Origin of the sequence: Hominiventricola filiformis, assembly GCF_020686965.1 — a bacterium.
In the GTDB taxonomy this organism is placed as follows: domain Bacteria; phylum Bacillota; class Clostridia; order Lachnospirales; family Lachnospiraceae; genus Hominiventricola; species Hominiventricola filiformis.
The window spans coordinates 1-115,343 of sequence record NZ_JAJEPS010000009.1 but is presented as its reverse complement, the minus strand read 5'-3'; the positions used below and the strand labels follow the sequence as shown (position 1 = coordinate 115,343).

The 115,343-nt window shown below is 46.1% G+C and carries 102 protein-coding genes, 5 tRNA genes and 1 pseudogene (1 of these 108 running past the window's edge); 87 read left to right on the top strand and 21 right to left on the bottom strand.

All coding sequences use genetic code 11. The annotated features are described in order from the left end of the window. The 4 genes in view from ttdA to pflA are tightly spaced (at most 27 nt apart) and all read left to right on the top strand, a layout consistent with a single transcriptional unit that may run on beyond the window. Positions 1-833, top strand: the 3' portion of a protein-coding gene (gene ttdA, locus LKD36_RS10495) for a L(+)-tartrate dehydratase subunit alpha (RefSeq protein WP_308459564.1). The gene continues 73 nt to the left of window position 1, outside the view; the window shows 833 of its 906 coding nt (coding positions 74-906); its start codon lies off the left edge, out of view; its stop codon occupies positions 831-833. 15 nt (positions 834-848) lie between these two features. Next, positions 849-1,481, top strand: coding sequence for a L(+)-tartrate dehydratase subunit beta (ttdB, locus tag LKD36_RS10490; RefSeq protein WP_308459563.1), 633 nt, complete (start codon positions 849-851; stop codon positions 1,479-1,481). 27 nt (positions 1,482-1,508) lie between these two features. Next, positions 1,509-3,785 carry a formate C-acetyltransferase gene (gene pflB, locus LKD36_RS10485; RefSeq protein WP_308459562.1) on the top strand — a complete coding sequence of 759 codons (2,277 nt, stop codon included), beginning with the start codon at positions 1,509-1,511 and terminating at the stop codon, positions 3,783-3,785. After that, complete coding sequence (gene pflA / locus LKD36_RS10480; RefSeq protein WP_308459561.1) at positions 3,785-4,510, top strand: pyruvate formate-lyase-activating protein; 726 nt, start codon at positions 3,785-3,787, stop codon at positions 4,508-4,510. The genes pflB and pflA overlap by 1 nt, the downstream gene beginning before the upstream one ends. A 38-nt stretch (positions 4,511-4,548) precedes the next feature. On the opposite strand, the gene LKD36_RS17685 is transcribed toward pflA, so the two are convergent. After that, positions 4,549-4,785: a multidrug resistance efflux transporter family protein gene (locus LKD36_RS17685; RefSeq protein ID WP_408610920.1), complete on the bottom strand. Its 237-nt coding sequence runs from the start codon at positions 4,783-4,785 to the stop codon at positions 4,549-4,551. A 160-nt stretch (positions 4,786-4,945) separates the two neighbouring features. Here LKD36_RS17685 and LKD36_RS10475 point away from each other — a divergent pair, with 160 nt between their 5' ends. The 6 genes from LKD36_RS10475 to LKD36_RS10450 all read left to right on the top strand — a co-directional run bounded on the left by LKD36_RS10475 (position 4,946) and on the right by LKD36_RS10450 (position 11,260). Continuing rightward, complete coding sequence (locus LKD36_RS10475; RefSeq protein WP_308459560.1) at positions 4,946-6,295, top strand: MATE family efflux transporter; 1,350 nt, start codon at positions 4,946-4,948, stop codon at positions 6,293-6,295. A gap of 188 nt (positions 6,296-6,483) precedes the next feature. Then, positions 6,484-7,362 carry a DegV family protein gene (locus tag LKD36_RS10470; RefSeq protein WP_308459559.1) on the top strand — a complete coding sequence of 293 codons (879 nt, stop codon included), beginning with the start codon at positions 6,484-6,486 and terminating at the stop codon, positions 7,360-7,362. A 5-nt stretch (positions 7,363-7,367) separates the two neighbouring features. Beyond that, entirely contained in the window at positions 7,368-8,030 is a 663-nt protein-coding gene (locus LKD36_RS10465) for a metal-dependent hydrolase (RefSeq protein ID WP_308459558.1), read from the top strand. Between the two features lie 171 nt (positions 8,031-8,201). Beyond that, complete coding sequence (gene tnpA, locus LKD36_RS10460) at positions 8,202-8,642, top strand: IS200/IS605 family transposase (protein WP_308459557.1); 441 nt, start codon at positions 8,202-8,204, stop codon at positions 8,640-8,642. Further along, positions 8,605-9,723, top strand: a complete 1,119-nt coding sequence (locus LKD36_RS10455; RefSeq protein WP_308459556.1) for an RNA-guided endonuclease TnpB family protein — start codon at positions 8,605-8,607, stop codon at positions 9,721-9,723. The genes tnpA and LKD36_RS10455 overlap by 38 nt, the downstream gene beginning before the upstream one ends. Before the next feature lie 523 nt (positions 9,724-10,246). Then, the gene (locus LKD36_RS10450; protein ID WP_118771090.1) at positions 10,247-11,260 is read left to right on the top strand and encodes a transglutaminase domain-containing protein; all 1,014 of its coding nucleotides are present in this window, start codon (positions 10,247-10,249) and stop codon (positions 11,258-11,260) included. Between the two features lie 9 nt (positions 11,261-11,269). On the opposite strand, the gene LKD36_RS10445 is transcribed toward LKD36_RS10450, so the two are convergent. Then, positions 11,270-12,874: a D-alanyl-D-alanine carboxypeptidase family protein gene (locus LKD36_RS10445; RefSeq protein ID WP_308459555.1), complete on the bottom strand. Its 1,605-nt coding sequence runs from the start codon at positions 12,872-12,874 to the stop codon at positions 11,270-11,272. 301 nt (positions 12,875-13,175) lie between these two features. Here LKD36_RS10445 and LKD36_RS10440 point away from each other — a divergent pair, with 301 nt between their 5' ends. The 6 genes from LKD36_RS10440 (at position 13,176) to LKD36_RS10415 (ending at position 22,987) form a co-directional block, all read left to right on the top strand. Next, on the top strand, positions 13,176-14,360 hold the full coding sequence (locus tag LKD36_RS10440) for a YkvI family membrane protein (RefSeq protein ID WP_308459554.1): 1,185 nt from the start codon (positions 13,176-13,178) through the stop codon (positions 14,358-14,360). Next, the gene (locus tag LKD36_RS10435) at positions 14,357-15,214 is read left to right on the top strand and encodes an aminotransferase class IV (protein ID WP_308459553.1); all 858 of its coding nucleotides are present in this window, start codon (positions 14,357-14,359) and stop codon (positions 15,212-15,214) included. Before LKD36_RS10440 ends, LKD36_RS10435 begins: the two co-directional genes overlap by 4 nt. 380 nt (positions 15,215-15,594) lie before the next feature. Beyond that, a complete protein-coding gene (gene ileS, locus LKD36_RS10430; RefSeq protein WP_308459552.1) occupies positions 15,595-18,750 on the top strand; it encodes an isoleucine--tRNA ligase in 3,156 nt (1,051 codons plus the stop codon). A 13-nt stretch (positions 18,751-18,763) separates the two neighbouring features. Then, positions 18,764-21,232 carry a glycogen/starch/alpha-glucan phosphorylase gene (locus LKD36_RS10425; protein WP_118771095.1) on the top strand — a complete coding sequence of 823 codons (2,469 nt, stop codon included), beginning with the start codon at positions 18,764-18,766 and terminating at the stop codon, positions 21,230-21,232. Between the two features lie 123 nt (positions 21,233-21,355). After that, on the top strand, positions 21,356-22,168 hold the full coding sequence (locus LKD36_RS10420) for a hypothetical protein (protein WP_308459551.1): 813 nt from the start codon (positions 21,356-21,358) through the stop codon (positions 22,166-22,168). Positions 22,169-22,198: 30 nt separating this feature from the next. Further along, the gene (locus LKD36_RS10415; RefSeq protein WP_308459550.1) at positions 22,199-22,987 is read left to right on the top strand and encodes a M23 family metallopeptidase; all 789 of its coding nucleotides are present in this window, start codon (positions 22,199-22,201) and stop codon (positions 22,985-22,987) included. A gap of 55 nt (positions 22,988-23,042) precedes the next feature. On the opposite strand, the gene trhA is transcribed toward LKD36_RS10415, so the two are convergent. Next, the gene (trhA, locus tag LKD36_RS10410; protein WP_118771098.1) at positions 23,043-23,702 is read right to left on the bottom strand and encodes a PAQR family membrane homeostasis protein TrhA; all 660 of its coding nucleotides are present in this window, start codon (positions 23,700-23,702) and stop codon (positions 23,043-23,045) included. 110 nt (positions 23,703-23,812) lie between these two features. Here trhA and LKD36_RS10405 point away from each other — a divergent pair, with 110 nt between their 5' ends. Then, the gene (locus LKD36_RS10405) at positions 23,813-25,447 is read left to right on the top strand and encodes a DEAD/DEAH box helicase (protein WP_118771099.1); all 1,635 of its coding nucleotides are present in this window, start codon (positions 23,813-23,815) and stop codon (positions 25,445-25,447) included. A 48-nt stretch (positions 25,448-25,495) separates the two neighbouring features. Here the strand turns inward: LKD36_RS10405 and LKD36_RS10400 are convergent, their stop codons facing one another. Continuing rightward, positions 25,496-26,560: a C40 family peptidase gene (locus LKD36_RS10400; RefSeq protein WP_408610919.1), complete on the bottom strand. Its 1,065-nt coding sequence runs from the start codon at positions 26,558-26,560 to the stop codon at positions 25,496-25,498. 272 nt (positions 26,561-26,832) lie between these two features. Here LKD36_RS10400 and LKD36_RS10395 point away from each other — a divergent pair, with 272 nt between their 5' ends. The 5 genes from LKD36_RS10395 (at position 26,833) to LKD36_RS10375 (ending at position 29,814) form a co-directional block, all read left to right on the top strand. After that, complete coding sequence (locus LKD36_RS10395) at positions 26,833-27,222, top strand: Fur family transcriptional regulator (protein WP_308459548.1); 390 nt, start codon at positions 26,833-26,835, stop codon at positions 27,220-27,222. Between the two features lie 117 nt (positions 27,223-27,339). Then, positions 27,340-27,882, top strand: coding sequence for a rubredoxin-like domain-containing protein (locus tag LKD36_RS10390; RefSeq protein WP_117498720.1), 543 nt, complete (start codon positions 27,340-27,342; stop codon positions 27,880-27,882). Positions 27,883-28,474: 592 nt separating this feature from the next. Continuing rightward, a complete protein-coding gene (gene trmB / locus LKD36_RS10385; protein ID WP_118771103.1) occupies positions 28,475-29,119 on the top strand; it encodes a tRNA (guanosine(46)-N7)-methyltransferase TrmB in 645 nt (214 codons plus the stop codon). A 115-nt stretch (positions 29,120-29,234) separates the two neighbouring features. Continuing rightward, a tRNA-Lys gene (locus LKD36_RS10380) sits at positions 29,235-29,307 on the top strand. Between the two features lie 165 nt (positions 29,308-29,472). Then, entirely contained in the window at positions 29,473-29,814 is a 342-nt protein-coding gene (locus LKD36_RS10375; RefSeq protein WP_308459547.1) for a GIY-YIG nuclease family protein, read from the top strand. 74 nt (positions 29,815-29,888) lie between these two features. Here LKD36_RS10375 and LKD36_RS10370 read toward each other — a convergent pair whose 3' ends face one another. Then, entirely contained in the window at positions 29,889-30,638 is a 750-nt protein-coding gene (locus LKD36_RS10370) for a sensor histidine kinase (RefSeq protein ID WP_308459546.1), read from the bottom strand. A 140-nt stretch (positions 30,639-30,778) separates the two neighbouring features. On the opposite strand from LKD36_RS10370, the gene LKD36_RS10365 reads away from it, so the two are divergent. Both LKD36_RS10365 and LKD36_RS10360 read left to right on the top strand, forming a co-directional pair. Further along, positions 30,779-31,192 carry an HIT family protein gene (locus LKD36_RS10365; protein WP_118771106.1) on the top strand — a complete coding sequence of 138 codons (414 nt, stop codon included), beginning with the start codon at positions 30,779-30,781 and terminating at the stop codon, positions 31,190-31,192. A 27-nt stretch (positions 31,193-31,219) separates the two neighbouring features. Beyond that, the gene (locus LKD36_RS10360; protein ID WP_118771107.1) at positions 31,220-31,774 is read left to right on the top strand and encodes an RNA polymerase sigma factor; all 555 of its coding nucleotides are present in this window, start codon (positions 31,220-31,222) and stop codon (positions 31,772-31,774) included. Between the two features lie 5 nt (positions 31,775-31,779). Here LKD36_RS10360 and LKD36_RS10355 read toward each other — a convergent pair whose 3' ends face one another. After that, positions 31,780-32,856 (bottom strand): undecaprenyldiphospho-muramoylpentapeptide beta-N-acetylglucosaminyltransferase, encoded by a 1,077-nt coding sequence (locus LKD36_RS10355; protein ID WP_308459545.1) that lies wholly within the window; start codon positions 32,854-32,856, stop codon positions 31,780-31,782. Between the two features lie 90 nt (positions 32,857-32,946). On the opposite strand from LKD36_RS10355, the gene LKD36_RS10350 reads away from it, so the two are divergent. Together LKD36_RS10350 and LKD36_RS10345 are read left to right on the top strand one after the other, a co-directional pair. Then, on the top strand, positions 32,947-33,708 hold the full coding sequence (locus LKD36_RS10350; protein ID WP_308459544.1) for a DUF4367 domain-containing protein: 762 nt from the start codon (positions 32,947-32,949) through the stop codon (positions 33,706-33,708). A 77-nt stretch (positions 33,709-33,785) separates the two neighbouring features. Next, positions 33,786-34,277, top strand: a complete 492-nt coding sequence (locus tag LKD36_RS10345; protein WP_308459543.1) for a DUF6147 family protein — start codon at positions 33,786-33,788, stop codon at positions 34,275-34,277. A 956-nt stretch (positions 34,278-35,233) separates the two neighbouring features. Here LKD36_RS10345 and LKD36_RS10340 read toward each other — a convergent pair. Continuing rightward, positions 35,234-35,482 (bottom strand): TIGR03905 family TSCPD domain-containing protein, encoded by a 249-nt coding sequence (locus LKD36_RS10340; RefSeq protein ID WP_308459542.1) that lies wholly within the window; start codon positions 35,480-35,482, stop codon positions 35,234-35,236. Between the two features lie 141 nt (positions 35,483-35,623). Between LKD36_RS10340 and LKD36_RS10335 the strand changes: the two genes are divergently transcribed. The 3 genes from LKD36_RS10335 to LKD36_RS10325 all read left to right on the top strand — a co-directional run bounded on the left by LKD36_RS10335 (position 35,624) and on the right by LKD36_RS10325 (position 37,804). Continuing rightward, positions 35,624-36,334, top strand: coding sequence for a 5'-methylthioadenosine/adenosylhomocysteine nucleosidase (locus LKD36_RS10335; RefSeq protein ID WP_118771170.1), 711 nt, complete (start codon positions 35,624-35,626; stop codon positions 36,332-36,334). 77 nt (positions 36,335-36,411) lie between these two features. Continuing rightward, positions 36,412-37,074, top strand: coding sequence for a hypothetical protein (locus tag LKD36_RS10330; protein WP_308459541.1), 663 nt, complete (start codon positions 36,412-36,414; stop codon positions 37,072-37,074). Positions 37,075-37,147: 73 nt separating this feature from the next. Beyond that, the gene (locus LKD36_RS10325; protein WP_308459540.1) at positions 37,148-37,804 is read left to right on the top strand and encodes an RluA family pseudouridine synthase; all 657 of its coding nucleotides are present in this window, start codon (positions 37,148-37,150) and stop codon (positions 37,802-37,804) included. Here LKD36_RS10325 and LKD36_RS10320 read toward each other — a convergent pair. Beyond that, positions 37,716-38,687 (bottom strand): AI-2E family transporter, encoded by a 972-nt coding sequence (locus LKD36_RS10320; RefSeq protein ID WP_308459539.1) that lies wholly within the window; start codon positions 38,685-38,687, stop codon positions 37,716-37,718. The genes LKD36_RS10325 and LKD36_RS10320 overlap by 89 nt on opposite strands. 130 nt (positions 38,688-38,817) lie before the next feature. On the opposite strand from LKD36_RS10320, the gene LKD36_RS10315 reads away from it, so the two are divergent. The 27 genes from LKD36_RS10315 (at position 38,818) to LKD36_RS10185 (ending at position 66,597) form a co-directional block, all read left to right on the top strand. Continuing rightward, positions 38,818-40,119, top strand: coding sequence for a TrkH family potassium uptake protein (locus LKD36_RS10315; protein ID WP_308459538.1), 1,302 nt, complete (start codon positions 38,818-38,820; stop codon positions 40,117-40,119). Positions 40,120-40,131: 12 nt separating this feature from the next. Beyond that, positions 40,132-40,800 (top strand): potassium channel family protein, encoded by a 669-nt coding sequence (locus LKD36_RS10310; protein WP_118771117.1) that lies wholly within the window; start codon positions 40,132-40,134, stop codon positions 40,798-40,800. Between the two features lie 114 nt (positions 40,801-40,914). Next, the gene (proS, locus tag LKD36_RS10305; RefSeq protein ID WP_118771118.1) at positions 40,915-42,351 is read left to right on the top strand and encodes a proline--tRNA ligase; all 1,437 of its coding nucleotides are present in this window, start codon (positions 40,915-40,917) and stop codon (positions 42,349-42,351) included. Positions 42,352-42,353: 2 nt separating this feature from the next. Beyond that, positions 42,354-43,700, top strand: coding sequence for a CCA tRNA nucleotidyltransferase (locus LKD36_RS10300; RefSeq protein WP_331465216.1), 1,347 nt, complete (start codon positions 42,354-42,356; stop codon positions 43,698-43,700). 86 nt (positions 43,701-43,786) lie between these two features. Continuing rightward, positions 43,787-44,809, top strand: coding sequence for a CotS family spore coat protein (locus tag LKD36_RS10295; protein WP_118771119.1), 1,023 nt, complete (start codon positions 43,787-43,789; stop codon positions 44,807-44,809). A 9-nt stretch (positions 44,810-44,818) separates the two neighbouring features. Further along, the gene (locus LKD36_RS10290; protein ID WP_118771120.1) at positions 44,819-46,552 is read left to right on the top strand and encodes a phospho-sugar mutase; all 1,734 of its coding nucleotides are present in this window, start codon (positions 44,819-44,821) and stop codon (positions 46,550-46,552) included. Positions 46,553-46,562: 10 nt separating this feature from the next. After that, positions 46,563-46,988 (top strand): MazG family protein, encoded by a 426-nt coding sequence (locus tag LKD36_RS10285; protein WP_118771121.1) that lies wholly within the window; start codon positions 46,563-46,565, stop codon positions 46,986-46,988. Positions 46,989-47,052: 64 nt separating this feature from the next. Beyond that, positions 47,053-47,325 (top strand): HU family DNA-binding protein, encoded by a 273-nt coding sequence (locus LKD36_RS10280; RefSeq protein WP_118771122.1) that lies wholly within the window; start codon positions 47,053-47,055, stop codon positions 47,323-47,325. A gap of 13 nt (positions 47,326-47,338) precedes the next feature. Next, the gene (locus LKD36_RS10275; RefSeq protein WP_118771123.1) at positions 47,339-47,578 is read left to right on the top strand and encodes an RNA-binding S4 domain-containing protein; all 240 of its coding nucleotides are present in this window, start codon (positions 47,339-47,341) and stop codon (positions 47,576-47,578) included. Positions 47,579-47,652: 74 nt separating this feature from the next. Continuing rightward, positions 47,653-47,940 (top strand): sporulation protein YabP, encoded by a 288-nt coding sequence (gene yabP / locus LKD36_RS10270; RefSeq protein ID WP_118771172.1) that lies wholly within the window; start codon positions 47,653-47,655, stop codon positions 47,938-47,940. 11 nt (positions 47,941-47,951) lie between these two features. After that, entirely contained in the window at positions 47,952-48,389 is a 438-nt protein-coding gene (gene yabQ, locus LKD36_RS10265; RefSeq protein WP_308459537.1) for a spore cortex biosynthesis protein YabQ, read from the top strand. A 14-nt stretch (positions 48,390-48,403) separates the two neighbouring features. Next, positions 48,404-48,718 carry an FtsB family cell division protein gene (locus LKD36_RS10260; RefSeq protein ID WP_118771125.1) on the top strand — a complete coding sequence of 105 codons (315 nt, stop codon included), beginning with the start codon at positions 48,404-48,406 and terminating at the stop codon, positions 48,716-48,718. A gap of 163 nt (positions 48,719-48,881) precedes the next feature. Continuing rightward, positions 48,882-50,288, top strand: coding sequence for a SpoIIE family protein phosphatase (locus LKD36_RS10255; RefSeq protein ID WP_118771126.1), 1,407 nt, complete (start codon positions 48,882-48,884; stop codon positions 50,286-50,288). Positions 50,289-50,363: 75 nt separating this feature from the next. Then, on the top strand, positions 50,364-51,770 hold the full coding sequence (tilS, locus tag LKD36_RS10250) for a tRNA lysidine(34) synthetase TilS (protein WP_308459536.1): 1,407 nt from the start codon (positions 50,364-50,366) through the stop codon (positions 51,768-51,770). A gap of 3 nt (positions 51,771-51,773) precedes the next feature. Then, entirely contained in the window at positions 51,774-52,301 is a 528-nt protein-coding gene (gene hpt / locus LKD36_RS10245) for a hypoxanthine phosphoribosyltransferase (RefSeq protein WP_118771128.1), read from the top strand. Between the two features lie 54 nt (positions 52,302-52,355). Then, positions 52,356-54,143 (top strand): ATP-dependent zinc metalloprotease FtsH, encoded by a 1,788-nt coding sequence (gene ftsH, locus LKD36_RS10240; protein ID WP_118771173.1) that lies wholly within the window; start codon positions 52,356-52,358, stop codon positions 54,141-54,143. Between the two features lie 248 nt (positions 54,144-54,391). Further along, positions 54,392-56,452 carry a glycoside hydrolase family 13 protein gene (locus tag LKD36_RS10235; RefSeq protein ID WP_308459535.1) on the top strand — a complete coding sequence of 687 codons (2,061 nt, stop codon included), beginning with the start codon at positions 54,392-54,394 and terminating at the stop codon, positions 56,450-56,452. A 157-nt stretch (positions 56,453-56,609) separates the two neighbouring features. Next, positions 56,610-58,205, top strand: coding sequence for a xylulokinase (locus LKD36_RS10230; protein WP_308459534.1), 1,596 nt, complete (start codon positions 56,610-56,612; stop codon positions 58,203-58,205). A 94-nt stretch (positions 58,206-58,299) separates the two neighbouring features. Further along, positions 58,300-59,973, top strand: a complete 1,674-nt coding sequence (locus tag LKD36_RS10225; RefSeq protein ID WP_308459533.1) for a glycoside hydrolase family 13 protein — start codon at positions 58,300-58,302, stop codon at positions 59,971-59,973. Positions 59,974-59,992: 19 nt separating this feature from the next. Next, the gene (locus LKD36_RS10220; protein WP_308459532.1) at positions 59,993-60,976 is read left to right on the top strand and encodes a D-2-hydroxyacid dehydrogenase; all 984 of its coding nucleotides are present in this window, start codon (positions 59,993-59,995) and stop codon (positions 60,974-60,976) included. Between the two features lie 139 nt (positions 60,977-61,115). After that, a tRNA-Gln gene (locus LKD36_RS10215) sits at positions 61,116-61,187 on the top strand. A 541-nt stretch (positions 61,188-61,728) separates the two neighbouring features. Then, a complete protein-coding gene (locus tag LKD36_RS10210) occupies positions 61,729-62,100 on the top strand; it encodes a hypothetical protein (protein WP_308459531.1) in 372 nt (123 codons plus the stop codon). A gap of 116 nt (positions 62,101-62,216) precedes the next feature. Continuing rightward, positions 62,217-63,800 carry a glucose-6-phosphate isomerase gene (locus LKD36_RS10205; protein WP_308459530.1) on the top strand — a complete coding sequence of 528 codons (1,584 nt, stop codon included), beginning with the start codon at positions 62,217-62,219 and terminating at the stop codon, positions 63,798-63,800. A 105-nt stretch (positions 63,801-63,905) separates the two neighbouring features. Next, a complete protein-coding gene (locus tag LKD36_RS10200; RefSeq protein WP_118771135.1) occupies positions 63,906-64,088 on the top strand; it encodes a hypothetical protein in 183 nt (60 codons plus the stop codon). Between the two features lie 459 nt (positions 64,089-64,547). Next, entirely contained in the window at positions 64,548-64,925 is a 378-nt protein-coding gene (locus LKD36_RS10195; protein ID WP_308459529.1) for a DUF4186 domain-containing protein, read from the top strand. 18 nt (positions 64,926-64,943) lie between these two features. Beyond that, complete coding sequence (locus LKD36_RS10190) at positions 64,944-65,894, top strand: ADP-ribosylglycohydrolase family protein (RefSeq protein WP_308459528.1); 951 nt, start codon at positions 64,944-64,946, stop codon at positions 65,892-65,894. Positions 65,895-66,192: 298 nt separating this feature from the next. Then, positions 66,193-66,597 (top strand): hypothetical protein, encoded by a 405-nt coding sequence (locus tag LKD36_RS10185; RefSeq protein ID WP_308459527.1) that lies wholly within the window; start codon positions 66,193-66,195, stop codon positions 66,595-66,597. Positions 66,598-66,644: 47 nt separating this feature from the next. Here LKD36_RS10185 and LKD36_RS10180 read toward each other — a convergent pair whose 3' ends face one another. Next, positions 66,645-66,908 (bottom strand): helix-turn-helix domain-containing protein, encoded by a 264-nt coding sequence (locus LKD36_RS10180; RefSeq protein WP_308459526.1) that lies wholly within the window; start codon positions 66,906-66,908, stop codon positions 66,645-66,647. Between the two features lie 354 nt (positions 66,909-67,262). On the opposite strand from LKD36_RS10180, the gene LKD36_RS10175 reads away from it, so the two are divergent. Continuing rightward, complete coding sequence (locus LKD36_RS10175; protein ID WP_308459525.1) at positions 67,263-68,024, top strand: helix-turn-helix transcriptional regulator; 762 nt, start codon at positions 67,263-67,265, stop codon at positions 68,022-68,024. Here the strand turns inward: LKD36_RS10175 and LKD36_RS17555 are convergent. The 10 genes from LKD36_RS17555 to LKD36_RS10125 all read right to left on the bottom strand — a co-directional run bounded on the left by LKD36_RS17555 (position 67,961) and on the right by LKD36_RS10125 (position 72,175). Further along, a complete protein-coding gene (locus tag LKD36_RS17555; RefSeq protein WP_308459524.1) occupies positions 67,961-68,176 on the bottom strand; it encodes an N-acetylmuramoyl-L-alanine amidase in 216 nt (71 codons plus the stop codon). The genes LKD36_RS10175 and LKD36_RS17555 overlap by 64 nt on opposite strands. 78 nt (positions 68,177-68,254) lie before the next feature. Beyond that, complete coding sequence (locus LKD36_RS10165; RefSeq protein WP_038269743.1) at positions 68,255-68,743, bottom strand: phage holin family protein; 489 nt, start codon at positions 68,741-68,743, stop codon at positions 68,255-68,257. Then, a complete protein-coding gene (locus tag LKD36_RS10160; protein ID WP_308459523.1) occupies positions 68,740-69,543 on the bottom strand; it encodes a single-stranded DNA-binding protein in 804 nt (267 codons plus the stop codon). The genes LKD36_RS10165 and LKD36_RS10160 overlap by 4 nt, the downstream gene beginning before the upstream one ends. After that, complete coding sequence (locus tag LKD36_RS10155) at positions 69,540-69,863, bottom strand: hypothetical protein (RefSeq protein WP_308459522.1); 324 nt, start codon at positions 69,861-69,863, stop codon at positions 69,540-69,542. Before LKD36_RS10155 ends, LKD36_RS10160 begins: the two co-directional genes overlap by 4 nt. Before the next feature lie 12 nt (positions 69,864-69,875). Further along, complete coding sequence (locus tag LKD36_RS10150) at positions 69,876-70,217, bottom strand: hypothetical protein (RefSeq protein ID WP_055056136.1); 342 nt, start codon at positions 70,215-70,217, stop codon at positions 69,876-69,878. Next, the gene (locus LKD36_RS10145; RefSeq protein ID WP_055056135.1) at positions 70,210-70,581 is read right to left on the bottom strand and encodes a hypothetical protein; all 372 of its coding nucleotides are present in this window, start codon (positions 70,579-70,581) and stop codon (positions 70,210-70,212) included. The genes LKD36_RS10150 and LKD36_RS10145 overlap by 8 nt, the downstream gene beginning before the upstream one ends. 334 nt (positions 70,582-70,915) lie before the next feature. Further along, positions 70,916-71,233, bottom strand: a complete 318-nt coding sequence (locus LKD36_RS10140; RefSeq protein ID WP_009297796.1) for a hypothetical protein — start codon at positions 71,231-71,233, stop codon at positions 70,916-70,918. 235 nt (positions 71,234-71,468) lie between these two features. Beyond that, positions 71,469-71,542: transfer RNA gene (locus LKD36_RS10135), tRNA-Ile, on the bottom strand. A 19-nt stretch (positions 71,543-71,561) separates the two neighbouring features. Beyond that, positions 71,562-71,951 (bottom strand): hypothetical protein, encoded by a 390-nt coding sequence (locus tag LKD36_RS10130; RefSeq protein WP_215684900.1) that lies wholly within the window; start codon positions 71,949-71,951, stop codon positions 71,562-71,564. A gap of 29 nt (positions 71,952-71,980) precedes the next feature. Next, complete coding sequence (locus LKD36_RS10125; protein ID WP_118628460.1) at positions 71,981-72,175, bottom strand: helix-turn-helix domain-containing protein; 195 nt, start codon at positions 72,173-72,175, stop codon at positions 71,981-71,983. Positions 72,176-72,349: 174 nt separating this feature from the next. Between LKD36_RS10125 and LKD36_RS10120 the strand changes: the two are divergent. The 3 genes and pseudogenes from LKD36_RS10120 to LKD36_RS10110 all read left to right on the top strand — a co-directional run. Further along, positions 72,350-72,778, top strand: a pseudogene (locus LKD36_RS10120) (DNA/RNA non-specific endonuclease); the annotation flags it as partial. Positions 72,779-72,789: 11 nt separating this feature from the next. Continuing rightward, positions 72,790-73,071 carry a hypothetical protein gene (locus tag LKD36_RS10115; protein ID WP_308459521.1) on the top strand — a complete coding sequence of 94 codons (282 nt, stop codon included), beginning with the start codon at positions 72,790-72,792 and terminating at the stop codon, positions 73,069-73,071. Between the two features lie 183 nt (positions 73,072-73,254). Next, positions 73,255-73,599 (top strand): hypothetical protein, encoded by a 345-nt coding sequence (locus LKD36_RS10110; RefSeq protein ID WP_308459520.1) that lies wholly within the window; start codon positions 73,255-73,257, stop codon positions 73,597-73,599. A gap of 41 nt (positions 73,600-73,640) precedes the next feature. Here the strand turns inward: LKD36_RS10110 and LKD36_RS10105 are convergent, their stop codons facing one another. Both LKD36_RS10105 and LKD36_RS10100 read right to left on the bottom strand, forming a co-directional pair. After that, the gene (locus LKD36_RS10105; protein WP_308459519.1) at positions 73,641-75,317 is read right to left on the bottom strand and encodes an AAA family ATPase; all 1,677 of its coding nucleotides are present in this window, start codon (positions 75,315-75,317) and stop codon (positions 73,641-73,643) included. Between the two features lie 69 nt (positions 75,318-75,386). Next, positions 75,387-76,091 carry a class I SAM-dependent DNA methyltransferase gene (locus tag LKD36_RS10100; RefSeq protein ID WP_308459518.1) on the bottom strand — a complete coding sequence of 235 codons (705 nt, stop codon included), beginning with the start codon at positions 76,089-76,091 and terminating at the stop codon, positions 75,387-75,389. A 508-nt stretch (positions 76,092-76,599) separates the two neighbouring features. On the opposite strand from LKD36_RS10100, the gene LKD36_RS10095 reads away from it, so the two are divergent. The 27 genes from LKD36_RS10095 to LKD36_RS09965 all read left to right on the top strand — a co-directional run. Next, the gene (locus LKD36_RS10095; RefSeq protein WP_308459517.1) at positions 76,600-78,441 is read left to right on the top strand and encodes an ABC-F family ATP-binding cassette domain-containing protein; all 1,842 of its coding nucleotides are present in this window, start codon (positions 76,600-76,602) and stop codon (positions 78,439-78,441) included. A 66-nt stretch (positions 78,442-78,507) separates the two neighbouring features. Continuing rightward, complete coding sequence (locus tag LKD36_RS10090) at positions 78,508-79,488, top strand: D-isomer specific 2-hydroxyacid dehydrogenase family protein (protein ID WP_308459516.1); 981 nt, start codon at positions 78,508-78,510, stop codon at positions 79,486-79,488. Between the two features lie 448 nt (positions 79,489-79,936). Beyond that, positions 79,937-80,641, top strand: a complete 705-nt coding sequence (locus tag LKD36_RS10085; protein WP_308459515.1) for an acyl-[acyl-carrier-protein] thioesterase — start codon at positions 79,937-79,939, stop codon at positions 80,639-80,641. 9 nt (positions 80,642-80,650) lie between these two features. After that, positions 80,651-81,481, top strand: a complete 831-nt coding sequence (locus LKD36_RS10080) for a CvfB family protein (protein WP_118771143.1) — start codon at positions 80,651-80,653, stop codon at positions 81,479-81,481. A gap of 85 nt (positions 81,482-81,566) precedes the next feature. After that, a complete protein-coding gene (locus LKD36_RS10075) occupies positions 81,567-81,800 on the top strand; it encodes a polya polymerase (protein ID WP_118771144.1) in 234 nt (77 codons plus the stop codon). Positions 81,801-81,909: 109 nt separating this feature from the next. Next, positions 81,910-85,392, top strand: a complete 3,483-nt coding sequence (locus LKD36_RS10070; RefSeq protein ID WP_308459514.1) for a DNA polymerase III subunit alpha — start codon at positions 81,910-81,912, stop codon at positions 85,390-85,392. Positions 85,393-85,441: 49 nt separating this feature from the next. Continuing rightward, the gene (pfkA, locus tag LKD36_RS10065) at positions 85,442-86,416 is read left to right on the top strand and encodes a 6-phosphofructokinase (RefSeq protein WP_308459513.1); all 975 of its coding nucleotides are present in this window, start codon (positions 85,442-85,444) and stop codon (positions 86,414-86,416) included. Beyond that, positions 86,416-87,192, top strand: coding sequence for a TrmH family RNA methyltransferase (locus LKD36_RS10060; protein WP_308459512.1), 777 nt, complete (start codon positions 86,416-86,418; stop codon positions 87,190-87,192). Before pfkA ends, LKD36_RS10060 begins: the two co-directional genes overlap by 1 nt. A gap of 178 nt (positions 87,193-87,370) precedes the next feature. Beyond that, entirely contained in the window at positions 87,371-88,387 is a 1,017-nt protein-coding gene (locus LKD36_RS10055) for a cell wall hydrolase (protein WP_308459511.1), read from the top strand. A 199-nt stretch (positions 88,388-88,586) separates the two neighbouring features. Then, positions 88,587-88,657, top strand: a tRNA-Gly gene (locus LKD36_RS10050). 29 nt (positions 88,658-88,686) lie between these two features. Beyond that, positions 88,687-88,758: transfer RNA gene (locus LKD36_RS10045), tRNA-Gly, on the top strand. A 237-nt stretch (positions 88,759-88,995) separates the two neighbouring features. Further along, a complete protein-coding gene (locus LKD36_RS10040; protein ID WP_308459510.1) occupies positions 88,996-90,702 on the top strand; it encodes a B12-binding domain-containing radical SAM protein in 1,707 nt (568 codons plus the stop codon). Beyond that, positions 90,692-91,423: an exonuclease domain-containing protein gene (locus LKD36_RS10035; protein WP_118771149.1), complete on the top strand. Its 732-nt coding sequence runs from the start codon at positions 90,692-90,694 to the stop codon at positions 91,421-91,423. The genes LKD36_RS10040 and LKD36_RS10035 overlap by 11 nt, the downstream gene beginning before the upstream one ends. A 126-nt stretch (positions 91,424-91,549) precedes the next feature. Next, positions 91,550-92,998 carry a VanW family protein gene (locus tag LKD36_RS10030; RefSeq protein WP_308459509.1) on the top strand — a complete coding sequence of 483 codons (1,449 nt, stop codon included), beginning with the start codon at positions 91,550-91,552 and terminating at the stop codon, positions 92,996-92,998. Between the two features lie 17 nt (positions 92,999-93,015). Then, positions 93,016-94,002 carry an AIR synthase family protein gene (locus tag LKD36_RS10025; protein ID WP_308459508.1) on the top strand — a complete coding sequence of 329 codons (987 nt, stop codon included), beginning with the start codon at positions 93,016-93,018 and terminating at the stop codon, positions 94,000-94,002. A 12-nt stretch (positions 94,003-94,014) separates the two neighbouring features. After that, positions 94,015-94,497, top strand: a complete 483-nt coding sequence (locus tag LKD36_RS10020) for an Lrp/AsnC family transcriptional regulator (protein WP_118771152.1) — start codon at positions 94,015-94,017, stop codon at positions 94,495-94,497. Then, positions 94,494-95,681 (top strand): pyridoxal phosphate-dependent aminotransferase, encoded by a 1,188-nt coding sequence (locus tag LKD36_RS10015; RefSeq protein WP_308459507.1) that lies wholly within the window; start codon positions 94,494-94,496, stop codon positions 95,679-95,681. The genes LKD36_RS10020 and LKD36_RS10015 overlap by 4 nt, the downstream gene beginning before the upstream one ends. A gap of 3 nt (positions 95,682-95,684) precedes the next feature. Next, a complete protein-coding gene (trmL, locus tag LKD36_RS10010) occupies positions 95,685-96,179 on the top strand; it encodes a tRNA (uridine(34)/cytosine(34)/5-carboxymethylaminomethyluridine(34)-2'-O)-methyltransferase TrmL (RefSeq protein WP_118771154.1) in 495 nt (164 codons plus the stop codon). A 3-nt stretch (positions 96,180-96,182) separates the two neighbouring features. Beyond that, positions 96,183-97,793: a cell wall hydrolase gene (locus LKD36_RS10005; RefSeq protein ID WP_308459506.1), complete on the top strand. Its 1,611-nt coding sequence runs from the start codon at positions 96,183-96,185 to the stop codon at positions 97,791-97,793. A gap of 88 nt (positions 97,794-97,881) precedes the next feature. After that, positions 97,882-98,757: an energy-coupling factor transporter transmembrane component T gene (locus tag LKD36_RS10000; protein ID WP_308459505.1), complete on the top strand. Its 876-nt coding sequence runs from the start codon at positions 97,882-97,884 to the stop codon at positions 98,755-98,757. Next, complete coding sequence (locus tag LKD36_RS09995) at positions 98,730-100,385, top strand: ABC transporter ATP-binding protein (RefSeq protein WP_308459504.1); 1,656 nt, start codon at positions 98,730-98,732, stop codon at positions 100,383-100,385. The genes LKD36_RS10000 and LKD36_RS09995 overlap by 28 nt, the downstream gene beginning before the upstream one ends. Beyond that, positions 100,367-101,200 carry an ECF transporter S component gene (locus LKD36_RS09990; RefSeq protein WP_308459503.1) on the top strand — a complete coding sequence of 278 codons (834 nt, stop codon included), beginning with the start codon at positions 100,367-100,369 and terminating at the stop codon, positions 101,198-101,200. The genes LKD36_RS09995 and LKD36_RS09990 overlap by 19 nt, the downstream gene beginning before the upstream one ends. Further along, the gene (locus tag LKD36_RS09985) at positions 101,185-101,700 is read left to right on the top strand and encodes a DUF4430 domain-containing protein (RefSeq protein ID WP_118771159.1); all 516 of its coding nucleotides are present in this window, start codon (positions 101,185-101,187) and stop codon (positions 101,698-101,700) included. The genes LKD36_RS09990 and LKD36_RS09985 overlap by 16 nt, the downstream gene beginning before the upstream one ends. 20 nt (positions 101,701-101,720) lie before the next feature. Beyond that, entirely contained in the window at positions 101,721-102,671 is a 951-nt protein-coding gene (locus LKD36_RS09980; RefSeq protein WP_308459502.1) for a TIM barrel protein, read from the top strand. 493 nt (positions 102,672-103,164) lie between these two features. Then, positions 103,165-111,441, top strand: a complete 8,277-nt coding sequence (locus tag LKD36_RS09975; RefSeq protein WP_308459501.1) for an InlB B-repeat-containing protein — start codon at positions 103,165-103,167, stop codon at positions 111,439-111,441. Between the two features lie 573 nt (positions 111,442-112,014). After that, the gene (locus LKD36_RS09970; RefSeq protein WP_308459500.1) at positions 112,015-112,920 is read left to right on the top strand and encodes an InlB B-repeat-containing protein; all 906 of its coding nucleotides are present in this window, start codon (positions 112,015-112,017) and stop codon (positions 112,918-112,920) included. 289 nt (positions 112,921-113,209) lie between these two features. Further along, positions 113,210-115,343, top strand: a 2,134-nt coding sequence (locus LKD36_RS09965; RefSeq protein WP_308459499.1) for a hypothetical protein, incomplete at its 3' end; no start/stop codon positions are given.

Below are 115,343 nucleotides of genomic sequence, written 5' to 3'. Positions count from 1 at the left end.
TACCGGATGATGTAGTAAAGAAACTGGAGGAGCTTGGCTCTCAGGAAACTGCTGCACTTCCGAAGGTTCTCTATGAGACCATGACCAAGAACCAGGGTCTGGCTGTAGAGCTCAACAGACCGAGCTGCCAGGATACCGGTGTTCTCCAGTTCTGGCTGAAATGCGGAACCAATTTCCCGTACATCAACGAGCTGGAAGGACTTCTGAAAGAAGCTGTTGTTCAGGCTACTTTCGCAACTCCGTTAAGACATAACTCTGTAGAGACTTTTGATGAGTACAATACTAAGAAAAACGTTGGTAAAGGAACTCCGACCGTATGGTGGGATATCGTACCGAACAGCGATAAATGTGAAATCTATGCATATATGGCAGGCGGCGGATGTACGCTTCCGGGAAAAGCCATGGTTCTGATGCCGGGTGCAGGATACGAAGGAATCACTGATTTTGTACTGGATCAGATGACTACTTATGGACTGAATGCTTGTCCTCCGCTGCTGGTAGGTGTTGGTGTTGGTACCTCCGTAGAGACTGCAGCACTCAATTCCAAGAAAGCATTGATGCGTCCGATCGGATCTCACAATGACAATGCAAATGCAGCAAAGATGGAGAAACTTCTGGAAGACGGAATCAACAAAATTGGCCTTGGACCGCAGGGTATGGGCGGAAAATATTCCGTTATGGGCGTAAATATTGAGAATACCGCACGTCATCCGTCTACCATCGGTGTTGCTGTAAACGTAGGATGCTGGTCTCATCGTCGCGGACATCTGGTTGTAAATGCAGATCTGTCTGTAACCTGTGATACTCATTCCACCTGGAAATTCAATGCATAAGCGGAGGTAAAAATCATGATTGAAATTAGAGGAGATAAAAAAGTTCTCGTTACACCGGTAAGCGCAGATGATCTGAAAGATATTAAAATCGGTGACATTGTATGGCTGGACGGCGATCTGATGACCTGCCGTGACGTGGCACACCGTCGTCTGGTAGAGTACGGAAGAGAGCTTCCGTATGATATCAAAGACAAAGCTATTTTCCATGCAGGCCCGATCGTTCGTAAGATCGAGGGAACTGAGGATGATTATGAAATGGTTTCCGTAGGACCGACCACTTCCATGCGTATGGAGAAATTTGAATATGAGTTTACAAAACTGACCGGTGTCAGAGTTATCGTTGGAAAAGGCGGAATGGGTCCGAACACCGAGCGTGCCTGCAAAGAGTTTGGCGCAATCCACTGTGTATTCCCGGCAGGCTGTGCAGTCGTTGCAGCTACAGAGGTAGTAAAGATCAAAGAGCATCACTGGGATGAGCTTGGTATGCCGGAGACTTTATGGTGCAACGAAGTCAAAGAATTTGGTCCGCTGATCGTATCTATCGATGCACAGGGACGTAACCTGTTCGAGGAGAACAAAGTAGCTTTCAATGAGAGAAAAGAAGAAGCAAAGAAAGCAATCTATCCGGAAGTAAAATTTATTAAATAATTCTGATAATATGGAGGAACACCGACGATGCCGATGACAAAACCGGGAAAATTTGACAGTCAGGGAGCCTGGGACGGTTTCCGTGGCGAAATGTGGCAGGAAGAGATCAATGTACGTGATTTCATCCAGAAAAACTACACCCCCTATGACGGAGACGAGTCCTTTTTAGCAGGACCGACCGAGTCTACCACGAAATTATGGAATGAAGTGCAGAAGCTTCAAAAAATGGAACGGGAAAAAGGCGGCGTACTGGAATGCGAGACAGAAGTTGTCTCCGGTCTGACCGCTTATGGCCCAGGTTACATCAACGAAGAGATGAAAGACCTGGAGCAGATTGTAGGACTGCAGACGGACAAGCCATTAAAGAGAGCATTTATGCCCTATGGCGGCATCAAAATGGCTACCAAGGCAGCAGAAACCTATGGTTATGAGATTAACCCGGAACTGAAAAAGATCTTCACGACGTATGTGACGACTCATAATGATGCGGTATTCGGAGCTTATACCCCGGAAATGCGTCTGGCAAGAAAAACCCATGTAGTAACCGGTCTGCCGGATACTTACGGACGTGGACGTATCGTCGGCGATTATCGTCGTGTAGCCCTCTATGGAATTGACCGTCTGATCGAAGCCAAGAAAGTGGCTCATTACCGTGCGGGCTGCGGAAATATGTATGATGATGTCATCCGCATGAGAGAAGAGATCAGCCAGCAGCTGAAAGCTCTGAACGAGATGAAAGAGATGGCGAAGATCTACGGTTATGATATTTCCAGACCGGCAAGAAATGCAAAAGAAGCAGTACAGTGGCTGTATTTTGGATATCTGGCAGCAGTAAAAACCCAGAACGGTGCAGCCATGTCCGTAGGACGTATCTCCACTTTCCTTGATATTTATATTCAGAGAGACCTTGAGAACGGTACCTTAACTGAGGCAGAGGCACAGGAGCTCATTGACCATATGACCATGAAGTTCCGCATGGTAAAATTTGCCCGCATTCCGGAGTATAATCAGCTCTTCTCCGGTGACCCGACCTGGGTTACCCTGGAAGTTGGTGGAACCAGTCTGGATGGAAGACATATGGTAACCAAGAACGATTACCGTTTCCTTCATACTCTGGAGAATATGGGACCGAGCCCGGAGCCGAACCTGACTGTACTGTACAGCCCGAGCCTTCCGAACAACTTTAAGAAATACGCAGCAAAGATTTCTGTTGATACCAGCTCTATCCAGTATGAGAACGATGAAGTTATGAAACCGGAGTGGGGTGATGACTATTCCATCTGCTGCTGTGTATCTGCAACGAAAACGGGACAGGAGATTCAGCTGTTCGGAGCACGTGCAAACCTTGCAAAGACTCTGCTGTATGCATTCAACGGCGGTTTTGATGAAAAACACAGAATCCAGTGCGGACCGAAGATGGAGCGTATCACCTCCGAATATGCAGATTACGACGAAGTAATCGAGAAATTCGACTGGTGGATGGACTGGCTGGCTGACATTTATGTGAATGTACTGAACCTGATCCATTACATGCATGATAAATATTATTATGAGGCTGCTGAGATGGCGCTCATCAATAATGACTGCGAGCGTTCTTTCGCAACCGGTATTGCAGGTTTCTCTCATGTAGTAGACTCTTTGAGTGCGATCAAATATGCAAAAGTAAAGATCATTCGTGACGAGGAAGGCATTACCAAAGACTTCGAGATCGAGGGAGATTTCCCGCGTTACGGTAATGATGATCCGAGAGCAGACGAGTTGGCAACCTGGTTATTAAGAACCTTCTTTGACAAGATCCGCCGTCGTCATACTTATCGTGATTCCAAACCGAGTACCTCTATTCTTACCATCACCTCCAACGTGGTATACGGAGAGGCTACCGGTGCAACACCGGACGGACGTAAAGCATTTACTTCCTTCGCTCCGGGAGCATCACCTTCCTATGGAGCAGAGCAGAACGGTCTTCTGGCATCCCTGAACTCTGTTGCAAAACTGCCGTATCACTGGGCACTGGACGGTATTTCCAATACCCAGACCATCAATCCGGATGCACTGGGACACAGTGAGAACGAGAGAGTGGAAAATCTGGTTCAGATTTTGGACGGATACTTTGAGCAGGATGCTCATCACCTGAATGTGAACGTATTCGGAACAGAGAAGCTGATCGACGCTATGGAGCACCCGGAGAAGGAAGAGTATCAGAATTTCACCATCCGTGTATCCGGTTATGCAGTAAAATTCATCTCTCTGACGAAAAAACAGCAGCTGGATGTCATCGCACGTACCTGCCATAAGACACTGTAATGACAGGCCGGGTACATTCGATTGAAAGTTTCGGACTGGTAGACGGACCGGGCGTGCGCAGTGTAGTCTTTCTGAAAGGCTGTAACCTGCGCTGCCGGTACTGTCATAATCCGGATACCTGGACAAAAGAAGGCGGTGAGGAATGGGAGGCAGAAGGTTTATTTCAGAAGCTGTACCGTTTCAAACCCTACTGGAAAAACAAAGGTGGTATCACTGTCAGTGGCGGCGAAGCCATGCTTCAGATGGAATTTGTCACAGACCTCTTCTCCATTGCCAAAAAGCATGACATTCATACTGCTCTTGATACCAGCGGAGGCCCGTTTTGTATGGAACCGGATTATCTGGAATCCTTTCAGAAATTAATGGATGTCACAGACCTCTTCATCCTGGATATGAAAGAAATGGATCCGGAACGGCATAAAGCCTTAACTGGACAGGATAACCGGAACATTCTGGCATTTGCCAGATATCTGTCAGCACATAAAAAACCTATGTGGATCCGTCACGTGCTGGTTCCGGGACTGACAGATTCCAGAGAAAGTCTGGAAACATTGTATGATTTTATAAGGGAACTGAAAAGTGTGGAACGTGTGGAGATCCTTCCCTATCATACGATGGGAGTTCACAAATGGGAAGCTCTTGGAATTCCCTACTCCTTAAAAAATGTTCTGCCGCCTACGGAAGAAGAAGTAAGACGTGCAGAAGAGATTTTAAGAATCAAATAAGCCAATTTACTGCCAATGAATAAATAAAAAGCAGCCGTTCAGTATGAGCCAATCATGCTGAACGGCTGCTTTTTGTTTAACTGGCAGCTGCGAAACTGTTGATTACCATGCCGGCCACGATGAGTGCGATTCTGGCAAAGCCGGTGATACTGGACAGTCTGTCCGCAGGAAGGGAGACTGTGTGAAGACAGTGCAAGGAAACAGATCACCAGCCAGAAGGGCATACTGCAAAGCGTCATGCCAGAATTCCTAAAAAAATAATTTTCTTCATATATCCTCCGTAAATCATTTAGAATAATGTATCGATAGTATCATGCCAGATGGAAAATGTATATCGCACCAATATAATTCCATAAATTTTATGCTTTGGTTGTTTTTTCCTCTAAAATTTGTATACTAAATATAGAAGAAAATACAAGATGAGGAAACAAAAGAGTGGAAGGAAATTTAACCAAGGGACCGATTTTAAAGACACTGACAAAACTGGCAATACCGATTATGGCATCGTCATTTCTGGGAACTCTATATAATATTACGGACATGGCGTGGATAGGACTTCTCGGTGCGAAGGCAGTGGCGGGTGTTGGCGTGGGAGGCATGTTTACCTGGCTTTCTCAGGGGCTGGTGTCGTTGGCTCGTATGGGTGGACAGGTTCAGGTGGCCCAGCATATTGGCCGGAGAGAACAGGAAGAAGCACATGGATATGCTCAGGCAGCGGTGCAGATGTCGGCATTGCTCGGTATTTTGTTTGCTGCAGTTGTTCTTATATTGCTCAAACCACTGATAGGATTTTTCAAGCTGGAGGATGCAGAGGCGTTGGCGGCAGCTTTTTCTTATACAAAAATTGCCTGTGGGCTGATTATGTTTTCCTTTTTGTCATTGACGCTGACAGGACTTTATACAGCGCAGGGAGATTCTAAAACGCCTTTTGCAGCGAATCTCGTTGGTCTTGCAGTCAATATGATTCTGGATCCGGTGCTCATTTTGGGACCGGGACCTTTTCCCCGGCTGGGCGTAACGGGCGCAGCCATCGCAACTGTGACAGCGCAGTTCATTGTTATGAGTATTCTGGTCATGAGGATTTTCGTAACAAAAAAAGAAAATGTTTTAAAAGGAATTCAGCTGTTTGAAAAAATCCCACCGAAGTACGTGCGTGGAATCTGTAAAATTGGAATTCCCACGGCGCTGCAGGGCATGGCGTATTGCATGATTTCCATGGTGCTGACGCGGATGGTCTCCGGATTTGGTGCGGAAGCCATTGCTACTCAGCGAGTGGGTGGACAGATCGAGTCTGTTTCCTGGAATACGGCGGACGGATTCGGTGCGGCGTTGAATGCATTTATTGGCCAGAACTATGGTGCGGGCAAGATGGATCGCGTAAAGAAGGGCTATCGTGCATCTTTGATAACAGTAGGTGTATGGGGACTGTTCATTACCTTGTTGTTTGTCTGCTTTCCGGAACAGATTTCCGGTGTCTTCTTCCATGAACCAACGGCAATTGCTACTGCGGTGGGATATATGATCATTATCGGATACAGCGAGGCCTTTATGAGCGTGGAGCTGATGACGGTAGGTGCGCTGTCAGGACTTGGAAAGACCCATCTTTGCAGTGTCATCAGCATTACACTGACCAGTGCAAGAATTCCGTTGGCAATACTTCTGTCCGGTACGGCATTAGGATTGCTGGGTATCTGGTGGGCGTTGACTGCGACATCTGTTGTTAAGGGAATTGTTTTTGTAATGGCGTTTTACTGGATCACGGCGAGAATGAGGAATTCCAAATAGTTATATAAAAAACAAGCCCGGGAATTATTTCGGGCTTGTTTTTTGAAGACCCAGGGTTTGCGTTTGGAAAGCATCGGGCTTCATGTATCTTTTTCTGCTATAATTCAAAAGCAGTTTATATTAGAGGATTATAATCATTTATTTAACAATGAATATAAAACGAAATGGAATATACGGGAGGATAACAAATGAAAAAAACTGGTGTTGTGACGGACAGCCACAGTAGTATCAAGCCGGCTGAAGCGGCAAAACTTGGGGTACTGCTCTTGCCCATGCCGTTTTATTTGGATGATGAGTGTTATTATGAAGATGTGACTATTACGAGAGAAGAGTTTTTCGAGAAAGTAAGAGGCGGTGCAAAAGTCAGCACTTCCCAGCCAACACCGGATGCAGTGTGTAAGCTCTGGGATCAAGCACTTGAGCAGTTTGAGGAAATCGTATATATTCCGCTGAGCAGCGCCCTGAGCGGAGCATGCGGAACAGCCATGATGCTTGCACAGGAAGAACCATATGCCGGGAAGGTATTTGTGGTAGATAATGGACGTGTTTCCTCTACCCAGAAGAGAACAGTGCTGGATGCACTGGAGCTGATTGAAGAAGGTTATTCCGCCGGGCAGATTAAGGAAATGCTGGAAGCAGCCAGAGAGAGAAGCATGATTTACATCGGTGTGGAAACGTTGGAATTCTTAAAACGCGGTGGCAGAATCAGTAAGACCAGTGCAGCTCTGGGAAGCCTTATGAATATCCGGCCAGTTTTGAAGTTCAGTACCGGAATACTGGAAACATATAAGAAATGTCATGGATTCCATCGTGCAAAAAAAGAGATGATTGATGCCATGAAAAATGAATTTGCTACCAACTTTAAAGAGGAAGTTGAAAAAGGTGAAATATATCTTCTGGCTGCCAGCAGCGCTTCCAAAGAAGCTTCCGATGAATGGGTAAAGGAGATTCAGGAAGCATTTCCGGGTATGGATGTGGTATGTGATGAACTGTCTCTGGGTGTCAGCTGCCATATTGGACCGGGAGGCCTTGGAATCGGTTGTTCCTGCAAGCCCAGGAGGATATAAGAAGGATGCTGGGAAGAACACATTTTTTTGTGGGGACTGCAGTGAGTCTGGCAGTTCTTCATCCGCAGTCTATGTCCTCACTGGTTGCAGGTGCTGGAGCAGCGGCAATTGGAAGTATGATCAGTGATGTAGACTCTGGCACCTCGCAGGCACATCAGGAAGCAGATAAAATTATGGCAGCAGTGATTGCAGTTTCTGCTGTAGTTATTATCCTGGACTATAAATTCCATGTGGGTATCTACAACCGTCTCATGAGGGACAGCAGCATCGCAAGACTTCTGACAGGAGTGCTTGGATTCCTGGTGATCTGTCTCTATGGCCGGGATACACCGCATCGGTCATTTATGCATTCTTTTCTTGGAGCAGTTATGCTCACGGGGTGTGTGGATGTGATTTATCCAGATGCTGCACCTTATTTTGCAGTGGGATTTTTATCTCATCTGGCACTGGATCTTCTGAACCGGAGATCTGTGAAATTATTCTGGCCCTGGAAAAAGGGATACTGTATGGGAATATGTTCCTCTCGAGGCTGGATTAATCATCTCTGTATGCTGGCCGGAATGGGAATACTGGCGCTTGATCTGATTTTGTCTGCACCGGCGGCGAGACTGGCAGGACGGATTTTAACAACACTTTGCAAGAATTTTCCCATCCTCTTTAGGTGGTGAGATGAATTGCCTTCAGGGAAAATCATGCAATATCTGGCATATTAGAACTGTACATATCTGTGCGCATAAATGAAGACAAGAAAAAAGAACAAACGTTCTGCAATGTATAGACAAACAAATGTTCTTATGCTATGATATAATCAGTCGAAAATAAAATGAAAAGCTGATTTTATGAGAAAATTAGATAATAATGCACATTCAGTGTTTTTGCTCTATTATCATTTGATTCTGGTCATAAAATACCGAAAAAAGGTATTGACAGATCCTGTTTCTGATCGTGCCCGGGAGATTTTTGAATATATCGCTCCGAAGTATCACATTACATTAGAGGAATGGAATCATGATCGGGATCATGTTCATATCATGTTCCGGGCCCATCCAAAATCGGAACTCAGTAAATTTATCAATGCGTATAAAAGTGCAAGCAGTCGATTGATAAAAAAAGAGTATCCGGAGATTCTGCAGAAGCTTTGGAAAGAAATGTTCTGGAGCCAGAGTTTTTGCCTGTTAAGTGCTGGTGGTGCACCCATTGAGGTTATCCGCCAGTACATAGAAACGCAGGGAGAAAATAAGAGTGAACATCGTGTACCGTTTTCGGATTTACCCGAATAAACCTCAAAAAGAACTATTTGCAAAGACATTTGGCTGTGTTCGTTTTGTGTATAACCGGATGCTGGCAGAGAAGAAAGAATATTATGAGAAAACCGGAAAAGTATTAAAGGTTACTCCTGCAAAGTATAAGGCAGAGTTTCCGTGGCTGAAAGAGGTAGACAGCCTGGCATTGTGCAATGCACAGCTCCATCTGCAGACGGCCTACAAGAACTTCTTTCGAGATTCTTCCGTTGGTTTCCCGAAGTTCAAGTCAAAAAAGAATCCGGTAAGAAGTTATACGACAAACTGTGTAAATGGAAATATTACTTTGCAGAATGGTAAACTAAAACTTCCGAAAGCAGGTTGGATCCGCATAAAACAGCATCGGAGTATCGATGATCGTTATACATTGAAGGGGGTCACCGTCATCCAAGAAGCTGATGACAAGTATTATGCATCATTACTATATGCGGCAGAAGATCTGGAACATGAAATCGCACCAGTAAAAAACGTAATCGGACTTGATTTTTCCATGAGTGAATTGTATGTAGATTCCAATGGAACTCATGCTGGTTATCCTCACTTTTTCCGAAAATCCCAGGGAAAACTTGCAAGGGAGCAGCGCAGGCTGAGTCATTGCGAAAAAGAAAGCAACCGCTACATGAAACAGAAAAGGAAAATAGCCAGACTCCATGCTCATATCGCACGTCAGCGGAAAGATTATCTGCACAAGGAATCCAGAAAGATAACCAATTTTTACGATCTTGTATGCATAGAATCTTTGAATATGAAAGAAATGAGCGAGGATTCAAGGTTTGGAAAGAGTATTCATGATAATGGCTGGGGAATGTTTACTGATTTTCTTTTTTACAAATTAGAACGTGCCGGTAAAAAACTGGTTCGTATCGATAAGTGGTATCCCAGTTCAAAAATCTGCAGCTGCTGCGGAAAACTCAAAAAAGAGCTGAAACTGGAAGATCGTACGTATAGCTGCGCCTGTGGAAATCAGATGAACCGTGATGAGAATGCAGCTATCAATATTTGTAGGGAGGGCTTGAGAATATCAGGAGTTGAACTTGATATGAAAAGAAAAATTTTCTGATTTTTCTCAAAAAACATAGATTTTGCTCGGGACTGTGTAAATACGAAATAGTCCCGTCATAATAACAGAACCGTGGGACACACGGGGATAGCTCGCCTATGCTTTGCCCAGTAGGGCAATCGAACGAGAAGCCCCCACTTCAAGCGTTAGCTAAGTGGAGGGAGCATGTCACAATGGATTTCATAAAAAGTGATGCTATTAAAATCTTGAACATCTAGAAATTGGGCATATGAGAAAATTCCTAAAAATAAAGTCCAAAAAGACAAGTTCTGCGACTCTTTAAGTGCAATATCCGGTAGATCATGAAACGTTTTGGCTATATAGAAATTTGATAAACAGTGCTACCCATGAAAGAAAGAATTGTTGGATGTATGAAGAAAGTTCATGTTTATCTGCCCGATTGCCTGTAAAAAGGGAGAAAAACGGGTGTGACAAGAGAAGTTTTGGGTAGAGCAACAGAAAGCCAAAGTATATGCCTAGCGATCCGCAAGCATACTGAAAAAACGTAAAGGAAATATGATAAATGGAACCCTACTATTATACAAAGTTGAACAAACAACACCAGGCGGTGTATCACGCCATGCAGCAGTGTCTGATCAGTCTGGCGGATGAGTGGCAGATGCCGCGGGTGAGTGGAGAGGCACTTTATAATATCTTCTTTCAGTTACGTCTTGATCATCCGGAGATTTTCTGGGCAACGGGATTTAAGTATCGGTATTATGAGAATTCCGGGAATCTGATTTTCCTGCCGGAGTATTTGTTTGAAAAGGCAAAAATCCGGGAACATCAGAAAGCAATGGCATCCCGTGTGGAGAAGCTGGTGCGTCCGGCAAAATCTATGTCCGAGCTGGAAAAAGAGAAATATGTACATGATTTTATCTGTCAGAATGTCCGGTATGACAAGCTGAAAAAATCTTATTCTCATGAGATCATCGGACCATTGGGACAGGGGGTCGGTGTCTGTGAAGGAATTGCAAAATCTGTAAAGGTGCTTCTGGATGCGCTGGGCGTCTGGAACGTCATTGCCATCTGTGGCAATAACCCGGAGAAAGGGATCAAATATCGTCATACCTGGAATATCGTAAAGATCGGCGGGACATATTATCATCTGGATGCGACCTTTGATAACAGTCTGGGAGACGAAGAGATCCGGTATGATTACTTTAATCTGGATGATAAAAATATTTTCAGGGATCATGAGCCTTTGATTGCACCGGCACCATCCTGCACAGATGGCGGTCATTTTTATTACAAAGAGAAGAAATTGTCGTTCACGAAGGTGGAAGATGTGTATAAACGTTCCCTGCAGGCCGCGAAGAAGGGGAAAACTTTGGATTTTCACTGGAGGGGAGGATATCTGACAAAAGAAGTGTTAAAGGAATTGCTGGATGAGATTCATAAGGCAGGAGAAGAACGTCAGAAAAAAGCAATCGTGAACCTCAACTGGCCACAGGCAGTACTTCGTGTAAGGTATGCCGACGGCGCGGTATCAGAAGAGGTTCACATGCAGGAAGCGAACGAAGGCGAACAGGAATAACGGTTCTGCCTATTTGAACTTTTTGAAGAAATTGCTTTTCCAGCGTTTTCTGCTCTTATAACGTCTGCGGTTTTTACTGGAGAAAGAGTTGCGGTCTGCTCTCTTTCTCCATTTTGTTATAAAATCAAAACGGATGGAATAGTTTTTCATGATTTTATGGCCCAGCAGGATGACAATAATCAGTGCTGCCAGTGTGCCGCCAGCCCATGCGATTACCCGGAGGTTAATTTTGATCACCCGCATACCGGATGCAGTCCGGGCGGTCGAAATATGATTCTGTGAGGCGGAACCGTCAGCGGCATCAGATGCGTTCTCTGTGTTGGAAAACGGGAACTGCGTGTCGGTGGTGCCTGCCATATAGAGATTGGTAGAACCGACGGTCTGGCCCGCATAGCTGTAACTTAGAGTGGCAATAATGTCAGAATCCGTCCCATCACTGTTGTCATTGAAGGTCAGGCTTGGAGTGGCATCTGACAGGGAGGCTGTGACAGGAAGTATGGCATAGCCTTCTGTATCCATCTGAATCATTGGTGCAGAATTTCCGAAAATGGAGGTTCCGGCATCAAACATCTGATTCTGTCCAATCGTAAAGTTCGTTTCATTTTCAGCGATATTTACTTTCTGGAAATTTTCTGTGGCATAATTTAACAGATTCTGTGTATCCGGGTAAATGGGGACTCCCTTTTCCGCAGTTCCCTGGCTTTTCATAGTGACAACGACCAGGTCCATACCATTTCGGGTGGCACAGGTAACCAGTGTATTTAGTGCAGCAGTGGTATAACCAGTTTTGCCGGCAAATACTGTCGGATCCAGATACTTGGAAGTCTTGTATCCGGAGATCATATAATGATGGTTATTCATCAACAGTTCGTCAGATTTTTTGTTGGTAGCGCGTAAGACATAACGCGAAGTGCCGCTGATCTTTCGAAATTCCTCATGTTTTGTGGCTTCACTGGTAATGAGTGCCATATCGTGGGCACTGGTATAGTGTTCTTCATTGGGAAGTCCGCTGGGATTTGCAAAATGCGTGTTGGTACAGCCCAGTTCGGCAGCTCTCTGGTTCATCAGATTCGCAAATTCTTCTGTGGAACCGGAGATATGCTCTGCGATGGCATTAGCGCACTCATTGGCGGATTCCAGCATGATAGCGTAGAGACATTCCTCTACAGTCAGTACCTCTCCCTCATCGCGGGCAATACTGCTGCTTCCGTAATCAATAGAATAAACGGCATTGTGGGAGAATGTAACTTCCTCGTCCATCTGACAGTTTTCCAGAGCAAGAAGTACGGTCATAATCTTGGTAATACTGGCAGGATAATGCTGCTCGTCAATGCCTTTTGCATACAAGATGGTACCGGTAGAAGCTTCCATGACAATGGCAGATTCTGCATAGACCTGGGGGCCTGTCGGCCAGTTTTCCCAGGAGTTGGAATCAATTTCTTTATTGTAACGGGCATCTACTTCTGCCTGAAGGGCAGCAGCGGCCGCCTGCTCAGCGGCTTTTTGTGCGTTAGATTTAGATTTTGTCTTTGCCTGCACCGGCATGGAAAAGACGGTGGTAACACAAAGCACTGATACGAGAAGATATCGTTTTAATCTATTTATAAAATGCATGATTTACCTCATAAAAAGAATGTTATTATTTGCTATTATAGTGTATTAAAGTAGGGCATGCAAGGGAGGATAGGAAAAGTTCATAATATTTAAAAAAAGTTTCTGCTGATTTTCAAAGAGAAATCGAAAAAATTAAAAAGGAATTTTGAAAATACAGAAAATATTATCGAATACGGGAAAAAGATTGACGAAAACAGAAAAAAAGAGCATAATAGCCGCAACACGAAAGAACAGACAATGAAGTCAAAAAATTCATTGTCTGCTCTTTTTTACTTTATGAATGAAAAGGAGGGCAATTGATATGAGTGGAACGCAGAAAAAAGGATTCTTTGAAGGCGGATTCGGAAAATATCTTCTGCCAGGCATTCTGCTTCAGTCAGTACTGATTGGAGGCGGCTATGCAACAGGACGTGAGATCGTATCCTACGGAGCAAAATTTGGAGCGAAAGGATGGGTCGCAGGAATCGGTATTCTGATCGGATTTGCGGTTGTTGCAGTTCTGACTTTCGAAATTTCCAGATTATATAAGACTTATGATTACAAGAGTATGATCAAAGTGCTGATCGGACCGGCATGGCCGTTGTTTGATGTGGCATATGTACTGATGATGATTCTTGTTATCGCGATTATGGCATCGGCCAGCGGTTCTATAGTCGAACAGACAACGGGACTGAATTATTGGACAGGAGTTGTTTTACTTGTAGCTGTAACCGGCGGACTGATGTTCTTTGGTGATGCGTTGATTGAACGTTTTGAAACCTGGGGAACAGTTCTTCTCTATGCAGGATATATTATTTTCAGCGGCATGGTAATCATAAACGGACATGATAATATTACCCGGGTAATGGCAACTTCTGATATGAGTTATACCGGAGAGACCGGTATTCTTCCGGTTCTCTGGATTGGTGTCATCTATGTGGCATATAATCTTTGCGTATATCCGGCATCCATGTTCTCTCTGAAGAGACAGGAATCCAGAAAACAGTGTGTAGTCAGTGGACTGCTGGCAGGCGTGCTGATGACCATCCCGTGGTTCCTGACTTATTTCTCACTGATGAGTTTCTATCCGAGTGAAGAAGTACTTGGTGCTCAGATTCCGTGGCTTGTCATGATGAACAGCATCGATGCTCCGGCAATCTGCTCAGTTGCCTTTGGTGTAGTTATGGGATGGACTCTTATTGAAACTTCAACTGGTGTTATCCACGCACTGCTTGGTCGGATTAATGTAGGACTTACAGAGATTAATAAGAAGGAACTCGGCAGCAAAAAACAGGCAGTTATAACCGTTGTGATCCTGATATCTGCCTGCCTGATGTCCAAATTTGGAATTATTGCATTGATTGAAAAAGGATACACAGCTATTTCTTATGCATTTATGGTTCTGTATCTGGTTCCGATTCTTACGATCGGTGTTTATAAAATTCTGAAGAAAGAGCCAATTCTCAAAGTAGAAGGAGTACCGGCAGTAGAGGAGTCAAGAGTATGAAAGAAGTTGGATATTACAATGGAACGATAGGACCTTTAAGCGAGATCAGTTGCCCGATTTTGGACAGAGCCGTATATTTTGGTGATGGCTGCTATGATGCTACTTATGTACAGAATGGAGTCATTTTTGCACTGGAAGATCATTTTGACCGATTTTATAACAGTTGCAGACTTCTTCGTATTCCATTTCAGTATAGCAGAGAAGAACTGGAGAAGATTCTGTACAGTCTGGTAGAGGCTTATGATGGAAATGACGGAAAGGGAATTCTTTACTGGCAGACTTCCAGGGGAACGGCATTACGGAATCATCTCTTCCCAGATGAGACAGAGGTGAAACCGAACCTGATGGCATTTTTGATGCCAATGGATCTGTCTCCGAAAGAGAAGGAATTCCATACCATTACACTGGAAGACACCAGATTTCTTCATTGTAATATTAAGACCCTGAACCTGATTCCCAGTGTTATTGCCAACCAGAAGGCAAAAGAGGCAGGTTGTCAGGAAGTTATTTTCCACAGAGGTGACCGGGTAACAGAGATGGCTCATTCCAATGTTTCTTTCCTGATTGACGGAACGCTTGTATATCATCCCTTTGATAACAAGGTTCTTCTGGGAATTGCCATTAAGCATCTGATTAAGACCGCAGAAAAACTGGGAGTACCAACCAGAGCAGAAGAAATTACGGTAACAGAGGCAATGAATGCCGACGAACTGATCATTACCAGTTCCGGAACTCTCTGCAATCGGATTACGGAAGTAGATAAGATTCCGGTAGGAGGCAAAGCGGATGAACTGTTCCATAAACTTCAGGATGCTGCCTGGGATGAATTTATGGTTTATACAAAGCAGAAATAGCAGCGAAAGCCTTGACAAATCTCTTCAGCCACCTTTATAATGTTTTCTGTGTAAAAGGCTGTGACGAAGACAGTAGAAACTTCTGGAAATGCCCAGCGAACCGGGGAAGGTGTGAGCCCGGTGAAAGTACAGGATTTTTCGAAAATCACTTCCGAGCCTCGGGCTGAAAAGTTTCTATATTATATAAGGAAAGGTAAGCCTCGACGGATGTCCCTCCGTTACAGGGAACGCATATGATGGTATGTTGTAAGAGGTGGTTAATAAACGGGCTATAAAGCTCCGTCCTGTTGCAGACAGGGTGGAGCTTTTTTTATACGCGAATAACGAACCAAATAAACATGCTTGACCGAAACCGGAAAGAATAAGGAGGTTTGAAGAACATGTACAGCAAAGTAAACACCGACATGAACTTTGTGGAACGAGAAAAAGAAGTAGAACAGTTCTGGAAAGAAGACAACACATTTAAAAAGAGTATGGAGCAGAGAGAAGGATGCCCGACTTATACCTTCTATGATGGACCGCCTACCGCCAACGGTAAGCCGCACATCGGACACGTGCTTACCCGTGTTATCAAGGATATGATTCCGAGATACCGTACTATGAAAGGTTACTATGTACCGAGAAAAGCAGGATGGGATACCCACGGACTGCCGGTAGAGCTGGAAGTAGAGAAACTTCTGGGACTGGATGGAAAAGAACAGATCGAGCAGTATGGTCTGGCTCCGTTCATTACCAAATGTAAGGAGAGTGTCTGGAAATACAAAGGAATGTGGGAAGATTTCTCCGGTACCGTTGGTTTCTGGGCTGATATGGATAACCCGTACGTTACTTATGACGATAACTTCATCGAGTCCGAGTGGTGGGCTCTGAAAAGCATCTGGGATAAGGGACTTCTTTATAAAGGATTCAAGATCGTTCCCTACTGCCCGCGCTGCGGTACCCCTCTTTCTTCTCATGAGGTTGCTCAGGGATATAAAGCAGTAAAAGAGCGCTCTGCAATTGTTCGTTTTAAAGTAGTTGGAGAAGACGCTTATTTCCTGGCATGGACCACTACACCGTGGACACTGCCGTCCAATACATGCCTCTGTGTAAACCCGGATGAAACTTACTGCAAGGTAAAAGCAGCAGACGGATATACTTACTATATGGCAGAAGCTCTGCTTGATAAGGTTCTTGGAAAACTTGCAGAAGATGGAAAAGCAGCTTATGAAGTACTTGAGACCTATAAAGGAAAAGATCTTGAGTATAAAGAGTATGAGCCGTTATATGCATGTGCAAAAGAGACTGCTGAGAAACAGCACAAGAAAGCTCATTTTGTTACCTGCGATAATTATGTTACCATGACAGATGGTACAGGTATTGTTCATATCGCTCCGGCATTTGGTGAAGATGATGCTCGTGTAGGACGTAAATATGATCTGCCCTTCCTTCAGTTTGTAGATGAAAAGGGTAACATGACAAAGGAAACTCCGTTTGCAGGATTGTTTGTAAAAAAAGCAGATCCGGAAGTATTAAAGGATCTGGATGCAAGAGGTCTCCTGTTTGATGCACCGAAATTTGAGCATGATTACCCGTTCTGCTGGAGATGCGATACTCCGCTGATCTACTATGCACGTGAGTCCTGGTTTATCAAAATGACAGCAGTACGTGATGATCTGGTACGTAATAATAATACGGTAAACTGGATTCCCCAGAGCATTGGTAAAGGACGTTTCGGAAACTGGCTGGAGAATATTCAGGACTGGGGCGTATCCCGTAACCGTTACTGGGGAACTCCGCTGAATATCTGGGAGTGTGAAGAATGCGGACATCAGGAAGCAATCGGTTCCCGTGAGCAGTTAAAAGAGATGAGCGGAAATGAGAAAGCTCTGACTGTAGAGCTGCATCGTCCGTATATCGACGAGATTACCTGCACCTGCCCGAAATGCGGCAAGACCATGAAGAGAGTGCCGGAAGTTATCGACTGCTGGTTTGACTCAGGAGCAATGCCCTTTGCTCAGCATCATTATCCTTTTGAGAATAAGGATCTGTTTGAGCAGCAGTTCCCTGCTCAGTTCATTTCCGAGGCAGTAGACCAGACCCGTGGATGGTTCTATTCCCTGATGGCAGAGTCTACCCTGCTGTTCAACAGAAGTCCTTATGAGAATGTTATCGTGCTTGGACATGTACAGGATGAGAACGGCCAGAAGATGAGTAAATCTAAAGGAAATGCCGTTGACCCATTTGATGCACTTAAGACCTACGGAGCAGATGCAATCCGCTGGTACTTCTATATCAACAGTGCACCGTGGCTGCCGAATCGCTTCCATGGCAAGGCTGTACAGGAAGGCCAGAGAAAATTCATGGGTACTCTGTGGAATACCTATGCATTCTTTGTACTGTATGCGAATATTGATAATTTTGACGCAAGTAAATATACATTAGATGAGAAGACCCTCACCGTTATGGACCGCTGGATCTTATCCAAACTGAACTCCACGGTAGGTGCAGTTGATGACAACCTGGCAAATTACCGGATTCCGGAAGCTGCAAAGGCTCTGCAGGAGTTCGTTGATGACTTAAGTAACTGGTATGTAAGAAGAAGCCGTGAGCGTTTCTGGGCAAAAGGAATGGAGCAGGATAAGATCAATGCTTACATGACCCTTTATACAGCACTGGTAACCATCAGTAAGGCAGCTGCTCCGATGATCCCGTTCATGACCGAGGAGATCTACCGCAATTTGGTATGCAGCGTTGACAAGAATGCACCGGAGAGCGTACATCTCTGCGATTTCCCGAAGGTAGACGAGAACCTGATCGACAAAGAGCTGGAAGCTTCCATGGAAGAAGTTCTGGACATCGTCGTTATGGGACGTGCCGCAAGAAATACGGCTAATATCAAAAACCGTCAGCCGATCGGAACCATGTATGTACGTGCTGAGCGTCCGCTGGATGATATGTTTAAAGCTGTTGTGGCAGATGAGCTGAACGTGAAGAATGTCGAGTTCAAAGATGACTTAAGTGATTTCACCAGCTATACCTTCAAACCGCAGCTGAAGACGGTAGGTCCGAAGTATGGAAAACTGCTGAATGGAATCCGTACACATCTCGCTGAATTAAACGGCCGTGAAGCTATGAAAGAGCTGGAAAATACCGGAAGCCTGTCATTTGACATCGACGGACAGAACGTGGTATTATCAAAAGAGGATCTGCTCATTGATACCGCCCAGATGGAGGGGTACGTGACAGAGGAAGACAGCACCGTAACCGTTGTTCTCGATACAAATCTGAGTGATGCACTTATTGAGGAGGGATTTGTAAGAGAGATCATCAGCAAGATCCAGACTATGCGTAAAGAGGCTGGATTTGAAGTGATGGATAAGATCGTGGTATACAGCATGGGCAATCAGAAGATTGAAGGCTACATGAAGGAATACCGCGAGGAAATCTTAAGCGACGTTATGGCATCGGATATCCGTTTTGATGAGGTAAAAGGATATACAAAAGAGTGGAGCATCAATGGCGAATCCGTGACTCTTGGAGTTGAAAAGCAGTAAAAGGAGGCATAAAATGGCCAAAAGAACCTTTAATAAGGAATTCTTCATCAGAAGTGTAAAGTATAATGTCCGCACACTGTTCCGTAAGGAGATTGAGGAAGCAACTGAACAGCAGATTTTCCAGGCAGTGGGATATGCTGTCAAAGATGCGATCATGGATGCGTGGATTGCAACACAGAAGGAATATGAGAAATCAGATCCGAAGATTGTATACTATATGTCCATGGAGTTCCTCATGGGCCGTGCACTGGGCAACAACCTGATCAACCTTACATTCTATGATGAAGTAAAAGAAGCACTGGAAGAGATCGGACTGGATCTGAACATGATCGAAGACCAGGAGCCGGATGCAGCCCTTGGTAACGGTGGTCTGGGACGTCTTGCAGCATGCTTTATGGATTCCCTTGCTACACTCGGCTATGCAGCTTATGGCTGTGGTATCCGTTATCGCTATGGTATGTTCAAACAGCAGATTGTGGATGGATATCAGGTAGAAGTTCCGGATATGTGGCTGAAGAATGGCAATCCATTCGAGCTGCGCCGTCCGGAATATGCAAAAACCGTCAAATTCGGCGGATATGTACGTATTGAGAACCATAATGGAAAGAATGTATTCATCCAGGAAGGATATCAGTCCGTACTGGCTGTACCGGTGGATCTTCCGATCGTCGGTTATGGCAACAATGTGATCAACACCTTACGTATCTGGGATGCAGAGGCAGTGAACTCTTTTGAGCTTGACCGCTTCGACAAAGGTGAGTATGAGAAGGCTGTCGAGCAGGAGAACCTTGCCCGCAACCTGGTAGAAGTACTTTATCCGAATGATAACCATATGGCAGGTAAAGAGCTGCGTCTGAAACAGCAGTACTTCTTTGTATCCGCCAGCGTACAGGAAGCAATCGCAAAATATAAGAAGAATCACAGTGACATCCGTAAGTTCTATGAGAAGGCAACCTTCCAGCTGAACGATACTCATCCGACAGTAGCTGTTGCAGAGCTGATGCGTATCCTGATGGATGAGGAAGGACTGGAGTGGGATGAGGCATGGGATGTAACCACTAAAACCTGTGCTTACACCAACCACACCATCATGGCTGAGGCACTGGAAAAATGGCCGATCGAGCTGTTCTCCAGACTGCTTCCGCGTATCTACCAGATCGTAGAGGAGATCAACCGCAGATTTGTCATTGAGATCCAGAAACAGTACCCGAACAACTATGAGAAGGTTAAGAAGATGGCCATTATCATGGACGGTCAGGTAAAGATGGCTCATCTGGCAATCGTGGCAGGTTATTCTGTAAACGGTGTGGCTAAACTGCATACTGAGATCCTGAAGAAGAGAGAGCTGAAGGATTTCTACGAGATGATGCCGCAGAAATTCAACAACAAGACCAATGGTATTACCCAGAGACGTTTCCTGCTTCATGGTAACCCGCTTCTTGCAAAATGGGTAACCGAGCATGTAGGTGACGAGTGGATCACCGATCTGCCGAGAATCAAAGGCCTGGCTGTTTATGTAGATGATGAGAAGGCTCAGCATGAGTTCATGAACATCAAGTACCAGAACAAAGTACGTCTGGCTAAATACATCAAAGAGCACAACGGCATTGATGTAGACCCGCGCTCCATTTTTGACGTGCAGGTGAAGAGACTTCACGAGTACAAGAGACAGCTCATGAACATTCTTCATGTAATGTATCTGTATAACCAGATCAAAGAGCATCCGGAGAAGGATTTCTATCCGAGAACCTTTATTTTCGGTGCAAAAGCAGCAGCTGGTTATATGAGAGCAAAACTGACGATCAAGCTGATCAACTCCGTAGCTGATGTTGTCAATAACGACGCATCCATCAACGGAAAGCTGAAAGTCGTATTTATCGAGGATTATCGTGTATCCAATGCAGAGTGGATCTTTGCAGCAGCAGATGTATCTGAGCAGATTTCAACCGCTTCCAAAGAGGCTTCCGGAACCGGTAACATGAAGTTCATGCTGAATGGTGCCGTAACTCTGGGAACCATGGACGGAGCAAACGTGGAGATTGTGGAAGAAGTCGGTGAAGAGAATGCATTTATCTTCGGTATGAGTGCAGACGAAGTCATCGATCTGGAGAGCAAGGGCGGTTATGATCCGTCCCAGCTGTTCAATACCGACCAGGAGATCCGTCACGTACTGATGCAGTTGATCAACGGTGAGTACGCACCGAATGATCCGGAGCGATTCCGCGAGCTGTATAACGCACTGCTGATCGACGGCGGTTACAACCGTCCGGATCCGTATTTCATCCTGAAAGATTTCCGTTCCTATGCAGACGCTCAGAGGCGTGTAGAGGAAGCTTATCGTGATGAGAAGAGATGGGCAAAGATGGCAATGCTCAATGTGGCACATTCTGGGAAATTCACCTCAGACCGTACCATCCAGGAATATGTGGATGATATCTGGAAGCTTGACAAAGTAACAGTTAAGCTGGAAGAAGAGGCATAATTGACTGAAAAATAAATGAAGGGAGCTGCGCAGCTTCGCCTGCGCGGCTCCTTTTTTCACCAGAACAGGAAAAGCGGTATAGAGGTTCGGATTTCTTCATAAGATAACCTGAGGTGTCCGACGATGAAAAACGGTCTGAAAATGTTATGGTCCATTCTGTTCCTGGCAATCTTCCTTCCATATACGGCTATATTGTTGATGAATGGCCGTCAGGGAGTCAGCAGGGAGGAAAAACTCCCGGACAGGGAATATCAGGTACTGGCAGGGCTTTTGCAGGAAGATTTAAGCTGGATGGATGAGGAAACTCTGTGTCTGATGGCGGTGCTGATCCGGACGGAACTGGTGCGAACCGGAACTTCTGTTATGGAAGAACCACAGGTGCGGCAGACAGCATATGAAGCGGCCTGCGATGCGGTAAAAAAGACCTGTGGGAAGGTCATCACCATAGACGGCGAATACCGGGCACTTCCCTGGCATGGCATCAGTGCCGGAAGAACCCGTGCCGGAATCCTGTTGGGGGAGGAGTATTCTTATATCCATGCAGTGGAATGCCAGGAAGACCGGGAATCGGAAGATTACCTTCGGGTATTTCGAATGGATCGGAAAACATTTCTTCAGATTCTGCAGGGCGAAAATACGGCTCATCAGGAATGGGAAAAGCCGGAATTGGAGCGGGATTCCTCCGATTATGTGACACGGGTGCGCCTGGGGGACGAAATGCTGCAGGGTGAGTCTGTCAGAGCACTTCTGCATCTGCCGTCCAGCTGTTTTTATGTAGATGACAGTGAAGAGATTCTGCGGATTACTGTAAAAGGAAATGGCCATGGATTTGGCATCAGTCTGTATACGGCGGACCGGATGATCCGGGAAGGCATGTGCTGGGAAGAAGTTATTCAGAAATTCTATGAAAATGCGGAGTGTATAACCCTGTTCTGATCTGGCAAAAATAAGATCAGAGGTGATGTTATGCATAGAAAGCAGAGAGGGTTTTTGATTGCACTGTGCCTTTGCATCTTATCTCTGTCAGGAATCTTCGGGATCTATCAGTACCGCAGGGGACAGGCGCAGGATGTTCCGAAACAGACGGCAGACCGTCTGGCGGAGGAACAGGCGTCAAAAGAAGATGCTGAGAGAGAAGCGGCAAATTCTACAGGAACAGTGGCCAGAGCCGATACGCAGGAGAATGAGACAGAAGAAGCAAAAATTGAAACAGAAGAAGATCTCCGGAAAATCGGGGAAGCGGAATTAGCACAGGCAGCCCCGGAAGAATCAGAAGAAGAACAGCAGGAAGAGCCGGAACAGGTTCCGGTACAGGAAAGCAGTGCGGCTCCGCTTCTGACATTTGCGGAGAACAGTAAACTGATGTGGCCGGTCAGCGGAGATGTGATACTGAACTACAGTATGGACAAGAGCATTTATTTTGCAACGCTGAATCAGTATAAATATCATCCGGCCATTGTGATCAGTGCAGAGCCGGGAACGGAGGTCTGGTGCGCTGCACAGGGAAAAGTCACGCAGATCAAGGTTGACGAAGAGACAGGAACAACCCTGTCCATGGATCTGGGAAGCGGTTATGAAGCCGTCTATGGACAGCTGAAGGAACTGGCAGTGAAAGAAGGGGATATGGTAAATGCCGGAGCATTGCTGGGATATGTGAGTGAGCCGACGAAGTATTACACGTTGGAGGGAAGCAATCTCTATTTCCAGCTTTTAAGAGATGGAGAGCCGGTCAACCCCATGAATTATTTGGAATAAAACCGCAAAAAGAGGTGCCGTTCCTCAAAAGAGAAGCGGCACCTTATGTGAGAAATTACATGAGTGCGATATAGAACATGACTACATAATGGCAGAGACTTCCGGCCATAACAAAGAGATGGAAGATCTCATGAGAGCCAAAGAACTGATGTCTGGAATTGAAGAGCGGAAGCTTCAGTGCGTAGATAATACCTCCGACGGTATAGATCACACCTCCGGCAACCAGCCAGACAAATGCTGCGGCGGGAAGAGCCTGGACCAGCGGAACCATGGCAAGGACACAGAGCCATCCCATGGAAATGTATATGATGGAAGAGAACCATTTCGGGCAGGTGATCCAGAATGCCTTGATCAGCATACCGATGATGGCAACGGTCCATACCAGTGCCAGAAGCGGATATCCCACAGTGTCTTTTAATGGGATGACACAGATCGGAGTGTAACTTCCGGCGATCAGGATAAAGATCATCATATGATCTGCCTTGCGCAGTATTTTATTCATCTTTTCAGAGATATTAAAGGTATGGTAAATGGTGCTGGCTGCATAGAGAAGAATCATGCTGCCGGCAAAAATTGCAAATGCTGCAACTGCATGATAACTGTCATGTTTTGCAGCAACAGCCAGAAGAGGCAGGGCTGCGATTGCCGCCATAATCATACCAATAAAATGGGTAAGAGCACTTCCGGGATCTTTAACAAATAGTGATAATGTCATAATAATGCCTCCTTAATTAAGTAATCTATATGATGTAGTATTGAATACTATGTCTTGATTTATTCATATTATATAACATAAACAGAAAAAAGCAAGAGGAATTTGAAAAAATGTCAGAGACAATGAAATTTGAGGAATTGAACATAAAGCCGGAGATTTTACGGGCAGTGGAAGACATGGGATTTGAGGAAGCAACCCCGATCCAGTCCCAGGCCATTCCGGTGATGGAGTCCGGTGTGGATATGATCGGACAGGCACAGACCGGAACCGGTAAGACAGCAGCTTTTGGTATTCCGCTGCTGGAGAAAGTGGATCCGGAAAACAGAAAGGTACAGGCCCTGGTGCTGTGTCCAACCAGAGAGCTGGCGATTCAGGTATCGGAAGAAATCCGTAACCTGGCAAAATATCTTCATGGCATTAAAGTGCTGCCGATCTACGGCGGACAGGATATGAGCCGTCAGATTCGTTCCCTGAAAGGCGGAGTTCAGATCATCATCGGTACGCCAGGACGTGTCATGGACCATATGAGACGCCATACCATTCGTCTTAATGACCTTCATACTGTGGTGCTGGACGAGGCGGACGAGATGCTGAACATGGGATTTCGGGAAGATATCGAGACGATTCTGAAGGATACGCCGGATGACCGTCAGACGGTATTGTTCTCTGCGACTATGCCGCAGGCAATCCTGGAGATCGCAGGCACCTATCAGAAAGATGCAGTCCGTGTGCAGGTGCTGAGAAAGGAACTGACCGTTCCGAGTATTGAGCAGTATTATTATGAAGTGCGTCAGAAGAATAAGGACGAAGTGCTGTGCCGTCTTCTGGATCTCTATGCGCCACGTCTCTCTCTGGTATTCTGTAATACCAAGAAGAAAGTGGACGAGCTGGTGCTGGAACTGCAGAACAGAGGATATTTTGCAGAAGGTCTTCACGGAGATTTGAAGCAAATGCAGCGTGACCGTGTCATGCAGGGATTCCGGGAAGGAAGTACGGATATTCTGGTGGCAACGGATGTGGCAGCCAGAGGAATCGATGTGGATGATGTGGAGGCAGTCTTCAATTATGATCTTCCGCAGGATGACGAGTATTATGTGCACCGGATCGGCAGAACCGGACGCGCAGGAAGAACTGGTAAGGCATTTACCTTTATCGTAGGAAAAGAGGCGTACAAGCTTCGTGATATTGAGCGTTATTGCAAGACGAAGATGAAAGCACAGCGCATTCCCTCTCTTGATGATGTGGCCAATGTACGTGTGGAGAATGTATTCCGCAAACTGGAGAAGACCATGGAGGAAGAGGATCTGACTTTAAGTGCGCAGGCCATTCAGGAGTATCTGGATAAAAATGAGACGACGGCGATGGATCTGGCGGCAGCATTCTTAAAGCTGGAGCTTGGTGACGCTCTCGGCGAACAGCAGGATGATCTGGCGCAGGAGCAGTACATGTGGGAATCTGAGGCCAAAGGAAAGGGCAAGGGAAAAGGAAGACGGAAAGACGATAAAGATATGGTACGCCTTTTCCTGAATGTAGGAAAGAAACAGAAATTGAAACCGGGTGATATCTTAGGAGCCATTGCAGGAGAGAGCGGCCTTCCGGGCAGAGCGGTCGGCAGTATTGATATGTATGATAAATATACGTTTGTGGACGTGCCGTCCAAATATCACAAACAGGTGATCAAATCCATGAAGCATGCGAAGATTAAAGGAAATCGTGTGAATGTGGAGAAGGCAGAACGAAAATAAAGGATACAAAAGGGCGGTTCCATCGGAACCGCCCTTGTTATATTCTGATTAGAAAATTCTTCTTACAGCCAGTACGTTTTTATAGTTTACCGGAGAAGTGAATTTGATTCCGGTAGATGCGGTACTTGCATGTACGATGGTGTTGTTTCCTACATAGATAGCAACATGTCCGCTGTAGCAGATAATATCGCCCGGCTGTGCGTCTGCAAGGCTTACACCATATCCTACACTGCGGAGAGCGCTGGAGCTGTGCGGAAGACCTACACCGAAGTTTGCGTAAACACTCATAACGAAACCGGAGCAGTCAGCACCGTTGGTCAGGCTTGTACCACCGTATACATACGGGTTGCCGACGAACTGGGATGCAAAACCAGCAACTGCATTTCCGGAAGAACTTCCGCCGCCATTTCCGATCTGAACAGAAGCATCGGATTTGGATTTAGATTCAGATTTCTGAGATTTCTTTATTGCTGCGGATGCTGCTTTCTGAGCGGCTTCTCTTTCTGCTTCCTCTTTTGCGAGACGGGCTTCTTCTTCGGCCTTGGACTCTGCATATACATAATCGGTTCTCAGATCAACATAATCTTTGGAAACCCATCCGTCACCCTCTTCAATGGAAACTTTTACGAAACCATCGGTCTCATCGGTAACGGTCAGCTCCTCAGACATGGGAACCAGTCCCAGAATAGAGGAATCTGTGGTAGCGTCCTCACGGACTCTTAAGGTTTCCGTAGTAACGGTAGCAACTCTGGTACCTACTTCTTCAGCAAGTGTCTCTGCATCTGTACCGATAGCAACGTACTCAGCCTTTACATAACCGGTTACATTTCCGGAAGTGATCTGATACCATCCATTATCATATCCATCAACAGTACCTACAGAATTATTAAACAGCTTTCCAACTACTTCAGACTCTTCGTTTGCTTCGGTACGAACATTGACGTAATCTGTAACCTGTGCAATGCAAAGACCGGTATAGTTATTTTTAACAGCCTGATCAAGTGCTTCGCTGATATCATTTTCGGTGGTGTTCTGTGCTTCTCCGAGAGAAGAAGAGATTCCTCCGGATAATGCAAGGGAAATTCCCTCAGCATGGACATTTGCAGGATTCATAGCGAACAGCCCTGCGGCCATTAAAAATACAAATGCTGTCTTTCCTTTCATTAGTATACCCCCAATCATTTTTTACGAATCTATTCTAAATATTACAAATTTGTTACAAACCATAATGCGATTATAACAAGGCATTACCCCTTTGTCAACCAAAGTGGCGGAATTTCCAGTAAAAAACACAAAAAATCCATACTTTTGTAACAATTTTGATGTTGACAAATCCTCAAAAATGATTATAATAATAATTACTAATATTAAATAAGGAGAAAAAGATGGCAGTGCTGAAGTACAGCAGACAGAGAGAAGCAATTAAAAACTATCTGCAGGGCAGAGAAGATCATCCAAGCGCCGATATGGTATATGACGGTATCAGAGGAGAATTTCCCAATATCAGTCTTGGAACCGTTTACAGAAATCTTTCCTTATTAACAGAGCTGGGAGAGATCATCAAGATCCCGACAGAAGGTGCGGATCGTTTTGATGCGAGAGTGGCGCCGCATAATCATTTCATATGTAAGAGCTGCGGACGGGTCATGGACATTATGATTTCGGTGAAGAACCCGGTAGAGGAGATTAACGCACAGTGGTATGGCGGCGAAGTAGAAGAATGCCGTATGGAATTTTACGGAATCTGCAACGAATGTAAGAAAATGAAAAATTAACTCAATAACTATTGACAAAAAAGAATTACATGATATAATAACAATAACAGTAATAATTACTGTTATGAAAAAAGACAATAAAACAAATTTTATAAAAAAGAAAAGGAGAACAAAACTATGGCAAAATGGGTATGTACAGTATGCGGTTACATTTATGAAGGAGAGCAGGCACCGGAGAAATGTCCACAGTGCGGAGTTCCGGCAAGCAAATTCAAAAAACAGGAAGAGGGAATGACCTGGGCAGCAGAGCATGTAGTTGGCGTTGCTAAGGGCGTAAGCGAGGACATTCTTGAGGATTTAAGAGCAAACTTCAACGGTGAGTGCTCTGAGGTTGGTATGTATCTGGCAATGGCTCGTGTGGCTCACAGAGAGGGATATCCGGAGATCGGCCTGTACTGGGAGAAAGCTGCATACGAAGAGGCTGAGCATGCTGCAAAATTTGCAGAGCTGCTTGGTGAGGTAGTTACTGACAGCACCAAGAAGAATCTGGAACTGAGAGTTGCTGCAGAGCATGGTGCTACCGAAGGAAAATTCGATCTTGCAAAACGTGCAAAAGCTGCTAACCTGGATGCAATCCATGACACCGTTCATGAGATGGCAAAAGACGAAGCTCGTCACGGAAAAGCATTCGAAGGGCTTCTGAAGAGATACTTCGGCTAATTAAGAAAACTCCTATATCACAAATTACAAATATTATACGGAAATACGGTTCACAGATATCTGTGGGCCGTATTTTCTTGCTCAAAAATAAGATTTATTCTGAGGCAGTCTCTTTTTCGTAGTTCTGACAGTTATTTGATATTCAGAAGACAGATAAGAATGTTGACAGTAATCGGAAATTCATGTAAATTATCTGCGAATAGTTTTTTCTGTGACAGGTGTAAAACTTCGGAAAAAGTGTACATGTTGCATAAAAAACCAGCATGTGGAAAAAGTTATCCTCATTTTCCCCAATATATCCATAGATTTATCCACAATGAAACCAGTGAAAAATGAGGAATATAAGAGTTGTTCACAAAGTTATCCACATTATCCACATTTTTCGGGGAAAAGTTGACGGGTGAAAAAGTGTGGAAAAAAACAAATGTTTTGTGATTAATTGATAAAACCGGGCAAAATATGACGTTTTGAAAATAGTGAAAATGAGGATTAATTATCTGAAAATAGATACAAATACACTTTCCACTTTTCAGAACCCTGTACTTCATGTACAATAGGAAAAGACAGTAAAAAGACAGGAGAACTACGAACCATGCGTTTAAGAAATATACCCGGATCCCGTGAGGCCATTGCAGAGAGCCAGTACGTGATCCATGAAGAAGAGACAAGAGCCGGAAGCTGGCATGAGATTTTTGAAAATGACCATCCCATCTATATTGAGATCGGCATGGGAAAGGGACAGTTCCTCATGGAACTGGCACGCAGAAACCCGGATATTAATTATGTAGGAATTGAGAAATATTCCAGCGTGCTGATCCGTGCTTTGGAGAAGATGGAAGAGGAGGAGACGCCGCTTTCCAATATCTGCTTTATCCGGATGGATGCAGAGGACATTGTAAAAGTATTTGCAAAGAATGAGGTGGACAGAATCTACCTGAATTTCTCTGATCCGTGGCCTAAGGACCGCCATGCCAAGAGACGTCTGACCAGTAAGGAATTTATGGCGCGCTATGATCAGATTTTGGTACCGGACGGACAGGTGGAGTTTAAGACGGACAACCGCCCACTTTTTGATTTTTCTGTGGAATCCGTAAAAGAGGCAGGATGGCAGTTAAAAGCGGTGACCTATGACCTTCATCATGATGAAGAACTGGTACAGGGAAATGTCATGACAGAATATGAGGAACGTTTCTCCGCAAAGGGAAATCCGATTCACAAGCTGATTGCGGTAAGATAAAATTTCGGATAAAATTTTTGTAAAAAAAATTAAAAAAAGGCTTGCTTTTTGTAAAACTACTGTGTATAATATGTTTTGTTCGCTGGACAACACAGCGGACAAAACAATTATAAATGCGCTTCTAGCTCAGTTGGTAGAGCACCTGACTCTTAATCAGGGTGTCCAGGGTTCGAACCCCTGGAGGCGCACGCAAGGAGCACTGTTTTTGGGATGTATGGGCCCGGGGGCGGTGTTCTTTTTTGTTGTCTAATTTTATATTATACCATATAAATTTTGTAAATACCAGATTGTATTTTGAAGACCGATGTATTAAGATGGGAACATACATACGATGGCTGTACAAGGAGCGGAATATGGCTTATATCTACATGGTTCGCTGCCAGGATGCATCACTGTACACCGGTATCGCACAGGACGTGGGACGGCGGATGCGGGAACACTATTATAAGAAGAAAACCGGTGCAAAATATACGAAGAGCCGTCAGGTTGAGTCGTTGGAGATGGTCTGGAAGACCGACAGCTGGGCGGGAGCTGCAAGGCTGGAAAATTACGTGAAGCATCTGAAAAAAGCGCAGAAGGAAGAACTGATCCGTCATCCTGAGACGGTGGAGGAACTGTTTGGAGAGAAGCTGAAAGGGGAACGGTACGAACCCTGTCCGGGACTGAATCTCCAGATGTTTCTGGAAAATGAATAAAGAGCAAAAAGAGATAAAAGAAGGGAGCTGTACATAACACCTGTGTGGACAAAACAGCTCCCTTTTTGGGTAGATTACAGATAAACAGAAGCTACCGGCAGCAGCGGCAGATACATCTGGAACTCACTGCCCTTCCCGGGTGTGGAGGAAACGCGTACGGTTCCGCCGTGGGCAGTGACGATCTTCCGTACAATGGGAAGTCCGAGACCGGTGCCGTGTTCCTTGGAGGTGACAAAGGGATGAAAGATGTTCGTAAGCTGCTCGGAAGTCATACCGCAGCCGTTATCTTTCACGGCGATCAGAAGTTTCTTCTCCTGAACAAAGATTTTCAGGATAATCTTCCCGCGGCCGGTAATGGATTCCATTGCATTTTTCAGAAGATTGATACAGGCCTGTTTTAAACGGATCGGGTCGCCGTAAAATGTGGGATAGGATTCATCCAGTTTGACGATCAGTACAATATGCCGCTGAAGAAATTCAGCCAGAAGCGTATCTTTTACATCATAGGCGAATTCACGGAGATCCATGGGGACAATATTTAATTCTTCTCCGTGGCTGAACAAGGAGATATCATCCAGCAGAAACTTCATATAGCGGATGTCATCTTTCAGCTGATTCCAGAATTCAAATTCTTCCACTTCCGGGTGCATTTTCTGAATCCACTGGACAGAGCTGTTCATATAGGTAAGCGGATTTCTGATTTCATGGGAAATTTGTGACAGGGTCAGCTGGTAGTCATTTTTAATTGTTGTAATAAGGTGACGGACATCTTCATCATCTGCCATCAGCCGTTCCATCTTTTTCTGTTCATCGTAGGTCAGCATAATTATCACTCCTTGTCTGCAATATATCAGGATTGTCAGAATGTGGCAACAAAATTCGTTCGACAGGATTCGACAAAAGATGACAAATATGGTTATAAAGAAATTTTAAAATATACAAGGAAATTCAGGAGGATACCAAAATGAAAGATTGTAACTGCATTTTCTGCAAAATTGCAAATGGAGAGATTCCGTCAACCACTCTCTATGAGGATGAGGACTTCAGAGTGATTCTGGATCTGGGTCCGGCGACCAGAGGCCATGCGCTGCTTCTTCCGAAGGAACATTATAAAAATCTTTTTGAGCTGGATGATGAGACCGCATCCAAGGTATTGGGAATTGCAAAGAAAGTGGGAGCCAAAATGGTGAAAGCACTTCATGCAGATGGATTCAATCTGGTACAGAACAATGGGGAACCGGCAGGGCAGACCGTATTCCATTTTCATATGCATCTGATTCCGCGCTACAAGGATGATCATGCAGGAATTCTGTGGGAGCCGGGTAAGACGACACCGGAGGAGATGGAAGAAATCAAAAAGCTGGTGAATGAGGACTAAAACAGAAAGATATGTGGTAGGGAGTATATGTGTGAGGATGACCGACGTCTGGATGACTACTTTGAAATATTCAAGGATCTGATTATCCGGTATGCCAAAAGCTATGTAGGTGATTATTACATAGCAGAGGATATCTGTCAGGAGACATTTATCAGATTCGGCGAGCATCAGGACGAGATCAGAGAGTCCAGTGCAAAATTCTGGCTGATGAAAACAGCGAAAAATATTGCACTGGATTATCTGAGGAAAAGTAAGAACCGCGTTCCGGTAATAGATCTGGACACGGCGCTGGATATGCTGAGCGAAGATCCGTTTTCAGATGTGAGCTGGATATTGGAGGAGAAAGAAAAGAGTGAATTTCTGAAGCGTGCATTGTTTCGGATGAAGATAGAACACAATAACTGGTATGAGGTGATTCTGATGAGCTATGTACAGCGGATGGATAACATATCAATTGGAAATGAATTCGGAGTCAGTGCCGCTCTGGTCAGCAAGTGGAAAGAGAGGGCACATACATGGCTCCGGAACGCTTATATAAAAGAAGAACAGAATGAATCAGGGGATGAAACATCCCCTGATTAGAAAGATCAGTGTTTAGAAGAAGTGGTGACTTCATTCAGGAGACCCATAATTGTTCCGATGGCATCTGACTGCGGGCATTCTTCCATGGCATGGATATAATCCTGTCGATGAGTGTACAGGTTCTGCACCGCAGCGAGAAAGGTTTCTTTCGTGAGAGATTCTTCTTCCAACACCATGGAGAATCCCTGTCGTTCAAAAGATCTGGCGTTGAGAATCTGGTCTCCGCGGCTTGCCTTTGCAGAAAGCGGGATGAGAAGGGCCGGTTTTCTGAGGGCTAACAGTTCACAGATAGCATTGGCTCCGGCTCTGGAGACAACCAGATCACATGCTGCGAACAGGTCAGCCAGTTCCTTCTGGATATATTCGTACTGGACATATCCGGGAGTACCTTTGAGGGATTCATCCAGTTTGCCTTTGCCGCACAGATGGATGATCTGGAACGTCTGTAAAAGTTCCGGAAGCGCATCACGTACAGCCTGGTTGACTGCGACAGCCCCAAGGCTTCCGCCCATAACCAGCATGATGGGTTTTCCTTCGGTAAAGCCTGTCATGGCAAGTGCGGCGGCACGACTGCCTTCTTTTAATTCCTGACGGATAGGACAGCCGGTGAGGACTGCTTTTCCGGCGGGAAGATAGGGAACAGTCTCCGGGAAGTTGCAGCAGACTTTCGTGGCAGACGGCATGGACAGCTTGTTGGCAAGTCCGGGAGTCAGGTCTGACTCATGGCAGATGACCGGGATGTGCCGGCGTCTGGCAGCCATCACTACGGGAACTGATACAAAACCTCCTTTGGAGAAAACGACATCCGGCTTTAAGGTCTTCATAAGTCTGGATGCCTGACCGAATCCTTTCAGCACACGGAATGGATCGGTGAAATTTTTTACATCAAAATATCGGCGGAGCTTGCCGGAAGCGATTCCGTAATAGGGAATCCCCTGAGCTTCAATCAGCTTTTTCTCGATTCCTTCCATGGAACCGATATAGGAGATTTCATAACCCGCAGAACGTAAGGCAGGAAGCAGCGCAATGTTCGGTGTGACGTGGCCTGCAGTACCGCCGCCTGTAAGTACAATTCGTTTCATAAAAAAGACCTCCCTGGGTGGTTCGTTACTATATCCAATTATAGGTGTCAGGGGGGAAAAGTCAATGGTAAGTAAAGAACGGAGAGAGAGATGAGACAAGACAGCGACGAATGGCTGGAAGAAAAGATAGATGAGGATCTGATGGCCTGGGCAGATGCTGAGGAGCGTCGGATCATGGAGGATGAAGAACTTCAGAACGTGACGATGCCGGAAGAAAAACTGGAAGATATCCGCCGGGAAATCCGCCGCAGACGCCGCAAAACCAGTCTGTTCGGCAAGACCCGCCGCCGGATGCTGATCGCTGTGGCTGCAGTAATGGTCCTTCTGCTCGGTATGGGAATCGTCGGCAGTACGAAGAAACTGTACATACCTGTGATCATGCAGAAAGAACGTGGGGATGAGGTGAATACGAAAGTAGAGAATTCGGAGTCGACGGCAATTGATATTGACGAAGATGAAGTGTGCCAGGAGATTCAGGATAAACTGGGCGTGTTGCCGGTAAAGTTTAAATATCGACCTGAAGGAATGAAGTTGACGGATTATCAGTTGATAGAAAATATGGATGAAGCTATTTTGGAATATTCTATTGGAATGACACTCTTTCATGTATGTATAGACAAAAGAGATAGGGAAACAATAGAAAATTTTCAAATGGATGGAGAACTCTTGTCGAATATCTGGATAGAATCTTGCGGAACAGATGTGCCGATATACATAGTTGAGGGTTCTGAGAACGGAAGTTATTGCATAGTAGATTTTGAATATCTAAATACATATTATTCCATATCGTCAGATATTGATAATGAGGAGTTTCAGAAAATAATTGAAAATATTTTAATAAAAAATGAATAACAGGTGTCAATAATTCCCATTTCATACGTTATATCTATGTAAGCTTACATAGGATAGTGTGAAAGGAGAGAGTGGTTATGTTGAAACGAGCAGTCATGTTGGCTGTGGCGGGCATCCTGACGCTGGGAAACAGTCTCCCGGTGCTGGCAGCTGAGGAAGAAGTCGTCGAACCGGCAGGATACCATGTCTACGACTCAACAGAAGACAGTGAGACAGATACTTGGTACGGGATCGCAAGAGGAACCTATTTGAAATCAGGTAAAAGTTCACTGACAAAAGAAGATTCAACTCATGCATCTTGTTCGGGAAATACTCTGGCGCATGTCAAAGCAGATCGAGTCTATGTGCGAATTTATCTGGACAAGAGTGATACTGCGGCATATGGAAGCTGGGGAACGGTCAATTACTGGACCGGTACGGCAGCAGATGCATCCATGGCGACTGTATATAGCGGTTCCTACAAAGTTACCAAGAACAAGTACTATCGGGTGACTGGTGCCCATTCTGTGACTGAAAACGGTACAACGGAATCAACTGATACCAGTACGAATGCGAAATTATTTAACTAGCTCAACATGAGCAAATGGCTTCAACTACAACTGAATATGGAATAACTGCAAATTATTATTAAAAAACTACAAACTCAACATACTTAAGGACGGAAGAACACACAATTGAATATGGAACAGGACTTATGAAGAAAGATAAGTCAATAACCGTACGGAAATACATGATCAGGCCGGATCAAAACGTAACTATATTAACGAATAAAATGTGAACCATTTTAGTCTTAAGCGAAAGTATACGAACCAAAAACATCCATAAAATAGAGGGACTGTTGCAGAATAGATGGAGTCATCTGTTCTGTATCAGTCCTTTTCTATTTTGTAGGGCAGATAGAAAATAAAAGTTATTTTCTGCCCAATCAGGCAGTTCAGACACGCGAAAATTCTACAAAAAACAAGTCTTGTTATTTGATTTGGACATATAGAAAATCTGTGATATCAGATGCCCAGAAAACTAGGAAAATTTGGGCAAAAGATGCATAAGAATCTCTATATGGCCAATTTATTTAATTTCTGAAATTATATAGCGAAAAATATTTTTTTCATTGCAAATATTGGGCGTGGAGAGGCACAAACATTCCATATACCCAAATGGATCAGCTGCGAGGGAAGTGTTGCCTTCACACAGAATATTCCACAAGGGAGCGAAGTCTATCGTCCGGATTCCGGGTGCATGAAACCATGCAGGAATGGTGTGATAAATAAAAAGGAGACTATACGTATGATATTTCTTGAATACCCTAATGTTCTATCTGTCAGAGGGCAAAAAAATGGTTGGATGAGCATCCGATTTTCTATGAAGACCGTCATTTTAAGGAGAATAATCCGACGTTTGAGGAGTGAAAGAACTGGTATGGACGGAGCTGGAAGCTCTCTTATGAATGTAGCGCAAGGGGCTGTTGCAGAATAGATGAGTAATCATCTATTCTGCAACAGCCCCTTATTTTGCTTTCAGATAATTACTGCTGTTCAGATTTCAGCTGCTTCAAAGCTTTTGCCAGCTGATCCGGACATGAGGTCGGGCGCGGGCCGCAGGTGGTGCCTTCCAGTCTATTGATGACGTCGTCCACTTTCATGCCGACTACCAGTTTTGCAATACCGGCAGTATTTCCGGCACATCCGCCGACAAACTGAACTTTTGTTACAATTCCGTTTTCTGCTTCCACGTTGATTGCCTGAGAGCAGGTTCCTTTTGTTCTATATACCATAATCATTCCTCCTGATGTGATAAAATATATCCATAAGCATAGGTCAGTATAGCAGAAATCCTGTGTTTTTTCTAGTCAAAACAGGAAACTTCCGGTATACTGATAATGATCAGGTTATCAGCATCAGAAAGGATTGAAATTATGAATAAAAAGAAAAAAATCGGAGTCATCGGAGCAATGGAGGAGGAAGTGGAAGCACTCCGCGTAAAACTGGAGAATCCGGAGAAACTGACCAAAGCTTCCATGGACTTTTATTCCGGCACCATGAATGGTCATGAAGTGGTCATCGTCCGCAGTGGAATCGGCAAGGTCAACGCAGGTATCTGCACCCAGATTCTGGCAGATCTGTTTCAGGTAGATGTAGTGATCAATACCGGTATCGCAGGATCTCTGAGAGCAGAGATCAATATCGGCGATATCGTCATCTCCACCGATGCAGTGCAGCATGATATGGATGCCACCGGTTTCGGATACAAACCGGGTGTGATCCCGAGAATGGAGACCAGCTGCTTTAAGGCAGATCCGGATCTGGTAGCAGCAGCAAAAGAAGCATGTGCGAAAGCAGTGCCGGAAGTACGCGCATTTACCGGAAGAGTTGTGAGCGGTGACCAGTTTATCTCTGACCGCGCTGTAAAGAACCGGATTTCCCAGCAGTTCGGCGGTATGTGTACCGAGATGGAAGGAGCAGCCATCGCACAGGCAGCTTATCTTAACAAGATCCCGTTTGTGGTATTACGCGCCATTTCCGATAAAGCGGATGACAGTGCAGTTGTTGACTATCCGGCATTTGAGAAACAGGCAATCCGTCACAGCGTGGCACTGGTAGAGAACTTTATTTCCCGCGTGAAATAAGTCGATAAGATCTGCTTCACCGCCGGAGCATTCCGCTCTATAATGAGACCACTAAAAGCAAGGGGAGGCATAGAGAGATGTTGTATGATGCATGGTGGTCTTACTACGGAGAATTTGCAGTACTGGGAATCTGGGGGATCATTCTGGTACTGGCACGCAGAATGATATTTGGAAAACTGAGCAAAAATGCATTGCTGGACGGCGGGGAGAAGAGCCGGATGATTCGTGCCATGACGCTCAAATTTGAAAAGAGCTATGAGGTTCATGTGGAGATCAGCGACATTCCGGTATTTGTAAAAAAATATCTCTGCCAAGAGCGAAGATGCGGCGTCCGGCTGCTGCGCTGGAAACGGCTTCCGGAGTGCTGGATGGAACTGATAGTGAGTATCGGAGTGATGGAAGCGGTGACATTCTATTTCCTGCGTTATCCGGCTGCGGTCTGTGTGGACAGGCTGTTGGCATCAGTCGGTGCAGCGGTTATCGTCCGGATGGCAATTCTGTGGTTCGAGACAGACAGCCTGTGGGAACAGGCGGAAGTCTTCCTCAATGATTATGTGGCCAATACACTGTATCCAAGACAGATGCATGTGTATGAGACATTCGAAGAACCGGACACAGCAGAGAAGACAGATGCTGCCAGGCAGAAGCCGGTGCCGGAAAATAAATCCAGGACTCCGGTACTGAAGAAAGAAGAAGAGCAGCTGTTCCAGGAAGTAATGACAGAATTTTTAGGCGGTTGAACATAGAATAGTGACACATCCGGGAGTGACAGCCTGTCACTCCCGGTTTGTGTCACTGTTAAAGAGGTATAAGATGAAAAAATATGAAATACTTTACAGAGACGAAGATCTCTGCGTCATTCATAAACGTGCCGGACTGGCAGTGCAGAGTGCACGGGCGTCAGTGCCGGACCTTATGAGCATGCTCAGAAACGATCTCCTGGAAGAAGGAATGAAGAATCCCTATCTGGGTCTGGTGAACCGTCTGGACCAGCCGGTAGAGGGAATCCTTCTGGTGGCATTTAATGAGAAGGCAGCAGCAGACCTGAGCAGACAGGTAGCGGACCATATCCACATGGAAAAATGGTATCAGGCGCTGGTATGTGGAAAACCTTCCGCAGAATCAGGCACACTGGTGGATTATCTTCTGAAAGATGCCAGAAACAACTTATCCAAAGTGGTGCCGGAAGGGACCAGAGGAAGCAAGCGGAGTGAACTTACCTACGAAGTGCTGGAGTCCTGGGAAGATCAGACTCTTCTGAAGATCCGTCTGCTCACAGGACGCCATCATCAGATCCGGGTACAGCTTTCCCATGCGGGCATGCCCATTGTGGGAGATGCCAAATATGGGAAAGGCGGCGGACAGCTCTGCCTCTGCTCCTTTAAGACGTCTTTTCGTCATCCCCGGACGGGCAGACAGATGACGTATGAGGTGAAGCCGGAGTTTCCAGCTCCACCCACAGCTCTCTGATAAGAAGGATTCCGAAAGGGCCGGTAAAAAGTCCCACAGGACCAAAAAGTTTTAACCCGGCAATGACGGAGATCAGAAAGCAGACTGGAAGGAGACCAAGACCGTTGCCAAGAAGCCCCGGCTCCAGAAGTTCACGGGTGAGCCAGGTGATGGCGTAGAGGATGGAAAGCTTCAGGCAGACAAGGAAACGCTGCCGGAGCAGTTCCACGAGAATCCAGGGAAGAAATACGATCCCAGTGCCGAAGACCGGAAGCGCATCCAGAAAACCGGTGAGCACGGCCCACAGTCCGGCACCTGGCAGATGGAGCAGCAGCCAGTAACCGGCGGCACATTCCAGGGTAATGACGAACATGATCCGGATCTGGGCATGGATCCAGTTTTGACAGGCAGTGGCCAACCGGCCGCCGGCATTTCGTACCATCTGATAAAAAGGAAGTTTTGAAAGCATTGCATCAAAGGCTTTCCAGTCTCTGGCAAAGAGAAGCAGAGAGACAAAATAAAGAAAGATTCCGAACAGCCATGAGAAGACGGAGGGCATCATGCGGGTGATCTGTCCCAGCAGGGAGGAAGGAATCCAGTCAGACAGAAGCGGCATACGTAAAAGGAAGTCCTGCCACACCGGAAAAAGTTCCCGGATGGGTGGATAGAGAAGATAGCCGCTCAGCAGAAGAAAGAGAAGTACAGCCAGAAAAAGGATACTCAACACACCGGCGCTGAGAGGAACCAGACGCATGGATATCCGGTGACGGAACCGGTTCAGGGCGGCAACCGTCAGCCACGCAAAGAAAAAAGGAAAAACCAGAGGCAGAAGATACCGCAGAACCAGATAGACTGCGGCAGCAATGGCTGCTTTCTGCATGTAGAGTGTATTCCTCCGGTTCATAACTGCATCCTCCTTTTTCACAGATTCTACTATCAGTATCTGTGAATTGGCTGATCCTATGCTGGCTGATATTGACAAACGAAAATGTGGATGCTATGTTACAGACAAAGCGGACAGGAGTAACGATACAATGAATATTCAGGAATTTATAAAAAAGCAGCCGCCGGGCAGACTCATTACCATGGGATTTGCACTGGTGATTCTGATCGGTACATTGCTTTTGTTATTACCTTTTTCTATAAAATCAGGCGTGACAGTAACGCCTCTTAATGCCCTCTTTACGGCCACCAGTGCAGTATGTGTGACGGGTCTTGTGGTGGTGGATACCGCGGATACCTTTACGGCTTTCGGACAGACGGTCATTGGTATTTTAATCCAGATCGGCGGTCTGGGTGTGGCTTCCGCAGGACTGGGCCTTATGATTGCTGCCGGAAAGAAAGTCAGTATCAAGAGCAGGGTGCTGGCAAAGGAAGCGTTAAATGTAGACAGTTACAAAGGAATCGTCCGTATGGTGGAAGCAGTGCTTCTGATTACTCTGGTGGTGGAAACCGCGGGCGCTCTGTTATCGTTTCCGGTTTTCCTGAAAGATTATTCCCCGCTCCATGCGCTGGGAATCAGTATTTTTCACTCGGTAGCTTCTTTTAATAATGCGGGATTTGATATTCTTGGGAATATGACAAATCTGATTCCCTATCGGGATAATGTGGCATTGAATCTCATTACCAGTGTACTGGTCATCGTGGGTGGTATTGGATTTCCGGTTATTCTGGATCTGGGGAGACAGCGGAATTTCCGAAGGCTGACACTTCACACAAAAGTGGTGCTGGTGACGACGGGTATTTTATTGGCTGGCGGTACGCTGCTTTTGAAGCTGACGGAGCCCATCTCCTGGATGGCGGCATTTTTCCACAGCATGTCCGCCAGAACAGCGGGATTTTCCACCTGTTCCCTGGGAAGCTTCAGCAATGGGGGACTGTTCGTAATCTGTATCCTCATGTTCATCGGAGCATCTTCCGGTTCCACCGGAGGCGGTGTGAAGACCAGTACGATGTTTGTATTGCTGCAGTCGGTGCGGAGCGAATTTTCCAAGCGCCCGGTAGGCGCATTCCGGAGAAGTATTCCGAAGGAAAATGTATCCAGGGCGTCCATGATCGTGATCTGTTCCGCCCTGATGGTCTGCGTGGGAACCTTCCTGATGTGTGTGGCGGAGCCGGAGCTTACCTTCATGCAGCTCTTTTTTGAGACGGTGTCAGCCTTCAGTACTGCAGGATTATCCACCGGTATTACGCCGGGACTTGGCATTGCAGCCCGGTGGATTTTGATCTTTTTTATGTTTACCGGAAGGCTGGGTGCCATGACCATGATCACGATCTGGGTCAGCCGGCAGCCGAAAAATGCAAGATATACGGAGGAATCCGTGACCATAGGATAAAGGAGAACGAGTATGATAAAGAAAAAGAAAGAATCAGCTTCCTTCGGGGTCATCGGACTGGGACGGTTCGGCACTGCCCTTGCCATTACACTGGCACAGGCCGGTAAGGAAGTGATTGCCGTGGATCGGGATGAAAGCCGTGTGAAAGAGCTTCGGCAGTATACAGATTATGCCTTTGTGGCAGATACCATCTACAGTGATACGTTAAAAGAAATCGGTATTCAGAACTGCGATGTGGTGGCAGTCTGCATCGGTGAGAAAATTGACGCCAGCATCCTGATTACCATGAGCGTCATCGATCTGGGCGTGCCTAAGGTCATTGCCAAAGCCAGCAGCGTGGAGCAGGGGGAAGTGCTGAAGCGTATCGGTGCCACGGTCGTCTACCCGGAGAAGGATATGGCAGTGCGCCTTGGAAAACGGCTCATTTCCAGCACCTTTATGGATTACATCGCTCTTGATAACAGTGTGGAGATCCGTCAGATTTCCGTACCGGAGTCCATGCTGGGAGCCAGTGTCATGGAGCTGAATATCAGAAAGAAATACGGTCTTAATATTATTGCGGTGCAGAACGGCCATGAGACGAATATTGAGATTGCGCCGGATTACCGGTTCCGGGAGGGTGATGTGCTGGTAGTGATTGGAAAGATCAAAAACATTGACCGGATGGAAAATGATTGTTAAGAGAATGTTGACAAACCCTTCATTCCTTTTTACAATTAAAAATGGTGCAAAATTGCAGGAAAACGGCTGCTGACGAGAAGGCGCGGCGGCTATGAAAAAGGAGATTGCAAAAAAATGGCAAAAGACAAAAAATTAGTAGAAGGCATCACTTCCATGGACGTGGATTTCGCCCAGTGGTACACCGATGTCGTGAAGAAAGCAGAGCTGTGTGATTATACCAGCGTAAAGGGATGCATGGTAATCAAACCGGCTGGCTATGCAATCTGGGAAAACATCCAGAACGAACTTGACCGCAGATTCAAAGAGACAGGGGTAGAGAATGTATATCTGCCGATGCTGATTCCGGAGAGTCTGCTTCAGAAAGAGAAAGACCATGTAGAAGGATTTGCTCCGGAAGTAGCATGGGTTACCCATGGCGGACTGGAACCGCTGCAGGAGCGTATGTGTGTACGTCCGACTTCCGAGACTCTGTTCTGCGATTTCTATCAGAAAGAGGTTCATTCCTACAGAGATCTTCCGAAGGTATATAACCAGTGGTGTTCTGTACTCCGTTGGGAGAAGACCACAAGACCGTTCCTTCGCTCCAGAGAGTTCCTGTGGCAGGAAGGACATACCGTACATGCGACTGAGGAAGAGGCAGAGGCACGTACCCAGCAGATGCTGAATGTTTATGCAGACTTCTGTGAGCAGGTACTGGCTATTCCGGTTATCAAAGGACGCAAGACAGATAAAGAGAAATTCGCAGGTGCCATTGCCACCTACACCATCGAGGCACTGATGCATGACGGAAAGGCACTGCAGTCCGGTACCAGCCACAACTTCGGTGACGGATTTGCAAAAGCATTCGGCATTCAGTTCACGGATAAAGACAACCAGCTGAAATATGTCCATCAGACTTCCTGGGGTGTGACCACTCGTCTGATCGGTGCCATCATTATGGTACACGGTGATGATTCCGGACTGGTACTGCCGCCGCGGATCGCTCCGGTACAGACTATGATCGTTCCGGTTGCACAGCACAAAGAGGGCGTTCTTGATAAAGCATATGAGCTGAGAGACAAACTGTCCCGTCAGTTCAAAGTAAAAGTAGATGATTCCGAAAAATCTCCGGGCTGGAAGTTCGCTGAGCAGGAAATCAAAGGTATTCCGACCCGTATTGAGATCGGACCGAAGGATATCGAGGCAAATCAGGCAGTCATCGTCCGCCGTGATACCAGAGAGAAGATCGTGGTATCCCTTGACGAGATCGAGACAAAACTGGGTGAGATTCTTGAGACCATGCAGCATGACATGCTGGAGAAAGCAAGAGCTCACAGAGATTCTCATACTTACGATGCAACCACTTACGAAGAGTTCGTGGAGACCATCAACAACAAACCGGGCTTCGTAAGAGCAATGTGGTGCGGAGACCAGGCTTGTGAGGATAAGATCAAAGAAGATACGACCGCAACCAGCCGCTGCATGCCTTTCGAACAGCACCAGCTGTCCGGCACCTGTGTATGCTGCGGAAAACCTGCGAAAAAAATGGTATATTGGGGTAAAGCATATTAAATATGATTCAGATTGAGATTCCGGAAAAAGTCAACAGGATAATCAGTACACTCGCCGCGGCAGGCTATGAAGCTTATGCCGTGGGCGGGTGCGTCCGTGATGCACTTCTGGGAAGAGAACCTGCAGACTGGGATATTACCACATCGGCTTCTCCCTATCAGGTGAAAGCATTGTTTGCCAGAACCATTGATACGGGCATCCAGCATGGCACCGTCACGGTTATGCTGGGAAAAGAAGGGTTCGAGGTCACCACCTATCGGCTGGATGGAGAGTACGAAGACTGCCGTCACCCGAAGGAAGTGGTCTTTACCAAGAGTCTCTTAGAAGACCTGAAGCGCAGAGATTTTACCATCAATGCCATGGCTTACAATGAAGAGCGGGGCCTGGTGGACGAGTTTGACGGAGTCGGTGATCTGAAACGCGGTATCATTCGCTGCGTGGGAGAAGCCAGAGAACGGTTTCAGGAGGATGCGCTCCGTATGCTGAGAGCCGTCCGGTTTGCAGCGCAGCTGGGATTTGTTCTGGATGAGCAGACGAAACAGGCAATTTGTGAGCTGCGGGAGAACCTCAGAAAAGTCAGCGCAGAGCGGATTCAGACAGAGCTGGTAAAATTACTGGTATCTCCCCATCCGGAACGGCTTCTGGAAGCATGGGAGACGGGTATGACTGCTGTGGTGCTGCCGGAATTTGATGCCTGCATGGCGTGTGAGCAGAACAATCCCCATCATAGTTACTCCGTAGGAGTGCATACCATCAAATCCATGGGTGAGGTGGAGGCAGACAAAGTCCTTCGGCTTACCATGCTGTTCCATGATTTTGGAAAGCCCCAGGCAAAGACAACGGATGCTAATGGCATTGACCATTTTCGCGGTCATCAAAAGATCAGTGAAGAACTGGCAGGTGGGATTCTGAGGAGACTGAAATTCGATAATGAAACTATCCGGCAGGTGAAGAAGCTGGTCAGCTGTCATGACGATCATCCGGCCAGAACACCGGCGGGTGTCAGAAGAGCAGTGAACCGGATCGGAACGGATCTCTTTCCTATGTATCTGAAAGTACAGCGGGCTGATATTATGGCACAGAACCCGGCGACCAGAGAGGATAAGCTGGCGAAGCTCTATGTAGTGACGGAGCTGTATGAGCAGATCTTGAAAGAAAAGGACTGCGTAACCTTAAAACAGATGGTAATTACCGGCAGAGATCTGATGATGGAAGGAATTCCTGCAGGTCCCGGACTTGGAGAAGTGCTCTCCAAACTTCTTGATCTGGTCATCGAAGATCCGAAACGTAATGAGAAGACATGGCTTCTTGCAAAAGCAAAAGAGATTTATAAAGCGTCACGGGAATAATTTCCGCGGCGCTTTTTTTGTGCTATTTTCATACATTTCCTCATAAGATAGAAGGTACGAAGTGACCGGAATATGGGGGAAAGTCTATGAATGATCGGGATTTACAGGTGCTGGAGCAGTACCCGTTTACTGTCAGAGGAAGCTTTAGAGTCAGGGGCGCATTCCTGCTGGATACCAGTGAGGGACGCAGACTGATCCGGGAATATTCCGGAAGCGTGCAGAAGCTTGAGACGGAGCAAAAGCTGCTTTTGCATCTTCAGGAGCAGGGGTATCTGGTGGACCGGATGGAACCGGATCAGGAAGGGAAGCTTGCAAGCGTCTGGCGGGAATATAATTCCTATGTGGTAAAAGAGGCGTTGGAAGGACGGGAGTGTGACACCAGAAGCGAGAGCGAGATCATGAAGGCGGCATCTCTCCTGGGAAGCCTTCATCTGTCCATGCGGAATTGTATGGAACTGTCAGAGGAGGAATACGTCCGGATGATCGGATCGGATGCGGAAGATGAACTGCGCCGCCATAACCGGGAGTTGAAGAAGATTGACCGCTTTATCAGGAAAAAGACCCGGAAAAATGAATTTGAGACGGCTTATCTTAGCTGTTTTCCCAAGATACTGGAGGAAGCAGAATGGATGGAGCGGATGCTGGAGAGGAGTGCATACAAAAAGCTTCGGCAGCATGCGTTGGAAGAAGGTCATTTCTGCCATGGGGAATATACCCATCATAATATTCTGGTGAATGGCAGCCGGATGGCGGTCATTAACTTTGAAAAGTGTTCCGTCAATGTACAGATTAATGATCTGTATCATTTCATGAGGAAAATTCTCGAGAAACAGAACTATGATTTCCGATTGGGAATAAAAATGCTGAGAGCATATGAAGAGAAGAACCCCCTCAGCCCGGAAGAACGGGAATATCTGGGCATCCGCATGGAATATCCGGAAAAATTCTGGAAGCTTGCCAATTATTATTACAACACCAACAAAGCATGGATCCCCGGAAAGCATATGGAGAAACTGGAGAAATTCCTCGGGCAGCAGGAAAAAAGAGTTTCCTTTTCCAGGGAGTTATTGTATAATAATTCTAATCAACCAAGAAAATCAGGGAGGTAATTGTGCAAAATGGACTACAAAGAGATTTATGAGGAGTGGCTGTCCAACCCGTATTTTGATGAAGCTACAAAAGAAGAATTAAGATCCATTAAGGATGATGATAAGGAGATTAAGGAGCGCTTTTACAAAGATCTGGAGTTTGGTACCGCCGGACTTCGCGGAGTGATTGGTGCCGGTATTAACCGTATGAATATTTATGTGGTACGCCGTGCAACCCAGGGCCTTGCCAACTACATTATCAAACAGGGCGGCCAGGATAAGGGTGTTGCCATTGCCTATGATTCCCGCCGGATGTCTCCGGAATTTGCTGAGGAAGCAGCTTTGACACTGGCAGCAAATGGAATTAAAGCATACAAATTCGAGTCTCTTCGTCCGACTCCGGAACTGTCCTTCGCAGTACGTGAACTGCACTGCATCGCAGGTTTGAATATTACTGCCAGCCACAACCCGGCTGAGTACAATGGATACAAAGTGTACTGGGAGGATGGTGCACAGTTTACACCGCCTCATGACAAAGGCGTTACCGCAGAGGTACTGGCAATCACCGATCTTTCTACCGTAAAGACCATCAGCCAGGAGGATGCCATTGCCGCAGGAAAATATGAGATTATCGGTAAAGAGATTGATGACAAATTCATCGCTCATGTAGAAGCACAGGTAGTGAATCAGGATGCCATTGACAAGATGCAGAAAGACATCCGCATTGTCTATACCCCGCTTCATGGTACCGGCAATCTTCCGGCAAGAAGAGTATTAAAAGAGCTTGGATTTGAAAACGTATATGTAGTAAAAGAACAGGAACTTCCGGATGGAAACTTCCCGACCGTTAATTATCCGAATCCTGAATCTCCGGCAGCATTTGAGCTGGGTCTGAAACTTGCAAAAGAAGTAAATGCAGATCTGGTGCTGGCAACAGATCCGGATGCAGACCGTCTCGGCGTTTATGTCAAAGACAGCAAATCCGGCGCGTATATTCCGTTGACCGGTAATATGTCCGGTTCCCTTCTGTGCGATTATGTGTTAAGCCAGAAGCAGGCAGCAGGCAAGATCCCGGCAGACGGTGAAGTGGTAAAATCCATTGTAACCACCAATCTGGTAGATGCCGTTGCTGCAAATTATGGCTGCAAACTGATAGAGGTACTGACCGGATTCAAATATATCGGTCAGCAGATTCTGAAAAATGAGGAGACTGGAAAAGGCACTTACCTCTTCGGTATGGAAGAGTCCTATGGCTGCCTGATCGGTACCTACGCAAGAGATAAGGATGCGATTTCCGCAGTGGCAGCTCTCTGCGAGGCAGCTGCTTATTACAAGATGAAAGGTATGACCCTGTGGGATGCCATGGTAGCAATGTATGAGAAATACGGCTACTATAAAGATGCGGTAAAATCCATCGAACTGAAAGGCATTGAAGGTCTTGCAAAGATCCAGGAGATTCTGGAGACTTTAAGAAACAATACTCCGACTGAGATCGGCGGCTATCATGTAGTATCTGCAAGAGACTACAAACTGGATACCGTCAAAGATATGAAGACTGGTGAGGTACATCCGACCGGACTTCCGGTTTCCAATGTACTTTACTACGATCTGAATGACGGTGCATGGCTTTGTGTCAGACCTTCCGGAACTGAGCCGAAGATCAAATTCTACTATGGAATCAAGGGAACTTCTCTTGAAGATGCTGATCAGAAGAGTGCAGCTCTCGGAGAAGAAGTGCTTTCCATGATCAACAAGATGCTGTAAGGACAGGCTTATGTATAGTTACGAGGAACTTCTGAATGTAATTGCGCAGCTTCGAAGCGAACATGGCTGCCCCTGGGACAAGGCCCAGACCCATGAGAGTCTGATCCCCTGTCTTCGCAACGAATGCGAGGAAGTGGTACAGGCAATCGAACAGCATGACGAAGAAAACTTGTGTGAAGAACTTGGAGATGTACTTCTCCAGGTTCTTCTTCATGCAAGAATTGCCGAGGAAGAAGGACAGTTCACCATGGCAGATGTGGTGAATGGTCTGGCAGAGAAAATGGTGCGTCGTCATCCCCATGTATTTGGGAATGAGGAGTACGGTTCTCCGGAGCAGAATCAGGCCCGTTGGGAGGAGATCAAGCGCCAGGAAAAGGAAGCGAAAAAGCGCCGGAAACTGGCTGAAAATCAAGGAAATCTGCTTGACAAACAATAGGAAAACGGGTATAACTATTGATACATGCTATAAAACAAGAAAGATCCGAGGAGGAAATAAAGACATGAACAAAGCAGAGCTGATCGCAGCAGTTGCAGAGAACGCTGAGTTGACTAAAAAAGATGCAGAGAAAGCTGTTAAAGCATTTATCGACGTTGTTACAGACGAACTGAAGAAAGGTGAGAAAGTTCAGGTAGTTGGATTTGGTACTTTCGAAGTAGCTGAGAGAGCAGCAAGAGAGGGAAGAAACCCGCATACTGGCGAACCGATGCCGATCGCAGCTTCCAAAGCTCCGAAATTCAAAGCAGGAAAAGCTTTAAAGGACGCTCTGAACTAATCAGGTGAAATAAATGAGATTAGACAAATTCCTGAAAGTATCCAGGCTGATCAAGCGGCGCACGGTTGCCAACGAAGCCTGTGATGCAGGCCGTGTACTGGTGAATGGAAAATCCGCCAAGGCATCCCTGAACGTGAAAGAGGGAGATGTCATTGAGATTGAGTTCGGTACGAGAACCGTGAAGGTGGAAGTGCTGGACGTACAGGAAACGGTCAGGAAAGACGAAGCGAAAGAGCTTTACAAATATTTATAAGAATAAAGAAGAGAACCTCCTAATATATTTTAAAAGAATATATGGGAGGTTTTTTTATGATAAAAACAGGAACGATGGAAGAACGTCCACAGAACAGAGGCTCGCACAAACTGTCGGTCATGAACCGCAGGACCGGAAGCATTACGGGAGTGTCTGACGTCATCTCCTTTGACATATCCGAGGTACTGCTGGAGACAGAGCTGGGCATGCTGCAGATTAAGGGGGCAGATCTTCATGTAAACCGGCTGTCACTGGAAAAAGGTGAGATTGATCTGGAGGGCAGGATTGACAGCTTTCAGTATTCGGAGGTCTCAGACTTTAAGAAAGGCGGAGAATCCCTGCTGAACCGCCTGTTTCGATGAGGGTGCCGGAAATGGGACTGATCAGGGAACTTATGTTTTTTGGACTTGCAGTCCTGAGGGGGATGCTCATCCTGGTGATTTATGATGGTATCCGCATTTTTCGGCGGGTACTGCCCCACGGCGTCTGGAGCGTGGCGCTGGAGGATGTGTTGTACTGGTTTCTGTCTGCATTACTTGTTTTTCAGCTGATCTACAGGGAGAACGACGGGGCGCTCAGGGGCTATGCGCTGGCTGCGGTGGCAGTTGGAATGTTTGTCTATCATCAGACAGTCAGCACCTGGCTGGTGGAACACATTGCGTGGATTTTAAATGGGTGTCTGGGGATCATCTGCAGGCCGGTGCAGGCAGTTGGTGGAAAATTCTGTAAATTTGTTAGATTATTGTATCGCTTTTGTAAAAAGAAATTGAAAAATGGTTTCCGGGAGTTTATAATTATTCTATTCTCATAGGGAGGAGGCGGAATATGGCAGCGAAAGCGAAAAGCAGACGGCTCCGTGAGCGTAGAAGACATCTGGAATCCTGGGGAATTATTCTGATTGTGCTGATTGTTTTTGGTGTCAGTACCGTAGGAGGAATCCGTCTGAAGCAGAAAAATCTTTCATATCAGGAGAGAGAGAATAACATTCAGGCTCAGATTGATAAGGAAAAGGAGCGGAGCAAAGAGATCGAAGATCTTGAGGCTTATACACAGACGAAAAAGTACGTGGAAGATGTGGCGAAGGACAAGCTGGGACTTGTCTACCCGGATGAAATTATTTTTAAAGCAAGTGATAAATAGGACTGTGAACGAAGAATGGCCCGTGTAAAAACTGATATTCCGGTTTTTGCACGGGCTGTCTTCATGTCGAAAATATTTCTGCCTGAACCACTTCCAAATGACAAAGATTGCGGATTCATGATTTCTATAATCCCTCTACCGGAAAGAAGAGGAGGGAAAACATATGGAATGGAGTAAATACGTATTGTCAGTCATGGTAGGAGGATGTCTGCTGGTCCTGTATGGAAAGAAGGGCACCGGGCGGAACAAGTGGCTCTTCGGAGCCGGAACCGGGACAAGCCTGATGGCTATGGAACTGGCGGTAGAGTACATGCTGAACAAAGCGGCATGGGAAATGGCGCTCAGTATTATGAAAGGTGGAGCCATATTTTCCGTTATCGTCCTGCTGGGCTATGTAAGAGAGTGGTTCGGAAGTGGGAGAAACCTGCCGGAGGAGAAGGAACTGCTGCATCCGGTCCGGCAGTGGATGAAGGAATACCAGGAAAGCTTTCTGCAGTTATCAAGGAGCTTTTGCATGACGCCGCAGCCGGTGGAAGGCCTGGACCGGGGGGAACGGCTCCTGCAGCTTCGGCTTGCTGAAAACCGGATGGCAGCGGCCGGGCAGATTCAAGAGATGAGCCAGATACTGGAAGGCGCCATGGAACGAATCTACGGGACGCAGGAGGACGGAAAGCTGGAGCAGGAGATCGGACGCCGCATGAAGCTGATGGGCGTTCAGGTGGAAAAAGTATTTTTCTATGGCCCAAGGGGAAAGAAACGGCAGATCTATCTGGTCATGAAGACGAGAAAGAAGATCTGCGTGCCGGTGAAAAAAGTGGCGGGCGTCCTGTCGGAGCTTCTGGACTGTGAGATGATGCCGGACCGGGACAGCCGCACATTCGTGGGGCAGGAACGGATTACGGTACTGTTTGTGGAGGGCACTGCGTACAATGTGTTGTATGGAGTGAGGAAAGCTGTGAAAAAAGGAGAGGTGGTGTCGGGAGACAATTTCTCCGTATTCTGGCTTCCGGATGGCAGATTTTATGCCGGTCTTTCAGATGGAATGGGGTCAGGACTTCAGGCCTGTTCCCAGAGCGAGCTGGTGCTTGATCTGCTGGAACAGTTTTTGGAAGCTGGATTTTCCAAGGAAACGGCGATTCGCATGATCAACTCATCCCTTGTGCTGCAGCCGGATACCCGGATCTTTTCTACGATGGATCTGGCGGCGATAGATCTTTATACAGGAGTGTGTGAGTTTCTGAAGATCGGATCGGCGGCAAGTTTTCTGAAGAAGGAACATGGCGTAGAATGCATCCATGGGTACAGCCTTCCTGCCGGAGTCTCCGGACAGCTGTCGCTGGATCCGTTCCGTATCCGCATGTATGATGGAAATCTGCTGTTCATGGTAACGGACGGCGTGCTGGGAGCACTTCCGGTGGGAGAGGAAGAACAGATCTTAAAAGATCTGATTGGAAATCTGCCCGCCGGGACTCCGGCTGAGATGGCAGAACGGCTGCTGGAGCAAGTAGAGGCCTATGGTGGGGGAACAGATGATATGACGGTTCTGGTAGTGGGAATCTGGAAGCGGTGACCGGAAAAAGAATTGCATTTTCCGGGGCTTTTCTTTATAGTGATAGAGGAATATGGATACAAAGGACGTGAAACCATGAGGGAAAAAGTATTTTCCTGTCTGGAAAAATGGCATATGACAGAACCGGGCATGCGGATTGTGGTCGGACTGTCCGGTGGGGCGGATTCGGTGGCTCTTCTTCTGCTGCTCTCTGAATACAGAGAAAAAGGGCAGATTGAAGTGGAAGCACTGCATGTCCATCATGGCATCCGGGGAGAGACGGCGGATCGGGATCAGGCATTCTGCGAAGCATTTTGCAGGGAGCGTGGAATTCCGCTGAAAATTGTAAAAAAAGATGTGCCGGAAATGGCGGTGGGGCTTCATATGAGTCTGGAAGAAGCCGGGCGGGAAGCCCGCTATGAGGCATTTGAAGAATATCAGAGGGAGCACCCGGGCAGCAGGACGGCGCTGGCCCATCATCAGAATGACCAGGCAGAGACCATGCTGTTCCGGCTGATGAGGGGCACGGGCCTTCGTGGACTCAGGGGAATGGAGCCGGTCCGGCTGCCGTATATCCGGCCCCTTCTGTGCGTGACGAAAGAAGAAATTCTGGAATTTCTGAAGGAGGAAGGCATCTCCTGGGTGGAGGATGAGAGCAATCAGGAACTGTCCTATACGAGAAATAAGATCCGGCATCTCCTGCTGACGCCTATGGAGCAGATCTGGCCCGGGAGTGTTTCCAGAATGGCCCGGACTGCAGAACAGCTGCGGGAGACCGAGGAGTATCTGCTGAAGGAGACGGAGAAAGCCTGTGCGCTGTATGCACAGATCCAGACGGAGGAGATCAGGATTCGTCTTGCCGCATTTGAGGAACTTCATCCGGCTATGCAGAAACGGATGGTATTAAGTCTTCTGGAACAGCTTATGGGAAGTGGAAAAGATCTGGAGGCGGTTCATGCAGAACAGCTTGTATCTCTGGCCCATGGAAAGCGGGGCGGAAGAACCAGTCTTCCTGGAGGCGCATATGCGGAGCTTGGATATAAGGATCTCCTGTTGCGGAGAAAGAGCAGAAAAAAGACCCCGGTGGAATATCAGGAAGAAGTACGGATTTGCCTGCCGGAGAATTTTTCAGAGCAGCCGCGGGCGGAGTTTGTATTTGGCGGGGAAACCTTTCTGTTTTCGATGGAAAAAGCGGGGAAAATGAAGAAAATTCCCAACAGATGCTATACGAAGTGGTTTGATTATGATAAAATTAGACACGGTTTGGTTATTCGTACCCGCAGGCCGGGAGACTGTCTGGCAAACGGGGAACATGCCCATAAAAAACTGAAAGATTATCTGATAGACAGTAAGGTACCGCGGGAAAAGCGGGACGGACTGATTCTTCTTGCCGACGGAAATCAGGTGGTCTGGATCGTGGGAATGAGAATCAGTGAAGACTATAAAGTGACAGAACAGACGAAGACCATTTTAAAAGTACAAATAAAGAACAGGGAGGAATAAACCATGGAAAAACATCATATTGAAGTTATGCTTTCGGAGGAGAAAGTTGACGCAAGAATCAAAGAGCTGGGTGAACAGATCAGTCGTGATTATGCAGGAAAAAGCGTTCATCTGATCTGTATTTTAAAGGGCAGCGTATATTTTACCTGTGAACTGGCAAAAAGAATTACTGTACCGGTAACCATGGACTTCATGCAGTGCTCCAGCTACGGCGGAGAGACCAAATCCAGTGGAATCGTCAAGATTGTGAAAGACCTGGATGAAACGATCATGGATCGCAATGTAATTATCATTGAGGATATCATCGATTCCGGACGTACGTTAAGCCATCTGAAAAAATTGCTGGCGCAGAGAAATCCGGCCAGCCTTAAGATCTGTACACTTCTGGATAAACCGGAGAGACGTGTGGTAGACGTGGATGTGGAATATGTAGGATTCCAGATTGAAGATAAATTTGTAGTAGGATATGGACTGGATTATGACCAGCAGTATCGTAACCTGCCGTATATCGGCATGGTAGAGTTTGACTAACAGGAGGATAAGAAAAGCTTGAACAGACAGTGGAGAGGAATCGGCTCCTATCTGATGTTCTTTGCCGTAATCTGCATGGTACTCATGTTCTTTGAGAGCCAGATGCAGGGAAAAGCCATGTACACATATGAGCAGTATGAGCAGGCTATCGACAATGCGGACATCACCAGCGCGACAATTACGCCGAATCAGGAGACACCGACGGGTACGGTCACATATACTCTGAAGGACGGTTCCGTTAAGACAACAAACATCCTGAATACGGAGGATGAAGAAGAAACATTAAAAGCGGCAGGCATCAGCTGTGATGTGGCTGCGGTCAAAGGTCCCGGATTTTTTGAAACCTATGGGATGCCACTGATCATGTGCGGAATGATGTTTTTTGTTCTGGTCATGACCATGGGAAGAAATGCGGGCGGCGGCAATGCCAAGATGCTGGACTTCGGAAGAAGCCATGCACAGATGACTTCCGGAGAGGATGCTAAGATCGGTTTTAAAGATGTGGCAGGACTGGAAGAAGAAAAAGGGGAACTGGAGGAGATCGTGGATTTCCTGAAGAACCCGGGACGTTATACGAGAGTGGGAGCAAGAATCCCCAAAGGAGTGCTGCTGGTAGGCCCTCCCGGAACCGGTAAGACGCTGATCGCCAAGGCGGTGGCAGGAGAAGCGGGAGTTCCGTTCTTCAGCATTTCAGGTTCTGATTTTGTGGAAATGTTCGTGGGAGTCGGTGCATCCCGTGTCAGAGATCTTTTTACCAACGCAAAGAAAAATGCGCCCTGTATTGTATTTATCGATGAGATTGATGCGGTAGCCAGAAGAAGAGGTACCGGCATGGGCGGCGGACATGATGAGAGAGAGCAGACGCTGAACCAGCTTCTTGTAGAGATGGATGGTTTTGGAGTCAATGAAGGCATCATTGTTATGGCAGCAACTAATCGTGTGGATATTCTCGACCCGGCGATCTTACGTCCGGGACGTTTTGACCGGAAGATCGGAGTGGCGCGTCCGGATGTGAAAGGCCGTGAGGCAATTCTCCGCGTGCATGCAAAGAACAAACCGATGGGTGAGGATGTAGATCTTCATCAGATTGCGCAGACGACGGCAGGATTTACCGGAGCAGATCTGGAAAATCTTCTGAATGAGGCGGCGATCATAGCGGCGAAGGATGACCGTGCTTACATGATGCAGGCAGATATCAAGAGAGCATTTATCAAGGTTGGTATCGGTGCGGAGAAGAAGAGCCGTGTCATCTCTGACAAAGAGAAACGGATTACCGCATATCATGAAGCGGGTCATGCGATTCTGTTTCATGTACTTCCGGATGTGGGGCCGGTCTATACCGTATCCATCATTCCGACCGGAGTAGGGGCAGCAGGTTATACCATGCCGCTTCCGGAGAAAGACGAGATGTTTAATACCAGAGGCAGAATGATCCAGAATATTGTGGTGGATCTGGGAGGCCGTGTAGCTGAGGAGCTGGTATTTGATGATATCACCACAGGTGCATCTCAGGATATTAAACAGGCAACTTCCATTGCCAGATCTATGGTGACCAAATACGGTATGTCTGAGAAACTGGGTCTGATCAGCTATGGAAGCGATGAAGAGGAAGTCTTTATCGGACGCGATCTGGCACACGACAGAGGATATGGTGAGCAGGTGGCAGGCGAGATTGACCGTGAGGTCAAAGAGATCATCGACAGCTGCTATGCACAGGCAAAGGATATTATCATGAAGTACCGTTCCGTATTGGATGCCTGCGCAGAGCTTCTTCTGGAAAAAGAGAAGATAGGAAGAGAAGAATTTGAAGCTCTGTTTCCGTCAGAAGAAACAGAAACCTAAAAAATACTGTGCAAAATACACAAAATTGAAATGTGATTTTTGTGATGTTTGTGCACACTTCGGTTGGGGAATATGCTATTATACTAACTGTAAAAACCCCCAATACATTATATAGTTTTTGCTACACCCCATAAGAAACAAGAAATACCTTCTCCTAAAAAAGACAGCACTACCCCCGCTGTCTTTTTTACTGTCCTTTTTTAAGGGAACAGGATATAATAGAATAAAAGGCAGGGGGCAGCAGTGTTATGTGGGGAAACGAAAAATTCAATCAGAAAGCTCTGTTCAGTGATGAAAGCGGAAATTACAGAAAACCGGCAGAACCGGACAGAGGAGAACGGGTGGAGATTAAATTTCGAACCGCCCGGAACGATGTGGATCTGGTATACCTGATCTGCGGAAATCAGAAGACAGCCATGGAAAAAACATATTCAAAAGATATGTTTGATTACTATGTCTGTGCTTTGGGACCGCTGGAAGGACCGGTCCACTATTTTTTTGAGATTATTGCAGGAAATCAGAGATGTTTTTATAACAAACTGGGAGTGACGGAAGATCTGCAGGAAGCGTACGCATTCCGGATTCTGCCGGATTTTCACACGCCGGACTGGGCGAAGGGCGCAGTTATGTACCAGATCTTCACAGACCGGTTCCGGAACGGAGAGCCGTCAAATGATGTGGAAGACCGTGAGTATTTTTATACCGGACGGTATGTACACAAAGTAAAGGACTGGGAGAAGCTGCCGGATGCCTATGATGTCCATACTTTTTACGGAGGAGATCTTCCGGGCGTGGGGGAGAAACTCGATTATCTGCAGGAGTTGGGAATCGAGGTACTGTATCTGAATCCTATCTTCGTGTCACCGTCCAATCACAAGTATGATACGCAGGATTATGATTATATCGATCCACATCTGACGGTGATCGCGGAAGACGGCGGAGAGTGTCTGACAGAAGGAGATCTGGATAACAGCCATGCGGCCAAATATCAGAAACGGGTGGTGGATAAGAAAAACCTGGATGCCAGCAATGCGTACTTTGCAGAGTTTGTGAAAGAAGTGCATGCCCGCGGCATGCGGATTATTCTGGATGGAGTCTTCAATCACTGCGGCTCCTTCAATAAATGGCTGGATCGGGAATGTCTGTATGAAGGTGACGGCACATATGAAAAGGGAGCGTATGTATCTGCCAGCAGCCCTTATCGGGATTTTTTCAAATTTAATAATGAGCATGAATGGCCGTATAATCCATACTATGACGGCTGGTGGGGGCATGACACGCTGCCGAAGCTGAATTATGAGCAGTCTCCCAATTTGCGGGAGTATATCCTCCATATTGCGGAGAAATGGCTGAAACCTCCTTACAGCGTGGATGGCTGGAGACTGGATGTGGCGGCAGATCTTGGCTATTCGGAAGCCTATAATCATGATTTCTGGAGAGCATTCCGGCAACGGGTGAAGAAGACAAATCCAGAGGCGTTGATTCTGGCAGAGCATTATGGAGACTGCAGTGCGTGGCTTCAGGGAGACCAGTGGGATTCGGTTATGAACTATGATGCGTTTATGGAGCCGATCACCTGGTTTTTAACAGGTATGGAGAAACACAGTGATGACAGGCGGGATGACCTCTATGGCAATGCAGGAGCCTTTCAGGATGCCATGCTCCGGAACATGGCGCGTTTTTGCGAACCTTCACTAGAGACGGCCATGAATGAACTGTCCAATCACGACCATTCCCGGTTTCTTACCAGGACCAATCGCAAGGTAGGGAGAATTCATACACTGGGGGCAGCTGAGGCTTCTGAAGGCATCCGTAAAGGCGTGATGAAAGAAGCAGTGGTATTTCAGATGACCTGGGTGGGATGTCCCACTGTGTATTACGGAGATGAGGCAGGATTATGCGGATTTACGGATCCGGATAACCGGAGAACCTATCCATGGGGGCGGGAAGATCAGGACCTTCTGGCATTTCACCGGGAAATGATCCGTATTCGAAAAGAACATCCGGTGTTGAGATATGGTTCCACCCGGTTTCTGACCATGGAGGAACAGTTTATCAGCTATGGACGGTTCGATGGGCGTGAAACGATCCTTGTGCTTATGAATAATGCCCAGGAAGAACGAAAGGTGGAGATTCCTGTCTGGATGGCAGAAGTGCCGGAAGAGGCGAAACTGGAATGCCTGATGGAAACCAGTGAAACAGGATATTCCACGAAAAATGACAGATATCCGGTACGGAATGGAATTCTGTCCCTGACGGTTCCGGGCGTTTGTGGAATGGTCCTTCACATTTGTTCCTATATTGGGTAAGATGTATTCTTTCCCGGCAGAATCATGCATCTATTTTGGTGAAAATGACCTTGAATCGTTTGAAAAGATATCCGTGCTATGGTATGATAAAACATAATGGGTCCGGACAGGAAAAGTGTGAAGATACCGGACGATAAGAAGCAGGAGGGTAAGACTGATGAGCGATGTAAAGAATACAATTGTAAATGGAAAAGCAGTATTGGGAATCGAGTTTGGTTCCACCAGAATCAAAGCAGTGCTGGTGGATGAGAACAATATGCCGATTGCATCCGGCGATCATGACTGGGAGAACCGGCTGGAGAATGGCGTGTGGACATATACGCTGGAGGATATCTGGACCGGGCTGCAGGACTGCTATCAGAGGATGACAGAAGATGTAAAGGAAAAATATGGTGTGGCAGTGGAGAAGCTGGCAGCCATCGGATTCAGTGCCATGATGCATGGATACCTGGCATTTGACAAAGAAGGCAATCTTCTGGTACCGTTCCGCACCTGGAGAAATACCATTACCCAGGAAGCCTCCGAGGCGCTGACGAAGGTATTTAACTTCCATGTACCGCAGCGTTGGAGCATTGCACATCTGTATCAGGCAATTTTAAATGGAGAAGAGCATGTACCGCAGGTAGACTTCTTTACCACACTGGACGGCTATATTCACTGGCAGCTGACCGGAGAAAAAGTACTGGGTGTAGGAAGCGCTTCCGGCATGTTCCCGATTGACTCCACCATCAAGGATTATGACAAAGCAATGATTCAGAAATTTGATGAGCTGGTTGCACCGAAGGGATTCCCGTGGAAACTGGAGCATCTGCTCCCGAAGGTTCTGCTGGCAGGTGACAAAGCCGGTGTGCTGACCGAAGAGGGAGCTAAGAAGCTGGATCCGACCGGAACTCTTCAGGCAGGCTGCCCGTTATGCCCGCCGGAAGGTGACGCCGGAACCGGTATGCTAGCCACCAATAGTGTGAAACAGCGCACTGGTAATGTATCTGCAGGTACCTCCGTATTTGCCATGATCGTACTGGAGAAAGCATTAAAGAGGGTGCATGAGGAGATCGATATGGTAACGACTCCGAGCGGAGATGCAGTTGCCATGGTACACTGCAACAACTGTACCTCTGATCTGAATGCATGGGTGAATATTTTCAAAGAATTTGCAGAGAGCTTCGGCATTGATGTAGATATGAATAAACTGTTCGGAACTCTTTACAACAAAGCACTGGAAGGTGATAAAGACTGCGGCGGACTGCTGGCATACAACTATTTCTCCGGAGAGCATATTACCGGATTTGAAGAGGGACGTCCGATGTTCGTTCGTACTCCGGACAGTAAATTCAGTCTGGCAAACTTTATGCGTGCCAATCTTTACACCTCTCTTGGCGCACTGAAGGTAGGTCTTGATATCCTTCTGAAAGAGGAAGAAGTAGCCATTGACCGTATTACCGGACACGGCGGACTCTTTAAGACCAAAGGTGTTGGACAGAAGATCCTGGCAGCTGCCATGGATGCAACCGTATCTGTTATGAAGACGGCAGGAGAAGGCGGCGCATGGGGAATTGCCCTCTTAGCCTCCTACATGGTAAATAAAGACGCAGGAGAAGCACTGGAAAATTATCTGCAGAACAAAGTCTTCGGCGGAGACGAGGGTGAAAAGATGGATCCGGATCCGGAGGATGTAAAGGGCTTTGATGAGTTCATCAAGCGTTATCGTGCAGGATTCCCAATTGAGCGGGCAGCAGTTGACGCTCTGAAATGATTATGCAATAATAAGCCATAAACGAAGGCTGCCATAAGCTTAAAGTACCCATATGGGGCTTTCGCTTATGGCAGTTTTTTTATGGAGGAGTAACATGGAAAGAAAATGGTGGCATGATAAAATTGCCTGTCAACTTTATCCGAAGAGCTATCAGGATTCTGACGGAGACGGAATCGGTGATCTGAAGGGGATCATCAGCAGACTGGATTATTTGAAAGAACTTGGGATCGATATGGTCTGGCTGTCACCCATCTATGCGTCACCTTTTGTGGATCAGGGATATGACATTTCTGATTATTATAAGATCGCACCGGAATTCGGTACCATGGAAGACTTTGAAGAGTTGGTGGCCGGACTGAAAGCGCGGGATATGCACCTTATTATGGATCTGGTTCTTAATCACTGTTCTGATCAGCACGAATGGTTTCAGAAAGCGTTGAAGGATCCTTATGGTCCTTATGGTGATTATTTCTACTTCCGGAAAGGAAAGAATGGAAAAGCGCCGTCTAACTACCGCTCCTATTTCGGAGGCAGCATGTGGGAGCCGGTGCCTGGCTGGGAGGATCTTTATTATTACCATTCTTTTGCCAGGGAGCAGCCGGATCTTAACTGGTATAATCCGGCAGTGACCAGGGAACTCTATCAAATGATTAACTGGTGGGCAGAAAAAGGGGTAGATGGCTTCCGGATAGATGCGATCATCAATATCCAGAAGGATCTGTCCTTCCCGGATTACGAGCCGGATGGTCCCGATGGTCTGTGTTCTGCAGACGTGGTGGTAAGTCATGCCTCCGGCATCGGAGAGATGCTGGAGGACCTGAAAAAGCATACCTTTGCCCTTCATGATTCTTTTACGGTCGGAGAAGTATTTAATGGAAAAGAAGAAGAACTGAGGGAATTCATCGGTCCTGACGGACATTTTTCTTCAATCTTTGATTTTTCGCAGCATTTACTCTGCCTGGGGAAACATGGATGGTATGAAGCGAAGCCTGTGGATTTTAAGACATGGAGAAGTACCATTTTTGCTTCCCAGGCGGAGGTGGAATCCTTCGGAAGGTATTCCAATATTATTGAAAATCATGATGAGCCGAGAGGTGCCAGCATGTTCCTGCCGGATTATGGGCAGAATGATGCCGGAGTCAAGATGCTGGGAACTGTCAGTGTTCTGCTCAGGGGAATTCCTTTTATTTATCAGGGACAGGAAATCGGTATGAAGAATGTCAGGAGAACCTCTATCGAGGAGTTCGATGATATCAGTACGAAGGATCAGTATGCAGAGGCGCTCGCAGCAGGGCTTGATGAGCAGGAGGCACTTGCCGCCTGCAACCGGCTGAGCAGGGACAATGCCAGAACCCCTATGCAGTGGAGCAGCGATAAAGAAGCCGGGTTTACAGAAGGAACACCATGGCTTGCGGTCAATCCGGATTACCAGAAGACGAATGTGGAAGCCCAGGAGAGAGATCCGGATTCCATCCTTCATTATTACCGGAAGCTGACGGCTCTTCGGAAAAATCCTGCTTATAAAGATACGTTTGTGTATGGCTGCCTGAAACCGGTGTATGAGGAGACTGAACAGGTGATGGCTTATATCCGGGAATATGAACATCAGAGGATTCTGGTGATGGGAAACTGGGGACAGGAGGCGGCAGAACTGGAACTTCCGGGTACGGTGAAAGAAGTGCTGCTCAGTAATCTGCCTGATGTGGTGCTGGATGGCCGTCAGCTTTGGCTTAAGAGCTGTCAGGCAGTGGTGTTACAGATGGAATAGAAGGGAGAGATTTGTGAAGATGGACAGAATCAAAGCGGCGGTGCTTTTTGACTGCGATGAGCGCCAGAGAGAAGAACTGGAAGCAGCAGGAAAAGATATGGTGGAATTCGTCTACGTGCCGGAGGATATGAGCAGAGAAGAGCGGCTGCCAATGTTAAAGCAGGCGCAGATTATCTTTGGACAGCCGGGACTTCGAGAGATCGCTCAGTGTGAAAATCTCCACTGGATTCAGATGAGCTGGGCGGGTACAGATATCTACACCGCACGAAACGGATTCCCGCGTGAAGTGGCGCTGACCAATGCCAGTGGCTGCTTTCATATCGTCATTCCGGAATATGTGATTGCAGTGCTGCTGGAACTTTGCAGAAATCTGAAAACATATGCAGTACAGCAACAGGAGAGAAAGTGGAGTCCGATCCCTTCAGAGATGCTTCTCTATGGAAAGCGGGCACTGATTCTCGGTGCAGGAGATATTGGGACCGGCGTGGCAGAACGGCTTTGTGCGTTCGGTGTCAAAATAATCGGGATGCGAAAAACAGACCGGAACTATCCGGACTGCTATGATGGAATGATTACGCCGGATGAACTGGATCAGGAACTGCAGAAAGCAGATATTGTGATTAATTGTTTGCCGGGAACCGCAGCAACAAAAGGACTGTTGAATAAACATCGTTTATGTCTGATGAAGGAGAAGGCACTCCTTGTCAACGTTGGAAGAGGAAATGTGATTGACATGGAAGCACTGGTCAGTGTTCTGAAAGAAGGACATCTGGGAGGTGTAGCGCTGGATGTGGTTGATCCGGAACCTTTGCCGGAAGATCATCCGCTCTGGCATATGGAGAAAGTAGTTCTCACACCCCACATTGCCGGCCGGAGCTTCGGTTTTTCCAAAGATACGGAAGATCGTATCGTGCACTTGTGGAGCCAGAATCTGAAACGGTATCTGGAAGGAAAAGAACTGGTGAACCGGGTCAGTTTTGAGACAGGTTATGCATCAAAATAGCTGAAAAACCTTTCAATGACGGGGAAAATTCGAAACTGCAAAAAAGTTGAAAAAAATTAAAAAAAGTACTTGCATTTTTTCGCGGTATGTCCTATAATAACATTCGTTGGTTGACAACACACCAATAAAACAACAATTTAGGGCTATCGCCAAACGGTAAGGCAACGGACTCTGACTCCGTCATTTCAAGGTTCGAATCCTTGTAGCCCTGCTAGAATGAGAGTTTTCCAGAGATGGAAAGCTCTTTTTTTGTTCAAAATTTTTCCCTTTAAATAAAGCTGCCGGGAGCCGTGGAGTTCCCCTCTGACAAGACTGCCGGGAGCTGTGGAGTTCCCCTCTGACAAGACTGCCGGGAGCTGTGGAGTCCCCCTCAGACAAAGCTGTCGGGAGCTGTGGGTCTATAGCGCGTCAGCCCCCTTTTCAGTTCCTGTTTCCCGGCGCCACAACAAGCTTTTGCAGATGAAATGGGTCTGAAACGCAGATTGGCGGTCGCAAGCTCCCTCGTTTTTGAAAAAGGCAGGAACTTTTGTAAGCAAGTTGGGTGCTGAGCCCACGCCCCGGCGTGGACGGGGGAACAAGGATCTGAGACATTTTTATACAGATTTTGGTGAGAAATCAAGCTGAAGAGTTTTCCAGAGATGGAAAGTTCTTTTCTTGCAAAACATAAATTTTTTGAAATGGGTGAAACTTTTTAATGGGGCCAGTGATCTAATAGATTGAAAATAGAAAATAATTTGCAGGAGGCAATAATTATGAAAAGAAAATTTGCAATGATGGTACTTGTAGCAACAATGACAGCATCTATGATGACAGGTTGTGGTGCAAAATCAGATAACTCAGGAGCAGCACAGCAGGAAGAAACTACACAGCAGGAAGGAACTGCAACAGAGGGACAGTCTGAAGAGACATCTACTTTTACCGGAACATTAGATGAAGTAAAAGACTTTATGTTTATTGTAACAGGTGAGGATGGAACCTGCTATGAATTTACTTTCGATGAGGAGAAACCGGAAGGACTGGACAGTGTAAATGTAGGTGACAAGGTGACTGTAACTTATACAGGTACCGTGTCAGAAGTAGACCCGTTCGAAGGGGAAGTGCTCTCTGTAGAAGCAGCAGAATAAAGGAACATCAGGGAAGAGTCTCCGGTAGTAAATGTCAAAACGGCATTGAAATCTATAACAAAATTTGATATGTTTATACATGTATTATGATTGTTATGACTGAAAAGGAGATTAATATGGTCGCTTGGAGAAATTTAGATCAACTGGACGCTTTTCATGCTTTGCAGGCATTGGAGGATCAGGTTGTACTGAAAGAAGTAATGCTGGGAGACAGCGGGAAAGAACGTGTGGAGAAGTATCAGGTTCCAATGGCAGAGGGACTTGTTTATAATTTTGCAGCAAAAAAGGTAAACGATCGCGTATTGGCAACGTTGTCCGATCTTGCAAAAGAAGCACAGCTCACAGAAAAATTCCAGGAACTTTATAATGGCGAGATCATTAATACCGGTGAACACAGACGAGTACTTCATCATCTGGTCAGAGGACAGCTTGGCGAAGATGTCTGTGTAGACGGTGTAAATAAGAGAGCATTCTATGTAGAACAGCAGAATAAAATTGCTGATTTTGCAAAAAAAGTACATGCCGGTGAGATTACCAATGAAGCTGGTGAAAAATTTACAACGGTTGTACAGATCGGTATTGGCGGAAGTGATCTTGGCCCCCGTGCGATCTATATTGGTCTTGAAAACTGGGCAAAGAAAACCGGTAACTTTAAGATGGAAGCAAAATTCATCAGCAATGTTGACCCGGATGATGCGGCAGTAGTTCTGAATTCCATTGATATTGCACATGCATTATTTATTCTTGTATCCAAGTCAGGAACAACACTGGAGACTCTGACGAATGAAACCTTCGTTAAAAATGCGATAAAGAAAGAAGGTCTTGATCCAGCCAGACATATGGTAGCGGTTACAAGCGAAACCTCTCCGCTGGCGAAAGGAACAGACTATATCACTGCCTTCTTTATGGACGATTATATCGGTGGAAGATATTCCGTATCTTCATCTGTTGGAGGAGCAATCTTATCTCTGGCGTTCGGACCGGAAGTGTTTGCTGATTTCCTGGCTGGAATGGCAGCAGCAGATGACACTGCGAAAAATGAGGATATTTTCCAGAATCCGGCAATGCTGGATGCACTGATCGGTGTATATGAGCGTAATATACTGGATTGTGAAGTGACGGCCGTTCTTCCATATTCCCAGGCAATGAGCCGTTTTCCGGCACATCTGCAGCAGGCAGATATGGAATCGAATGGTAAGAGCGTTAACCGCTTTGGTGAGCCGGTTCATTATAAGACCGGACCGGTTATCTTTGGTGAGCCAGGAACCAATGGACAGCATTCATTCTATCAGCTGCTCCATCAGGGAACTACCATTGTTCCGCTTCAGTTTATTGGATTCCGTGAGAATCAGGCCGGCATGGACGATGTGATCGAAGGAAGCACCAGCCAGCAGAAGCTGAAAGCAAATGTCGCTGCACAGATCGTCGCATTTGCATGCGGAAAAGAAGATCAGGATCTCAATAAGAAGTTTGAAGGTGAGCGTCCCAGCAGCATTATCGTTGGTGACCAGCTGACTCCGAAAACTCTGGGTGCGATTCTTGCCCACTTTGAAAATAAGATCATGTTCCAGGGATTCCTGTGGAACGTGAACAGCTTTGACCAGGAAGGCGTACAGCTCGGAAAAGTTCTGGCTAAAAATGTCCTGGCTGGAAAGAGTGAAGGGGCACTGGCAGCATATAGTAAACTGTTAGGAATTTAATATGGGGTGACAAAAGGCATTTCCTGCGGGAGATGCCTTTTTTCTTTCCTCAAAAAGTTATTTCGTTCCATTGTAATTCCCTAAAATAGAATCGAGGAAAATAAAATGGCAAAATACAGAGAAATCCCATGTAAATACTATATCGCACTGGGGCAGTGCACCAAGGGAAGAGAGGCCTGTCATAAGACTTACTGTCAGCACTGTGCAAAATATGAACCACGTGCACGGGTGCATCAGGTGAATAAAAAGAAACAGTATTTGACGAAAATCAGGAAAGAAGAGTATTAAAAAGTTAGATTTCGTCTCTGCCATAGCAGGTGTAGCCAGCTACTACATTTGCAAATGGCTAGACAGAGACAACAGCGACGATTAGCCTAGACAAATGCACAACTGTATAACAAAGTGAAGAAAACCCCCGGAACGGCCATTCCGGGGGTTTTCGTTTGATGTTACTTGAACATCACTTCATTTTTCAGCTAGGCCCAGTATAGCATAAAGGAATAGCTAAATCAAGTATATGTTAGAGTATGATTTTTATGAGTTTTTTGAATATTTTTAAAATTAAGATTGCATTTCTGCAAGTTGTATGCTACTTTTGGCATATATATAAAATACTTAAAATATTTTATCAAAATGAAGATCAGAAATCTATAATTTTTATCTGAACAAGGAGGAATGTGATGGGAATATTTTCAGAAGAATTAAGAGAACTGGAAGAGTAGCAGATAATGGAGGCGAAGTGATAAAGTGACAAAAGAGGAATGGTTTACTCAATTGTTTGATCATCTAGAACATTCGAAGTTTCGCAGCAGTTTTCATCTAAAACAGCAGGACATTGATTATATAAATGAAAAAGGTCTGGATACGCTCAAGGATCACGCCAGGGATTTTATAGAAAAAAGAGAGGCACCTGCATACATTCCCAATGATGGAAAACAGACGCCGATGAAAGGGCATCCGGTTTTTATAGCGCAGCATGCGACCGCAACCTGTTGCAGGGAATGCATCAGAAAATGGCATAAAATACAGCCGGGCAGGGAATTGAGTCAGATTCAGCAGGAGTATCTGGTTGAGGTGATCATGACCTGGATTCAAAAAGAAATAGAACAACAGAGGAATGTTTAGATAGAAAGAGGATGACGAATGAGCAATATTTGGAAAGATGGAATGTTAGGATTAATTGTTGGGGATGCCCTGGGTGTGCCCGTGGAATTTATGTCAAGAACGGAGCTGATGAAAAATCCGGTAACAGGAATGCGGGAATATGGAACTCATCATCAGCCAAGGGGCACATGGTCTGATGACAGCAGTATGGCATTAGCAGAACTGGATAGTATCAGAACGGTTGGAACCATCGATTATACCGATATGATGGAACGATTCAGCAGGTGGTGCATGCATGGAGAATATACACCATTTGGCGAGGTATTTGATATAGGAACAGCAACATCAAGAGCCCTTATGAATTATGCAAAAGGAATAGCACCATTAGAATCGGGCGGAAAAACAGAGTGGGATAATGGAAATGGTTCTCTTATGCGTATTCTTCCAGTCTGCCTGTATTTGTTCGAGCGGCAGAAAAAAGTTTGTACTTCAGAAAATGAGAGTATTTATATGATTCATGCAGTATCGGCACTCACCCATGCGCATGTAAGAAGTCAGATAGCATGTGGAATTTATTATTTCCTGGTAAAGGCAATTCTTGAAGAAGAAGGATCACTGGAAAATCGATTACAGAAAGGAATGGATCGAGCCTATCAATATTATCGGCAGGATCTGTCTAATCATCGAGAGCTGGAAAATTACAAACGATTGGCTGATCTTTCAGAATTTAAAGAAAATCCAAAAGAAGGAATCAAAAGCAGCGGCTATGTAGTGGATACATTGGAAGCGGCTGTATGGTGTCTGCTTCATTCCCATTCTTATAAAGAAACAGTGCTGATGGCTGTGAACCTTGGAGAAGATACAGATACCATTGGTGCAGTCGCTGGTGGATTAGCCGGACTGTATTATAAAGAGGAGGGGATTCCCCAAGAGTGGATACAGGTACTTCAGCGGAGGGAGTGGATTGAGGAAGTACTGCAGGGCATATGATGTATTCATCATGTTTAATGCCCAAAGCTGATATCAGAAATCCTGAAAAATCATTATAATTGCTATATATAAAAGTCATTTGGATATATAGCTGGTTTGGCTTTCTGCCTGCCCGAGAATCCGTATTTTCCCGGGTAGAGGTTATTGTAATTTTTTCATACGCCCAAACAAGCATTTTAAATGTGTTTTGCAGAGGGATTTTTACTTCTTAAATCTGATTCAATGGGTAGAATATAAGTTTCTGTTTTCATCTGCCCAGAAGAATAGAAATTGACTGGCAGGACCATGGATTACGTTTTTGAGCAGTGACGAACCGGAAGATATTGTCCGGCTGATTACGGATTATCCGGAGTTCAAGGTGATCTATGACGAAGTCTATAATCTTTGTTTGAACGTGGAGAAGGTGATGGAAATGTTCTCGAAGGAATTAAAAGAACTGGATCAGAATACAGTGCAGTTGATGATTGATGAGATGCAGGAGGAGATTGATTCTCAGAAGAGAGCACTGTCCTCCAAGGATGCGGAGTTGGAATCTAAGGATGTTGAAATAGAATCTCAAAAGAAAGAAATAGAATTCAAGGATGAAAAATTGGCATCCAAAGATGTTGAAATAAAATCTCAGAGAAAAGAATTGGAATCCAAAGACAACAGGATCAGAGAACTGGAAGAAAAATTGAAAGCTTTTACAAAAGAAATGGTGTAAAAATGTGAAGCCCTCGGAACGGCAGTTCCGGGGGTTTTGTTTTGGTATTATAACACAGTTTTATGCTCCGACAGCAGATCTTCATAGCTTACTTGAAAGATCCGGGCAAATACTTTCAGTTCGATATCGGTCACAAACCGCTGGCCGGATTCGATCCGCTGGATGGCATTTTTATCAAGATCCAGTCCTTCTAGTTGGACTTTATCTGCCAGAAGCCGCTGGGACATTTTGGGAGTGGCTGATTTTCTCAGCTGGGCAATATTGCTGCCTGCGATATTATTTCGACCAGAAACTGTCTTATTTTTAAACATGCATTGCCCTCCTTGAAAACTGACATTTACTAATTGTCATTTGAAAAATCGTAGTATATAATGAAAGTAAAAATGACATTCAGTAAATGTCAAAAAGTACAAAATGTGTCCATGAGATACAAAAACAGGATATCCGGGATAAAAGAAATTTATTCAGATTGTAATGTTTTCCATTGTGCGATATAATGAAGAAAGTGTAAAAAATAAAATAGAATTTATGCATAATAAATAAAAATATACGTTTTCCCGGTAAAGACGAAAAAGTTCTATGAAGGACAGAATGTGTCCACATTTCTACTTATAATAATCTCAAAAGAACGATTTAAAATCTATGGAAGAAAGTAGGAATATACCATGCAGATGACAAGAAAGAACAACCGGATACTGGACTTGTATGCAAGGCTCATGAACGGCGAGACCATATCCAAGAGAGAGTGCGCCGGCAAGTACGGTGTCAACGAAAAAAGTGTGCAGCGTGATTTTAACGATATACGTAGTTACTTTGCCATGAAGTTAAGCGAGGAAGGCTGTGGACAGGTGTTGATCTATGACCGCAGGGAGGGTGGATATCGTCTGGAAGCACAGGGCACATTCACATTATCTAATAGCGAAATTCTGGCTGTCTGTAAAATTCTTCTCGACAGTCGTTCTATGACCAAATCCGAAATGATGCAGATTCTCAATAAGCTGGTGTACGGCTGTGTGCCACGGAAAAATATGAAGCTGGTGCACGACCTCATCTCAAATGAAGCATATCACTATATCGAACCCCAACATCACAAACCATTTCTCGATAAAATGTGGGACATTGGCCAGGCCATTCAGGAAAGCCGCGTCATCGAGATTACATACAGCAAGCGAAATGGTGAGAAAGTAACCAGACGGCTGGAACCGCTGGCTATCATGTTCTCGGAATACTATTTCTACATGACCGCATTTCTGGAAAATGTGGACCGAAAGCAGTTTGCCGTCATCGACGACAGCTTCCCGACGATCTACCGTATCGACCGGATCGAATCCCTGAAAGTGACAAAAGATCATTTTCACATTCCCTATAAAGACCGCTTAGCGTCCTCTACGCACTGCCATACCTCGCCGTTAAATCCTACAAAGTAATGCGCCGACGCATTTCTATTGCCGCCGCCATAATATCGGCAGTTGTCCTCTGCGCCGCCCAGTGCGCCTACATAATGGATAACAATATACTTAATTCTGGAAACGCTGCCCTTATTGAAATTGTACTTACTTATCTTTCTGTTAATGTTCATATTTCCCGCCTTTCCGCATACAAAATAAGCGCCTGCGGTGTCCCGCAAGTGCTCTTTGCTGCTATGTCCTTATTATTCTTATCTTTCCTGTGTCCTGTGTTCCTCTACGTTGCCTGTGGTGCTGTCCCCGTCCAGTTCGTCTGTGTCCGGCAGTTCGTCCGTATACTTCGCCAGAAACTCCCGCACCTTTTCCCATACCTTTTTTACAGGCAGCCCGCATAATGCCATATTCTTAAAAATACTCACTACCTCATAGGCAATGTAAAGCAATGCGAAAAATTCAGCCACGCCCACGGTATCAAGCCCTAAATATGTACGTGCCTGCTCCGGTATAAATCCGATTAAGTTAATCTTAATCAGTACGTCGATTGCCAGCATGAATACCAGAGAAATAAGCATACCTACTTTTCTGATAGCCCCGTCAATGCCTGCGCAGCTGTTAAATTTCTTCTCTTTGATTGCACGCAGCACGCCAAAAACCGTGTCGCACACAATCGCCAATACTACCAGCTGGATAATTTTGTTATGTGCCGCCGCCTCAATAAATTCTGTAATAGTCATGTTCATAAATCCTGCCTTTCTCTTAATTGCAAATCTTTTGCCCGCTCTTTCAGCTCTACGCCGTCGTAGCCTGCTGTCTGCTCCCAGCTTTCCAGAGTGGCTATTAAATCAGCAATAAGCCTGCTTTGCTTTTCTATGGTTTCCTGTTGTTCTTGTACTGTGGCTGCGTCAAGCACCTTTTCATACTGGCGGCTCTGATACCGTCCCAGCAGCTCTACAGTGTCGCCCTGCTGCCACTGCGCCGCCTCGTCTGCCTGTTCCTGCCAGCAGATGCACGGCAAATAGCAGTTGCCACCTGTAAGCTCATTTCTTACCTTTACCGTAATATCAGTAATGCGCTTGCCTCTCGGCGTTTCTCTGTGTGTTGGCGTATTTGCTATAATGCCTCTTACTGCTACCTCGTCCTGCTCTACTGCTTTTTCTGATACCGCCACAAAATCTGCCAGAATATATACCAGCAGTCTACCGCTCTGGAAGTCCTTAAGCGTCTGCGTCTTTCCTGTCAGTAAAAGCCTGCTGCCCTCTACAAATTCCTGCATAACGTCAAACTCTATGCCGCTGCAAGCTCTGTATGGTACGTCCTCTGCAAATACTACCGTTACCTCGTCCGGCACGCCGCTTGGTCTTACCGTTTCCAACTTTGCCACATAACCACAAAACGGCAGCCCGCATAGCTGCTTAATTTTCTCAATCTGTGTAAGCGTTCCTACCAGTCCCGCTGCATTTTCCTTGATACCGCCACCTGTAAGCTCGTCCATGATTGCAGTATCTAAATCCCGTAAAAAATCCGGCTTTTTCTTTGTCATACTTCCTGCCCTTTCCTTTCCTGTATGTATATGGTGTAGTAAAGTGACATCTGCAAATCACTAAACTTATACTGCGCTGTCTGGTCTGGCTCTAATGGTTTCATAAGCCCCAACTCTTTCCAGCGTCTGTGCGTTATCTCCGGCACTGCTCTAAACTTCTTTACCTCATGCCCGCTGTATTTTCGGTATTCCTCGCTTATCTCATGGTCTGCAAACGGTTTGAACGCTGCCAGATACCCTACGTAAACCTCTGCTTTGCCCTCGATAATGCGCAGGCGGTCTGAACTCTCCAGCGTGCCTATAAATTCCTTTACTGTCACTGTCTGCCTCTCCTACTTCTCTGGCATTTCGTACAGCCTCGGTATTACTGCTGCAAACGGCTGTACGTCCATGCCGCCCCTTATTACGGCTGCACCGCCAGCCGTAAACAGATAGCTTACGCACGCTTTCTGTATCTCGTCCAGCACCTCTAAGCAGCGCTCTTTTGTGGCATACTCTCCAATTTCTTCTAAACACCCGTCACTTATGCAAATTACGTGGCGCTTTTTGTCTGCCTCTGCGCCGCCTCTCTTTTTCTTTACGTCCTCATACTCTCCGTACTCTACGCAGGCGTAATTACCACCCAGTCTATACAGCTTTTCTTTATTCTGGCTGCGTATGTATACCTCACTCATTTCCTGCCTCGCTTTCGTCCTTATGCTCTTGGTAGCCCTCTAAGTAGCCTATTGCCTCTACGTCAATGTCCTTGCCGTCCTTACCGTCGCTGTTTATCCTAATTTTGCCGTAGTAGGAATAAATACAGCAGCCGTCATAGTCGTATACCCTTATGCTGCCCTCTGTGGCTGCCTCTGGCGTTTCAATAACCAGCGGCTCTGCCTGCTGCATCTGCGCTGCTACCTGTTCGTCTGTCACTGGCTCGCTGTTCTTTCCTCTGTACCAGATAGCCAGCATAAACAGAATGATTGCCAGCACGCCTGCCGCTATAATGGCTGCGCACTGTATCAGTTTCTTAACTACCTGTCGTTTTCGTTTTCTCATAGTTTCAGCCTTTCTTTTTCCTCGTCCCAGTCAAAACTTGTGCAAGCTATGCAACGCTTGCAGCGTTCTATAGGCTCGTCGTCCCCGTCGTGCGAAAATCCCAGACAAGCGCCGCCGTCCATTCCGGCTGCGCCCCATTTTTTCTGTAAACTGCATTTTTTAATACGCTGCTTTATGCGGCACTCTTTGCATATAACCTTTTGTCCAGCTGTGCAGCCCTTACACCTTGCATGGTACTTAGCCCACTCTCTGCTTACTCCTGTTTCCTCGCTTTCCCAGCCAATTACCCACTTGCCGCATACGTCGCAATATACCTGTGTTGTTACCGTCCTTGTTATTCCCATGTCTGCCCCTTTTCTGCCTCAAAATAGTAGTTGTCTACTATCAGCATTTTTTTACTGAAAAGACACATAAGCCCCAGCGGTACGGTAATAACCGCTATTGTTATGTCGCCCTCTGTCGCCCATACTGCCAGCACGGTAACTGCCAGCATTGCAAGCCCGTAGGCTTTCTGCTTAATGAAATACCAGCGGCGGGCTTTCTTTGCCTGCTCCCGCTGCCGCCTCTGCTCTTTTTTCTTACGCATATCTGCTATGGCATCTGCATAGCCTCTCTGGTATGCGTCCTCTACTATCAATGCCTCTGCTGCCATTCTCTGCCTCTCTTCCTTTCGGCGGCGCTCTCTGTCTTTCCATGTGTGCCGCTCTCCTGTTCTGGCGTTTGGTTTTACCGTGCGGGCTGCTTTTCGCATTAAAAAGCAACTGAAAACCTGTTGACTGTCCACATACTTTCTGGCTGGTATGACCGCCGCTATTTTTCCACGGTATACAGATTGCAGCTATTAGCCTGCTGCCCTCTGCCGCAGGCTCGCCATGCCTGCTACGCAATGTGCCGTGTGGGATTTGAACCCACGACTTGCCGCTTATGAGGCGGCTGCTCTAACCAACTGAACTAACGGCACTCGTGGCGGCTGCTGCCGCCTACTCATTAAATAAAAAGCCTTTTTCTATCAAAAACCTTATCCAATCGCAGCCCGTTACGTCGTCCCGCTCAATGAATTTGTAAAAGCTCTCTGCGTCCTCTATTCCGTATTTCTTCAAAATGTTTCTTGCGTTCTTTGCTGCTGGCGTAGTAAAAACATTCTCTGCGTAAAATGTAGCCTCTATAGTCCCGTAGCTGTTCTTTCCCGCTGGTGTTCTCATTTCCACTACGACTACATTCCTTTTGCTTTTTCTTCCTACTCCCTTTCTTATTACTACTGCCTCACTGAATAACCAGCCATTCCAGCCGCTACGCATAGGTGCAAACTGTGTGCGTGGTACTTCTACTAAGTCGCCTGCCTGCAATTTGTTAAAATCTACTTTTTTCATGTGTCTTACCTCTCTTTTGTTTTTCTTGTTTATAACGCCTGCTGCCCCGCTGCCGCCGTGTAGGTTTTCAGTGTGGCGTTGCAGCGTTTGAACTCCCTATAAATTGTGTCCCTATGCGTTCCCAGCACCTCTGCAATATCACTTACACTGCTGCCCTGCTTACTCATAGCCTCTATGGTCTGCCTGTCCTCGTAATGCAGACGCTTGTACTTTCGTTTCGCCATGTTCTATGCTCCTTTCCGTCCTCATTTGCTTTTATGGTAAAAAAATAAGCGTGTCAGAGTTTTTACGCTCTGCACGCTCTTCTTTTCTGCTGTTTCCTATAAAAAAAGAAAATCGGCAGAGGCTTTATAACCTCTTGTCGATTTTCATTCTAAAACTTATCTGTTGGCCGTGATCTCAATGGTGATGGTGGCGCTGGCAACTTAGTTGCTATGGACTCCAGAATAAACCAGAGCGATTATAAACGCATGGAAAATGATATCAAAGATTCCTTGGATGAAGGTAGAGATGTTTCACTGACTACAGATATACAATATTCTGGAGCGTCAAAGCGCCCCGATATAATAACTGCAACAAAGTCTGCAGATGGTATGATAACTGTCTATAAATTTGACAACAATTTGGATGGTGGTTTGTTGGATGAAGTACCGGAAAATGGAAAAGAAGCCGTCAATGAAGAAATAAGTGATACTAAGGGTTCTATTTCTTCTATTAAATCAGAATATGACAAAAATGGTAATCTTTCTGAAACCATGGTTAATATTACTTATACTGATGAAAATGGCGGGAATCATCGTACCAAAGTGTATATTGATGCAGAATAGGAGACGAGAAAATGACAGAATTAGAAAAGCATGTTATTAGTCAGTTGACACAGCTTGTTCCGAATGCTGAATCTTTTGAAGTTCGGGCAAATATTAGTGACAAAAGTTTTTCTGTTGAATTCTTTGCATTTGTTGATGGAGTAAAGCAGCAATGCTTTGACATGATTGATAATGGCATTATCAAGGAAAAAGATTTTGATAATGCCGTGAAGCAATTGGCTGAATTTATTAGAACATCTCCAGAATATCGTCCTGGAGAAGTGAATAAATTCCAATTTTCTTCAAATGCATAAGTTTGCATTGTTATAATTTCAAGTAGTTTATGATCTGCGATATATTTGCTCATATAGTCATTGATTAGATGTATATTAAAATTATTCTTTTCACCCCAATACCCATATTCTGTCCATGCCACCGAGTATGATGATTATAGTAGAAATACAGAAAAACACAGAATACAAGGAGCAGGAAGAATAATGAAGATTAAAAAAAGGGAGATACCAAAAATAATATTTTTAAGTGACAATAAGTGGGTTAACGGAAAATATATAAAGAAAAAATCTATTCCCTTGCGTAATTTTCTAAAGAAAACATTTTGGGTAAGCGTATTTTTATTGCTTGGATATGAGTTGGATTTTTCGGAACATGTTATCTCCAGAAAGAATGTTGTGATAATGATATTGTCGGCTGTTGCGATAATTCTTTATGATGAGTTCGGTTGGGGAGTTTTTCCATCAAATTATTATGATTTTGAGGTATATGAGAAAAAAGGACTCTCAGAACATTGGCGTGATACCTGTCAAGAGGACGATAAAAAATAATAAAAAGATCCCTCGGAACATTCGTTCCGAGGGACTTGTGCTTAATCACCATTTTTCTTTTTTATCATACACCGCTTCTTGAAAAAGGAGATTCCGTAACAGAGGATTTCATCATAATCATCTTCATATTCATTTGCATACATGCGGTCATCGATCTGCTGTAAAGCGATATCGCAGTCGTGTTCCAGATTGGCCAGCGTTTTTGTGTATTTGGCTTCGAAGATGGCCACGCGGCCATTAATGGAATCGTAAACGACGACGTTGCTGCGGCCTTCGCCGTGTTCTTTGTTGGAATCCACCATATATCCGGCACCGGTGAAGATGCCTGCGAGAAAAGCATGGTAGAAATCTTCTTTATAATCGTGGTAGCTGATGGTCCGGCGAAGAAGGCCGTTCATTTCTCGGGTAATGCCTTCACTGTCTCCATTCCAGACAGCAGTAAATAGGCTGCTTCTGTTCCAGGTCTTTGCACTGTCGTCAAACCATTTGATAATGGTCGTCTCAAAAATTTCTTTTATCTCTGCATTTGGAATTGTGAGAGCAACTATACGATCAGATGGATTGCTGCCAGATTCCGTTTCCCTTGCTTTTGTTAAATATCCAGTCAGATATAACATGCTCCACAGATTGTCTTCGGAAGAATGGAGATAATCGTAAGTAAGATTTTCATCAATTCGCTGGAGAATGGATCTGCCGGAGAGCAGTGTCTCTAATTTCTGGGTGATATTGCTGCCTGCATAATCAATAAAAGAACGGATGATTGCATTGTCGCTGGTATTTCTCCAGTAGCTGACCGGAGCGGCATCCGGGTTGTGCTGTAATTCCAGAAGATAATTCATCACATCCCATGGACAGTACACATCGAAATCTCCAAAATGATATCCATCGTACCATTCTTTGATGCTGTCTGAACGATCGGTAATATCGGCCTCCTGAAGTATCTGAGAGACTTCTTCCTGCACGAATCCAAAATATTCATTCAGTCGTGAATCGGTAATAGTATCGGAAACAAAGTTATTGGTTCCTGTGAAAATACTTTCTTTTGCAATTTTCAGGCATCCGGTAATGACTGCAAAGTGAAGAGAACGATTGTCCTTCAGGGCCTGCATCAGACCTTTCATGACATCCAGCATTTCGTTATAGTATCCGTGGCTGTTTGCCTTGGCCAATGGAACATCGTATTCATCAATGAGCAGGACAACGGGCTTCCCATAGTGCTGCTGCAATAGTTTTGTCAGTAATAACAGACTTCCCTTGATAGCTTTTGGAGAAGCAGTGGTGCATACCAGCTGTTTCATGATTTCTTTATCATACGGACTGATTTTATCACTGTCCAGCAGATACGGATGCCCTTTATACAACTCTGCAATGACGGTTGTGAGCATGTCATATGCTCCGGTGAAATTCAACCCGTCTACCTGGCGGAAAGAAACAAAAACAGTGGGATACTGATTCATCCACTCATGACACAGATTCTGATTCTGGGTAATTTCAAGACCATCAAAGAGTGATTTGCTGTCTTTTCTGATATCAAAGAAACTTTCCAGCATACTCATGCCTAAAGTTTTTCCAAAGCGGCGAGGACGGGTAATAAATGTTACTTCGACCTTGGTTTTCAGAAGTTCTGCGACCAATCCGGTTTTATCAACATAGTAAAACTTGTCATTCCGGATTTTTTCAAAATCGGAAATGCCAACGGGAATGTTCAGATTTTTCATTTGCCGTCCCTCCTGACCTTTTCTTGTATCTAGCCATAGAATGATGGGGATTGCCATTTAGAAAGCTAATTACTTCTTCGCTATAATAAACCAAGTCGCAGCATGTCCTGATTCAGATTCTAACAGTTGATCCGTACAGCGCACATCCTGAAATCCTGTTTCTTTTAATACGTTTAAGATCCATTCGGGCTCATACAGATGTTCCTGAATCTTCTCAGTATGAATCAACTTATCCCCTTCAAATAAATCTGCCTGCAAGGTTACAAACTGATCCTTTGGATGATAGATCTGAAACTGCAGACGCTTTCCATCAAGTTCGCCCATATCAACCGGCTCACAGTCAGCTTCTTCGCCAGGACGCAAAAAATCAAATAGGAAAATGCCGCCTGGATTCAGATAGGAATATACATTCTTTATCACCTTTTTCACATCTTCCGGCTCTAGGATATGATTGATCGCATCACAGGTACTGGTTACCAGATCAAAGTTCATCTTAGGCTTCCAGTCGATCATATTTCCCTGCTGAAAAACGATATGGGGATAATTCTGCTTTGCCATGGCAATCATCCCATGAGACAAATCCATTCCCATAGTTTCAATTCCATGCTCAGCTATCATATTGCAAAGGATGCCGGTACCACATCCCAGGTCAAGCATATTGTTGATATGTAATCCTTGCTCATCGATCCAACGAAGCAAAAGTTGAGCAAAGGATTCTGGATAATAATTCCAGCCAAATGCATCATATAGTTTGCTAAAAATATCACTGTACATAAATCATTCCTCAAAAGAACATCTGAAGATGTATCTTATTCACATGCTAGTATAGAAAGAGATTGATTTTAGTATATATTTCCCATACTTTGCTGTCAACGAAACTTCTCTCCAATTCTTAATAGATATGCCTGGGTCTATTTCAAATTGACCTCGGCAAAGTTCCTGTTTTTCTTTGCTACAACAAGCTTTTGAGCGTGAAATGTGTCTGGAAAGCAAGTCTGTGGCCGTGAGTTCCACGTTTTTTGAAAAAGGCAGGAACTTTTGATAGCAAGTTGGTGCAGAGACCCACGGCGCGGCGCAGGAAAGCAAGTTGGTGCAGAGACCCACAGCGCGGCGCAGGAAAGCAAGTTGGCGAAGAGGCTCACAGCGCGGCGCAGGAAAGCAAGTTGGCGAAGAGGCCCACGGCGTGGCAGAGGGCAGCACATCGCAGGGCAGTAAGTTTTGCGCAATCTTCTTCTTTATGCTAGAATAAAAGCGGTTCTAAGATGAGAGAGGATTACAACAAATGAACATTTTAAATATTGAGCATGTCAGCAAGTTATATGGTGACAAATGGATCTTCGACGATATTTCCTGTGGAATTCAGGAAGGGGAAAAGATCGGTATTATCGGAATCAATGGAACAGGTAAGACGACACTTCTTCGGATCATTGCGGGAACGGAGGAGCCGGATCAGGGGCAGGTGGTGCGCCAGAATGGTGCGAAGCTTGCATATCTGACCCAGCTGCACGAATTCCCGGAGGAGGAGACGGTACTTTCCTATGTGGTATCCGGTTCTGCATCGGTGAAGGGCAGCTGGGGTGGAACTGATGCCGGAGATGCGGACATCATGGAGCATGAGGCAAGAAGTATGCTGAATACCCTTGGTATCCTGGAGCATGATGCTAAAATGGGTACTTTGTCAGGAGGGCAGAAGAAGCGTGCGGCACTGGCGAGAACCCTGCTTTTGCCGTCGGATATTCTGATTCTGGACGAGCCCACCAACCATCTGGATGAGGATATGATCCGGTGGCTGGAGCAGTATCTGAGAAGATACCGTGGAACGGTGATTACCGTTACCCATGACCGTTATTTTCTGGATCAGGTGACAAACCGGATTCTGGAGATCAGCCGTGGTAAGATTTACAGCTATGATGCTAATTATTCGCAATTTCTGGAATTAAAGGCGCAGCGGGAAGAGATGGAGCTGGCGACGGAACGGAAGCGGCAGAGCATCCTCCGGATGGAACTGGAATGGGCAGCCAGAGGATGCCGGGCGAGAACGACCAAGCAGAGAGCACGTCTGGACCGCCTGGAAGCTCTGAAAGCCGGAAAAGCGCCGGTATTTGACAAGGCCCTGGAACTGGATTCTGTGGAGACCAGAATGGGTAAGAAGACTATTGAACTTCATCATGTTTCCAAGAGTTATGAAGGCAGAAAGATTGTAGAAGATTTCGATTATATTTTTCTGAAAAATCAGACCGTGGCGTTTGTGGGCTCCAACGGATGCGGAAAATCTACCCTGCTCAAAATGATTGCCGGACAGATTCCGCCGGATGAGGGTAGCGTGGAATTTGGTGAAACCATTAAAATGGGATATTTCGCCCAGGAAATTCCGCAGATGGATGAAAATCAGCGAGTCATTGATTACGTAAAGGACATCGCAGAATATATTCCTACCCGGGACGGGCGGATTACGGCATCCCAGATGCTGGAGCGTTTTCTGTTTACGCCGGACATGCAGTATGCGCCCATTGGAAAGCTTTCCGGAGGAGAGAAGAGGCGGCTCTATCTGCTTGGAGTGCTGCAGCAGGGACCCAATGTGCTGGTTATGGATGAGGTGACCAACGAGCTTGATATCCCGACCCTGACCATACTGGAAGATTATCTGAATTCCTTTATTGGGATTGTGATTCTGGTATCCCATGACCGTTATTTCCTTGATAATGTGTCAGACCGTATTTTTGCATTTGATGGTTGTGGACATTTTCGCCAGTATGAGGGTGGTTATACAGATTATCTGGAATCAAAAAACCGGGAAAATGGCGGAATAGCCGAGAAAAGCAGCAGTAAGGCATCTGCAGAGGTATCAGGTGGGAAGAAGAAAGCCACTTGGGATAAGGGCGAGAAGAAGTTAAAGTTTTCTTATAAGGAACAGAAGGAATTCGAGACCATTGACGATGACATCGCGGCACTGGAGCAGAAGATCGAAGAGCTGGATGCGGAGATGGCAGCCCATGCCAGCCAGTACAGCCGTCTGTCTGAACTGACAGAAGAGAAAGAAAAAGTACAGGCGGAACTGGATGAGAAGATGGAGCGCTGGATGTATCTGACGGAACTGAATGAGAAGATCGAAGCACAGAAATAAGCTTGCAGTGCACCGGATGAAAGCGTATAATTTTCTTCAAAAATAAATGTTGGGAGGAACTAGAAGATGAGAATGTTTGTATTCAGCATGCGTACGTTTGACGAACTTCCATGTTTTGAAAAATACTGCCCCAAATACGGGATCGAGTATGATTATACGACGGAGACGCCTTGCATGGATAATCTTGAGCTGGCGAAAGGTTACGACGTGGTCAATGTCATCACGACGGTGTTCGATCAGCCAATGCTCAAAAAACTTCATGATATGGGTGTAAAATGTATTGCCACCAGAACGATCGGTTACGATCACATTGACGTGGATTATGCGAAAAGCCTTGGCATGGGAGTCATCCATATCAGTTACTCTCCCAACAGTGTGGCTGACTACGCGATTATGATGATGCTCATGGGACTGCGCAGAATGCCTCATATTATGGAACGGGCCAACATACAGGATTATACGCTGAAGGGAAAGATTGGACGGGAACTTCCGGATTGTACCGTCGGTATTATCGGAACAGGAAGAATCGGCCGCACCGTGATCCGGCATTTATCCGGATTTGGCTGTAAGATGCTTGCCTATGATCTTTATGAAAATGAGGAAGTGAAGCAGTATGCGGAGTATACGGATCTTGATACTCTTCTGAAAAATTCTGATGTGATTACGCTTCATGCTCCGGCAACGGACGACAATTACCATATGATCGATGCATCTGCCATTGAGAAAATGAAGCAGGATGTGGTGATCATCAACTGTGCCCGTGGTGCGCTGATTGATACGGATGCACTGATTGACGGTATTGAGAGTGGAAAAGTCGGATTTGCGGGACTTGATGTAGTGGAACACGAGAGTGGTCTCTATTATTTCAACCGGATGGGAGAACCGCTTCATAATCCGAAGCTGGCAATTTTAAGATCTTATTCCAATGTACTGGTAAGTCCGCATACGGCATTCTACACAGAGGAAGCGGTTGCCAATATGGCAGAGAATTCTATCATCGGAGCAATGAAATATATGAATGGTGAGGATACGCCGTATCTGGTATAAAAAAGTATAGTTTACAGCCGGGATTTTTAATGAGATTCCGGCTGTTAATTTGTGCGAAGGTATAAGAATAGTCTGATAATATAAAAATAATTAAAATATTTACAAATAACTATTGACAAATGGAGAAAGATATTGTAATATAAAATCACAAACAAGAAAGAGATACAAAATCTCAGAAAGACGAGGTACAGTCCAATGGGACGGTAATCTACGAATCACAAAACAGAGAAAAATAAAAAACTCTGAAAGTGAGGGAGAAAAAATATCTTGGAAGGAGATACAAAGGTGAAACTTCAGATTGACAGGTGAAGAGCCATTCGAAAAATAAAAATTCGAATGGCTCTTTTCCTGTTGTATTTGTGCAAAACAGGAAAGTAAGGGTGGCATTTTTCTGAGTTTCCCGGTATAATGAAAACTATCAGAGGAATACGTGCGGAGGAGAATGTACATGTACGGATATGACAGCAGGGTCAGACTTTCAGAAGTAGATCAGGACCGGCGCATGACACTGAATGCGATCCTGAATTCTTTTCAGGACTGCAGCAGTTTTCATTCTGAGGATCTGGGAGTGGGAGCTGCATTCGTGGAACAGAAAAAGCGGATGTGGGTCTTAAGTTCCTGGAAGATAGTGATTCAGAGATATCCGGAACTGGCAGAGTCCATTCGGGTTGAGACATCGCCCTATGAATTTTCAAAACTGACAGGCCGGAGAAATTTCCGGATGCTGGATGGAAGGGGAGAGATGCTCGCATGTGCGGACAGTCTGTGGGTGTATATGGATGCTGTCCGGAAGAGACCATGCAGGCTTGAGGAAGATGTGGCGGGTGCCTATACGATGGAGCCAAGACTTACGTGTATGGAGTACGAAGACGGCCATATTCAGATTCCGGAGGATATGACAGCAGAAGAACCGTTTCCGGTTCACCGATGGCATCTGGACGTTAATCATCATGTGAATAATGGACAGTATGTACAGATGGCAGCAGAATATCTGCCGGATGGATTTGTGATCCGCCAGATGAAGGCGGAATATAAGAAATCAGCGCTTCTGGGTGATGTGATTTATCCGGAGGTAAAGATAGATAAGAACGGCGGTACGGTAGTGCTGGGAGACCAGGACGGAAAGCCCTACGCGGTAATAGAATTTCGATAGGAGAGTAAGATGCAGTTAGGAAAGACACAGCCCTTGAGAATTGTGAAAAAAGTGGACTTCGGTGTATACCTTGCGGAAGAAGAGGATCAGGAGAACCGGGTTCTTCTTCCGGTAAAACAGGTGCCGGAGGGCGCAAAGACGGGAGATGAACTGGAGGTATTTCTTTATAAAGATTCCAAAGACCGTCTCATTGCCACCACAGCGGAACCTTATATTACGCTTGGAAAGGTGGCAAGGCTGAAAGTAAAAGAAGTGACAAAGATTGGTGCATTTCTTGACTGGGGACTGGAAAAAGACCTGTTTCTTCCATTCAAGCAGCAGACTAAGAAAGTGAAGGCTGGAGATGAATGCCTGGTTGGATTATATACAGATAAAAGTGACCGTCTCTGTGCGACCATGAACGTATATGAATATCTGTCCCAGGAAAGTCCTTATCAGAAAGATGACCGCGTAAAAGGAACGGTATATGAGATCAGTGAAAATTTCGGAGCATTTGTTGCAGTGGATGACAAATATTCCGGGTTGATTCCTAAACGGGAATTTTTTGGACAGGCACGGATCGGAGATGTGGTGGAAGCCAGAGTCACCCGCGTCAAGGAAGATGGAAAGCTTGACTTGAGTCTCCGTGAGAAGACCTATCTGCAGATTGAGAAAGATGCGGAACAGGTATTGAAAGTGATCGATGAATTTGCCGGAGTGCTTCCGTTTACGGATAAGGCAGCGCCGGAGGTGATCAGCAGGGAGCTGTCCATGAGTAAGAATGCTTTCAAGAAAGCAGTCGGACATTTACTGAAAGAAGGCAGGATCGAGATAGGCGAGAAGTGCATCCGCAAAAAATAGCTGAAAATAGCTGAAAAAGAGCTTGCATTCCCGAACTGCTTTGCTTATAATGAGAGACGTAAAAAGAAGAAAGGAGATTAGAACAATGAAAGTACAGAATATCAAAGACGTGAACAAATTCTTTGAGGTAGTCGACAGCTGTAAAGGAAGAGTAGAATTAGTAACAGGAGAGGGAGACAGACTGAACCTGAAGTCCAAACTTTGCCAGTATGTATCTCTTGCAAATATTTTCTCCAACGGTGAGATTCCGGAGCTGGAGATCATCGCATACGAGAAAGAGGATATTGATAAACTGTTAGAATTCATGATTAATGGTTAATTAAAAAATGAACTGAACTGGCGCAACGATCCGAGAAATGGATTGCTGCGCCTTTTTATGTATATGGAACTCTCGCAAGTGAGAAATTTTCTTAATGAGGACAGAGAACATGAATTTTGTACATCTGCATGTACACACGGAGTACAGTCTTCTGGACGGCTCTAATAAGATAAAAGAATATGTGGCGCGGGTAAAGGAACTGGGTATGAACAGCGCAGCCATCACGGATCACGGCGTCATGTATGGCGTGATTGATTTTTACCGGGAAGCGCGGGCACAGGGCATCAAGCCGATTCTTGGCTGCGAGGTTTATGTGGCACCGGGTTCCCGTTTTGATAAAGAAGCAGCCGGCGGCGAGGACAGATATTATCATCTGGTGCTGCTTGCTGAAAATAACCAGGGCTATCAGAACCTTATGAAGATCGTATCTACGGGCTTTGTGGAAGGTTTTTATTATAAACCACGGGTAGATAAAGAAGTATTAAGAAAATACCATGAAGGAATTATCTGTACCAGTGCATGTCTGGCAGGCGAGGTACAAAAGTATATTCAGAGAGGAATGTACGAGGAAGCCTGCAGGTCTGCGAAGGAGTATGAAGAGATCTTTGGAAAGGGAAATTTCTTTCTGGAACTTCAGGATCACGGGCTGCCTGAGCAGAAACAGGTGAATCAGGCACTGCTCAGAATGAGCAGAGAACTGGGAATCGAACTGGTAGCGACCAACGATATCCATTATACTTATGCGGAAGATGTGAAACCACATGATATTCTGCTCTGTCTGCAGACTGGAAAACGTCTGTCAGATGAAGACAGGATGCGCTATGAAGGAGGGCAGTATTATGTGAAATCTCCTGAGGAGATGGCCCGGTTATTTCCTTATGCGCTGCAGGCACTGGAGAATACCCAGAAGATCGCTGACCGGTGTAATGTGGAGATAGAATTCGGTGTAACAAAACTGCCGAAATATGATGTGCCGGAGGGATATACCTCCTGGGAATATCTGAATAAAATGTGCTGGGATGGATTCGCAGAGCGTTATCCGGATGATGACGGCCATCTTAAAGATCAGCTGACCTATGAGCTGTCTATTATCCAGAAGATGGGATATGTGGATTATTTCCTGATCGTATGGGATTTTATCAAATATGCCAGAGACCATGGCATTGCCGTGGGACCGGGACGTGGTTCCGCAGCGGGAAGCCTGGTTTCCTATACTCTTGGAATCACCAATATTGACCCGGCAAAATATCAGCTGCTGTTTGAACGTTTCCTCAATCCGGAACGAGTCTCCATGCCTGATATCGACGTGGATTTCTGCTTTGAACGGAGGCAGGAAGTCATTGACTATGTCGTACGGAAATACGGAAAAGACCGGGTGGCACAGATCGTAACCTTTGGTACGCTGGCAGCAAGGGGAGTGCTAAGAGACGTAGGTCGTGTCATGGATCTGCCCTATGCATTTGTGGATTCTATTGCCAAGATGGTTCCGCAGGAACTGAATATTACGCTGGATAAGGCACTGCAGATGAATCCGGAATTTCGGAATCTCTATGAGACTAATGAGCAGGTAAAAGAACTGGTCGACATGTCAAAACGTCTGGAGGGTCTTCCGCGCCATACTTCCATGCATGCAGCAGGTGTTGTGATCAGCCAGAAAGCAGTGGATGAGTATGTGCCCCTTTCCCGGGCATCAGACGGCTCTGTGACGACGCAGTTTACCATGACGACACTGGAGGAACTGGGACTTCTGAAAATGGATTTCCTGGGACTCCGCACGCTGACGGTGATTCAGAATGCCGTGCAGATGGCAGAGACGAGCAACGGCGTAAAGATCGATATAGACCATATTGATTATGATGACAAGGCGGTACTGGATTCCCTGGGAACAGGAAAGACCGACGGAGTGTTCCAGCTGGAAAGTACGGGCATGAAGAATTTCATGAAGGAGTTGAAACCGCAGAGTCTGGAGGACATTATCGCAGGTATTTCTCTGTATCGTCCTGGCCCTATGGATTTTATCCCACAGTATATCCGGGGTAAAAATAATCCTGACAGTATTACTTATGACTGCCCGGAGCTGGAATCCATACTGGAGCCGACTTATGGATGTATTGTGTATCAGGAACAGGTTATGCAGATCGTGCAGAAACTGGCAGGTTATACACTGGGCCGTGCAGATCTGGTGCGCCGTGCCATGTCCAAGAAGAAGGCCGCCGTCATGCAGCAGGAGCGCCAGAATTTTGTCTGTGGAAATGAAGCTGAGCATGTGCCGGGCTGCATTTCCAATGGCATCCCGGAAAAGGTGGCCAACAAGATCTATGATGATATGATCGATTTTGCAAAATATGCATTTAACAAATCCCATGCGGCGGCTTATGCGGTAGTGGCATATCAGACGGCATGGCTGAAATATTATTACCCGGTAGAATTTATGGCAGCGCTGATGACGTCAGTTATTGATAATTCTACGAAGGTGTCCGAGTACATTCTGGTATGCCGTCAGATGGGAATTCAGATTCTGGCGCCGGATATTAATGAAAGTGTCGGCGTATTTTCAGTATCAGACGGAGCCATCCGGTATGGATTGAATGCGATTAAGAGTGTTGGAAAACCGGTGATTGAAGAACTGATCCGGGAACGGGAAGCCGGAGGGCCTTTTAAAGATCTGGCAGACTTTATCGACCGCACGTCCGGAAAAGAAGTGAATAAGAGAACCGTGGAAAACTTTATCAAGGCGGGTGCGTTCGACAGTTTTGGAGCTAACCGCCGTCAGATGATGATGATCTATGGTCAGATGATGGATGATGCGGCACAGAAGAAAAAGAAAGATTTTGCAGGTCAGATGAGTCTCTTTGATTTTGCTGCGGAGGAGGATAAGGCATCCTTTAAAGTGAAGATACCGGATGTGTCGGAGTATTCCAAGGAAGATCTGCTGGCATTTGAAAAGGAGGTACTGGGATTTTATATCAGCGGACATCCGCTGGAAGAGTACGAGGAGCAGTGGAAGAATGGAATTTCCCATGTGACGACGGACTTCCTGCCGGTGGAAGAAGGGGAACTTCCCAAAGTACATGACGGAGAACGGGCGATCGTTGGCGGCATGATCACGGCGAAGACCATGAAGGCAACCAAGACCAACAAGATGATGGCGTTTCTGAATGTGGAAGATCTGGTCGGAAATGTGGAAGTCATCGTATTTCCGAGGGATTATGAGAAGAATGCGGCACTGCTCAATGTGGACAGCAAAGTATTTGTAAGCGGCCGCATTTCCGCAGAAGAAGATAAGGCCAGCAAGCTGATCTTGGAGAAAATCGTACCATTTGCGGTGGCATCAAAGGAGTTATGGATTCAGTTTGCGGATATGGAAGAGTATCAACGGCGGGAAAAAGATCTCTACCGGCTTCTGATGGACAGCGAAGGAGACGATCAGGTGGTCATCTATGTAAAAAAAGAAAAGATGAAGAAGGTGCTTCCGATGAGCAGGAATGTTCGTGTAAACGAAGAACTCCTTGAAAAACTGTACCGGGAATTTGGCGAGAAAAACGTGAAAGCTGTTCAGAAGCGTATTGAAAATACAGTAAAAATGAATTAGAATGAATAGAGACTTGTTTTTTGGATAACTGTTTGCGGAGGAACGAACCATGGCAAAAGAGATAAAGACAATTGGAGTTTTGACAAGCGGCGGTGACGCACCGGGAATGAATGCGGCAATCCGGGCAGTCGTAAGAAAAGCCTGTGCTGCAGGAAAGAATGTAAAGGGTATCCGGAGAGGCTATCAGGGTCTTCTGGAGGAGGATATTATTGATATGTCCAGACATTCCGTGAGCGATATCGTGGACAAGGGCGGCACCATTCTGTTTACAGCCCGCTGCTCAGAATTCCGCACGGAAGAAGGACAGAAGAAAGGTGCGGAAATCTGCAGAAAACATGGTATTGATGGACTGGTTGTTATTGGCGGTGACGGTTCCTATGCAGGAGCACAGAAGCTTGCAGGACTCGGCATTAACACTGTTGGTGTGCCTGGAACCATTGACCTGGATATTGCATGTACCGAGTATACAATTGGTTTTGATACAGCAGTAAATACTGCCATGCAGGCGATTGATAAGGTAAGAGATACTTCTACTTCTCATGAACGCTGCAGTATCATTGAGGTTATGGGAAGAAATGCAGGTTATATTGCACTTTGGTGCGGTATTGCAAACGGTGCAGAGGATATTCTGATTCCTGAGAAATATGATTATGATGAGCAGAAAATTATTAATCATATTATCAGCAACCGAAAAAAAGGTAAGAAACATCATATTATTATTAACGCAGAAGGAATCGGCCACTCTACATCCATGGCGAGAAGAATCGAAGCAGCGACCGGAGTGGAGACAAGAGCAACGATTCTGGGTTACATGCAGCGAGGCGGAAGCCCGACTTGCCGTGACCGTGTCTATGCGACCATGATGGGCTCTATGGCAGTAGATCTTCTCTGCGCAGGAAAGAGTAACCGCGTGGTAGGATTTAAACATGGTGAATTTTGTGATTTTGATATTGATGATGCACTCGCAATGCAGAAAAACATATCGAATTACATGATTGAAGTCGCAGGAGATATGGCGAAATAATGATTACAAGCACAGCAAACCCGCAGGTGAAGAACCTGCAGCAGTTGATGAAAAAATCCTCAGTCCGCAGTGCACAGGATATCTTTCTTGTAGAAGGCATGAAGATGTACCTGGAAGCACCGCGGGAGCGGATTCATAAGATTTATGTTTCAAAAAGCCTGTATGAGGAAAAAGGACAGGCTTTTTTTGACGGCGTTCCTATGGAAGTACTGGATGACCGTGTCTATGCAGCAGTCAGTGATACAAAAACACCGCAGGGAATTCTTTGCCTGCTCAGACAGTATCATTATACACTGGAAGACCTGACAAAAAAGAAAAATCCGTTTCTTCTGATCCTTGAGAACCTGCAGGATCCTGGTAATCTGGGAACCATTCTCAGAACGGCGGAAGGAGCCGGGGCAGATGGAATTATTCTGAGCATGGATTCTGTGGACATCTACAATCCGAAGACCATCCGTGCTACGATGGGGGCAGTCTATCGTATGCCGTTTTTCTATGTAGAAGATTTAAAGGTATTTCTTCCGGAACTTGAGCAGAGAGGAATCCGCACATACGCTGCTCATCTGCAGGGAAAGAACTGTTATGATGAGGAAGACTACAAGGGTGGAACTGCATTTCTGATCGGCAATGAAGGAAATGGCCTGACAGAAGAACTGAGCAGTAAAGCGGATGTGTGGGTACGGATTCCTATGCACGGAAAACTGGAGTCTTTGAACGCGGCGGTAGCGGCATCTATCCTCATGTATGAGGTGTGCAGACAGCGCCGGAAAAAATAAAAAATCTGATAAAGTCGTCCTGCGAGGGCGGCTTTTTTTGAACACTTTTTTTACTGTGTGAAAATGGACAAAAATTCAGAAAGTTGACAAATATATTATTTTCTGTTAGAATCTCTGTAATATATGTAACAATTCTGTAATATCTTTAACGGGACGCAATATTATAGGAGGAATTCGTATGTTAAAGAGAGGGATGTTGATCCTGGGGCTGACGGCTATGTGGCTGGGACTGACAGGTTTTGCGAGTCTTGGTACAGAGGGGGAAGGAAGTCTTAGTTCTGTGCTGGAGGATTTGACAGCAGAACAGATGGATGAAATACTTGCCGGAGGAGAATGGACCGGACGCGTTATGGCGAAAGTGGATGAGTCTGTCAGTATCAGGAAAGAAGCCAGTACGGATGCTGCTGTAGTCGGCAAGTTTTTTAAGGGGGATGCAGGCGATATTATAGACCAGGCAGACGGCTGGACAGAGATTCAGTCCGGAGACGTGACCGGATGGGTCAGTGATGAATACTTGGCATTTGGTGAGGAAGCAGCAGAACGTGCGTCGGAAGATGTACCGAAAGTAGCAACAGTTGTGGCAGATGCTCTGAAAGTCCGGGATGAAGCCAGTACGGATGCGCCGGTCATTGACCTTATCGGACGTGGTGAGAAGATAGAAGTCGGAGAGGAAGAAGACGGATGGCTTCAGATCATCTATTCTGACGGAGAGATGGATTACATTTCCGCAGAATATGTGGAAGTATCTTATGAGTATGGTCAGGCAAAGACCATGGAGGAGATTGAAGCAGAGGAAGCGGCGAAAAAAGCAGAAGAAGAGAAAGCGAAACGGACAAAAAATCTGGGAGCTATCTCCGCGAGTACGGATGAGGTGACACTCCTTGCAGCACTGATTCAGGCAGAGAGCGGAAACCAGCCCTATGAAGGACAGCTGGCGGTAGGAGCTGTGGTTATGAACCGTGTAAAAAGCGGCGGCTATCCTAGCAGCATTCAGGGCGTTATTGCCCAGCCGGGACAGTTTGGTCCGGCAGCAACCGGAAGGGTTGCTTCTATTCTGGCAGCAGGTCCCAAGGCCAGCTGTATGCAGGCGGCACAGGCAGCTATTAATGGCGAGACTGTAGTCGGAAGTGCGACACATTTTAAACGTGCGGGCAGCACTGACGGAATCGTTATCGGAGCACATGTATTCTACTAGTAAATCAGAGGAGTTCCTGCTGTGTGCAGGACTCCTTTTGTATAAAATTAAAAAAATAAAAAAATTTTAAAAAAGTAGTTGACAGGGGCTTTGATTTATAGTATGATACCACTTGTCGCGAGCGAGAGACAACAAATCGTAAACAACCCGAAAGGGTTTTTACATATAACAGCAAAACCCGAAAGGGTTTCACATATATGCGGGTGTAGTTCAATGGTAGAACACTAGCCTTCCAAGCTAGATACGTGGGTTCGATTCCCATCACCCGCTTCGCTCGAAAGAGCTTTACATATAAATATGCACGAGTGGCTCAGTGGTGGAGTATCGCCTTGCCAAGGCGAGGGTCGCGGGTTCGAATCCCGTCTCGTGCTCTTACTTTTAAGGAATCCTTGGAGACAGGGGTTCCTTTTGTTTTATATACAAATGTATACAGAAAAACGGGCAAAATAAAAAGACCTTGCGGTCTTGAATTTTTTCGAGGGAGTGGGGACTCTTTCGAGCCCCCTAAAGTGTTATGAATGAAATACTGATGTGTTCCTGTTACGAGTATTATAATAGCAGGGAATTGTGACCAAAGTGTGGTCACAAAATAAAGGATTTCTAAAAAGATGAAAGAAAAACGGAACAGAAAGGGAAAATCCATGAAAAAGATATTGCTGGTGGCAATCAATGCAAAGTACATTCATTCCAATCTGGCGGTGTACAGTCTGAAGGCGGCAGCCGGGAAATATGGGAATCAGATTGAGATCGCAGAATATACCATTAACCAGCAGCCGGACCAGATACTTGGAGATATTTACCGGAGAAAGCCGGATGTGGCGGCATTTTCCTGTTATATCTGGAATGGAAAACTGATAGGAGAGCTGATGCAGGAACTTCCGAAAATACTTCCGCATACAGAGATCTGGGCAGGTGGCCCTGAGGTGTCCTATGATGCAGAAAAGTTCCTCAAAAAACATCCGGAAATACGGGGAGTCATGAGAGCCGAAGGAGAGGGAAATTTTCCGAAGCTCGCTTCTTATTATATAGAAGAAACAGGCGTGCTTTCTGAGATTGAGAATCTGACTTATCGTGATATGGACGGAAACATCTGCGAGACGCCATGGGCAGAACCGATCTCCATGGATGAGATGCCTTTTGCCTATGAAAATCTTCATGATTTTGAACATAAAATTATTTATTATGAGTCCAGTCGTGGATGCCCGTTCCGGTGCAGCTACTGTCTGTCCTCTATTGATAAGAGAGTCAGATTCCGGAGTCTTGCTCTGGTGAAGAAGGAGCTGCAGGTATTTCTGGATGCGCGAGTTCCACAAGTGAAATTTGTAGATCGTACATTCAACTGTAACCCCAGGCGAACGGTAGAATTATTGAACTGGATTCAGGAACATGACAATGGAGTGACCAATTTTCACTTTGAGATTGCAGCGGATATTACGACAGAAGAAGAACTGGCCATTATGGAACAGATGCGTCCGGGACTCATTCAGCTGGAGATCGGAGTACAGTCCACCAATCCGAAGACAGTGGAAGCGATTCACCGCACTATGGATCTTACGAAACTGGCGGAAGTGGTCAGCCGCGTAAAAGGTTTTGGAAATATTCATCAGCATCTGGATCTGATTGCAGGACTTCCGTATGAGAATCTGGAAAGTTTTCAGAAGTCCTTCGATGATGTCTATGGCATGCAGCCGGATCAGCTGCAGCTTGGATTTTTGAAAGTGTTGAAGGGCTCCGGTATGAAAGAAGATGCAGATGGCTACGAGATTCGTTACCATGAGCATGCGCCTTATGAGGTGCTGACGACCAGGTGGCTGAATTACGGAGAAGTCCTGACGTTGAAGGGTGTGGAAGAGATGGTGGAAGTGTATTACAACAGCCGCCAGTTTGACCGGACGATTGCGCACATTATGGAACAGTATGATTCTCCGTACCGTTTTTTTCTGGAGCTGTCAGAATATTATGAAAGAAAGGGATTATCCGGAATCGGCCATTCCAGAATTGCCAGATATGAGATCCTGAGGGCATTTCTGGAGGAGAAGAAGCTGAGCGGACCGGATAACGATCAGTGCATGGTGCTGGATCTGTACGCACGGGAAAATCTGAAGAGTCGTCCGGCATTTGCACCGGACTTAAGTCCGTATAAAGAGGAACTGAAAAATCTGACCAGAGATTATGGCAGACAGGTACATGTGGAAGTACTGGAGAAAGCATCCGGGCCGGAATATGTGATGTTTGATTATCGGAAGAGAGACCCACTGACCGGAGAAGCGTGGATGGAGGTACTGGGAGGAACAGGAGAACGTCATGACGGATAATTATATTGTTCTGGATACGGAGACAACGGGACTGAATCCTGCCAGAGATAAAGTGCTGGAAATCGGTGCGGCACGCATTGAACAGGGACGGGTCGTGGAAACTTTTGAGACGCTGATTGATACGGGAGTACCGATACCGGAGCGGATCACGGAACTGACGGGAATTACGGATGCGATGCAGGCAGAAGGAAAGAAGACGGAGGAAGCATTCCGGGAATTTTTTGATTTTTGCAAAGATCTGCCAATACTGGGCCATAATATTACGTTTGATTTCAGCTTTCTGAAACAGATGGCAGTGAATCTGGGATATTCTTTTGAAAAAGACGGAATAGATACATTGAAAATTGCCAGGAAGGTGCTGGCGGATCTGCCGTCCCGCAGACTGCCGGATCTGTGTGTCCATTACGGGATTGATCCGGGGCATTCCCACCGAGCCCTTGATGATGCACTGGCAACACATGAACTGTTGCAGAGGCTGTGGAAGGAATTCGGAGAGAAAGAACCGGATGCATTTGCTGCAAGACCGCTGCAGTACAGTGCAAAAAAGCAGAGTCCGATTACGGATTCACAAAAAGGATACTTGAATGATTTACTGAAATATCATAGAATAGATACAAATATTCGCATTGAGGATATGACAAAAAGTGAGGCGTCCCGGATGATTGACAAAATCATACTGAATTATGGCCGGATGCCGAAGAGCGGAAGGAGAACAGGATGAGTAATCGTTATAACAATTATGAGAAAAAGAGAAGAATTGTTGCCGGTGTGATCGTGGTAATTCTTGTAGTGGCTATGATACTGCCGCTTTTGGTTTACGCATTATAAAGAGAAAGAGGAGAATATTATGAAAAAGTGGTGGAGCGCGGCGGCAGTGCTTGTGAGTCTGCTGCTGATGTCGCTGGGAATGACTGTCTGTGCAGCTGAGTCCACGATTCTGAAAGGGATTACTATCGAAGGCGTGGATGTCTCAGGTATGACGAAAGATGAGGCAATGAACGCACTGACGGCTTATGAGGCGAAGCTGGGAGAAGAGACACTGACACTGAAGATTGGAGATCAGACGCTGGATGCACCGTTATCATCATTCGGAGTGACTTATTCCAATGAGGATGCAGTCACAAGTGCCCTGCAGGTGGGACGGACCGGTAATGTGGTGAAGCGCTACAAGGAACAGAAAGATCTGCAGCACAATGGCTTAAATTATACATTAAGCCGCACAGCCAATGAAGAGATGGTGCAGGTTTATGTACAGGATACTTGTACCAAGTATGACCAGGATGCAAAGAATGCTTCCCTGACAAGGGAAAACGGAGAGTTTACCTTTGTACCGGGAGAAGAAGGCCGGGAGATTAACGTAGACAGTTCTGTACGGGCTATTGTGGACTATCTGGAAAATGACTGGACAGATGGGGAAAATTTCCTGGAGCTTCCGGTACAGGTAACGAAACCGGAGGGAAGTGCAGAAGATCTTGCTTATGTAAAAGATCTGCTGGGATCCTTCACTACCAGCTTTTCTACGTCCAGTGCGGATCGTTCCAAGAATGTAAATAGCGGTGCAAAACATGTGAATGGAACGGTATTATATCCGGGTGAGACATTTTCTATGTATGAGACGGTAGCGCCATTTACTGCAGAAAATGGGTATGCCATGGCAGGCTCTTATCTGAATGGTGAAGTGGTCGACAGTATGGGAGGCGGTATCTGCCAGGTATCTACAACCCTTTACAATGCAGTTCTGAGGGCAGAGCTGGAAGTGGTGGAGCGTTCACCTCATTCCATGACCGTTCATTATGTAGAACTGTCTGAGGATGCAGCTATTGCCGGAACCTATAAGGATTTTAAATTCAAGAACTCTACGGAGTATCCGATTTATATAGAGGGATACACTACTTCTGATAAGAAGATTACATTTAATATCTACGGAAAAGAAACCAGAGACAGCAACCGGAGCATTTCCTTCGAAAGCGTTCTGGTAAATGAAGTAAAGCCGAACACCATCTTAAGAGATGATGCCGGACAGGGACTTGGTTATAAGAACGTATCTGCCGGAAAGACCGGATATGTGGCAGAGCTTTACAAGATCGTAAAGGTCAATGGTGTGCAGACAGACCGGATTAAGATCAATAAGAGTACTTACAAGGGCAGTGACCGTGTTGTTACCTATGGTACGGCAGGAGATCCGACGTTGTCGGAGAATCTGCGGGCGGCCATCGCAGCACAGGACGAGGCACTGGCGGACGCGAATGTAGCAGCGGCTAATGCAGCTGCGGCAGCTGCGGCACCGGTACAATAACGGAGGCGAAAGAACCCATGGAGATAGGAAAGATACCGGAAAGTATATTAAAAAGAGCAGTTTTCCGTCAGATTCATACCAAGAGAGATGAAGTGCTGGTAGGAGCCGGAGTGGGCGAGGACTGTGCAGTCATGCAGCTGGCGCCGGATGAAGTGTTTGTGCTCTCTACAGACCCGATTACGGGAACGGAGAAAGATATGGGAACGTTGGCCCTGCAGATTACGGCTAATGACCTAGCAAGCGCGGGAGCGGAACCGGTAGGAGTTCTTCTGACTGTTTTACTGCCGCCTTCTGCGGATGAGTCTCTGATTCGGAGGCTGATGCAGGAAGTGGAATGCGCCTGTGAGAAACTGCATATACAGGTAATGGGTGGACACACGGAGGTGACGGCAGTAGTCAATCAGCCGGTCATCTCTGTGACCGGAGTGGGTAAGGCAAAGAAAGACCGTCTGATCACCACCGGCGGAGCCCATGTGGGGGATGACGTGATCGTGACCAAGTGGATTGGAATCGAGGGAACCTCCATCATTGCAAAAGAAAAAGAAGAAGAACTAAAACAACATTTCACCGGAAGCTTTGTGGATCAGGCGAAAGCCTTTGATCAGTATCTTTCGGTGGTTCCAGAGGCCATGGTGGCTGTGGCTCATGGAGTCACGGCCATGCACGACGTAACGGAAGGCGGTATCTACGGAGCGCTCTGGGAACTGGCAGAGGCATCCGGCGTGGGACTGGAGATTGATCTGAAAGCAATCCCCATCCGTCAGGAAACCGTAGAGGTCTGTGAGCAGTTTCATCTGAACCCGTACCAGTTGATTTCCAGCGGTTCCATGCTGATGGCGGCACCCGACGGACTGGGTCTGGTGCAGGCACTGAAGAAAGCCGGAATTCCGGCGTCGATTGTAGGACGCTGCGTGGAAGGAAAAGCGAAGAAGATAGTGAACGGGGAAGACACTGCTTATCTGGAAAGACCGAAGACAGACGAATTATATAAGATATATGAGTAGGGGAATAGAGAAATGAGAGAAAAGATTTTAACATACATCGAGCGGAACAGTCGTGTGGATCTGAAAGATCTTGCTATTATGCTGGGAACGGACGAAGCAGCAGTGGCAAACGAGATCGCTGACATGGAAAAAGAAGGCGTGATCTGTGGTTATCACACCCTGATCGACTGGGATAAGACCAGCTCCGAGAAAGTAACCGCGCTGATTGAGGTAAAGGTAACTCCGCAGAGAGGTCTTGGATTTGACAAGATTGCAGAGAGAATCTACAACTATCCGGAAGTAGACTGTGTCTATCTGATTTCCGGAGGATTTGACTTTATGGTCATGATCGAGGGCAAGACCATGCGCGGCGTGGCACAGTTCGTATCCGAGAAGCTGTCCACACAGGAGTCCGTATTGAGCACTGCAACGCATTTCATTCTGAAGAAATATAAAGATCATGGCTCTGTGATGGTAAATCCGTCAAAAGATGAAAGGATGTTGGTGACCCCATGAGAAACCCACTGTCTGAAACCATTGTAAATATTAAACCATCCGGAATCCGTAAGTTCTTTGATCTGGTAAGTGAGATGAATGATAAGGATGTGATCTCCCTTGGTGTAGGTGAGCCGGACTTTGACACACCCTGGCATGTAAGGGATGAGGGAATCTATTCCTTGGAAAAAGGACGGACCTTCTATACGTCCAATTCCGGACTGAAAGAATTAAGAGAAGAGATCTGCAACTATCTGGACCGCCGCTACCAGGTATCCTACGACTGGCATCATGAGACGATTGTAACCGTTGGTGGCAGTGAGGGTATTGACATTGCCATGCGTGCCATGCTGGATCCGGGGGATGAAGTGCTGATCCCACAGCCGAGCTATGTATCCTATGAACCTTGTGCGATTCTGGCAGGCGGAAAGCCGGTGATTATCGAGCTGAAGGCAGAAAATGAATTCCGGCTGACACCGGAGGAACTGCTGGAGCACATTACGGATAAGACGAAGATTTTAGTGCTTCCGTATCCGAACAATCCTACCGGAGCTATTATGGAGCGGGCGGATTTGGAAAAAATTGCAGAGATCGTCATGGAGAAAGATATCTTTGTCCTGTCTGATGAGATTTACAGCGAGTTAAGTTACAAGGGCGACCATGTGACCATCGCTTCGATTCCGGGTATGAAAGAGCGTACCATTCTGATCAACGGATTTTCCAAGGCTTATGCCATGACCGGATGGCGTCTGGGCTATGCCTGCGGACCGAGAGAGATTATTGAACAGATGACAAAGATTCATCAGTTTGCGATTATGTGCGCACCGACGACCAGCCAGTATGCGGCCGTAGAAGCCATGAGAAACGGGGATGCAGATGTAGCCACCATGAGGGAGGCCTATGACCAGCGCCGCCGTTATCTGGTTAATGCGTTTAAAGAGATGGGACTGGAATGCTTTGAGCCTTACGGCGCATTCTATATTTTCCCGTGTATTAAAGAATTTGGCATGACATCCGAAGAATTTGCGGAGCGTTTCTTAAAAGAAGAAAAAGTAGCCGTTGTGCCGGGTACCGCATTTGGCGACAGCGGAGAAGGATTCTTGCGTATTTCTTATGCATATTCTCTGCAAAATCTGAAGGCTGCACTGGCAAGACTGGAGCGATTTGTTGAGAAACTCCGTGCGGAGCAGAAGGAGCAGGCGTAAGAGATGCTGAATATTGTACTTTACGAACCGGAGATTCCGGCCAATACCGGAAATATCGGCAGAACCTGCGTGGCAACCGGGACAAGGCTTCACCTGATTGAACCGCTTGGATTCAAATTAAGCGAGAAACATCTGCGTCGTGCCGGTATGGATTACTGGAAAGATCTGGATGTGACTACGTATATGGATTATGAGGATTTTCTGAACCGAAATCCGGGGGCGAAGATCTATATGGCGACTACAAAAGGCCCCAATGTCTATACAGAGGCTCATTTTGAGCCAGACTGCTACATTATGTTCGGAAAAGAAAGTGCGGGGATTCCGGAAGAAATTCTTCACGAAAATAAGGAGAATTCCATCCGTATTCCCATGAATCCAAGTATTCGTTCGCTGAATCTGTCTAATTCCGTAGCGATTGTGCTCTATGAAGCGCTGCGGCAGCAGAATTTTGCGAACATGCAGATGACAGGAACACTTACGAAATACGACTGGGATTAAGAAATGACAGGAAAGAAACGGAAGAGTCTGGCGGGAAGACTGCTTTGTCTTACGCTGGCGCTTTGCCTTGGCTTTTCTTCTTGCACCGCACTGGCGGCCAGCAAGGATACGCAGGACAAGATTGACAAGGTCAAGCAGGAGAAAAGCGAAGCAGAGGAAGAGAAGAAAAAGACGGAGCAGGAACAGAATAAACTGAATAACGCCAAGTCCGAGATGGAAAATTATCTGAAGGAGCTGGATAATCAGTCTAAAAGCCTGAATGAGCAGGTGGCAGAACTGGATCAGCAGATTACAGATAAGGAGAGCCAGGTCAGCTCCATGGAGGGGCGGATCGAAGAGGCGCAGGCGGATCTGGACAAGCAGTACGAGGATATGAAAACCCGTATCCAGTACATGTATGAAAATGACCAGACGGCGGTGCAGAACATTATCACGGCGGCTCTTACGGGTGGACTCACCGGACTTCTGAACCAGGTGGAATATACGGTCAGCGTCAATCAGTACGACCGGAATATGCTGGAGAATTATAAAGTGTCCAAAGCGGATCTGGATGACCAGTATGCAAAATTGCAGGATGAGCAGGATGCGCTGGAACTTTTGAAGACAGAGACTGAGAAGAAGAAACAGCAGGTGGCAGACCAGCAGGCAGCTACAGGTTCCAAACTGAGTGAATATGAGAAACTCCTTGCCCAGAAAGAGGGCGAGATCACGGACATGGCAGAGTTCATTAAGGAAAAGACGGATCTCCTTAATCAGTTGATTGCCAAAGCGGCCCAGGAAGAGGCAGCGGCTCGTATCAGGGCAGCGCAGCAGGCGGCAGCATCCATGAACACCTCTGGCAATATTCAGCAGGCAGATTCAGGAATCTCCGGTGGAAGTGTTTCCCTGAGTGATTATGAGATCATGATGCTTGCCACAATTATTTACTGTGAGGCGGGCAATCAGGGAACAGATGGTCAGCTGGCAGTGGGTTATGTCATTATGAACCGGATTCGAAGCTCGCGATTCCCTAATACGCTGGAAGGGGTACTCCGTCAGTCGAAACAATTCGAGCCGGTGGGGTCAGGGCGTTTTGATCTGGTGCTGAAAGCGGAGCAGGATGATGATATTCCGAACATTGTCACCCAGTCCTGCTGGAATGCGGCACGGGCGGTAGTGAATGGAACCAGCAACGTGGGAGAGTCCTTGTTCTTCCGTACCTGGGCACCGGTACCATCTCTGGTAACGAACCTGCAGAACGGCGGTGTGCCCTACTGGATTATTAAAGACCATATTTTCTATTATTACTGGACCAGCTATACAACAGGTTCCTCCAGCAATAATAATACGTCAAATGATGACGATGACGACGATGAGGATGAAAGCGAAGATATAGAAGATGATGATACCAAGAAAGATGACTCTTCAGAGAAAGATTCGGATAATAAAACCCCAGATGTAACACCGATTCCGACACCTTCGCCTGAACCTGAACCGGATAATTCCGGAAACACTTCAACCGAGACACCAGACAATTCTGGAAGTGTTTCAACAGAGACGCAGACACCGGATGACAGCAGTACTTCTTCCGAAACAGAGGAAAAGACGTCATCTCCGCCGACATCGGATAATTAAAAAATCTATATTTTCAGGAAACACGGCTGTAATGGGGAAACAGCTGCTGTTTCCTTTTTTATTTTTAAGAAAAAGGAGAAAAAGAAGTATGAGCGGTTTTAAAAATCTTCATCCGATCTGCAGTTTTTCCTATTTTGCAATAGCTATCATTCTGGTATTGGTCTGCCAGACCCCCGTTGCCATGGTGGAAGCTTTAGCCGGAGCAGTTTTTTTTCTGCATTGTACGGAAGGAGGAAAGGTATGGAAGCGCCTTCGCTATCTTTTGCCAATGCTTTTGCTGATTGCATTTGCAAACCCGCTTTTGAATCACAGAGGTGTGACAAGACTTGTGAAAATCATGAACCAATGGGTGACTCTGGAAGCGTTGTGTTATGGAATCACGGCGGGACTGTCTTTGGCTGCGCTGATTTTATGGTTTGGATGTTATCAGGAAGTGATCACCAGTGATAAATTTCTCTATCTGTTTGGAAAGGCGGCACCTGGAACTGCATTGTTGATTTCCATGGCACTGAATCTGGTGCCGAAGCTGGAACAGGAGTTGCAGCAGATCCGGGAAGGACAGGAGATGCTGTATCCGGATAAACCGGGGCATATGGAAAAGATACGAAAGGCCATCCGTCATGTATCAACACTATTGGGATGGAGCCTTGAGAATACGGTGGAGCAGGTAGACTCTATGAAAGCCAGAGGATATGGGCTTCGGAGAAGGACAACCTTTCATCTGTTCCGGTTTGAATCCGGAGACCGAAAATTTATGCTGCTTTTATTGCTTTTAGGAGGAAGCTGCATTGCGGGGCGTTGTCTTGGCTATGGAACCATGGAATTTTATCCAAGAATGGACAGCATTGTGAATGGTGCAGGGGATATTTTATTTTATCTGGTATTTATGGCATTCATGTGGCTGCCGGGACTGATGGAATGGAAGGAGGAATTGTTATGGCGCTCTTACGATTTGAATCTGTAAGCTTCCGCTATCCGGATGCGGAAACGAACGCATTAGAGGCGCTTTCTTTTTCAATAGAAAAGGGAGAATATGTGGTTGTATGCGGAGAGTCGGGCTGCGGAAAGACCACGCTCCTCAGAATGATAAAATCAGAGCTTCGACCTGTCGGACAGGGAGAAGGTACGGTATATTATAAAGATAAACCAGTGCAGCAGCTTAATGCGGAACAAAGTGCATTTAAAATAGGATTCGTGCAGCAGAATCCGGATAATCAGATTGTCACAGACTATGTATGGCATGAACTGGCATTTGGTCTGGAAAATATGGCACTTCCAGTGCAGGATATCAGGCGGCGGGTCAGTGAGATGGCCAGTTTTTTCGGAATGGAGGAATGGTTTCACAAGAAGACCTGTCAGCTGTCAGGAGGCCAGAAACAGATGCTGAATCTGGCGGCAGTTATGGCCATGGATCCGAAACTATTGATTCTGGATGAACCTACCAGTATGCTGGATCCGCTGGCGGCGGCAAATTTGCTGGGAATGGTACGGCGGATTAACCGGGAACTGGGGGTGGCGGTGCTGATCTGTGAGCATCGGCTGGAAGAGGTGTTTCAGACCGCAGATCAGATCCTGTTAATGAAAAGAGGAAAAATACTGTGGAAAGATACACCGGAACGGATTGCAGAACATTTACAGCAGGATCCGGACAGCTCCAGAATCTACTACGGACTTCCGGGGGCGGTGCGAATCTTCGGTGAATTGAGAAAGCAGGGCATATACCCGGAGGGGAAAAAACTTCCGCTGAATATCCGGGATGCGAGAAATGCCCTTGCAGAGTTACGGACAGACGGTCAGTATGTGATCAGAAAATTGGAGAAAGAGAAAAAAGATAACACAGAGCAAAATGTCATAGAAGCAAAGGAACTTTGGTTCCGTTATGAGAAAAATGCGCCGGATATTCTGCGCAGCATGGATTTTCAGTTAAAAAAAGGCGAAATATTTACACTGCTGGGCGGCAATGGAGCCGGAAAAAGTACTTTTCTGAAGTTGGCTGCCGGATTATTACGTCCGCAGAGGGGAAAAGTAAAGACTTCAGAAGGCATGCGGCTCGCCATGCTGCCTCAGAGTCCCCAGGCATTATTTCACTATGATACGGTCTGGGAGGAATTTCTGGAAAGTGCGGTGGCAGGCTGGAAGGAGGAGGCTGCTAGACAGAAAGCAGAAGAGATGGCAGCTTTTCTGGAACTGGATGGAAAGAAGTTTTCTCATCCCTATGATTTAAGCGGTGGGGAGATGCAGCGGGCAGCGGTAGGAAAGCTGCTTTTGCAGCGGGCCGATATTCTTCTCATGGACGAACCTACCAAAGGACTGGATGCGTATCTGAAGCAGTCGCTGGCGGAAATGCTCAGAAAGCTTGCGGATCAGAAATTGTCCATTCTTATGGTGACTCATGATCTGGAATTTGCAGCATCCTATGCAGACCGGTGTGGACTTTTATTTGATGGACAACTCATATCGGAAGATGAACCTCATGGGTTTTTCTCTGGCAACCGATTTTATACGACGGCAGCCGGATTGATTGCCGGGGATCGGATTGAAAAAGTCATTACCTGCGGGGAGGTGATCGCAGCATGTCAGAATGCAGAATAAGGAAAAAGAGAAGCAGAATTGCCGCATGGGGAATTACCTTTCTGCTTCCACTGCTTCTGGTGTTTTACAGCTGGTTTATGGAACATAGGCCGCGACTTCATGATTCTAAGGAATGGAATCTGCAAGATACACTGATTCAGAATTCAGACCTTCTGATGGCAGCGGTATTTCTGGTATTATCTCTGTTACCATTTTATCTGATGTTTGACCGCAGAAAAGCCCAAGCCAGGGACCTGGTGCCCATTGCGCTGATGGCCGCCATGTGTGTGGTGGGGAGGACGGCATTTTCCATTGTGCCGCTGCCAAATTTTAAGCCAGTGACAGCTATTGTCATGATTACGGGGATTGCCTTTGGTCCGGAGGCGGGGTATCTGACCGGAGCGCTGGCAGCTCTTTTGAGCAATTTCCTTTTTGGACAGGGACCCTGGACGCCCTGGCAGATGTTTAGCTGGGGAATCGTGGGATTTTTGACCGGAACCTTGTACCGGACCGGAATCTTTGGAACGGTGGGACAGGCGGTTACTGATGAAGAAGGAAAGAGAAAAAAGCCGATATTGCTGTGCGTGGCTGGATTTCTCTTCAGCGTTTTGTACGGCTGGATTATGAACCTCCAGTATATTCTGGGGTATGTGCGTCCGTTCAGTCTGCAGGCAGTGGCTGCTGCTTATCTGTCCAGCGCATGGTTTGATATCAGCCATGGTATCTGCACGGCATTAGTGCTCTGGGTGGCGGCAGAACCTTGGGTGAGAAAGTTAAGTAGAATCAAACGCAAATTTGGTCTGGATGGAGAGGAGTATGTATGGGGAAAAAAATAAAACAGCTGTTGCTGGCAGTTTTGCTTTGTTTTCTCATGACGGGATGCGGATATGGAGGAAACAGCGGAGAGACTTATAGGGTACAGATATCCATTCGCTGCGATAACGCAGTAGCAAAAGGACTTTGTGAACAGAAGAAATGGAAAGGCATTCTGCCGGAAGATGGGGTGATCCTGCCGGATACGGAAGTGGAAGTACAGGAAGGAGACACTGTTTTTGACCTGCTCTGTAAAATCCGTGATGAGGAAGGTATTCAGATGGAATATAATGGGGGAAAAGGGACAGAGTACATTGAAGGAATCGGAAACCTGTATGAATTTGACGGAGGCCGTTGGAGTGGCTGGATGTATAGCGTCAATGGTGAATACCAGAATATGGGATGTGGCAAGTGCAAGCTGGCCGATGGAGATGTGGTCCGCTGGGATTATACCTGTGATCTGGGCCTGGATCTCGATGCAGATATGCCGGGAGCACAGGAGTGGATGGATACGCATGAGTAACAGGAAAGGTGGAAGGCGCAGTGAAATTTCAGATGAACATAACAACGTCTTATGACGATGTATGCAGATTTTTTTCTGCAGATGATCTGAAGAGCTTTTATAAAAGCCATGGGTGTGACGGACTGGAGGTCATGCCGTTAGACAATTATGATCCGGCAGATCTGGAACACCCCATACCACCGGAAGAGTGTAGCCTGATTCGGTCGTCCATGGTGCGTGGCGTGCATTGCTGCTGCCTGGGAGACTGGATGGACAAAGACCGGGAAGAATTGATCCGCCATTACCGGAAGGATCTGGACTATGCGAAATGGATGGGAGCAGAGTATGTGGTTTTTCATGTGGTGCAGGTCAATGACGAGGAAGGATTTACATACGTCATGCAGCATGAAGACCGGGAAGTGTTGACCGCAGCGGCATCCTTTATCAATGAACTTCTGGAGGGACAGGATTACGACTTCTGGTTTCTCATGGAGAACTTATGGTGGCCGGGACTTAACTTCCTTTCACCGGAAGATACCCGTTATCTGTTGGAACGGGTACATTATGAGAAGAAAGGATTTATGCTGGATACAGGACATTTCCTGCACACCAATCTGGATCTGAAGACTCAGGAAGAAGGCGTGGACTATTTGAACCAGATGCTGGATGCGCATGGAGATCTGGTTTCATATATCAAAGGTATTCACCTGCAGCAGTCCCTGACGGGAGATTATGTCAAAGAGTGGCTGAGTACCCGCCATGAACTGCCGGAAGATCCGTCGGAACGGTTCTGCAAGGTATATGAACATATTTTCAAAATTGATAAGCATGAACCTTTTACTGCAGAAGGGGTACCTGCCATGGTACAGCGGATACAGCCGTTGTATGTGACCTATGAATATATTACAAGGAGCAGGGAAGAACTGGGAAAATATTTGGATCAGGGAAAAATTTTGTTAATGGATTGTCAAAAAAATAAGAATGTGCTATAACCTGACTTTTGCAGCTAAATGGATATAAAAAACCCGCCAAACCCAGTAAATACAGGGCTTAAGGAAATGTGCTTCGATATGTTCTTTTGTCCAGACATACACGGGTCTGGCTTCCGATTCGCTGGTTAAGAGCATGTAGTTTTTTCTTTCTGATTGTCCAATTAAAAAGCATTCAGCCTCTTGATTGCACAGGCTGAATGTGTTATATTGGTAACAATGATTTGCAGTCTGCGTATTAACAGAGCAGGTAAAGGAGAATCCCGTGAGAATCGGGGGGGGGTACGACGCTGTAAGCATGTTACGGACATGGGAAAGTAATTTATAAAATGTTCGCACCATGTAACTCAGACATCTGCTGCGGAACATTGGAATAACAATTATATATTCTTTAAGAGCACAATAAGACGGGTGCAGGTAAGGAGACTTACTTGCATCCTTTTTTTGTGCCATTACATAAATGGGAGACAGAAATCTATATAACAAGGAGGAAGAGATGAAAAAGCGTATTACATCTATGTTTTTGGTACTGCTGATGGTGCTGAGTCTTATGCCGGCAACGGTACAGGCAAGTCCGGCATCCAGTGGAAGCGGAACCAAAGCTGATCCGTATCTGATCGCCACTGCGCAGGATCTGATAGAGTTCAGAGATGAGGTCAATGCATTAACGAAAAAATCAACATCCACGCTGTGTGCGAAACTGACAAAGGATATTGATTTAAGCAATCTGGAAGGCGACTGGGAGCCAATCGGCAAAGCAACCAATACTTATAAGGACTATGTGGCATATGGCGGTACTTTTGATGGTGACGGTCATACGATCGCCGGTCTTTCTATCAATGCCACTACTGCTTATCAGGGATTGTTTGGCTATGTAAAAGGCGGAGAGATCAAAGACCTGACGGTGGCTGGAAGTGTGACCACATCAACCACATCTTCCGCATATGCGGCAGGTATCGTGGGTTATGGATCTCCGGTCACCATAGAGAACTGTGTGAATCAGGCAACGGTTACGGCAACAAAGAAAGGATATATTGCAGGTATTGTCGGATATACAAGTACGACAGGAAGCAGTATTAGTGGCTGTACGAATCAGGGAGCAGTCAGCGGTGCAGGAGATTATGTGGGAGGCATTGTTGGAACAGCCAATAATACAGTGATAAAGAATTGTATAAACAGTGCAGAGATTGTGGACACTGGTAAGCCAGGTGGATATAGCTATTGCGTGGGAGGTATCGCAGGTGCAATTAACAGTTCCTCTTCTATTGAACGCAGTGGAAATACAGGAAAAATTACCAGTACTCTCAAACGTACCGGAGGTGTGGTAGGAAGTGCGGCTGGTACAGTTCAGTCCTGCTTTAATACTGGTGATGTGACGGGTATCTATTCCCTGGGAGGTATTGCAGGAGGTTGTGCGTCATCCAATACGAAGATAACAGATTGTTATAATTGGGGAAAAGTAGAGAGCCAGACACCAACCAGTGCATTTAATGATACAGCAACAAAAGGAGTTGGAGGTGTTGTTGGAGATCCTTGTTCCGCTTCCAATAGTGGGAGTATACTGACCAATTGTTATAATGCAGGAACAATTGTAAATAAATCTACAATTGCAGACATTGTCCTTGGTGGTGTAATAGGAAGCAGCTCTGGGAACAATTATTCTGGAACAACAACCAATCTCATCACAGCCCAAAACTGCTACTATTTATCCGCAGATGGACTGAACGGTGATGGAGCCAATGCAGATGCGTCAGGCATCACTGCGAAGACAGCAGATGAGTTAAAAGTATCTGATATGGCAGGACTGCTGGGTAGTTCTTATATTTCTCAGACGGACAACTATCCGATCCTCGGATGGCAGGATCCGAATGCAGAATATACGGTAACATTTGCTGTCACTCCAGATGAGGCAAAGCTTATAGTTAAACAGAACGATATGGTGATCGCTCCGAAAGAGGACGGAAGCTACGCACTGAAAAATGGTACCTATACATATGAAGTGTCAGCTCCTGAATGTCAGACTGAGACCGGCAGCTTTACCGTTGCTTATGGCGGACAGACAATCACGGTCGCATTAAAAGAAGCACTCTATGATGTGGTATTTACGACGGTTCCTGCAGATGCGGAACTGACGGTGGCTGGACGGACTCCGGAGGCAGATGGACGGACCTACCGCCTGCCCAAATCCGGTAATCCTTACAGCTATACATTGAAAGCGTTTGGATATGAAGAGAAGACAGGCAGCTTCTCAGTGACTGGCGATAAAGCAAAGGATGCACAGAATATCTCCATGACAGAGCTTGCAAAGCAGAAGGTGACATTTGGTGATATTACTGCGGCTGATGGCAAAGCGATCACACCGGTGATCACAGTGACCTGTCCGGAGTGGCCGGGTGAGAATCTGCAGGCACAGGCAGATGGAAGCTACGCACTTCCGGCAGGAACTTATAATTATGTCATCTCCTGTTCCGGGTATAAATCTGTCAAAGGAAGCTTTACCGTAGAGGCTCAGGCAGTACAGATCCAGGCATATACCCTGGAGGTGCAGACTGCATGGGACGGAGAGAATTATACGGAGCCGCAGAAGAATGAAAGCGGAGCATATCTCATCGGTTCCCCGGATGAACTCATGTGGTTTGATAAACATGCCCAGATGACGGACTCCGCAGTGCTGACGGCTGATATTACGATCAATGAAGATGTGAATGCAGAAGCAACCGGGCTTTATAAATGGACACCGATCGGATGGTATAAAGATTACAGTTCATCTGCTAAATATACGGGTACATTTGACGGTGATGGACATACCATTTCCGGTCTCTATGTTTCTATGACCGGATCAGGTTATACATCGAATTATGTAGGATTGTTCGGATATGCCGGAACGGACAGTAAGATCAGCAACCTTACGATAACGGACAGTAAGATCGAGGCGTCCGGATCTTATCGTGGAAATAATGTAGGAGCGATTGCAGGTAATGCCTATGACATAGAGAACTGCCATGTGACGGACAGTGTAACCGTTACGGGAAGCAATTATGTTGGAGGTGTAGCAGGTTCTGTAGATAACTCAATTACAGCATCTTCCAATGCAGGCACTGTTACAGCAACAGCAAATAGAGCTGGTGGTGTGACGGGAAGAGTTCAGTCCAACAAGACGACTGCCATGACCGAATGCTATAACAGCGGATCCGTGAAAGGAGCTTCTCTTGTTGGCGGACTTGTTGGCGACCTTTATAATGGTGGAACTATCAGTGACTGTTACAATACAGGTGCTGTAACTGCTACTACCGGTGTAGCGGGTGGTCTGACCGGAAATTTCCGCTCAGGAGTTATAAAAAATACTTACACCAGCATCACGCCATCAGCGACAAATGCAGGAAGTGTGGCAGGAAAGCTGGAATGGGCAAGTGGACAGAAGACTTTAGATCAGGTCTTCGTTCTACAGAGTGAGTTAAATACGGTAGGAAATCTTAACAGCTGTACTATCCAGACCGGTGATGCACAGAAGAAGACAACAGAAGAGTTAAAAGCACTGGCATCCACCCTGGGAGACAAGTTTACAGAAGATAGCGAGAATAGTAATCAGGGTTATCCGATCCTCAAGTGGCAGGCGGGAAGCGACGAACCGGATCCGGACCAGCCGGCCGTAGATCCGGATGGCTGGGATGGTCATACAGCCACACCGCCTGCACAGGAGAATGGCATCTACCAGATCTCCACAGCGGCTGAACTGAAATGGTTTGCAGATGCAGCAAAGGCGACAACAAACATCCAAGGTGTGTTGAAGGCTGATGTAAATCTGAATCACCAGGCATGGACACCGATCGGCGGAACCACGGCGGACAGCGCATTTGCCGGAATCCTTGATGGTGCAGGCTATACAGTGAAGAACCTGTACTGCAAGACCAATGGTGAAGCAGGTCTCTTTGCATGGAATAAAGGTACGATCAAGAACCTGAAAGTAACCGGAAAAGTGATCAGCGGAGACTGTGCAGCAGCCATTGCGTCTCAGAATCAGGGAACCATTGAGAACTGTATTGCTGATGCAGCAGTAACTGGTGGAAATTATACAGCCGGTATTACCGGAGAAAATAACGGAATCATTACCAGCTGTACCAACCAGGGTGCAGTCAGCGGTGCCCAGTATGTGGGTGGAATTGCTGGAGAGAACACAGCATCGAAGAACAGTACAGCAAAGATCTCCGGCTGCATCAATACAGGTATGATCCGTGCAACCGGATATATGGCGGGCGGCATCGCTGGAAATAATGATGGATATGGAGAAAATTTTGCCGCAGCATTGATCGAAAATGTGGCAAATAGCGGTCATATTATCAATACAGACGCCACCATGCGCAGTTACGCCGGTGGTTGTGTAGGACGTAATAACGGAAAAGTTGACAAGCTGTACAACAGTGGCAGTGTGGAAAGCATGGGCGGCTGTGTAGGCGGTACCCTCGGACTGAATGTTACGAAAGCTGAGAAGAGCAATCTGTACAACATCGGAGATGTGACCGGCGGAGACTTTGAAGATGATGGTTATCCGACCGACAATCAGGTAAGCTCTGAATCAGAACTTGCCCAGGCAAAAAATCAGATGACCGAGGTGCTCACACGTCTTGGCAGTAAAGAAGCCATCAGTGGAACCCTTTCCATCAATGGAACTGCTGAAGTAGAGGCGACAGTGACTGCTCAGTACACCGGAGATCAGACTGGTCTGATCTATATCTGGTACTACAGCTATGATGAAAACGATGATGTAGTTCTGGCGATCACAGAGAAACCGGAGTACAAGATTCCGCAGAATATGGCAGGAAGAAAGCTTCGGGTCAAAGCACTCTGTGCAGATGCATCAGGAGTGCTGAAGGCAGAGACAGAAAGTGCAGTGAAAGGTCTGACTGGTTCTCTGAAGATCGAAGGAGCACCGGTAGTCGGAAGAACACTGACAGCAGTATTCAAATCTTCTGACAGCGTACCTGTAAAATATCAGTGGTATCAGGAGGGCAAGACCCCGATCGAAGGAGCGACCGGCGAGACTTATACCGTGACAGCGGCAGATCAGGGTAAAGTCCTGACTGTGCGCGTTACCAGCGATCAAGTGGCAGGTATGCTCGAGGCCTCCACAAAGACAGTCACCACAGCAGCAGATGCAGATATGTGGGAAAGTGCTCAGTGCACTGAGCCTGCCAATGTAGGCGGTGTCTACATGATCGGGACTGAGAAGGAACTGCATTGGTTTGCCAGCGAGGTGAATGGAGGCAATACGGCGATCAGCGGTAAGCTGCTGAACGATATTAAACTTACTACAGACAACTGGTATCCCATTGGCCGTAGTGGTCATGCATATGCAGGTACCTTTGATGGCAATGGAAAACATATTACGAATCTGAAGATCACATCTACGAAAGATGAGACCGGATTCTTCGGATTGATCGCAGGCGGAGGAAAAGTTAAGAGCCTGAATCTGTCAGGTACTGTCACAGTTACCGGTGATGTATCCCAGACCGGTGGAATTGCCGGTGCTATGGAAGATGTAGAGAAAGCTTCAAGCATCACAGACTGCAGCTTTTCAGGAAGTGTCAGCGGCAATATCCAGGTTGGAGGAATCGTGGGCTGTGTGGGTCTCCATAACAATGTGGAGCGCTGCAGCAATACGGCGGCAGTTAGTGGAAAAGAGTTGATCGGTGGAATCGCCGGAGCGAACTCTTATGGAAATATCCGTTATTGCCGTAATACAGGAACAGTTGGAAATGATAAGGCAGAACAGGTTGGAGGAATTGTCGGAGCCCATCAGAACTACGCAGAACTGATTGCCTCTTATAATACCGGAGAGGTTAAGGGAGCAGATTATATCGGTGGAATCGCAGGTAATGTCTATGTGGCATCCATGCCGCTGGGCTGTTATAATGTGGGATCAGTAAGTAGTGGTATGCATTGTGGCGGCGCAGTGGGAAGCTTTGGCGGAGATGATTATATCACGATCAAGAAGGGAAGCTTCTATCAGGGACCGCTCTCTGCGGCATATCAGGCAAATGGTGCGAAGATGCGGAGCGCAGAGGATATGAAGAAAGAGTCCTTCGTATCGGAACTGAATGCGGATGCATATGTGACCTGTTATACAAAAGACACGCAGAATAAGAACAACGGATATCCGATCCTGACATGGGAAGTAGATGGATTCCAGGTTACATTTAATGCGAACGGCGGCGACTGTGATATCACAGATGTGAATGTAGCAGTGAATGGTTCTCTCAATGAACTTCCGACTCCATATCGATGGAATTATAAGTTTGACGGCTGGTTTACAGAAAAAGATGGTGGAGAAGCCATTACAACTGAGACGAAATTCAACGCAGATACCGTTCTCTATGCGCACTGGACACTGATTCGTCCGTCAACTGGAGAACAGAACAAAAAGACCGTGTATTTTTCACTTTCACTTGATGGAAAGTATGTAACTGGAAATGATGCAGACAGCACATTACTTGCAATGGTTCCGGTGGATGTGGAATATTTTGACCTCTCTGCATATGATCTGCAGAAGTATATGATAACTGAAAATGGCGCACCGGTGGAGCAGCCGACTGTACTGCATCTGATGATCCAGATGCTGGAAAAATATTATCTGAGTGATGGATCAAGAGTGACGAACAATTCTTCTGCAATGACAGTTACAGGTGGATTCAGTCATATGTATTTCCAGAAATTCTGGGGACACGGTGAAAACCTGACCTATTTCCTGAATCATCAGTATCCGCTGATGAAGCCGGGTATGGGTGCTACGGCAGATTATATGACCCTGGAAGATGGGGATGTAATTGATGTTGCTATGTACAGTAATAATAATTTCTACAAAGATGCCAATGCCGGATTCCCGTATTTCACTTTGACAGACGGTACGGCAGCAGAGCAGATGGAGATGACAGCAAGCGAACCTAGGAAAGTAGTGCTTCGCCGTGGCTGGGCGAATATGAACACAGGTGAGCCGACAGATATGACGGTTGCCGGTGCAAAGGTGTACTATACAACAGACCCGTCATTACCAAAAGAGCAGTGGACCGAGATGGGTACGACAAGAGATGATGGAAGCATTATCTGCAGATTCCCAGATGCAGGAACCCAGTATCTGATGGTGGAAGGAACGGATGTGAGTGCTCCGGCCATCTGTAAAGTGATGGTACAGCCAGGGGCAGAGCAGCTTCCGGATCAAGGATATGCACTCTCTGTATCAGGAGGCAGTGCAAGCCTTCCGATTGGAGATGATGTACAGGCAGTGATCACAGTTAAGAGTAAGGATGAGATCACTTACAATGCGTATGATCTGACAGTGACCTATGATCCTGCGGTACTGACTTATAAGGGAATCAATGATGCCAATGTTTCCAATCTGAAGGTGACAGACGATGGATCTGGAACACTGAGGATCACTGGCTATGGAGAAGACCGTACCGTTGGCATCGATAGTATCTTATTGACATTTACCGGAAACGCAGCAGGTGAGAGTAATATCACTGTCACAGCAGCAAAGATCGATAAGAGCGAACATGCCACCACCGCAGATGCTCCGAATGCACAGATTCTGAATGATTCCTGTAAAGTGACGGTGGAAAATATCCATAGAGTGACTCTGGTAGGAGAGATCCATGGTGACTCCACGGTAAAAGACGGAACGGATTACCGGATCAATCTGAACGACCAGCATTATGATTATGAGATCACGGCTCAGATGAATGGACAGAACGTGACGGCTGAGAAGAAGACGGATACCAATGGAGAGATTTATTACAACATCGGCAATGTAACCGGCGATCTGAATGTGACAGCAACCAGAACACCGAAGACCTATACGATAACCACAGATGGAACCGGAAAAGAAGATCTGACAGCAGCAGGATCGGCTACTTATCTTCAGGATTACACCTTTACGGTAGATAAGAAATATGGTTACACCTACCTTGTGACCGTGAAGAAAAATGGGGAAGACTGCCCGGTAAGTATGGATGCAGACCAGAAGACCTATACCATCGCAGGAATCAATGTGACTGGTGATATCCAGATCACTGTGAGCAAAGAGGTAGACATGTCTACCAGAACAAAGATCAACTTCACAGGCAATGGCTCTGGTAACGTGACCGGCGGAACAACTCAGCTGGCCATGAGAAATCAGGAATTTACCTTTGAGATGACAGCAACGGATGTGTATGAATACACCCTGAAGCTGGCAGACGGAACAGTCCTGACTCCGGAGGCAGACGGCAAGACCTACAAGATCCCGGCTTCGAAAGTGACTGGTGAAGAACTGAACGTTACCGCTGAGCGGAAAGGTATTATTACACAGACGGTCAGCAAGTATCTGGATCTGGGAGACGAGAAGGCGATCTGGTTGGTAACGGCTTCTGGTGCAGTGGACGATGGAAATATCCTGACCTATGACACGCACAGCATGTACTGGTCCACGAACTACCAGGCATATGCATATCTGCTGATCTCTGATAAGAGCCAGAGTGAAGTAGAGGCAGAAGCAGCTGGTAAGGTACAGGAAGCTGCAGGAACAAAGCAGACCCTCGCATATGACTATGACGTGAACGGTACTGGAACAGTGGGTATCAATGATGTCCAGCTCATCTACAATATGTACAATGCTATGTATGAGAATTTTGACATGGCTACCATGGAAAAATTCCTGAATGCAGATGTGAACAATGACCGCAAGGTCAATGTACTGGATGCAAGCCAGGCAGTACAGGAGATGATCAAGAGAAATAAGTAGTGACAAAAATATCGCGGATGCCAATTGGTGTCCGCGATATTTTTGTTGTGAATCTGATTATAAAGGTAATTTTTCCTTTGTATGTCTGGACAAAAGAACATATCGAAGCACATTTCCTTAAGCCCTGTATTTACTAGGTTTGGCGGGTTTTTTATATCCATTTAGCTGCAAAAGTCAGGCGGATACAGCCGTTGTATGTGACCTATGAATATATTACAAGGAGCAGGGAAGAACTGGGAAAATATTTGGATCAGGGAAAAATTTTGTTAATGGATTGTCAAAAAAATAAGAATGTGCTATAGTGAAACTGTACGTTACAGTCTGCGTTGTTTTGATGAAAACAATGGACAGGAAAAGACAACCCTGTGAGATTCAGGGAGGAATGCGTCGCTGTAATTGTTCGATAAAGTGTGTCGAACATAACTCAGACATCTGCTGTAAAGTACTTTGGTTACAATTGAACTGATTTTCATTTTTATGACGGACAGTAAGACAGACGGCTGCAGAGTATTCTGCAGCTGTTTTTTTTGTCGTATAGGAACGGCAATAGAAAAACTTATCTTGGGAGGAACTATGAAGAGTAAAACAATAGCAAAAGTAGGTGCATTTTTGACAGCATTTACTGTTTTTGCGGGAAGTATGCTGCCGGTGTATGCAGCAAGTGTGGACGAAACAGATTCCACGGAGGAAAGTACGGCTGCAGCAGCGGAAGGAGACGAGGAAAGTTTTCTTTTCCAGCTGGAAGTAGATGGAAAAGATACGGTCAATGTGAATCCCGGCGATGTGATTACGGTTTCCTTTACCCTGAAGCGGACAGATGCAGAGGAAGCATATACCATGTATGCCATGCAGGATGAGATTGCTTATGACAGTAATTTTTTTGAATTGGTAGATGGAAGTGCATTGGTGACCAACGGTATTGAGACCAGAGATCTTGCCATGAGAGATAACATGAGAAAGTTCTATATGAACTATGTTTCCATGAGCGGCGGTGATAGCTGGCAGCCCAGCATTTTGATTGGAACCTTTCAGTTGAAAGTCACTGGAACGGAAGGAAGCTCCACGATTTCTAATGAAGACTGCCTGGTATCCTATCAGGATGGTTCCGGTTCTTATCCGTCAGAGACCAAAGATGTGACGGTCGTTGTCAGCACAGACTGCAAGGTTCACTATGAAACCAATGGCGGAAGCGCGGTGGATGATGTGACGGCGGTGCTGGGAGAGAAGCTGCAGAAACCGGAGGATCCAGTACGGGAAGGCTATTATCTGGAAGCATGGTGTACCGATATGGATCTGAACAATGAATGGGACTTTGCGGAAGATACAGTGAAAGGAAACATGACCCTTTACGCAAAATGGGCAGAGGGTGAACCGCAGACCGAGTCACAGACAGGACAGTATGGAATCATTATTGTCATCGTAGTTCTGGCAGCTGCCGCAGGTGGTGCTGTATGGTATCGGAAAAAGAAACAATCATAAATAAACTTTACAGTCTGCGTTACCTTTGGAAAAGGTGACAGGCAGGAAAAGAGAACCCTGTGAGATTCAGGGAGGAATGCGTCGCTGTGATTGTCCGACGGAAGAATGGGCATAACTCAGATATCTGCTGTGAAGGACACAAATTACAATTATATTTTCATTATTTTTAAGGCGAACAGTAGGACGGCTGCAGAGAGATCTGCAGTCGTTTTTTTTGTTTGGTGTACATCAAGAAAACATTCCACGGAAGGCGGATTGTAATAAAAAATAAAGAGAGGGAAAGAAAAAAGTGAAAAAGAAAATTTTTTCATTTGTTCTGGCACTGATGGTGTCCTTAAGCGTTATACCAGTGAGTGTCAGAGCAGAAGGCACTGGAACCTGGGATGGAACTACTCAAACAGCACCGAAAGCGGTGGGCGGTGTCTACCAGATTGGTACAGCGGAGGAATTAGCATGGTTTGCTAAAAAGACACAAGGAAGCACGACACATGGAATTTCTGGTAAGCTGACTGCAGATATCGATCTGAATGATCAGAACTGGGAAGGTTATGAAATGGGTGGCACGATTCCATCATTAGCAGGTTATTCAGGAACCTTTGATGGCGATGGTCATACCATTAGCGGATTCTATTATAAGAATAAGGCGGCCATCAGAACGGACAGAACTACCAGTATGGGACTGTTTGGATATGTGACCGGTGCTAATGTAAAAAATCTGACAGTAGATGGCCAGCTCGTGGTTGACATGCAGTATCAGACGGCATCTATGTCCAGATATTATGCAGGTGGTGTAATTGGTTCTGCAAAGGGAAGCAACATTGATCATATTATCAATGATGTAGATATTACTGTGGAGAATGATCCGAATTCTTATGCGAAGGGAAATGCTGCAGGCGTTGTGGTATATTCTTCTTATTACAGTGATAACTCCAATATTACGGATACTGTGATCAGCAACTGTGAAAACAGAGGAACAATTACAGGTGGTTCTGCTACAGGTGGAGTTTTCGAAAGCACTGGCAGTAATGTGACCGTTAAAAACTGTATCAATACCGGAAATGTTACTTCTCTGTATGGACAAGCAGGCGGTATTACCTGTTATGGTGCGGGAACTACGATTGAAGACTCTGCTAATCTTGCAACGATCTCTGGATTAAAAGGTGCAGGAGGAATTGCATATAAATTTGAATATTCTTACAGTACGTCTGCAGAGAGATCCGGAAGCTGGGCTGGAATTATTAGAAACTGTTATAATGCAGGAACAATCAACGGTGGTGCTAGTAGTGATTATGTTGCAGGAATTGCAGCAAAAAATAGCGGTTCTACATCAAGCATAATTTCACCGGCAATTTCTAATGAGATTGAAAACTGTTACAATGTAGGTACGATAAACTGTGAAGCAACCGGAAGTTCTGTATATGTGGGCGCGATTGGAGGATATCATACACAGATTGTTACAGCAACGAATCTGTATTATCTGGATACTTCAGCAAGCGCAGGAATTAAATCTGGTTTTCGCGCAAGTAAAACTGCAGCTGTAGCAAAAACTGAGGAAGAACTGAAATCAGCAGATATTCTTGCTGCTCTGGGAGATGGATTCAAGAAGGATCTTGGAAAGATCAATAATGGTTATCCGGTTCTTGCATGGCAGACTTCTGAAGGCCCGGATGAACCGGATGTGCCGGTAACTGAGGCGTACACCATTTCTGCAGGCGAGGACAGCAAGATTAATATCGGTGAGGATGCGACTGTAACTCTGACTGTGACCAATGATAACGAAACTGCTTACAATGCATACTTCATTAATGTAGCTTATGATGCTGCAAAACTGGCATACAAAGCAATTAATACAGATGCAACTGTAAAAGATGAAAATGGTACTCTGACTATCGCAGGTTATGGCGATGACAAGACCTGTGGAACGGACAACCTGGTTCTCACCTTTACCGGAAAAGCATCCGGAGATGCAGAGGTAAGTGTAACTGCAGCAAAGATTGATAAGTCCGAAAGTGCTACTGTACATGATGCACCGGATGCTACGATTGCAGCAGCATCAAAAGTAACCGTTTCTGTTGGCGGATATCAGGTTACTTTGGATGAGAATTTCGAGGGAGAATCTACCGTAATGCCGGGTGCTGATTACACCTTCACTGCAAAAGATCCGCATTATGATTATACATTTGATGCAAAGATGGGCGAAGATGCGGTAACTCCGACGGATAATGGAGACGGCACTTTCACAATTAAAAATGTTACCGGAAATCTGAATATCAAAGCAGCATCCAAGACTCCGAAGACTTACACAGTTACTGTAGAGGGTGACGGTAAAGCTGATGTAACGGCAGCTAATTCTGCAACCTATGGTACTGATTATAGCTTCAAACTGACGAAAGACGACAAGTATATCTATGAGGTAACTGTTA

Excerpts from the sequence above, each read along its gene's own strand:
- LKD36_RS10020 (WP_118771152.1), top strand. The coding sequence starts at position 94,015 with ATGAGAGAAAAGATTTTAACATACATCGAGCGGAACAGTCGTGTGGAT.
- LKD36_RS10260 (WP_118771125.1), top strand. The coding sequence starts at position 48,404 with ATGGCAGCGAAAGCGAAAAGCAGACGGCTCCGTGAGCGTAGAAGACAT.
- LKD36_RS10140 (WP_009297796.1), bottom strand. The coding sequence starts at position 71,233 with ATGGCAGCAGAGGCATTGATAGTAGAGGACGCATACCAGAGAGGCTAT.
- hpt (WP_118771128.1), top strand. The coding sequence starts at position 51,774 with ATGGAAAAACATCATATTGAAGTTATGCTTTCGGAGGAGAAAGTTGAC.
- LKD36_RS10100 (WP_308459518.1), bottom strand. The coding sequence starts at position 76,091 with ATGTACAGTGATATTTTTAGCAAACTATATGATGCATTTGGCTGGAAT.
- LKD36_RS10370 (WP_308459546.1), bottom strand. The coding sequence starts at position 30,638 with ATGCTGACCTACGATGAACAGAAAAAGATGGAACGGCTGATGGCAGAT.
- LKD36_RS09970 (WP_308459500.1), top strand. The coding sequence starts at position 112,015 with ATGAAGAGTAAAACAATAGCAAAAGTAGGTGCATTTTTGACAGCATTT.
- yabP (WP_118771172.1), top strand. The coding sequence starts at position 47,653 with ATGGAAGAACGTCCACAGAACAGAGGCTCGCACAAACTGTCGGTCATG.
- LKD36_RS10310 (WP_118771117.1), top strand. The coding sequence starts at position 40,132 with ATGATAAAGAAAAAGAAAGAATCAGCTTCCTTCGGGGTCATCGGACTG.
- tilS (WP_308459536.1), top strand. The coding sequence starts at position 50,364 with ATGAGGGAAAAAGTATTTTCCTGTCTGGAAAAATGGCATATGACAGAA.
- LKD36_RS10445 (WP_308459555.1), bottom strand. The coding sequence starts at position 12,874 with ATGCATTTTATAAATAGATTAAAACGATATCTTCTCGTATCAGTGCTT.
- LKD36_RS10200 (WP_118771135.1), top strand. The coding sequence starts at position 63,906 with ATGGCAAAATACAGAGAAATCCCATGTAAATACTATATCGCACTGGGG.
- LKD36_RS10395 (WP_308459548.1), top strand. The coding sequence starts at position 26,833 with ATGGCAGTGCTGAAGTACAGCAGACAGAGAGAAGCAATTAAAAACTAT.
- proS (WP_118771118.1), top strand. The coding sequence starts at position 40,915 with ATGGCAAAAGACAAAAAATTAGTAGAAGGCATCACTTCCATGGACGTG.
- LKD36_RS10000 (WP_308459505.1), top strand. The coding sequence starts at position 97,882 with ATGAGCGGTTTTAAAAATCTTCATCCGATCTGCAGTTTTTCCTATTTT.
- LKD36_RS10235 (WP_308459535.1), top strand. The coding sequence starts at position 54,392 with ATGTGGGGAAACGAAAAATTCAATCAGAAAGCTCTGTTCAGTGATGAA.
- LKD36_RS10145 (WP_055056135.1), bottom strand. The coding sequence starts at position 70,581 with ATGAGAAAACGAAAACGACAGGTAGTTAAGAAACTGATACAGTGCGCA.
- LKD36_RS10005 (WP_308459506.1), top strand. The coding sequence starts at position 96,183 with ATGACAGGAAAGAAACGGAAGAGTCTGGCGGGAAGACTGCTTTGTCTT.
- LKD36_RS10255 (WP_118771126.1), top strand. The coding sequence starts at position 48,882 with ATGGAATGGAGTAAATACGTATTGTCAGTCATGGTAGGAGGATGTCTG.
- ftsH (WP_118771173.1), top strand. The coding sequence starts at position 52,356 with ATGTTCTTTGCCGTAATCTGCATGGTACTCATGTTCTTTGAGAGCCAG.
- LKD36_RS10110 (WP_308459520.1), top strand. The coding sequence starts at position 73,255 with ATGAAGATTAAAAAAAGGGAGATACCAAAAATAATATTTTTAAGTGAC.
- LKD36_RS10300 (WP_331465216.1), top strand. The coding sequence starts at position 42,354 with ATGATTCAGATTGAGATTCCGGAAAAAGTCAACAGGATAATCAGTACA.
- LKD36_RS10280 (WP_118771122.1), top strand. The coding sequence starts at position 47,053 with ATGAACAAAGCAGAGCTGATCGCAGCAGTTGCAGAGAACGCTGAGTTG.
- LKD36_RS10470 (WP_308459559.1), top strand. The coding sequence starts at position 6,484 with ATGAAAAAAACTGGTGTTGTGACGGACAGCCACAGTAGTATCAAGCCG.
- LKD36_RS09995 (WP_308459504.1), top strand. The coding sequence starts at position 98,730 with ATGGCGCTCTTACGATTTGAATCTGTAAGCTTCCGCTATCCGGATGCG.
- LKD36_RS10225 (WP_308459533.1), top strand. The coding sequence starts at position 58,300 with ATGGAAAGAAAATGGTGGCATGATAAAATTGCCTGTCAACTTTATCCG.
- LKD36_RS10400 (WP_408610919.1), bottom strand. The coding sequence starts at position 26,560 with ATGAATCCTGCAAATGTCCATGCTGAGGGAATTTCCCTTGCATTATCC.
- LKD36_RS10290 (WP_118771120.1), top strand. The coding sequence starts at position 44,819 with ATGGACTACAAAGAGATTTATGAGGAGTGGCTGTCCAACCCGTATTTT.
- LKD36_RS10275 (WP_118771123.1), top strand. The coding sequence starts at position 47,339 with ATGAGATTAGACAAATTCCTGAAAGTATCCAGGCTGATCAAGCGGCGC.
- LKD36_RS10220 (WP_308459532.1), top strand. The coding sequence starts at position 59,993 with ATGGACAGAATCAAAGCGGCGGTGCTTTTTGACTGCGATGAGCGCCAG.
- LKD36_RS10130 (WP_215684900.1), bottom strand. The coding sequence starts at position 71,951 with ATGAAAAAAGTAGATTTTAACAAATTGCAGGCAGGCGACTTAGTAGAA.
- LKD36_RS10440 (WP_308459554.1), top strand. The coding sequence starts at position 13,176 with ATGAGTGGAACGCAGAAAAAAGGATTCTTTGAAGGCGGATTCGGAAAA.
- LKD36_RS09990 (WP_308459503.1), top strand. The coding sequence starts at position 100,367 with ATGTCAGAATGCAGAATAAGGAAAAAGAGAAGCAGAATTGCCGCATGG.
- LKD36_RS10175 (WP_308459525.1), top strand. The coding sequence starts at position 67,263 with ATGCAGATGACAAGAAAGAACAACCGGATACTGGACTTGTATGCAAGG.
- LKD36_RS10055 (WP_308459511.1), top strand. The coding sequence starts at position 87,371 with ATGTTAAAGAGAGGGATGTTGATCCTGGGGCTGACGGCTATGTGGCTG.
- LKD36_RS10360 (WP_118771107.1), top strand. The coding sequence starts at position 31,220 with ATGTGTGAGGATGACCGACGTCTGGATGACTACTTTGAAATATTCAAG.
- LKD36_RS09975 (WP_308459501.1), top strand. The coding sequence starts at position 103,165 with ATGAAAAAGCGTATTACATCTATGTTTTTGGTACTGCTGATGGTGCTG.
- LKD36_RS10165 (WP_038269743.1), bottom strand. The coding sequence starts at position 68,743 with ATGAACATGACTATTACAGAATTTATTGAGGCGGCGGCACATAACAAA.
- LKD36_RS10465 (WP_308459558.1), top strand. The coding sequence starts at position 7,368 with ATGCTGGGAAGAACACATTTTTTTGTGGGGACTGCAGTGAGTCTGGCA.
- LKD36_RS10210 (WP_308459531.1), top strand. The coding sequence starts at position 61,729 with ATGAAAAGAAAATTTGCAATGATGGTACTTGTAGCAACAATGACAGCA.
- LKD36_RS10435 (WP_308459553.1), top strand. The coding sequence starts at position 14,357 with ATGAAAGAAGTTGGATATTACAATGGAACGATAGGACCTTTAAGCGAG.
- LKD36_RS10295 (WP_118771119.1), top strand. The coding sequence starts at position 43,787 with ATGAATGATCGGGATTTACAGGTGCTGGAGCAGTACCCGTTTACTGTC.
- LKD36_RS10190 (WP_308459528.1), top strand. The coding sequence starts at position 64,944 with ATGAGCAATATTTGGAAAGATGGAATGTTAGGATTAATTGTTGGGGAT.
- LKD36_RS10060 (WP_308459512.1), top strand. The coding sequence starts at position 86,416 with ATGATTACAAGCACAGCAAACCCGCAGGTGAAGAACCTGCAGCAGTTG.
- ileS (WP_308459552.1), top strand. The coding sequence starts at position 15,595 with ATGTACAGCAAAGTAAACACCGACATGAACTTTGTGGAACGAGAAAAA.
- LKD36_RS10125 (WP_118628460.1), bottom strand. The coding sequence starts at position 72,175 with ATGGCGAAACGAAAGTACAAGCGTCTGCATTACGAGGACAGGCAGACC.
- LKD36_RS10390 (WP_117498720.1), top strand. The coding sequence starts at position 27,340 with ATGGCAAAATGGGTATGTACAGTATGCGGTTACATTTATGAAGGAGAG.
- LKD36_RS10420 (WP_308459551.1), top strand. The coding sequence starts at position 21,356 with ATGAAAAACGGTCTGAAAATGTTATGGTCCATTCTGTTCCTGGCAATC.
- LKD36_RS10450 (WP_118771090.1), top strand. The coding sequence starts at position 10,247 with ATGGAACCCTACTATTATACAAAGTTGAACAAACAACACCAGGCGGTG.
- LKD36_RS10315 (WP_308459538.1), top strand. The coding sequence starts at position 38,818 with ATGAATATTCAGGAATTTATAAAAAAGCAGCCGCCGGGCAGACTCATT.
- LKD36_RS10355 (WP_308459545.1), bottom strand. The coding sequence starts at position 32,856 with ATGAAACGAATTGTACTTACAGGCGGCGGTACTGCAGGCCACGTCACA.
- LKD36_RS10285 (WP_118771121.1), top strand. The coding sequence starts at position 46,563 with ATGTATAGTTACGAGGAACTTCTGAATGTAATTGCGCAGCTTCGAAGC.
- LKD36_RS10365 (WP_118771106.1), top strand. The coding sequence starts at position 30,779 with ATGAAAGATTGTAACTGCATTTTCTGCAAAATTGCAAATGGAGAGATT.
- LKD36_RS10350 (WP_308459544.1), top strand. The coding sequence starts at position 32,947 with ATGAGACAAGACAGCGACGAATGGCTGGAAGAAAAGATAGATGAGGAT.
- LKD36_RS09985 (WP_118771159.1), top strand. The coding sequence starts at position 101,185 with ATGGGGAAAAAAATAAAACAGCTGTTGCTGGCAGTTTTGCTTTGTTTT.
- LKD36_RS10160 (WP_308459523.1), bottom strand. The coding sequence starts at position 69,543 with ATGACAAAGAAAAAGCCGGATTTTTTACGGGATTTAGATACTGCAATC.
- LKD36_RS10085 (WP_308459515.1), top strand. The coding sequence starts at position 79,937 with ATGTACGGATATGACAGCAGGGTCAGACTTTCAGAAGTAGATCAGGAC.
- yabQ (WP_308459537.1), top strand. The coding sequence starts at position 47,952 with ATGGGACTGATCAGGGAACTTATGTTTTTTGGACTTGCAGTCCTGAGG.
- pfkA (WP_308459513.1), top strand. The coding sequence starts at position 85,442 with ATGGCAAAAGAGATAAAGACAATTGGAGTTTTGACAAGCGGCGGTGAC.
- LKD36_RS10070 (WP_308459514.1), top strand. The coding sequence starts at position 81,910 with ATGAATTTTGTACATCTGCATGTACACACGGAGTACAGTCTTCTGGAC.
- tnpA (WP_308459557.1), top strand. The coding sequence starts at position 8,202 with ATGAGAAAATTAGATAATAATGCACATTCAGTGTTTTTGCTCTATTAT.
- trmL (WP_118771154.1), top strand. The coding sequence starts at position 95,685 with ATGCTGAATATTGTACTTTACGAACCGGAGATTCCGGCCAATACCGGA.
- LKD36_RS10095 (WP_308459517.1), top strand. The coding sequence starts at position 76,600 with ATGAACATTTTAAATATTGAGCATGTCAGCAAGTTATATGGTGACAAA.
- LKD36_RS10340 (WP_308459542.1), bottom strand. The coding sequence starts at position 35,482 with ATGGTATATAGAACAAAAGGAACCTGCTCTCAGGCAATCAACGTGGAA.
- trmB (WP_118771103.1), top strand. The coding sequence starts at position 28,475 with ATGCGTTTAAGAAATATACCCGGATCCCGTGAGGCCATTGCAGAGAGC.
- LKD36_RS10075 (WP_118771144.1), top strand. The coding sequence starts at position 81,567 with ATGAAAGTACAGAATATCAAAGACGTGAACAAATTCTTTGAGGTAGTC.
- LKD36_RS10180 (WP_308459526.1), bottom strand. The coding sequence starts at position 66,908 with ATGTTTAAAAATAAGACAGTTTCTGGTCGAAATAATATCGCAGGCAGC.
- LKD36_RS10205 (WP_308459530.1), top strand. The coding sequence starts at position 62,217 with ATGGTCGCTTGGAGAAATTTAGATCAACTGGACGCTTTTCATGCTTTG.
- trhA (WP_118771098.1), bottom strand. The coding sequence starts at position 23,702 with ATGACATTATCACTATTTGTTAAAGATCCCGGAAGTGCTCTTACCCAT.
- LKD36_RS10040 (WP_308459510.1), top strand. The coding sequence starts at position 88,996 with ATGAAAGAAAAACGGAACAGAAAGGGAAAATCCATGAAAAAGATATTG.
- pflB (WP_308459562.1), top strand. The coding sequence starts at position 1,509 with ATGCCGATGACAAAACCGGGAAAATTTGACAGTCAGGGAGCCTGGGAC.
- LKD36_RS17555 (WP_308459524.1), bottom strand. The coding sequence starts at position 68,176 with ATGAACATTAACAGAAAGATAAGTAAGTACAATTTCAATAAGGGCAGC.
- LKD36_RS10035 (WP_118771149.1), top strand. The coding sequence starts at position 90,692 with ATGACGGATAATTATATTGTTCTGGATACGGAGACAACGGGACTGAAT.
- LKD36_RS10230 (WP_308459534.1), top strand. The coding sequence starts at position 56,610 with ATGAGCGATGTAAAGAATACAATTGTAAATGGAAAAGCAGTATTGGGA.
- LKD36_RS10320 (WP_308459539.1), bottom strand. The coding sequence starts at position 38,687 with ATGAACCGGAGGAATACACTCTACATGCAGAAAGCAGCCATTGCTGCC.
- ttdB (WP_308459563.1), top strand. The coding sequence starts at position 849 with ATGATTGAAATTAGAGGAGATAAAAAAGTTCTCGTTACACCGGTAAGC.
- LKD36_RS10025 (WP_308459508.1), top strand. The coding sequence starts at position 93,016 with ATGGAGATAGGAAAGATACCGGAAAGTATATTAAAAAGAGCAGTTTTC.
- LKD36_RS10015 (WP_308459507.1), top strand. The coding sequence starts at position 94,494 with ATGAGAAACCCACTGTCTGAAACCATTGTAAATATTAAACCATCCGGA.
- LKD36_RS10030 (WP_308459509.1), top strand. The coding sequence starts at position 91,550 with ATGAAAAAGTGGTGGAGCGCGGCGGCAGTGCTTGTGAGTCTGCTGCTG.
- LKD36_RS10375 (WP_308459547.1), top strand. The coding sequence starts at position 29,473 with ATGGCTTATATCTACATGGTTCGCTGCCAGGATGCATCACTGTACACC.
- LKD36_RS10425 (WP_118771095.1), top strand. The coding sequence starts at position 18,764 with ATGGCCAAAAGAACCTTTAATAAGGAATTCTTCATCAGAAGTGTAAAG.
- LKD36_RS10345 (WP_308459543.1), top strand. The coding sequence starts at position 33,786 with ATGTTGAAACGAGCAGTCATGTTGGCTGTGGCGGGCATCCTGACGCTG.
- LKD36_RS10325 (WP_308459540.1), top strand. The coding sequence starts at position 37,148 with ATGAAAAAATATGAAATACTTTACAGAGACGAAGATCTCTGCGTCATT.
- LKD36_RS10415 (WP_308459550.1), top strand. The coding sequence starts at position 22,199 with ATGCATAGAAAGCAGAGAGGGTTTTTGATTGCACTGTGCCTTTGCATC.
- LKD36_RS10105 (WP_308459519.1), bottom strand. The coding sequence starts at position 75,317 with ATGAAAAATCTGAACATTCCCGTTGGCATTTCCGATTTTGAAAAAATC.
- LKD36_RS10405 (WP_118771099.1), top strand. The coding sequence starts at position 23,813 with ATGTCAGAGACAATGAAATTTGAGGAATTGAACATAAAGCCGGAGATT.
- LKD36_RS10115 (WP_308459521.1), top strand. The coding sequence starts at position 72,790 with ATGACAGAATTAGAAAAGCATGTTATTAGTCAGTTGACACAGCTTGTT.
- pflA (WP_308459561.1), top strand. The coding sequence starts at position 3,785 with ATGACAGGCCGGGTACATTCGATTGAAAGTTTCGGACTGGTAGACGGA.
- LKD36_RS10090 (WP_308459516.1), top strand. The coding sequence starts at position 78,508 with ATGAGAATGTTTGTATTCAGCATGCGTACGTTTGACGAACTTCCATGT.
- LKD36_RS10150 (WP_055056136.1), bottom strand. The coding sequence starts at position 70,217 with ATGAGTGAGGTATACATACGCAGCCAGAATAAAGAAAAGCTGTATAGA.
- LKD36_RS10335 (WP_118771170.1), top strand. The coding sequence starts at position 35,624 with ATGAATAAAAAGAAAAAAATCGGAGTCATCGGAGCAATGGAGGAGGAA.
- LKD36_RS10080 (WP_118771143.1), top strand. The coding sequence starts at position 80,651 with ATGCAGTTAGGAAAGACACAGCCCTTGAGAATTGTGAAAAAAGTGGAC.
- LKD36_RS10330 (WP_308459541.1), top strand. The coding sequence starts at position 36,412 with ATGTTGTATGATGCATGGTGGTCTTACTACGGAGAATTTGCAGTACTG.